General features: G+C 69.1%; 97 protein-coding genes, 1 tRNA gene, 2 pseudogenes and 1 riboswitch (2 of these 101 only partly in view). Of the genes and pseudogenes, 36 read left to right on the forward strand and 64 right to left on the reverse strand.

Features of this window, described 5'->3' with window-relative positions:
- The 4 genes from ACZK39_RS01345 to uvrC all read right to left on the reverse strand — a co-directional run.
- Positions 1-383: the 5' portion of a CbiQ family ECF transporter T component gene (locus tag ACZK39_RS01345; RefSeq protein ID WP_463612280.1), read on the reverse strand. The gene continues 241 nt to the left of window position 1, outside the view; 383 of the gene's 624 nt are visible here — the first part of the coding sequence; its start codon is at positions 381-383; its stop codon lies off the left edge, out of view.
- Positions 380-1075: an energy-coupling factor ABC transporter ATP-binding protein gene (locus ACZK39_RS01350; protein ID WP_182783070.1), complete on the reverse strand. Its 696-nt coding sequence runs from the start codon at positions 1073-1075 to the stop codon at positions 380-382. Before ACZK39_RS01350 ends, ACZK39_RS01345 begins: the two co-directional genes overlap by 4 nt.
- A complete protein-coding gene (locus ACZK39_RS01355; RefSeq protein WP_182783071.1) occupies positions 1072-1662 on the reverse strand; it encodes a biotin transporter BioY in 591 nt (196 codons plus the stop codon). Before ACZK39_RS01355 ends, ACZK39_RS01350 begins: the two co-directional genes overlap by 4 nt.
- A gap of 65 nt (positions 1663-1727) precedes the next feature.
- Entirely contained in the window at positions 1728-3647 is a 1920-nt protein-coding gene (uvrC, locus tag ACZK39_RS01360; protein ID WP_463612281.1) for an excinuclease ABC subunit UvrC, read from the reverse strand.
- A gap of 31 nt (positions 3648-3678) precedes the next feature.
- Here uvrC and ACZK39_RS01365 point away from each other — a divergent pair, with 31 nt between their 5' ends.
- Positions 3679-4068 carry a Rieske (2Fe-2S) protein gene (locus ACZK39_RS01365; RefSeq protein ID WP_182783073.1) on the forward strand — a complete coding sequence of 130 codons (390 nt, stop codon included), beginning with the start codon at positions 3679-3681 and terminating at the stop codon, positions 4066-4068.
- An 850-nt stretch (positions 4069-4918) separates the two neighbouring features.
- On the opposite strand, the gene uvrA is transcribed toward ACZK39_RS01365, so the two are convergent.
- Positions 4919-7771, reverse strand: coding sequence for an excinuclease ABC subunit UvrA (uvrA, locus tag ACZK39_RS01370; RefSeq protein WP_182800009.1), 2853 nt, complete (start codon positions 7769-7771; stop codon positions 4919-4921).
- A 25-nt stretch (positions 7772-7796) separates the two neighbouring features.
- Between uvrA and ACZK39_RS01375 the strand changes: the two genes are divergently transcribed.
- From ACZK39_RS01375 to gcvP, 9 genes are all read left to right on the forward strand, one after another.
- Positions 7797-8486 carry a maleylpyruvate isomerase family mycothiol-dependent enzyme gene (locus tag ACZK39_RS01375; RefSeq protein ID WP_463612282.1) on the forward strand — a complete coding sequence of 230 codons (690 nt, stop codon included), beginning with the start codon at positions 7797-7799 and terminating at the stop codon, positions 8484-8486.
- 52 nt (positions 8487-8538) lie between these two features.
- The gene (uvrB, locus tag ACZK39_RS01380) at positions 8539-10593 is read left to right on the forward strand and encodes an excinuclease ABC subunit UvrB (RefSeq protein ID WP_463612283.1); all 2055 of its coding nucleotides are present in this window, start codon (positions 8539-8541) and stop codon (positions 10591-10593) included.
- 60 nt (positions 10594-10653) lie between these two features.
- Positions 10654-11649, forward strand: a complete 996-nt coding sequence (locus ACZK39_RS01385) for a Gfo/Idh/MocA family protein (protein WP_463612284.1) — start codon at positions 10654-10656, stop codon at positions 11647-11649.
- A gap of 100 nt (positions 11650-11749) precedes the next feature.
- Positions 11750-12796 carry an iron ABC transporter substrate-binding protein gene (locus ACZK39_RS01390; RefSeq protein WP_463612285.1) on the forward strand — a complete coding sequence of 349 codons (1047 nt, stop codon included), beginning with the start codon at positions 11750-11752 and terminating at the stop codon, positions 12794-12796.
- 5 nt (positions 12797-12801) lie between these two features.
- On the forward strand, positions 12802-14334 hold the full coding sequence (locus ACZK39_RS01395) for an ABC transporter permease (protein WP_463612286.1): 1533 nt from the start codon (positions 12802-12804) through the stop codon (positions 14332-14334).
- Positions 14331-15329 (forward strand): ABC transporter ATP-binding protein, encoded by a 999-nt coding sequence (locus tag ACZK39_RS01400; RefSeq protein ID WP_182800015.1) that lies wholly within the window; start codon positions 14331-14333, stop codon positions 15327-15329. Before ACZK39_RS01395 ends, ACZK39_RS01400 begins: the two co-directional genes overlap by 4 nt.
- 47 nt (positions 15330-15376) lie before the next feature.
- Positions 15377-15463: riboswitch (glycine riboswitch) on the forward strand.
- A 134-nt stretch (positions 15464-15597) separates the two neighbouring features.
- Complete coding sequence (gcvT, locus tag ACZK39_RS01405) at positions 15598-16710, forward strand: glycine cleavage system aminomethyltransferase GcvT (protein WP_463612287.1); 1113 nt, start codon at positions 15598-15600, stop codon at positions 16708-16710.
- Positions 16711-16721: 11 nt separating this feature from the next.
- On the forward strand, positions 16722-17084 hold the full coding sequence (gene gcvH / locus ACZK39_RS01410) for a glycine cleavage system protein GcvH (protein WP_182783081.1): 363 nt from the start codon (positions 16722-16724) through the stop codon (positions 17082-17084).
- A complete protein-coding gene (gene gcvP, locus ACZK39_RS01415) occupies positions 17081-19912 on the forward strand; it encodes an aminomethyl-transferring glycine dehydrogenase (protein WP_463612288.1) in 2832 nt (943 codons plus the stop codon). The genes gcvH and gcvP overlap by 4 nt, the downstream gene beginning before the upstream one ends.
- Before the next feature lie 10 nt (positions 19913-19922).
- Here the strand turns inward: gcvP and coaE are convergent, their stop codons facing one another.
- Entirely contained in the window at positions 19923-20519 is a 597-nt protein-coding gene (coaE, locus tag ACZK39_RS01420; RefSeq protein ID WP_182783083.1) for a dephospho-CoA kinase, read from the reverse strand.
- A 59-nt stretch (positions 20520-20578) separates the two neighbouring features.
- On the opposite strand from coaE, the gene ACZK39_RS01425 reads away from it, so the two are divergent.
- The gene (locus ACZK39_RS01425) at positions 20579-20734 is read left to right on the forward strand and encodes a lmo0937 family membrane protein (RefSeq protein WP_182783084.1); all 156 of its coding nucleotides are present in this window, start codon (positions 20579-20581) and stop codon (positions 20732-20734) included.
- 56 nt (positions 20735-20790) lie between these two features.
- On the opposite strand, the gene rpsA is transcribed toward ACZK39_RS01425, so the two are convergent.
- Positions 20791-22230: a 30S ribosomal protein S1 gene (rpsA, locus tag ACZK39_RS01430; protein WP_182783085.1), complete on the reverse strand. Its 1440-nt coding sequence runs from the start codon at positions 22228-22230 to the stop codon at positions 20791-20793.
- A gap of 203 nt (positions 22231-22433) precedes the next feature.
- On the opposite strand from rpsA, the gene ACZK39_RS01435 reads away from it, so the two are divergent.
- Positions 22434-23204, forward strand: coding sequence for a class F sortase (locus tag ACZK39_RS01435; RefSeq protein WP_463612289.1), 771 nt, complete (start codon positions 22434-22436; stop codon positions 23202-23204).
- A gap of 3 nt (positions 23205-23207) precedes the next feature.
- On the opposite strand, the gene polA is transcribed toward ACZK39_RS01435, so the two are convergent.
- Complete coding sequence (polA, locus tag ACZK39_RS01440; protein ID WP_463612290.1) at positions 23208-25883, reverse strand: DNA polymerase I; 2676 nt, start codon at positions 25881-25883, stop codon at positions 23208-23210.
- A gap of 38 nt (positions 25884-25921) precedes the next feature.
- Here polA and ACZK39_RS01445 point away from each other — a divergent pair, with 38 nt between their 5' ends.
- On the forward strand, positions 25922-26326 hold the full coding sequence (locus ACZK39_RS01445; RefSeq protein WP_182782624.1) for a PaaI family thioesterase: 405 nt from the start codon (positions 25922-25924) through the stop codon (positions 26324-26326).
- Between the two features lie 302 nt (positions 26327-26628).
- On the opposite strand, the gene ACZK39_RS01450 is transcribed toward ACZK39_RS01445, so the two are convergent.
- Together ACZK39_RS01450 and ACZK39_RS01455 are read right to left on the reverse strand one after the other, a co-directional pair.
- Positions 26629-27027, reverse strand: a complete 399-nt coding sequence (locus tag ACZK39_RS01450) for a hypothetical protein (RefSeq protein ID WP_463612291.1) — start codon at positions 27025-27027, stop codon at positions 26629-26631.
- 14 nt (positions 27028-27041) lie between these two features.
- Entirely contained in the window at positions 27042-27620 is a 579-nt protein-coding gene (locus tag ACZK39_RS01455; protein ID WP_182782622.1) for an ANTAR domain-containing response regulator, read from the reverse strand.
- Positions 27621-27753: 133 nt separating this feature from the next.
- Here ACZK39_RS01455 and ACZK39_RS01460 point away from each other — a divergent pair.
- A tRNA-Leu gene (locus tag ACZK39_RS01460) sits at positions 27754-27836 on the forward strand.
- Positions 27837-27893: 57 nt separating this feature from the next.
- Here the strand turns inward: ACZK39_RS01460 and pyk are convergent.
- The 24 genes from pyk to mraZ form a co-directional block, all read right to left on the reverse strand.
- Complete coding sequence (gene pyk / locus ACZK39_RS01465) at positions 27894-29321, reverse strand: pyruvate kinase (RefSeq protein ID WP_182782621.1); 1428 nt, start codon at positions 29319-29321, stop codon at positions 27894-27896.
- A gap of 67 nt (positions 29322-29388) precedes the next feature.
- On the reverse strand, positions 29389-30309 hold the full coding sequence (locus ACZK39_RS01470) for an RluA family pseudouridine synthase (protein WP_459054210.1): 921 nt from the start codon (positions 30307-30309) through the stop codon (positions 29389-29391).
- Positions 30306-30851, reverse strand: a complete 546-nt coding sequence (gene lspA / locus ACZK39_RS01475; protein WP_370585723.1) for a signal peptidase II — start codon at positions 30849-30851, stop codon at positions 30306-30308. Before lspA ends, ACZK39_RS01470 begins: the two co-directional genes overlap by 4 nt.
- Positions 30815-31240 (reverse strand): TraR/DksA family transcriptional regulator, encoded by a 426-nt coding sequence (locus ACZK39_RS01480; protein WP_182782619.1) that lies wholly within the window; start codon positions 31238-31240, stop codon positions 30815-30817. The genes lspA and ACZK39_RS01480 overlap by 37 nt, the downstream gene beginning before the upstream one ends.
- 268 nt (positions 31241-31508) lie before the next feature.
- A complete protein-coding gene (locus ACZK39_RS01485; RefSeq protein WP_182782618.1) occupies positions 31509-32450 on the reverse strand; it encodes a DivIVA domain-containing protein in 942 nt (313 codons plus the stop codon).
- 111 nt (positions 32451-32561) lie between these two features.
- Complete coding sequence (locus ACZK39_RS01490) at positions 32562-32846, reverse strand: YggT family protein (protein WP_463612292.1); 285 nt, start codon at positions 32844-32846, stop codon at positions 32562-32564.
- A gap of 3 nt (positions 32847-32849) precedes the next feature.
- The gene (locus ACZK39_RS01495; RefSeq protein ID WP_182782637.1) at positions 32850-33302 is read right to left on the reverse strand and encodes a cell division protein SepF; all 453 of its coding nucleotides are present in this window, start codon (positions 33300-33302) and stop codon (positions 32850-32852) included.
- Positions 33303-33409: 107 nt separating this feature from the next.
- Positions 33410-34549, reverse strand: a complete 1140-nt coding sequence (gene ftsZ, locus ACZK39_RS01500; protein WP_463612293.1) for a cell division protein FtsZ — start codon at positions 34547-34549, stop codon at positions 33410-33412.
- Between the two features lie 109 nt (positions 34550-34658).
- The gene (locus ACZK39_RS01505) at positions 34659-35696 is read right to left on the reverse strand and encodes a hypothetical protein (RefSeq protein ID WP_463612294.1); all 1038 of its coding nucleotides are present in this window, start codon (positions 35694-35696) and stop codon (positions 34659-34661) included.
- Positions 35693-36301 (reverse strand): ATP-binding cassette domain-containing protein, encoded by a 609-nt coding sequence (locus ACZK39_RS01510; RefSeq protein WP_463612295.1) that lies wholly within the window; start codon positions 36299-36301, stop codon positions 35693-35695. Before ACZK39_RS01510 ends, ACZK39_RS01505 begins: the two co-directional genes overlap by 4 nt.
- Positions 36292-36963, reverse strand: coding sequence for a hypothetical protein (locus ACZK39_RS01515; protein ID WP_463612296.1), 672 nt, complete (start codon positions 36961-36963; stop codon positions 36292-36294). The genes ACZK39_RS01510 and ACZK39_RS01515 overlap by 10 nt, the downstream gene beginning before the upstream one ends.
- 3 nt (positions 36964-36966) lie before the next feature.
- Positions 36967-37536 carry a hypothetical protein gene (locus ACZK39_RS01520; protein ID WP_463612297.1) on the reverse strand — a complete coding sequence of 190 codons (570 nt, stop codon included), beginning with the start codon at positions 37534-37536 and terminating at the stop codon, positions 36967-36969.
- 79 nt (positions 37537-37615) lie between these two features.
- Positions 37616-38344 (reverse strand): cell division protein FtsQ/DivIB, encoded by a 729-nt coding sequence (locus ACZK39_RS01525; protein ID WP_463612298.1) that lies wholly within the window; start codon positions 38342-38344, stop codon positions 37616-37618.
- Positions 38341-39792: a UDP-N-acetylmuramate--L-alanine ligase gene (gene murC / locus ACZK39_RS01530; RefSeq protein WP_463612299.1), complete on the reverse strand. Its 1452-nt coding sequence runs from the start codon at positions 39790-39792 to the stop codon at positions 38341-38343. The genes ACZK39_RS01525 and murC overlap by 4 nt, the downstream gene beginning before the upstream one ends.
- Positions 39793-40884 (reverse strand): undecaprenyldiphospho-muramoylpentapeptide beta-N-acetylglucosaminyltransferase, encoded by a 1092-nt coding sequence (gene murG, locus ACZK39_RS01535; protein ID WP_463612300.1) that lies wholly within the window; start codon positions 40882-40884, stop codon positions 39793-39795.
- A 1-nt stretch (position 40885) separates the two neighbouring features.
- Positions 40886-42118 (reverse strand): putative lipid II flippase FtsW, encoded by a 1233-nt coding sequence (gene ftsW, locus ACZK39_RS01540; protein ID WP_182782608.1) that lies wholly within the window; start codon positions 42116-42118, stop codon positions 40886-40888.
- A 16-nt stretch (positions 42119-42134) separates the two neighbouring features.
- Positions 42135-43604 carry a UDP-N-acetylmuramoyl-L-alanine--D-glutamate ligase gene (gene murD / locus ACZK39_RS01545; protein WP_463612301.1) on the reverse strand — a complete coding sequence of 490 codons (1470 nt, stop codon included), beginning with the start codon at positions 43602-43604 and terminating at the stop codon, positions 42135-42137.
- Positions 43586-44656 carry a phospho-N-acetylmuramoyl-pentapeptide-transferase gene (gene mraY / locus ACZK39_RS01550; protein WP_182782606.1) on the reverse strand — a complete coding sequence of 357 codons (1071 nt, stop codon included), beginning with the start codon at positions 44654-44656 and terminating at the stop codon, positions 43586-43588. Before mraY ends, murD begins: the two co-directional genes overlap by 19 nt.
- Entirely contained in the window at positions 44653-46086 is a 1434-nt protein-coding gene (locus tag ACZK39_RS01555) for a UDP-N-acetylmuramoyl-tripeptide--D-alanyl-D-alanine ligase (protein ID WP_463612302.1), read from the reverse strand. The genes mraY and ACZK39_RS01555 overlap by 4 nt, the downstream gene beginning before the upstream one ends.
- Positions 46064-47620: a UDP-N-acetylmuramoyl-L-alanyl-D-glutamate--2,6-diaminopimelate ligase gene (locus ACZK39_RS01560; RefSeq protein ID WP_182782604.1), complete on the reverse strand. Its 1557-nt coding sequence runs from the start codon at positions 47618-47620 to the stop codon at positions 46064-46066. Before ACZK39_RS01560 ends, ACZK39_RS01555 begins: the two co-directional genes overlap by 23 nt.
- Complete coding sequence (locus ACZK39_RS01565) at positions 47620-49377, reverse strand: peptidoglycan D,D-transpeptidase FtsI family protein (RefSeq protein ID WP_463612415.1); 1758 nt, start codon at positions 49375-49377, stop codon at positions 47620-47622. The genes ACZK39_RS01560 and ACZK39_RS01565 overlap by 1 nt, the downstream gene beginning before the upstream one ends.
- Positions 49378-49660: 283 nt before the next feature.
- Complete coding sequence (gene ftsL, locus ACZK39_RS01570) at positions 49661-50170, reverse strand: cell division protein FtsL (RefSeq protein ID WP_182782603.1); 510 nt, start codon at positions 50168-50170, stop codon at positions 49661-49663.
- Positions 50167-51129 carry a 16S rRNA (cytosine(1402)-N(4))-methyltransferase RsmH gene (gene rsmH / locus ACZK39_RS01575; protein WP_463612303.1) on the reverse strand — a complete coding sequence of 321 codons (963 nt, stop codon included), beginning with the start codon at positions 51127-51129 and terminating at the stop codon, positions 50167-50169. Before rsmH ends, ftsL begins: the two co-directional genes overlap by 4 nt.
- A 132-nt stretch (positions 51130-51261) precedes the next feature.
- Complete coding sequence (mraZ, locus tag ACZK39_RS01580) at positions 51262-51696, reverse strand: division/cell wall cluster transcriptional repressor MraZ (protein ID WP_182782601.1); 435 nt, start codon at positions 51694-51696, stop codon at positions 51262-51264.
- 233 nt (positions 51697-51929) lie between these two features.
- Here mraZ and ACZK39_RS01585 point away from each other — a divergent pair, with 233 nt between their 5' ends.
- The 4 genes from ACZK39_RS01585 to ACZK39_RS01600 all read left to right on the forward strand — a co-directional run bounded on the left by ACZK39_RS01585 (position 51930) and on the right by ACZK39_RS01600 (position 56836).
- Positions 51930-52829 (forward strand): AAA family ATPase, encoded by a 900-nt coding sequence (locus ACZK39_RS01585; RefSeq protein WP_182782635.1) that lies wholly within the window; start codon positions 51930-51932, stop codon positions 52827-52829.
- A gap of 4 nt (positions 52830-52833) precedes the next feature.
- Positions 52834-54060, forward strand: a complete 1227-nt coding sequence (locus tag ACZK39_RS01590; protein WP_182782600.1) for a DUF58 domain-containing protein — start codon at positions 52834-52836, stop codon at positions 54058-54060.
- Positions 54057-56210, forward strand: coding sequence for a transglutaminase TgpA family protein (locus ACZK39_RS01595; RefSeq protein WP_463612304.1), 2154 nt, complete (start codon positions 54057-54059; stop codon positions 56208-56210). Before ACZK39_RS01590 ends, ACZK39_RS01595 begins: the two co-directional genes overlap by 4 nt.
- 230 nt (positions 56211-56440) lie before the next feature.
- Positions 56441-56836, forward strand: a complete 396-nt coding sequence (locus ACZK39_RS01600) for an SCO2097 family morphological protein (RefSeq protein ID WP_182782598.1) — start codon at positions 56441-56443, stop codon at positions 56834-56836.
- Between the two features lie 6 nt (positions 56837-56842).
- Here the strand turns inward: ACZK39_RS01600 and ACZK39_RS01605 are convergent, their stop codons facing one another.
- The 5 genes from ACZK39_RS01605 to ACZK39_RS01625 are packed head-to-tail and all read right to left on the reverse strand — an operon-like array spanning position 56843 to position 63439.
- Positions 56843-57580, reverse strand: coding sequence for a gamma-glutamyl-gamma-aminobutyrate hydrolase family protein (locus tag ACZK39_RS01605; RefSeq protein ID WP_463612305.1), 738 nt, complete (start codon positions 57578-57580; stop codon positions 56843-56845).
- 37 nt (positions 57581-57617) lie between these two features.
- Positions 57618-58817: a DNA polymerase IV gene (gene dinB / locus ACZK39_RS01610; protein WP_463612306.1), complete on the reverse strand. Its 1200-nt coding sequence runs from the start codon at positions 58815-58817 to the stop codon at positions 57618-57620.
- 1 nt (position 58818) lies between these two features.
- Positions 58819-62631: a DNA polymerase III subunit alpha gene (locus ACZK39_RS01615; protein ID WP_463612307.1), complete on the reverse strand. Its 3813-nt coding sequence runs from the start codon at positions 62629-62631 to the stop codon at positions 58819-58821.
- Positions 62631-63089 carry an SAV_6107 family HEPN domain-containing protein gene (locus tag ACZK39_RS01620; protein ID WP_463612308.1) on the reverse strand — a complete coding sequence of 153 codons (459 nt, stop codon included), beginning with the start codon at positions 63087-63089 and terminating at the stop codon, positions 62631-62633. Before ACZK39_RS01620 ends, ACZK39_RS01615 begins: the two co-directional genes overlap by 1 nt.
- Positions 63089-63439, reverse strand: coding sequence for a DUF6504 family protein (locus ACZK39_RS01625; RefSeq protein ID WP_463612309.1), 351 nt, complete (start codon positions 63437-63439; stop codon positions 63089-63091). The genes ACZK39_RS01620 and ACZK39_RS01625 overlap by 1 nt, the downstream gene beginning before the upstream one ends.
- 209 nt (positions 63440-63648) lie before the next feature.
- Between ACZK39_RS01625 and ACZK39_RS01630 the strand changes: the two are divergent.
- Positions 63649-64815: pseudogene (locus ACZK39_RS01630) on the forward strand (phytoene desaturase family protein); the annotation flags it as partial.
- 10 nt (positions 64816-64825) lie between these two features.
- Here ACZK39_RS01630 and ACZK39_RS01635 read toward each other — a convergent pair.
- Positions 64826-65671, reverse strand: coding sequence for a formate/nitrite transporter family protein (locus tag ACZK39_RS01635; RefSeq protein WP_463612310.1), 846 nt, complete (start codon positions 65669-65671; stop codon positions 64826-64828).
- A gap of 516 nt (positions 65672-66187) precedes the next feature.
- Between ACZK39_RS01635 and ACZK39_RS01640 the strand changes: the two genes are divergently transcribed.
- A complete protein-coding gene (locus ACZK39_RS01640; RefSeq protein WP_463612311.1) occupies positions 66188-68386 on the forward strand; it encodes a HelD family protein in 2199 nt (732 codons plus the stop codon).
- A 279-nt stretch (positions 68387-68665) separates the two neighbouring features.
- Here the strand turns inward: ACZK39_RS01640 and ACZK39_RS01645 are convergent, their stop codons facing one another.
- Positions 68666-69565, reverse strand: coding sequence for a methylenetetrahydrofolate reductase (locus ACZK39_RS01645; RefSeq protein ID WP_463612312.1), 900 nt, complete (start codon positions 69563-69565; stop codon positions 68666-68668).
- A 37-nt stretch (positions 69566-69602) separates the two neighbouring features.
- Here ACZK39_RS01645 and ACZK39_RS01650 point away from each other — a divergent pair, with 37 nt between their 5' ends.
- Together ACZK39_RS01650 and ACZK39_RS01655 are read left to right on the forward strand one after the other, a co-directional pair.
- Positions 69603-70694 carry a polyprenyl synthetase family protein gene (locus ACZK39_RS01650; protein WP_463612313.1) on the forward strand — a complete coding sequence of 364 codons (1092 nt, stop codon included), beginning with the start codon at positions 69603-69605 and terminating at the stop codon, positions 70692-70694.
- 20 nt (positions 70695-70714) lie between these two features.
- The gene (locus tag ACZK39_RS01655) at positions 70715-73087 is read left to right on the forward strand and encodes an HAD-IC family P-type ATPase (RefSeq protein WP_463612314.1); all 2373 of its coding nucleotides are present in this window, start codon (positions 70715-70717) and stop codon (positions 73085-73087) included.
- On the opposite strand, the gene ACZK39_RS01660 is transcribed toward ACZK39_RS01655, so the two are convergent.
- Positions 73077-73757 (reverse strand): hypothetical protein, encoded by a 681-nt coding sequence (locus tag ACZK39_RS01660; RefSeq protein WP_463612315.1) that lies wholly within the window; start codon positions 73755-73757, stop codon positions 73077-73079. The two genes, ACZK39_RS01655 and ACZK39_RS01660, sit on opposite strands and share 11 nt — an antisense overlap.
- 150 nt (positions 73758-73907) lie before the next feature.
- Between ACZK39_RS01660 and ACZK39_RS01665 the strand changes: the two are divergent.
- From ACZK39_RS01665 to ACZK39_RS01680, 4 genes and pseudogenes are all read left to right on the forward strand, one after another.
- A pseudogene (locus ACZK39_RS01665) lies at positions 73908-74810 on the forward strand (protein kinase domain-containing protein); the annotation flags it as partial.
- Positions 74811-75296: 486 nt separating this feature from the next.
- The gene (locus tag ACZK39_RS01670) at positions 75297-76073 is read left to right on the forward strand and encodes a PASTA domain-containing protein (RefSeq protein WP_463612416.1); all 777 of its coding nucleotides are present in this window, start codon (positions 75297-75299) and stop codon (positions 76071-76073) included.
- Positions 76074-76398: 325 nt separating this feature from the next.
- Positions 76399-77295 (forward strand): DMT family transporter, encoded by an 897-nt coding sequence (locus ACZK39_RS01675; RefSeq protein WP_463612316.1) that lies wholly within the window; start codon positions 76399-76401, stop codon positions 77293-77295.
- Between the two features lie 261 nt (positions 77296-77556).
- Positions 77557-78765, forward strand: coding sequence for a hypothetical protein (locus ACZK39_RS01680; protein WP_463612317.1), 1209 nt, complete (start codon positions 77557-77559; stop codon positions 78763-78765).
- A gap of 273 nt (positions 78766-79038) precedes the next feature.
- Here the strand turns inward: ACZK39_RS01680 and ACZK39_RS01685 are convergent, their stop codons facing one another.
- From ACZK39_RS01685 to ACZK39_RS01705, 5 genes are all read right to left on the reverse strand, one after another.
- Complete coding sequence (locus tag ACZK39_RS01685) at positions 79039-80067, reverse strand: threonine aldolase family protein (protein WP_463612318.1); 1029 nt, start codon at positions 80065-80067, stop codon at positions 79039-79041.
- On the reverse strand, positions 80064-81449 hold the full coding sequence (locus tag ACZK39_RS01690) for a class II 3-deoxy-7-phosphoheptulonate synthase (protein ID WP_463612319.1): 1386 nt from the start codon (positions 81447-81449) through the stop codon (positions 80064-80066). Before ACZK39_RS01690 ends, ACZK39_RS01685 begins: the two co-directional genes overlap by 4 nt.
- 141 nt (positions 81450-81590) lie before the next feature.
- On the reverse strand, positions 81591-82271 hold the full coding sequence (locus ACZK39_RS01695; RefSeq protein ID WP_463612320.1) for a response regulator: 681 nt from the start codon (positions 82269-82271) through the stop codon (positions 81591-81593).
- Positions 82255-83466, reverse strand: a complete 1212-nt coding sequence (locus ACZK39_RS01700; protein ID WP_463612321.1) for a sensor histidine kinase — start codon at positions 83464-83466, stop codon at positions 82255-82257. Before ACZK39_RS01700 ends, ACZK39_RS01695 begins: the two co-directional genes overlap by 17 nt.
- Positions 83459-84220, reverse strand: a complete 762-nt coding sequence (locus ACZK39_RS01705) for a lysophospholipid acyltransferase family protein (RefSeq protein ID WP_463612322.1) — start codon at positions 84218-84220, stop codon at positions 83459-83461. The genes ACZK39_RS01700 and ACZK39_RS01705 overlap by 8 nt, the downstream gene beginning before the upstream one ends.
- Before the next feature lie 677 nt (positions 84221-84897).
- Here ACZK39_RS01705 and ACZK39_RS01710 point away from each other — a divergent pair.
- Positions 84898-85680 carry an alpha/beta hydrolase gene (locus ACZK39_RS01710; RefSeq protein WP_463612323.1) on the forward strand — a complete coding sequence of 261 codons (783 nt, stop codon included), beginning with the start codon at positions 84898-84900 and terminating at the stop codon, positions 85678-85680.
- Positions 85681-85731: 51 nt separating this feature from the next.
- Here the strand turns inward: ACZK39_RS01710 and ACZK39_RS01715 are convergent, their stop codons facing one another.
- Together ACZK39_RS01715 and ACZK39_RS01720 are read right to left on the reverse strand one after the other, a co-directional pair.
- Positions 85732-86829, reverse strand: a complete 1098-nt coding sequence (locus tag ACZK39_RS01715) for a C40 family peptidase (protein WP_463612324.1) — start codon at positions 86827-86829, stop codon at positions 85732-85734.
- A gap of 120 nt (positions 86830-86949) precedes the next feature.
- Entirely contained in the window at positions 86950-87156 is a 207-nt protein-coding gene (locus tag ACZK39_RS01720; protein WP_182782579.1) for a hypothetical protein, read from the reverse strand.
- A gap of 62 nt (positions 87157-87218) precedes the next feature.
- Between ACZK39_RS01720 and ACZK39_RS01725 the strand changes: the two genes are divergently transcribed.
- Entirely contained in the window at positions 87219-88985 is a 1767-nt protein-coding gene (locus ACZK39_RS01725) for a DEDD exonuclease domain-containing protein (protein ID WP_463612325.1), read from the forward strand.
- A 105-nt stretch (positions 88986-89090) separates the two neighbouring features.
- Here ACZK39_RS01725 and ACZK39_RS01730 read toward each other — a convergent pair whose 3' ends face one another.
- Positions 89091-89735 (reverse strand): RES family NAD+ phosphorylase, encoded by a 645-nt coding sequence (locus tag ACZK39_RS01730; RefSeq protein WP_463612326.1) that lies wholly within the window; start codon positions 89733-89735, stop codon positions 89091-89093.
- Positions 89732-90517, reverse strand: coding sequence for a hypothetical protein (locus ACZK39_RS01735; protein WP_463612327.1), 786 nt, complete (start codon positions 90515-90517; stop codon positions 89732-89734). The genes ACZK39_RS01730 and ACZK39_RS01735 overlap by 4 nt, the downstream gene beginning before the upstream one ends.
- A gap of 140 nt (positions 90518-90657) precedes the next feature.
- Between ACZK39_RS01735 and ACZK39_RS01740 the strand changes: the two genes are divergently transcribed.
- Genes ACZK39_RS01740 through ACZK39_RS01750 form a run of 3 tightly spaced genes read left to right on the forward strand, consistent with a single transcriptional unit; the run spans position 90658 to position 92683 of the window.
- Positions 90658-91002 (forward strand): PLD nuclease N-terminal domain-containing protein, encoded by a 345-nt coding sequence (locus tag ACZK39_RS01740; protein ID WP_463612328.1) that lies wholly within the window; start codon positions 90658-90660, stop codon positions 91000-91002.
- Positions 90999-91931, forward strand: a complete 933-nt coding sequence (locus ACZK39_RS01745; protein ID WP_463612329.1) for an ABC transporter ATP-binding protein — start codon at positions 90999-91001, stop codon at positions 91929-91931. The genes ACZK39_RS01740 and ACZK39_RS01745 overlap by 4 nt, the downstream gene beginning before the upstream one ends.
- A complete protein-coding gene (locus tag ACZK39_RS01750) occupies positions 91928-92683 on the forward strand; it encodes an ABC transporter permease (protein ID WP_463612330.1) in 756 nt (251 codons plus the stop codon). Before ACZK39_RS01745 ends, ACZK39_RS01750 begins: the two co-directional genes overlap by 4 nt.
- A 153-nt stretch (positions 92684-92836) precedes the next feature.
- On the opposite strand, the gene ACZK39_RS01755 is transcribed toward ACZK39_RS01750, so the two are convergent.
- Entirely contained in the window at positions 92837-93322 is a 486-nt protein-coding gene (locus tag ACZK39_RS01755) for a UPF0158 family protein (protein ID WP_463612331.1), read from the reverse strand.
- Between the two features lie 470 nt (positions 93323-93792).
- Here ACZK39_RS01755 and ACZK39_RS01760 point away from each other — a divergent pair, with 470 nt between their 5' ends.
- Positions 93793-95895: a nuclease-related domain-containing DEAD/DEAH box helicase gene (locus ACZK39_RS01760; protein ID WP_463612332.1), complete on the forward strand. Its 2103-nt coding sequence runs from the start codon at positions 93793-93795 to the stop codon at positions 95893-95895.
- Positions 95896-96200: 305 nt separating this feature from the next.
- On the opposite strand, the gene ACZK39_RS01765 is transcribed toward ACZK39_RS01760, so the two are convergent.
- Both ACZK39_RS01765 and ACZK39_RS01770 read right to left on the reverse strand, forming a co-directional pair.
- Positions 96201-96710 (reverse strand): peptidylprolyl isomerase, encoded by a 510-nt coding sequence (locus ACZK39_RS01765; protein WP_463612333.1) that lies wholly within the window; start codon positions 96708-96710, stop codon positions 96201-96203.
- A gap of 58 nt (positions 96711-96768) precedes the next feature.
- Complete coding sequence (locus ACZK39_RS01770) at positions 96769-98220, reverse strand: MauE/DoxX family redox-associated membrane protein (protein ID WP_463612334.1); 1452 nt, start codon at positions 98218-98220, stop codon at positions 96769-96771.
- A 256-nt stretch (positions 98221-98476) separates the two neighbouring features.
- Here ACZK39_RS01770 and ACZK39_RS01775 point away from each other — a divergent pair, with 256 nt between their 5' ends.
- Positions 98477-99415 carry a sunset domain-containing protein gene (locus tag ACZK39_RS01775; protein WP_463612335.1) on the forward strand — a complete coding sequence of 313 codons (939 nt, stop codon included), beginning with the start codon at positions 98477-98479 and terminating at the stop codon, positions 99413-99415.
- Positions 99416-99611: 196 nt separating this feature from the next.
- Positions 99612-100310, forward strand: coding sequence for an ATP-binding protein (locus ACZK39_RS01780; protein WP_463612336.1), 699 nt, complete (start codon positions 99612-99614; stop codon positions 100308-100310).
- 285 nt (positions 100311-100595) lie between these two features.
- Here ACZK39_RS01780 and ACZK39_RS01785 read toward each other — a convergent pair whose 3' ends face one another.
- Positions 100596-101459, reverse strand: coding sequence for a hypothetical protein (locus tag ACZK39_RS01785; protein ID WP_463612337.1), 864 nt, complete (start codon positions 101457-101459; stop codon positions 100596-100598).
- 1062 nt (positions 101460-102521) lie between these two features.
- Between ACZK39_RS01785 and ACZK39_RS16750 the strand changes: the two genes are divergently transcribed.
- On the forward strand, positions 102522-102842 hold the full coding sequence (locus tag ACZK39_RS16750; protein ID WP_527252176.1) for a sunset domain-containing protein: 321 nt from the start codon (positions 102522-102524) through the stop codon (positions 102840-102842).
- Positions 102843-102911: 69 nt separating this feature from the next.
- Here ACZK39_RS16750 and manA read toward each other — a convergent pair whose 3' ends face one another.
- Positions 102912-104111, reverse strand: coding sequence for a mannose-6-phosphate isomerase, class I (gene manA / locus ACZK39_RS01795; protein ID WP_463612338.1), 1200 nt, complete (start codon positions 104109-104111; stop codon positions 102912-102914).
- 158 nt (positions 104112-104269) lie between these two features.
- On the opposite strand from manA, the gene ACZK39_RS01800 reads away from it, so the two are divergent.
- Positions 104270-105433 carry a nucleotide sugar dehydrogenase gene (locus ACZK39_RS01800; protein WP_463612339.1) on the forward strand — a complete coding sequence of 388 codons (1164 nt, stop codon included), beginning with the start codon at positions 104270-104272 and terminating at the stop codon, positions 105431-105433.
- Positions 105434-105578: 145 nt separating this feature from the next.
- Here ACZK39_RS01800 and ACZK39_RS01805 read toward each other — a convergent pair whose 3' ends face one another.
- The 8 genes from ACZK39_RS01805 to ACZK39_RS01840 all read right to left on the reverse strand — a co-directional run.
- Positions 105579-107027, reverse strand: coding sequence for an O-antigen ligase family protein (locus ACZK39_RS01805; protein ID WP_463612340.1), 1449 nt, complete (start codon positions 107025-107027; stop codon positions 105579-105581).
- Positions 107028-107733: 706 nt separating this feature from the next.
- Positions 107734-108261, reverse strand: coding sequence for a glycosyltransferase family protein (locus ACZK39_RS01810; RefSeq protein ID WP_463612341.1), 528 nt, complete (start codon positions 108259-108261; stop codon positions 107734-107736).
- 533 nt (positions 108262-108794) lie between these two features.
- Positions 108795-109865 carry a glycosyltransferase family 2 protein gene (locus tag ACZK39_RS01815; RefSeq protein WP_463612342.1) on the reverse strand — a complete coding sequence of 357 codons (1071 nt, stop codon included), beginning with the start codon at positions 109863-109865 and terminating at the stop codon, positions 108795-108797.
- A gap of 55 nt (positions 109866-109920) precedes the next feature.
- Positions 109921-111207: an oligosaccharide flippase family protein gene (locus tag ACZK39_RS01820; protein ID WP_463612343.1), complete on the reverse strand. Its 1287-nt coding sequence runs from the start codon at positions 111205-111207 to the stop codon at positions 109921-109923.
- Positions 111197-112105, reverse strand: a complete 909-nt coding sequence (locus ACZK39_RS01825) for a glycosyltransferase family 4 protein (RefSeq protein ID WP_463612344.1) — start codon at positions 112103-112105, stop codon at positions 111197-111199. Before ACZK39_RS01825 ends, ACZK39_RS01820 begins: the two co-directional genes overlap by 11 nt.
- Before the next feature lie 325 nt (positions 112106-112430).
- Positions 112431-112913, reverse strand: a complete 483-nt coding sequence (locus ACZK39_RS01830; RefSeq protein ID WP_463612345.1) for a DapH/DapD/GlmU-related protein — start codon at positions 112911-112913, stop codon at positions 112431-112433.
- A gap of 158 nt (positions 112914-113071) precedes the next feature.
- Complete coding sequence (locus ACZK39_RS01835) at positions 113072-114154, reverse strand: glycosyltransferase (protein WP_463612346.1); 1083 nt, start codon at positions 114152-114154, stop codon at positions 113072-113074.
- A 627-nt stretch (positions 114155-114781) separates the two neighbouring features.
- Positions 114782-115343 carry the 3' portion of a GDP-L-fucose synthase family protein gene (locus ACZK39_RS01840; protein WP_463612347.1) on the reverse strand. Its footprint extends 407 nt past the window's final position, so 562 of the gene's 969 nt are visible here — the last part of the coding sequence; its start codon lies off the right edge, out of view — the gene reads right to left on this strand; the stop codon is at positions 114782-114784.

Below are 115343 nucleotides of genomic sequence, written 5' to 3' on the forward strand. Positions count from 1 at the left end.
AGGCCGCGGGCCAGCGCGTCCATCAACACCGGGGTGGAGGTGGTGAGGGTGAGCATCCGCGCAGCCAGGACGGCGACGAGGATGTTGCCGGACTGCACCACCGCCGCTGTCGGATTGAGCGAGATCAGGTGGTAGGCCGCCATCACGGCGAGCAGCATCCAGAGCACCCACCCGATCCGCAGCGCCCGCACGGGCGTGATGCCCGAGGTCCACAGCAGCCCCAGCACCACCGCCAGAGCGGCGGCCGTCACCCACCATGTGCCGGCAGCCAGCGGAGGGATGGTCACCGCGAGAAGAAGCAGGTACTTGGCCCCCGTGCCGAGCCGGAACAACCAGCCCTCCCCTGGCTCGTAGAGCCCCAGTAAGGACGCGTGCGCGTTCACACCACCACCGCCTCGTAGGCCGCGAGCGCCTCGGCGGGGACTCCGTCGGCCACGACGCGGCCCTCGTGCACCACGATCACCCGGTCCGCATCGGCGGCGATGTCGAGGTCGTGGGTGGAGAAGATGATCTGTTGACCCAGCTCGGCGAAGGTCCTGCGCAGCTCCCGCCGGTTGCGGAGGTCGAGGAGGGTGGTGGGTTCGTCGGCGACGAGGATCGACGGCTCGACTGCCAGCACGCTGGTCAGCGCCACCAACTGGCGCTCTCCACCGCTGAGGTCGTAGATGCTCTGGTGCGCCAGGTGCCCCAGCCCACGGGCGTCAAGCATCTCCTGCGCGCGGCGGTTCCGCTCGTCCCGACCCTTGATCCGGCCACGGAGGCTGAGCTCGACGTCCTCGATGGGCGTCGACATCAGCAGTTGGGCGAGCGGGTCGGTGAAGACGAAACCGACCCGCGCACGCACCGCCCTGGCCTCCTTGACGGTGTCCAGGCCGTCGACGGTGACCGTGCCCACCGTCGGACGCCGGAGGCCGTTGAGCAGACGCAGCAGGGTGGACTTCCCCGATCCGTTGGCGCCGACCAGCGCGATGCGCGGCTCGGCGAGGTCGAGGGTGAGGGGATGGAGGAGCACGCGGTCGGCGTCGCCCCGGCGCACGGCCGGGATGACGACGGTGACCCCGCGCAGGCTGATCATCGGCCGAGCAGCCTCGGGAATGCCTTGTGCACGGCGAACGCGATGACGGCGGCAACGATTCCCTTGAGGATGTCGCCGGGCCAGAAGGCCAGGTCGCTCAGCCAGATCTCGCCGATGGGCTTGCCGACCGCGCGCGCGATGCCCGCCACGCCGAGCGGCCAGATGATCAGCACCCGGGCGGCGAAGACACCGAGGAAGAACAGCACGGGCGTCCACCTGCTCAGACCGCGGCGGACCGCCCACTGGGCGACGAGGCCCACCGCGAACGTCGAGAACAGGAAGGCCACGAGGTAGCCGCCGGTGGGGCCGACCAGCACGGCGAGGCCGGCGCGCCCCCCGGAGAAGACCGGCAGCCCCGCGAGGCCGACGAGCAGGTACAGCCCAACCGCGGCGGCGCCGCGCCAGGCCCCGAGGCAGAGCCCGGCAAGCGCCACGCCGAGCGTCTGCAGCGTGATGGGCACGCCCAGGCTGCCGATCGGGATGGGCGGTGTCAGCGCGAGGGCTGCGATCAGCGCCGCGAAGACGGCGACGTAGGCCAGGTCCGCCGGGGCGAAGCTGCGGACGGTGGGGGCCGTGGTGGCGCTCATGAAGGGCTCCTGTGGTGAGGTGTCGCCCCATCCTGCATCAGAGTTTGAACGTTGTTCAAATCGGCTCACGTCTCGGTCACCTCGCCGGTGGTGAGATTGATTGCCTCGCCGCCCGTATCGGCCACCGCCGCCTTGACGGTGAGCGCAAGCCGGGGTCCGAATCCGGGGACGGCGGCGATCTCGTCGACGCTGGCCTGCCGCAGCTTGCGCAGGCTTCCGAAGTACGTGAGGAGCGCCTTGCGGCGCAGCTCGCCCAGGCCCGGAACGTCGTCGAGGACGGATTCGACGACCTGCTTGGCCCGCCGCGACCGGTGGTGGGTGATCGCGAACCGGTGGGCCTCGTCGCGCAGCCTCTGGAGGAGGTAGAGCCCTTCCGACGCCCGCGGCAGGATCACCGGGTACTCCTCCCCCGGTACCCACACCTCCTCAAGCCTCTTGGCCAGCCCGCAGAGCGCGATCTCGCCGTCGAGGCCCGCCGCGGCCAGCGCGGCCGCGGCGGCGTTGACCTGTGGGAGGCCGCCGTCGACCACGATGAGCGCCGGAGGATAGGAGAACTTCGCCGCCTCGCCGGTGGTGGCGTCGACCTTGACCTCCGAGGCGCGGTCGTCGACGAGGCGGCGGAGCCTCCGCTGAATGACCTCGCTGATGGCCGCCACGTCGTTGGAGCCCTCGAAACTCTTGATGATGAACCGCCGGTACTGGCTCGTGCGGGGAAGCCCGTCCTCGAACACCACCATCGAGCCCACCACCTCCTCGCCCATGGTGTGGGAGATGTCGTAACACTCGATGCGGAGGGGCGGCTCGGACAGGCCGAGGGCGTCGGCGATCTCGTCGAGAGCCATATTGCGGGTCGTGAGGTCCGAGGCGCGCCGGAGTTTGGCCTGGGCGAGCGCCATCTCCGCGTTCCTCACCGCCGTGTCCAGCAGCGCCCGCCTGTCGCCGCGGAGAGGGACCTTGATGCTGACGCGCGCCCCGCGCCGCGCGCTCAGGTGCTCGACAAGGGTGTCCTCGGCCTCAACCGAGGTGAGGATGTGCGGCGGGATCTCCAGGTCGTCGGTGTAGACCTGCTCGAGGAAGACCTCCAGCAGCTCGGTGAGCTCCCTGTCGTCGGCTCGGTCCGCGATCCAGCCGCGCTCCCCCAGGATGCGCCCGTCGACGACGTGGAAGACCTGCACCGCCACCTGCTGCCCGTCGTCGGCGAACCCGACGATGTCCGCACGGGTGCCGTCGGCCAGCACCACCGAGTTCTTCTCCTGCACCCGCTTGAGCGCCCCCAGCGAATCCCGCAGGACGGCCGCCCGCTCGAAGTTGAGCTCGGCGGACGCCGCGTACATGTCGCGCTCGATCCGGCCGATGATGCCACCGGTGTTTCCGCCCATGAAGGAACAGAAGTCCTCCGCCACGGCCCTGTGCTCCTCTGCGGAGACCCGCCCCACGCAGGGCGCCGAGCACTTGCCGATGTCTCCCAGCAGGCACGGCCTGCCCGAGGAACGGGCGCGGTTGAACACGCCCTGGGTGCAGGAGCGCATGGGGAAGACGCGCAGGAGAAGGTCCACCGTCTCCCGGATGGCCCAGGCCTGGCCGAAGGGCCCGAAGTAGCGGGTGCCGCGCTTCTTGGCACCGCGGCCCACGAAGACGCGCGGGTACTCGTCGCTCATGGTGACCGCGAGCCACGGGTAGGACTTGTCGTCGCGGTACTTGACGTTGAACCGCGGGTCGAACTGCTGGATCCAGGTGTACTCGAGCTGGAGCGCCTCAAGCTCGTTGGCCACCACGGTCCACTCGACCTTGGCGGCGGTGCGGACCATGGTCTGAGTGCGGAAGTGCAGCGCCGACGGGTCAGCGAAGTACGAGTTGAGGCGTTGGCGCAGGTTCTTGGCCTTGCCAACGTAGATGACATTGCCGAACGCGTCGAAGAATCGGTAGACCCCGGGACCTGTGGGAATGCTGCCCTGTGGGGGGCGATAGCTCGCGGGATCGGCCATGCGCGCAAGTGTAGGTGCGTAGGCTGAGGCCATGACCACGCGGAGAGAGCTGATCGCCGGCGGCGCCGCCATCGCCGCTGCCCTCCTGGCCGGATGTGCGGCGGATGAGACGTCGTCCAGCTCGGCCCCCGCCGACGAGGTGACGGTGGCCAAGGATTCGGTGCCCATCGGGGGCGGCCTCGTGCTCGACGGCGGGTTCGTCGTCACCCAGCCCGAGGAGGGCTCGTACTTCGCCTTCTCGTCGCGCTGCACGCATCAGGGCTGCACGGTCTCCGACGTGCGCGACGACGGCATCTTCTGCAAGTGCCACGGCTCGCTGTTCGCGCTCCTCGACGGCACTCCGCTTCAGGGCCCGGCCACGGACCCGCTGGTGCGCGCCACCCTCACCGAATCGGGCACCGACCTGATCGTCACCGCCTGACCCGACGCGGCGGACCGGGAATACCCCCGCGCTGTCGGGGTTGGGACGCCCTGCGAGCCGATCGACGGGGTCCGACAGCCTAAATGTCACTTCTGGTGTCGACTACGCCGCCACCTCCGACGTTTAGCCGGAGGGAGTTGGAGTCACGAGCGCTGACCGTCACTTCTGGTGTCGACAACGGCACCAGAAGTGACAGCCAGGCGACGGCGACAGCTGCGGGAAAAATGGGGGACGACGCGAGGGGCGGGAAACGGCAGCGTTGGCGCCTGCGGTAAGTCTGGCCGCCCGCGCAACAGCGCCGGCGGCTGAACCCAGGGCAGGCGTCTGGTGGGCGCCTGCGCTGTAGCGCAGGCACCGAGACACGAGCCAGGCGACCAAACGCAAGACAGGCGACCAACTGGCGCCTGCGGTAAGTCTGGCCGCCAGCGCTACAGCGCCGGCGGCCAGATATAGGACAGGCGTCTGGTGGGCGCCTGCGCTGTAGCGCAGGCGCCGAGACATAAGCCAGGCGACTAAACGCAAGACATAAGCCAGGCGACGAGACGGGGACAGCAGGACGGCGGGTGGTGGGGGCCGGGGCAGGTTGGGTGGGCGTTGATGACGGCGCGGCAGCGCGAAGCGCCGCCGCCGGCATCATGGGCGGCCCGGCCCCCACCACCCGCCGTCCAACCCGACCCCGCGCCAACCTCGGGTCCCATCGTTCAATGTCGCGAAGCCCCTCGCGGTTCCTGTTCCTCCAGAACGATGGCCGGGAGCCCTCGGGCATCGAGAGCCGATCTGGAGGAACAGCAACCGCGGGCAGGGCGGGCGCCCCAACCAGATCCGCTGGACGATGGGAACCCAGGGCTCCTCAGGAGCGGTCGAGGAGGGTCTTGAGGAAGGTCCCGGTGGCGGACCCCTCGGTGACGGCGATCTCCTCAGGGGTCCCCGTCGCGATCACCTGGCCGCCCCGGTTGCCGCCGTCGGGCCCCATGTCGATGACCCAGTCAGCCGACTTGATCACGTCCAGGTTGTGCTCGATCGTCACCACCGTGTTCCCGGCGTCCACCAGTCTCTGCAGGACCGCCAGGAGCCGTCGGATGTCCTCGAAGTGCAGGCCCGTGGTGGGCTCGTCGAGGACGTAGAGGGTCCGCCCGGTTGAGCGCTTCTGCAGCTCGGCGGCCAACTTGACGCGCTGCGCCTCTCCGCCGGAGAGCGTGGTGGCGGGCTGTCCAAGCCTCACGTATCCGAGGCCGACCTCCGTCAGGGTGCGGAGGAACCGCGCGATGGACTGGATGGACTCGAAGAACTCCACCGCCTCGCTGATCGGCATGTCCAGCACTTCGGCGATGGTCTTGCCCTTGTAGTGCACCTCGAGTGTCTCCCGGTTGTACCTGGCGCCGTGGCACACCTCGCACGGCACGTAGACGTCGGGAAGGAAGTTCATCTCGATCTTGATGGTGCCGTCGCCCATGCAGTGCTCGCACCGGCCACCCTTGACGTTGAAGGAGAACCGGCCCGGCTGGTAGCCGCGCACCTTCGCCTCCGGCGTCTGGGAGAAGAGGGTCCGGATCTTGTCGAAGACGCCGGTGTACGTGGCGGGGTTGGACCGCGGGGTGCGACCGATCGGCGACTGGTCCACCTGGATGACCTTGTCGATGTGCTCCAGCCCCTCCAGCGACTTGTGCCGGCCCGGTACCGCCTTCGAGCCGTAGATGGCCTTCGCCGCCGCGGTGTAGAGGATGGAGTTGACCAGCGAGGACTTGCCCGAGCCGGAGACGCCGGTCACGGCGATGAACTGGCCCAGGTTGAAGGCTGCGTCGATGCCGCGCAGGTTGTGCTCGCGGGCGCCCTTGACGACGATCTGGTGCCCGTTTCCGGGGCGCCGCACCGCTGGGACCGGGATGGACAGCCGGCCGGAGAGGTAGGCCCCGGTTCGTGATTCCGGATGGTTGAGGAGAGCCTCGACCGGGCCGGACACGACCACCTCGCCGCCGCCCTCCCCGGCGCCGGGGCCGATGTCGACGGCCCAGTCCGCGGCTCGGATGGTGTCTTCGTCGTGCTCGACGACGATGAGCGTGTTGCCGAGGTCGCGGAGCCTGTGCAGGGTCTCGATGAGGCGCAGGTTGTCGCGCTGGTGGAGGCCGATGCTCGGCTCGTCCAGCACGTAGAGCACCCCGACGAGGCCGGAACCGATCTGGGTGGCCAGCCTGATGCGCTGCGCCTCGCCGCCGGAGAGGGTGCCGGCCGCCCGCGACAGCGTCAGGTAGTCCAGCCCCACGTCGAGCAGGAAGCGGAGCCGGGCGTTGATCTCCTTGACGAGTCGCTCGGCGATGGCGGCGTCGCGCTCGGTGAGTTCCAATGCGGCGAGGAAGCTGGACGCTTCACCGATGGAGAGGCTGGACAGGTCCGCGATGGTGCGGCCGGCCACCGTGACCGCCAGGCTGGAGGGCTTCAGCCGCGCCCCGCCACATGCGGCACAGTTGATCTCCCGCATGTATCCGCCCCAGCGGTCCCGTGCCGAGTCGGTCTCCGCCTCTTCGTGGCGCCTGCGGATGAAGGGAATGACACCCTCATACTTTTGTGAGAAGGACCGCACCCGGCCGAAACGGTTGCGGTAGCTCACCACCACATTGCCCTTGGCGCCGTGCAGGAGGAGCTTCCGCGCCGCCGGCGACAGCTCGCGCCACGGCTCGTCCACCGAGAACCCGTGCTCCTCGGCCAGGGAGCGCAGCACATGCTCGTAGTGTGACTTGATGGTGGGCGTGGTCCAGGGCGCGATGGCACCCTCGGCCACGGACAGGTCGTCGTTGGGGATGAGCAGCTCGGGGTCCGGGTCCAGCAGCGTGCCGAGGCCTGAGCATTCCGGGCAGGCGCCCCATGGCCCGTTGAAGGAGAACTGTCTCGGCTCCAGTTCGTCGATGTTGACATCGTGCTCGTTGGGGCAGCCCATCTTCTCCGAGAAGCGGCGCTCCCGTTCCGGGTCGGTCTCGGGCAGGTCCACGAAGTCGATGGTCACCACTCCGCCGGCCAGGCCCAGCGCGGTCTCCACGGACTCGGTGATGCGCTGCTTGGCGTTGGGCCGCACCACTGCGCGGTCCACCACCACCTCAACGTCGTGCTTGCGGTTCTTGTCGATCGACGGCAGTTCCGTGAGCGGGTATGTCTCACCGTCGATGCGGACCCGGCTGTAACCGTCCCCGACGAGCTGGCGGAACAGCTCGGCATGTTCGCCCTTGCGGCCGCGCACCAGCGGGGCGAGGATCTGGAAGCGGGTCCCCTCGTCCATCGACATCAGCCGGTCCACGATCTGCTGCGGCGTCTGCCGCCCGATCACGGCCCCGCACACCTCGCAGTGGGGTACACCGATCCTGGCGAACAGCAGGCGGAGATAGTCGTAGACCTCCGTGATGGTGCCGACGGTGGAGCGCGGGTTGCGGCTGGTGGACTTCTGGTCGATCGACACCGCGGGTGACAGCCCCTCGATGAAGTCCACGTCCGGCTTGTCCATCTGACCGAGGAACATGCGCGCGTAGGCCGACAGCGATTCGACGTAGCGCCGCTGCCCCTCCGCGAAGATCGTGTCGAAGGCCAGCGAGGACTTGCCGGAGCCGCTCAACCCGGTGAAGACGATCAGAGAGTCCCTCGGCAGCTCGAGGGAGACATTCTTCAGGTTGTGCACGCGGGCACCCCGCACGACGAGCCGATCATTCACGCCCGCCATGGTACGGCTTTGCTAGGTTGGGGCCATGCCCACGAGCCGTGCCCCCTTCGTCGACGTGGTTGCCGCGGTGCGCGAGCACACGTCCCAACTGCTGGGGCGGACCATCGGCCTGTCGGACGAGGACTGGGCCGCGCCGACGGCCTTGCCCGGCTGGACCCGCAGCCACGTGGCCGCCCATCTCGTCGACGGGGCCCGCAGACTCGTGCGCGTCATCGACGGGCTCCACTCCGGGCAGTCGCGGACGATGTACGACTCCGAGGCCGAGGAGCGGCGCACCATCGAGTTGGGCGCCTTGGCCGGCGGATTGGAGCTGCAGATCCAGCTCGACACCACCGCCAGCGAGCTGCAGGAGCTGTTCGGCTCGCTGGAGGGCGATTCGTCGCCGGTGGATCTTCGACCCGGATACCGCATCAAGGCGTGGCAGATCCCGCTGTCCCGGCTCGGCGAGGTGGTCCTGCACGAGATGGATCTCGACAGCCGCTCCACCACCATGGACCTGGCATCTGAGACCGCGGTGTCGCTGCTGGCCTTCCAGGTCGAGCGGCTGGCGCATCGCCACGACCGCCCTGCCGTGCGCCTGGTGGCCGACGAGGGCTACGAGGCCGTCCTCGACGGCGAGGGCGACTTCACCGAGGTGCGCGGCCCCGCCGCGGACCTCATCGCGTGGCTGGCGCGGGGCGTCAATTCCCCCCGCCTGATCCGCACCTTCTCCTGACGGGAGCCTTCCCTCGGGCGGGCTGTCGGTGGGCACTATTACCCTGGCTCTCATGCGTCCTCTCGAAGAGCTTCAGCGCCAGGTGGCGCCGCTGCAGGTGATCTCCGACTACGAGCCTGCCGGGGACCAGCCGCGCGCCATCGCCGAGTTGCAGCGCCGGATCGGGGCCGGGGAGAAGGACGTGGTGCTGCTGGGCGCCACCGGCACGGGCAAGACGGCCACCGTCGCCTGGCTCGCAGAGCGGCTGCAGAGGCCCATGCTGGTGATGCAGCCCAACAAGACGCTTGCCGCCCAGTTCGCCAACGAGCTGCGGGAGCTCCTGCCCAACAACGCCATCGAGTACTTCGTCTCCTACTACGACTACTACCAGCCGGAGGCCTACCTCCCCCAGACGGACACCTACATCGAGAAGGACTCCTCGCTCAACGAGGAGGTGGAGCGGATGCGGCACGCGGCCACCAGCTCGCTGCTCACGCGGCGAGACGTGATCGTCGTGGCCACGGTCTCGGCCATCTACGGTCTGGGCACGCCTCAGGAGTACCTGGAGCAGCGGGTCACCCTGCGCGTGGGCGACGAGATGGACCGGGACCAGCTCCTGCGCCACCTGGTGGACATCCAGTACGCCCGCAACGACATCGGCGCCGGCCGCGGCACGTTCCGGGTCAAGGGTGACACGCTGGAGGTGTTCCCGATGTATGAGGAAAACGCGGTGCGGGTGGAGTTCTTCGGCGATGAGATCGAGCGGATCGCCACCATGCACCCCCTCACCGGGTCCGTGATCCGGGAGGAGCAGGAGACCTACATCTTCCCTGCCACGCACTACTCGGCGGGCGCGCACCGGATGGAGCGGGCCATCTCCACCATCGAGGTGGAGTTGGCGCAGCGGCTCGCCGAGTTCGAGTCGCAGGGCAAGCTCCTCGAGGCGCAACGCCTCCGGATGCGCACGAGCTACGACATCGAGATGATGCGCCAGATCGGCACCTGCTCGGGCATCGAGAACTACTCGCTGCACATCGACGGCCGAGCCCCCGGGTCGGCGCCGAGCTGCCTGGTGGACTACTTCCCGGAGGACTTCGTGCTCGTCGTCGACGAGTCCCACGTCACCATCCCCCAGATCGGCGGCATGTACGAGGGCGACGCCTCCCGCAAGCGCACCCTCGTGGAACACGGCTTCAGGCTGCCGAGTGCCATCGACAACCGGCCGCTGAAGTTCGACGAGTTCGTGGAGCGGATCGGGCAGACGGTCTACCTCTCGGCCACCCCCGGGCCCTACGAGATGGAGCGCTCGGACGGCTTCGTCGAGCAGATCATCCGTCCCACAGGCCTCGTGGATCCGGAGGTGGTCTTGAAGCCCACCAAGGGCCAGATCGACGACCTCATGGCGGAGGTCAAGCAGCGCGTCGAGCTCAACGAGCGGGTGCTCGTCACCACCCTCACCAAGAAGATGGCCGAGGATCTGACGGACTATCTGATGGACCACGGGATCCGGACGCGGTACCTGCACTCGGACATCGACACGATCCGGCGCATCGAACTGCTCCGCGAGCTGCGCCTGGGCGAGTACGACGTGCTGGTGGGGATCAACCTGCTGCGCGAGGGCCTGGACCTTCCCGAGGTGTCGCTGGTGGCCATCCTGGATGCCGACAAGGAGGGGTTCCTGCGCTCGGCGCGATCCCTGATCCAGACCATCGGGCGCGCCGCCCGGAACGTGGCGGGCCAGGTGCACATGTACGCGGACAAGATCACGCCGTCGATGGCGCAGGCGATCGACGAGACCAACCGACGGCGGACCATCCAGGTGGCCTACAACCAGGAGCGCGGCCTGGATCCGCAGCCACTGCGCAAGCGCATCGCTGATGTCTCTGAGATGCTCGCGCGGGAGGACGCCGACACGGATCAGCTGCTTGAGGCGGCCAAGCCGTCGGGCCGTAAGGGCCTGGATCCGACGAGGCTGGCCCAGGACGAGCTGACCACACTGATCGCGGACCTCACGGCGGCGATGCACCAGGCTGCCGCGGAGCTGCACTTCGAGGTGGCGGCGCGGCATCGCGACGAGATCTCGGACCTGAAGAAGGAACTCCGCGGCATGATCGAGGCGACGAAGTAGGCCCTCAGGGCGCGCCCCTAGACTTCACCACACCCCATCACCTTCCTGAGAGAGGCCACTATGACCGTGCGTTTCGGTATCCTCGGCGCCGCCGGGATCACCCCGTCCGCCCTCATCGCACCCGCCCACGCCAACCCTGATGTGCGGCTGACGGCAGTGGCCGCCCGCAACCGGGCCCGCGCGGAGGAGTTCGCCGCCGAGCACGGCATCGAGCAGGTGTTGGACTCCTACGACGACCTTCTCGCCTCCCCGGATGTGGACGCCGTCTACATCCCGCTTCCCAACTCCGCCCACGCCGAGTGGACCGTGCGTGCGGCGCGCGCCGGCAAGCACGTCCTGGTGGAGAAGCCCTACGCCTCCAACGCCGAGGAGGCCCGGCGTGTCGTCAGCGAGATCGCGGGCCTGCCTGTGGTGGTGATGGAGGCCTTCCACTACCGCCACCACCCCCTCATCCACCGGGTTGAGGAGATCCTCGCCGCCGGCACCATCGGCACCGTCACCTCCGCGAGCGCCGTGTTCGACGTCCAGGTGCCTGACCGCAGCAACATCCGGTACAACTGGGAGCTCGCCGGGGGCGCCACCATGGACCTGGGCTGCTACTCCATCCACCTGCTGCGCACTCTGCTCAAGGCGGAGCCCACCGTCGTGTCGGCCCAGGCCCGGCGGTTTGAGGGGGGCCAGATCGACGAGGCCCTCACCGCGCAGCTGGAGTTCCCGGGCGGCGTGACGGCCACGGCGTCGAGTTCGCTGCTGGAGGACGTCCAGGCCCAGACCGCGCGCCTGGTGGGCACGCTCGGCACCATCGAGTTCGAGGGCTTCGTCAAGCCACACGGCGGGAACAGCCTCACGGTCACGGTGGGAGACCACTCCACGACGGAGACCGTGGCGCCGGATGTGACAAGCTACGGGGCCCAGCTGAGCACCTTCGTGGCGGCCGTCGAGGAGGGCGGCCCCGTGGTGATCGACGCCGCGGACTCGATCGCCACCATGGAGGTCATCGACGCGTGCTACCGGGCGGCAGGGCTCGAGCCGCGGCGAGCCGTCCCCTGGGCCTGACGCCCCGGTGTCCATGGACTGAACAGAGTTGCCGGGGGTCACCTCGAGGACTTAGCCTTACCTAAGTTACATTTTTGCAATGTTCTTAGGAGCTATTTATATGCCACGGACCCTTCTTGCTCTTCCCCTTGTGGTGAGCCTGTTAGCTCTGGGGGCCTGCTCCCCGGAGACGCCCGCTACCGAGGCGACGCCGGCGGCCGACGCATCGCTGGATGAGGCGACCACCCTGACGCTGTACTCCGGCCGCAGCGAGGATCTGGTGGCTCCGCTGCTCGAGAAGATCGAAGGTGCCACCGGCGTGACGGTGGAGGTCCGCTACGCCGGCACCGCAGAGTTGGCCGGCCAGCTGCTCGAGGAAGGCGACCGTTCACCCGCCTCGCTGTTCTTCTCCCAGGATGCCGGGGCGCTCGGTGAGCTGAACAAGGCCGGACTGCTGGCCCCGATGCCGCAGGACATCCTGGACACCGTCGAGCCGGCCTTCCGCGACCCCAATGGCAGCTGGGTGGCCACGTCCGGGCGGATCCGGGTGCTGGCCGTCAATCCCGAGACGGCGCCGGAGGCCCTGGGCTACTCGACCATCGACGACCTTCTCGATCCCACCAACCGCGGCCGGATCGGCATCGCCCCCACCAACGCCAGCTTCCAGTCGTTCGTGACCGCGCTCCGCGTCGCCAAGGGAGAGGCCGCGGCCGAGGAGTGGCTCACCTCGCTCACCGCCCTCGAGCCGAAGACCTACGAGAAGAACACCGCGATCCTCGAGGCGGTGGATTCCGGGGAGATCGGCATCGGACTGATCAACCATTACTACTGGCACCAGCTGCAGGCCGAGGTGGGCGATGACATCGTCGCCGAACTCGTCTACCTGGACGCCGGGGACCCGGGTGCGCTGCTGAACGTCGCCGGGGTCGGCATCCTCAACTCCGCCGACGATCAGGAGGCCGCCGCGAAGGTCGCTGCCTTCCTGGTCAGCGACGAGGCGCAGCAGTTCTTCGCCGACGAAACCGCCGAGTACCCGGTGGTGTCGGGCATCACCAGCGAGTTCGATCTCGCACCCATCGACGCGTCGAGCCAGGAGGGCGTCGATCTCAACGACCTCGATTCCCTGGCCGACACCCAGGCACTGTTGAGGAAGGTCGGACTGATCTGAGCGTCATGAGCGTCGCGCTTCAGCGTCCGCACCTCCCGCGCATCGCGCTGTGGGTGTGGACGCTGGCGGTCGTTCTGGTGACCCTGATTCCGGGGATCTACCTTGTCGTCCGCGCCGGCCAGGCGGGGCTGGGCGGGCTGGTGCAGATCCTGGTGGAAAGCCGGGCGGCGGAGCTGCTGGTCAGCTCGTTGCTCCTCGTGGCGGCCGTCACCGCGGTGGCCTGCGTGGTGGGCGTGATCCTGGCGTTCCTCGTCGAGCGCACCGACCTGCGGGGCCGACGGGTGTGGCGCGTGGCCCTCGCCCTGCCCTTGGCAGTGCCCAGCTACGTGGCGGCCTACGCCTGGGTCTCCACCGTCGGCGCCCAGGGGTTCTGGTGGTCGGTGGTGGTGTTGGGGCTGGGCACCTACCCCTATGTCTTCCTGTCCGTGTCCGCCGCTCTGCGCCGCGCGAACCAGAACGCCGAGGACGTGGCCCGCAGCATGGGCCTGTCCGGCTGGGCGGTGTTCGGGCGGATCACCTTCCCCCATCTGAGGCCATCGATGGCAGCAGGCGCCCTGCTGGTGGCCCTCTACGCGCTCTCGGACTTCGGCGCCGTCTCACTGCTGCGCTACGACTCGTTCACCCGCGCGATCTTCATGAGCTACCGCGCCTCCTTCGACCGGACCACCGCGGCCGTGCTCGCGTTGCTCCTGATGGCGTGCACGCTGGCGATCACCTGGGCGGAGATCCGGATGCGGGGCCGGGCGGCCCGATCCGACGCGGTGGCCCACCGCACCCAGCAGCCCCTGCTCCTCGGGGCCTGGTCGACACCCGCCTCGACCGCCGCCGCCGTCGTGCTCGGCCTCAGCCTCGCCTACCCGCTGAGCGTCGTCACCGGGTGGACGTTCGCCGGGCGGAGCGCCGGCGTGGACTGGGCCGACCTGGGCCTGGCGACGTGGTCCACGCTCTGGATCTGTACACTCGCCGCGGCCGTGATCGTGGCCGTGTGTCTGCCCGTCGGGTGGGTCACCGGCCGCTCCGAGTCGAGGGCCTCGGCGTGGGTCCAGCACAGCCTCTACGTCGCCCACGCGTTGCCTGGCCTGGTGGTGGCCTTGGCGCTGGTCTTCTTCAGCGTCCGCTTCCTCGAGCCCTGGTACCAGCGCACGCCGGTGCTCATCCTGGCCTACCTGGTGCTGTTCGCCCCATTGGCCGTGGGGGCCATCCGGAGCGCCGTTCTGCAGTGCCCCCCGTCGCTGGAGGAGGTGGCAGGCTCCCTGGGCCTTGGCCCGCTGGCCACCTTCTTCCGGGTCACCCTCCCTCTGGCTACCCCAGGGGTGGTCTCGGGGTTCGTTCTGGTGCTGCTGACCGCCATGAAGGAACTTCCCGCCACGCTCCTCCTCAAGCCCACGGGTGTGGACACGCTCGCCACCCGGCTGTGGATGAACACCGACAACCTCGCCTACGCGGCCGCCGCACCCTACGGTGTGGCGCTCGTGCTGGCCGCCGTCCCCGCCACCCTTGCGCTCTCGCTTGCAGAGCGCGGAAGGAGAACCCCATGAGCCTCCAGATCAGCGGAGTGAGGCACGCCTTCGGCGCCAACACCGTGCTCCGCGACGTCGACTTCACGGTGCAACGCGGGCACCTGGCCGCCATCCTCGGGCGCTCCGGCTGCGGGAAGACCACCCTGCTGCGCATCATCGCAGGCCTCACCCGCCCAGACCAGGGCAGCGTCGTGCTCGCCGGTCGGGATCTCACGGGGATCCCCGCGCAGCACCGACGCATCGCGCTGGTACCCCAGGAGGGCGCCCTCTTCCCCCACCTCAGCGTGGCCGGCAACGTCGGTTTCGCGGTGAGGGGGCGGCATCGTCAGAGCCGGATCGCTGAGATGCTTGAGTTGGTGGGCCTGCAGGACCTGGGCGACCGCATGCCGCACGAGATCTCCGGCGGCCAGGCCCAGCGGGTGGCGCTGGCACGCGCCCTTGCGGTGCAGCCGGACCTGGTGCTCCTCGACGAGCCCTTCTCTGCGCTGGATGCGGCCACCCGCACGGCGATGCGCAGCGACGTCCGGCGCGTCCTCCACGACGCCGGCGCCTCCGCGATCCTGGTCACCCACGACCGCGAAGAGGCGCTGTCCCTGGCCGACCACCTGATCCTGATGGCGGACGGGCGTGTCATCCAGGACGGACCCCCGAGTGACGTCTACGACCACCCCGTCAGCCCACAGGCCGCGCTGCTGGCCGGCGATGCGTTCATGATCCACGCGACGGCGCGCGGCATGGCCGCCGATACCTCCGTCGGCCGAATCCCACTCGGGGTGTCCGCGCACGGCGAGGGCATGGTCCTGGTCAGGCCGGAACAGATCACCCTTGACCCGGAGGGTGCGGTGTCGGCCCGGGTGCGCGACGTGACGTTCTACGGTCACGACGCCGACGTCCAGCTCCACGGGCTGCCGGGAGGCATCGAGATGGTGGCACGCGTGCAGCGGGCCACCTGCGCCCCCGGCGACGAGGTGCGGATCAGGGTGTCCCACGCCGCGCTCTTCTGCGCGGCGTGATCCTGGCCGGGGGCCGATGACGCCGGGGCCCTCGATCGCCTAGGATGGGCGCGTACGCGGGAGAATCGGCCGAGGCCGATGCCGAAGGAGCAACCGCCCCGGAAACTCTCAGGCCCCAGGACCGCGCACGCACTGCACTCTGGAAAGTGGCCGCCAGGCCCGCCGACGGATATCAAGATCTCAGGCACCGCGACAGAGGGGGCGCTGACTATTAGGGTGGGACACGCCACCCGACGGCGCCGGTACCCGGCGGAAGGGGCAGAGAAACATGACCTCGTCATTGACCACTGCGCTGCACAGCCTCCACCTCGCCACAGGCGGGAAGATGGTCGAGTTCGCCGGCTGGGAGCTGCCCGTGCAGTTCGCCGGGGTGATGCCTGAGCATCTGCATACGCGGGCGCAGGCCAGCCTGTTCGACGTCTCGCACATGGGCCAGGTCCTGGTTCGCCCCGCCTCGGGTTCGATGGAGGATGCGGCCGCGGCCCTGGAGCGGCTCATCCCCTCGAGCATCCTCGGCCTGGCTCAGCATCGGCAGCGCTACGGCCTGTTCACCGATGAGCGCGGCGGCATCCTCGACGACCTGATGGTCTCCCACCACGGCGACCGGTTCCTACTGGTGGTCAACGCAGCGCGGACGGCCCACAACCTTCAATGGCTGGCGCAGCTCGACGGCGTCACCGTCGAACACGTCACCGATCGAGCGCTGCTGGCCCTCCAGGGCCCGGAGGCCGAGGCGGCGCTCGCCACCCTGATCCCCTCAGTGACGCGGTGCACCTTCATGGACTCCCTTCCCATGGAATGGGACGGCCGCGAGGTGTGGGTGTCGCGGTCCGGCTACACCGGCGAGGACGGCTTCGAGATCTCGGTGCCCGACACGGATGCCGAGCGGTTCGCGCGCGCCCTCCTCTCCGTCGACGGCGTGCTCCCGGCCGGCCTCGGCGCGCGGGACTCGCTGCGGCTGGAGGCCGGGATGCCGCTCTACGGGCACGATCTCTCCCCAGACGTGACCCCTGGGCAGGCCGCGCTCGGGTGGGCCGTCCCGAAGGTACGCCGCGAAGGTGGGTCACGCTCCGGTGGCTTCCCCGGCGCTGACGTGGTCCTCGCCGAGCTGCGCGACGGTGCCCCGCGGGTGCGCCGCGGTCTCCGGCCCGACGGCCGTGCCCCCATCCGGGAGGGCGTGCCGGTCTACGCCGACGACGCGGCCACCGAGCCGATCGCCACCGTCACCTCGGGCGGGTTCGGCCCCACCGTCGGCGGCCCCATCGCGATGGCCATGCTCCCCGCGGGCACCGGGCCCACCGTCGTGGCGGAGCTGCGCGGCAGGCGCGTCCCCGTCTCAGTCGTCGACCTCCCCTTCATCACCCCGTCCTACAAGCGTTGAGGAGACCAGCCATGATCAAGTACACCAAGAGTCACGAATGGATCGACACCACCGGGCCCGAGTTCGCCGTCGGCATCACGGAGTACGCCGCCAACGAGTTGGGCGAGATCGTGTTCATCGAGCTGCCCGAGGTGGGCACCGAGGTGACCGCGGGGATCGAGGTGGTGGTCATCGAGTCCGTCAAGGCGGCCTCCGAGATCATGTCGCCGCTGAGCGGGGTGGTGACCGCCGTCAACGAGGAGCTCACCGACAATCCCGCACTCGTCAACGAGGACGCGGAGGGCACCTGGTTCTTCCGGGTGGCGCCGTCGGATCCCTCCGAGGCCGAGGAGTTCCTCGATGAGGTCGCCTACGCGGCGCACATCGGCGCATGACGGGGGCCTGGCAGAGGGTCGACTACAACCCCGACGACTTCGCTCACCGTCGCCACATCGGCCCCAGCCCGGCAGAGATGCAGCGGATGCTCGAGGCCATCGGTGTCGATTCCCTCGATGAGCTCATCGATCAGACCATCCCTGAGGGGCTGCGCCAGTCTGAGCCCCTCGACTGGGAGCCACTGACCGAGTACCGACTCACGCAGAAGCTGCGCGCCGTCGCGGCCAGGAACCAGGTGGCCACCTCCCTGATCGGCCAGGGCTACTACGGCACCGTGACGCCACCGGCGATCCAGCGCAACGTGCTGGAGAACCCGGCCTGGTACACGGCATACACGCCCTACCAGCCCGAGATCGCGCAGGGCAGGCTCGAGGCGCTGCTCAACTTCCAGACCATGGTGGAGGACCTGACAGGGCTGCCCATCGCCAACGCCAGCCTGCTGGACGAGGCCACCGCAGCCGCCGAGGCCATGGGCATGGCCAAGCGGACCGCCAAGTCCAAGAGCTCGCGGTTCTTCGCGGCCGAGGACCTGCACCCGCAGGTGCTCGCGGTCCTCGCCACGCGCGCCGAGCCCCTGGGCATCGAGCTCGTGACCGGCCCGGCGGAGGACTTCGTCGCCGACGACCTGTGCGGCGCGATCTTCGCCCACCCCGGCACCCACGGCCACGTGCGTGACCTCACCGCGCAGTGCTCCGCGCTGCGCGCCGCGGGCGCGGTGTCCATCGTGGCCACGGACCTGCTGGCCCTCTGCGTGGTGAAGGAACCCGGCGCCATGGGCGCCGACATCGCCATCGGATCGGCGCAGCGGTTCGGTGTGCCGATGGGATTCGGAGGCCCACACGCCGCGTTCATGTCCTGCCGAGACGACCTGAAGCGCGCCATGCCCGGGCGGCTCGTCGGCGTCTCCGTCGACGCGGCGGGCACCCGTGCCTACAGGCTCGCCCTCCAGACCCGCGAGCAGCACATCCGCCGCGAGAAGGCCACCTCCAACGTGTGCACCGCCCAGGCGCTACTGGCGGTGATGGCCTCGTTCTACGCCGTGTTCCACGGTCCCCTCGGGCTCAGGGCCATCGCCCAGCGCACGCACCTGATGGCCGCCACGCTGGCAGCCACGCTCAGGGCCAACGGCGCTGAGGTGGAGCCTCGGCACTTCTTCGACACCATCACCGTGCGGGTCGGCGTGGGCCAGTCCGGGATCCTGGCCGCAGCCGAGCAGCGTGGCATCAACCTGCGCCGGGTCGGCCGGAGCCGGGTGGGCATCTCAGTGGACGAGACCACGGACCTCGACGTCGTGTGGCGGGTGCTGGACGCGTTCGGCATCGACGAGCGGCCGGACCTGGGCGAGGAGCCCGCCATCCCCGACGAGCTGCTGCGCACCAGCGACTACCTGACGCATCCGGTCTTCCACATGAACCGGGCCGAGTCGGAGATGATGCGCTACATGCGGCGCCTCAGCGACCGCGACCTGGCGCTCGACCGGGCGATGATCCCGCTCGGCTCGTGCACGATGAAGCTCAACGCCGCCGCCGAGATGATGCCACTCACCTGGCCGGAGTTCGGGGCCCTGCACCCCTACGCGCCCTCGCACCAGGCCGCCGGGTACGCGGAGATGGTGGCGGACCTGGAGCAGAAGCTGTGCGCGATCACCGGCTACGACGCGTTCTCCATGCAGCCCAATTCGGGCGCCCAGGGCGAGTACGCGGGACTGTTGACCATCGCCGAGTACCACCGTGCACGCGGTGAGCGGCGCGACGTGTGCCTCATCCCCACCTCTGCCCACGGCACGAATCCCGCCTCCGCGCAGATGGCGGGGATGAAGGTGGTGGCGGTCAAGGCCACCGCAGATGGCGAGATCGACGTCGACGACTTCCGCGCGAAGGCTGCCGCCGCCGGGGAGGCGCTCGCGGCGGTGATGATCACCTACCCGTCGACGCACGGCGTGTTCGAGGAGTCGGTGCGACAGGTGTGCGACATCACCCACGAGTTCGGCGGGCAGGTCTACATCGACGGCGCCAACATGAACGCGATGGTGGGCCTGGTACGGCCGGGCGACATCGGCGGCGACGTGAGCCATCTCAACCTGCACAAGACCTTCGCCATCCCCCACGGCGGCGGCGGCCCCGGCATGGGTCCCATCGGCGTGAAGAGCCACCTGGTGGAGCACCTTCCCTCGGATCCGCGCACCGGTGAGGCGGGGGCGGTGTCGGCCGCTCCGCTGGGCTCGGCGTCGATCCTGCTCATCTCGTGGGCCTACATCCTGCTCATGGGCGGGGCCGGCCTGACCCAGGCCACGCGGGTGGCCATCCTGAGCGCCAACTACCTTGCCACCCGGCTCGGCGGGGCCTTCCCCATCCTCTACCGCGGGGCCCGGGGCCGCGTCGCGCACGAGTGCATCCTGGATCCGCGGGAGTACGCCCACCACGGGATCACCGTCGACGACATCGCCAAGCGCCTGGTGGACCACGGCTTCCACGCCCCCACCATGTCGTTCCCGGTGCCGGGCACCCTCATGGTGGAACCCACCGAGTCCGAGACCCTGGCCGAACTGGACCGGTTCGTCACCGCGATGCTGGACATCGCCCGCGAGGCCGACGTGGTGGTCGCGGGCGGCATGAGCGCTGAGGAATCCCCCCTCAGGCGCGCCCCGCACACCGCCCAGGACCTGGTGGGCGAGTGGGACCGGCCGTACTCCAGGGAGCAGGGATGCTTCCCGCCGGGCGCGTTCCGGGTGGACAAGTACTGGCCCCCCGTCGGCCGGGTGGACAACGCCTACGGCGACCGGAACCTGGTCTGCGCCTGCCCTCCCTGGGAGGGGACCGACGCCTGAGCCTGACGGCTCAGCCGCTGAGGGCGACGAGGGCGGGCCACAGGGCCTCCACCTGACGCACGGTGGAGGCCTGGTCCCCCGAGTTGTCGATCACCCAATCCGCCGCCGCGCGCCGGTCCGCCCGCGACGCCTGGACCCGGACCCTGGCCCACGCTCGGTCCAGGCTCAGGTTGTTGCGCTGCATCAACCGCCTGACCTGGGTCTCGGTGGGCACGTCAACGCAGATGATGTGGTCGAAGGCCTTGTCCAGGCCGGTCTCGACCAGCAGCGGAATCACCTGGACCGCCACCGTGCCTGGCGGGGCGGCTGCCACCAGCTCGTCGGCGCGCTGCCGCACGAGCGGATGGACGATGGCGTTGAGGTCCGAGCGGGCCTCGTCGTCGACGAACACCAGGTCGCCCAGCTTGGTGCGGTCCAGCGTCCCGTCGGCATTCAGCATCCCGGAGCCGAAGCGCTCAACGATGCGGTGCAGCCCATCGGTGCCGGGCTCCACCACCTCCCGGGCGACAAGATCCGAGTCGATCACGACGGCGCCCAGGCGGGCGAGCTCGTCGGCCACCATGGACTTGCCCGAGGCGATCCCGCCGGTCAAAGCGATGCGTGCCATGGCCCGATGCTACTGGGGTTAGGCTGGATGCACGATCATCCCACCTCAGGAGGTAAATCATGGCAAGAATTCTGTGGATCGTGTTCGCAGTCATCATCGCACTCTGGCTCATCGGGCTGATCGCCAAGGTGGCGGGCGGGTTCATTCATCTGCTGCTGCTGGTGGCCCTGGCCATCCTCGTCTACAACCTGATCACCGGCCGGCGCGCACTCTGACAAAGCAAGGAGCCGCCCCCTCTCATCGAGAGGGGGCGGCTCCTTGATGCTACGAGTCAGCGACCGCCGGTGAGCTTGTCCCGCAGTGCCTGCAGGGTCTCATCCGAGGCGAGCTCGCCGGAGCCCTCGGACTCGGTGGTGTAGCCAGCAGCCGCAACCGTGGCCGCATCGCGGTCCGCGGTCTCGGCCGATTCGACCTGACGCTTGTGGGTCTCCCACAGGGCGTGCGCCTGGGCGTACTGGGCCTCCCAAGCAGCGCGCTGCTCGTCGAAGCCTTCCTTCCAGTCGTTGGTCTCCGGATCGAAGCCCTCGGGGTAGATGTAGTTGCCCTGGTCGTCGTAGGACGCCTGCATGCCGTAGAGCAGCGGATCGAAGTCGTCAGCTGCGACGTCGACGCCCTCGTTGGCCTGCTTCAGCGACAGGGAGACGCGACGGCGCTCCAGGTCGATGTCGATGACCTTGACCATGCGGTCGTCGCCGACGGAAACAACCTGCTCGGGGATCTCCACGTGACGCTCGGCCAGCTCGGAGACGTGCACCAGGCCCTCGATGCCCTCGCCGACCCGCACGAACGCGCCGAACGGAACGAGCTTGGTGACCTTGCCCGGGACGATCTGGCCGATCTGGTGCAGGCGGGCGAACGTCTGCCACGGATCTTCCTGGGTGGCCTTCAGCGACAGGGAGACGCGCTCACGATCCATGTCCACCTCGAGCACCTCGACGGTGACGGGCATGCCCACCTCGACCACCTCGTTGGGGTGATCGATGTGCTTCCAGGAGAGCTCGGAGACGTGCACGAGGCCGTCGACTCCGCCGAGATCGACGAAGGCGCCGAAGTTGACGATCGAGGACACGACACCCTTGCGGATCTGGCCCTTCTGCAGCTGGGTGAGGAACGTCTGGCGCACCTCGGACTGCGTCTGCTCCAGGTAGGCGCGGCGGGACAGGACCACGTTGTTGCGATTCTTGTCCAGCTCGATGATCTTGGCCTCGAGCTCCATGCCCACGTAGGGCTGAAGGTCGCGGACGCGCCGCATCTCGACAAGCGAGGCGGGAAGGAAGCCGCGGAGGCCGATGTCGACGATAAGGCCGCCCTTGACCACCTCGATGACGTGGCCGGTGACGACGCCGTCCTCTTCCTTGACCTTCTCGATCGTGCCCCAGGCGCGCTCGTACTGAGCCCGCTTCTTGGACAGGATGAGGCGACCCTCCTTGTCCTCCTTCTGCTGAACGAGGGCCTCGATCACATCGCCGACCTGGACCACGTCGAACGGGTCCACATCGTGCTTGATGGAGAGTTCCTTGGAGGGGATGACGCCTTCGGTCTTGTAACCGATATCGAGCAGGACCTCGTCCCGGTCGACTTTGACGACGGTGCCAGAGACAATGTCTCCGTCGTTGAAGTACTTGATGGTGGCGTCGACCGCGGCCATGAAGGCCTCTGGGGTGCCGTAGTCATCGACCGTAACGGTCGGTGCCTCAGTGGAGGAGGTCATGTAGTAAGGGCTCCGAAAGTGAATGACAGTGCACAGCAGCCCTGCCGAAACGCGCGGTCCCCACTCCGTCCGAGGGATCGCAGGCCACAATGCCTCCCCAGCCTAGCTTTGATGGGGTTCAGGAGCAACCTGGGTCAGTCCCTGCCACGGTGGGTTGTCCACAGGGCTTCTCGCCGGTCGTGGGCGCTGCCTAAGCTTGGTGTGTGACCACTCCTCCGCAGCAGTCGCGCTCGCGCCTCCCCCTGCTCATCGTCCTTGCCGCGGCGCTCGTGGTCGTTGCGCTGATCGCGCTGATGATTCCCAGGGGCGAGGACACTGACGCCCTCCCCGTCCCGGCCACCTCCACGCCCGTCCCCGCCGCCTCCGCGCGGCCCTCGCCGTCGACGGCTCCCCCGACGCCCTCCGTCAGCCCCTCTCCCCTGCCGGCGAGCTCCTCTCCGGCTGCCGGGCCCCCCACCCTCGGCACCGCGACGCCTGACTGCACGGATCCGGCCGCCGGCTTTGTCCCAACCCGCTTCGCGATCCCGGCCGTCGGCGCTGACGAGCGCGTGGTCTCGCTCAACCTCGACGAAGACGGCAACATAGCCGCGCCGCCCAAGGACGAACCGCGAACCGCGTCCTGGTGGAACGCCGGCCCGATGCCCGGCGGCGACGCGGGGAAGGCCCTCCTCTCCATCCACACGTACCGCACGGGCAAGGCGTTGGGCAACGAGCTGTACTCCGGCGGTGAGCCGCAGCTCGTGGCCGGGGACCTGATCAAGCTGTACGGCGACGACGGCGTGGTCCAGTGCTACGAGTTCACCAGCTCCACCAAGGTGTGGGTGGCGGACTACGACCCGAACTCCGACGTGATGGTGGACTTCGAGGGAGCCCCGCAGCTGGCCATCATCATCTGCTGGGACTACAACCGCTCCAGCGGGGCGTGGGACTCGCGGATCTTCTTCTACGGCACGCCGGTCAGCGCCTCGGCCTGATCCTCAGTGGGCCGCCGACTGCCACGAATCGCCCACCCCAACGGAGACTTCCAGCGGAACCGCAAGGCTGAACGCACCCGTCATCTCCGCCTGGACCAGGTCAGTCAACCGCTCGCGTTCGCCTGGGGCCACCTCGAACACGAGCTCGTCGTGGACCTGGAGGAGCATGCGGCTGGCCAGTCCCTCCGCCTCGATGGCCCGCGCCACGTTGATCATCGCCACCTTGATCACGTCAGCCGCGGACCCCTGGATGGGTGAGTTGAGCGCGGCCCGTTCCGCCATCTCCCGGCGCTGCCGGTTGGTGGTGGTGAGGTCCGGCAGGTATCGGCGTCGGCCGAGCATCGTCTCGGTGAAGCCCCGCTTGCGGGCCTCCTCCACGACGGCGGCCAGGTACTCGCGCACGCCCCCGACCCGCGTGAAGTAGTCCTCCATCAGGGTCTTGGCCTCGCCCACCGAGATCTTGAGCTGGTTGGACAGGCCGAAGGCACTCAGCCCGTAGGCCAACCCGTAGTTCATGGCCTTGATCTTGGCGCGCATCTCCCCGGATACGTCCTGCGGCTCCACGCGGAACACCAGCGAGGCCATCTCGTTGTGGAAGTCGCGACCGGAGGTGAACGCCTCGATCAGGCCCTCGTCGCCGCTGGCGTGGGCCATCAGCCGCATCTCGATCTGCGAGTAGTCCGCCGACATCAGCGACTCGAACCCCGCCCCCGGCACGAACGCGGAACGGATCTGGCGCCCCATGGAGGTGCGGATGGGGATGTTCTGCAGGTTGGGATCCGTCGAGGACAGCCGGCCGGTGGCCGCGATGGTCTGCACGTAGGTGGTGTGGATGCGGCCGTCGTCGCCGATGGCGGCCAGCAGCCCGTCGACGGTCTGGCGCAGCCGGATCTGGTCGCGGTGGGCCAACAGGTGACCCAGGAAGGGATGCTCGGTCTTGACGAACAGCGACTCCAGGGCATCGGCGTCGGTGGTGTAGCCGGACTTCGTCTTGCGGGTCTTGGGCATGCCCAGCTCGTCGAACAGCACGGACTGCAGCTGCTTGGGGGAGCCGAGGTTCACCTCGTGCCCCAGCACGTCGAAGGCTGCCTGTTGCGCGGCCGCGACGGCGCCGTCGAACTCATCGCGGAGGGCCTGCAGCCGGGCGATGTTCACGGCCACACCCACCCGCTCCATCGTCGCCAGGGTCCGTTGGAGCGGAAGCTCGACGTCGGCCATCAGGGCCGCCGCGTTGCGCTCCATCAGCTGGCCTTCCAGCGCCTCGGCCAGGTCGAAGACGGCCCGGGCGAGCAGGAGCGCCCGCTCCATGGACCCGTCGTCGGGCTCGCCGAAGTCCAGCGTGGCCTGCGTGTCGTCCGGGGCCATGGGCTCTGCGGAGAGGTCGCGCTGCAGGTAGCGCACAACCAGGTCCCCTAGGTCGTAGGTCCGTTGGTCCGGGCGCAGCAGGTAGGCCGCCAGGAGGGTGTCCTGCGCGACGCCGACCAGATCCCATCCGCGGGCCCAGCACGCCAGGGTGGGTCCCTTGGCTTCGTGCACCAGCTTCCCGCGCGACGGGTCCGCCAGCCAGGCGGCGAGCGCGGCGTCGTCGTCGGGGGTGAGGTCTGCCGTGTCCACATAGGCTCCGGCGCCGTCTGCGGCTGCCAGCGCCAGCGCCGTGACGTCCCCGGTGCCGCCGCCCCAGCGACCCACCAGGTGCAGCGCGGTGCGCTCCGTGGCGTGGGCGTCGAGCCAGGCAGCGACCTCACCCTCCGCCAGACGGTCCCCCTGCACAGCGAAGCTCTCGGTGGCCACGGGCTCGGCGGGCGCCAGGTCCAGGAGCCGCTCGCGCAGCACCCGGAACTCGAGCGCGTCGAAGAGTTGGTGCACCCGCTCGCGGTCCCACTCGTGGCGGGCGGTGGCGTCGAGGGTGATGTCGAGGTCGAGGTCGCGGACGAGCGCGTTGAGTCGGCGGTTGCGCACCACGCCGTCGAGGTGGGCGCGGAACGACTCCCCCGCCTTGCCAGGTACCTGCTCGGCCCGGGCGACGAGGTTGTCCAGGCCGTCGAACTGGTCCAGCCACTTGGCTGCGGTCTTCGGGCCGACGCCCGGGACGCCTGGGAGGTTGTCGCTGGTCTCGCCGACGAGCGCGGCGAGCTCCGGGTATCGGCTGGGGGCAACCAGGTACTTCTCGGTGACGGTCGCGGGGGTCATCCGGGCGAGGTCGGAGACCCCCTTGCGGGGATAGAGCACGGTGACGTGGTCGGTGACCAGCTGCATGGCGTCCCGGTCCCCCGAGACGATGAAGACGTCGTAACCTTCCGCCTCGGCCTTCGTCGAGAGCGACGCGATGATGTCGTCGGCCTCATAGCCCGGCATCTCCAGGTAGGGCACGTTGAGCGCGTCGAGGACGTCCTTGACAAGCGCCACCTGCCCCTTGAACTCCTCGGGTGACTTGGCGCGGTTGGCCTTGTACTCGGGGTACTGCTCAGTCCGGAACGACTCCCGCGCCACGTCGAACGCCACCACCAGATGCGTGGGCTGCTCGTCGCGCAGCACATTGATCAGCATCGAGGTGAAGCCGAACACCGCGTTGGTGTGTTGCCCCGTCGTGGTGGCGAAATTCTCCACGGGCAGCGCAAAGAAAGCGCGGTAGGCCACCGAATGGCCATCGATCAACAGCAGCTTGCCCGAGTCAGTCACACCGGCGAGCCTACCGAAGGTGTGGAAGAGTGCGGCCCATGAACAGCGTGCCCCCCTGGCTGCCCGACATCACCTCGCCCCTCGACGACAAGCTGGGCGTCGAGATCACCGAGCTGACGCCCGAGCGCGTCGTCGGCTCGATGCCCGTGGAGGGCAACCTGCAGCCGTTCGGGCTCCTGCACGGGGGAGCTTCGGGCGTCCTGGTGGAGACGCTGGCGTCGATGGGGGCGATGGCGCACGGCTATCCGGACCGCGTCGGTGTAGGGGTGGACCTGAACGTCACGCACGTTCGGGCGGCCAGGACGGGGCGCGTGACGGGGACGGCGACCGCGATCCACCTGGGCCGGTCCATCGCCACGTACCGCGTCGACATCGTCGACGACGAGGGTCGGCTCACTGCGACGGGTCGGTTGACGTGCCACATGATCTCGCCGCCCCGGTAGTTCGGTCGCGCCCACCCCACCGTCGCGCGCCCTTCCGAGCCACCCAACTGAGCACGACACGCCGCCCGAGTCCGCACCCACCCACACCCCTGGCCAAGCAACGCGCTTCCGACGGCGTTTCGTGCCCACCCCACCGATGCGCCCGCCCCACCGTCGCACCCCATGCCGAGGCACCCACCGGAGCACGACACGCCGCCCGAGTCCGCTCCCACCCACACCCCTGGCCAAACAGAGAGCTTCCGACGGCGTTTCGTGCGCGACCTGCGGCCTGTCCACAGCCACGCGACGGGGTGGGTCGTGCCTCAGGGAAGGAACAGGGACTCGTACGGCGCAATGCGGACCACCCCGTCGGCGCGCCCGGCCAGCCGCGGCTCCCCACACACCAGGGCATCCGCCGCAAGCCGCGTCACCGCGACATACTCCGCATCCCGCAGCGACTCCCAGCCGTGCTCGAGCGCCATCTCCCAGGCCAACCGCCGCGACACCCGGTCGTTGAGTACCCGAAGCTTCGCCTCAGCCACCCGATCCAACAGTCCCAGCGCATCCCGCCTGTCCAACCCGTCGCGGACGCGAGCGAGCACCAGCTCGAGGGCCTGGGCGCGGACCGCGTTGGGCGCGACGAGGCCATGATCCGGGTGGACCGGAACCCCGCCGTCGATGATCGACAGCAGGACGGGGGCGTCGACGACGAATCGAGTCACCGCGACCCCGCGAGCTACTTCTTCTTGTGCGAGATGACGCCGTCGGCGACGTCGCGCATGGACTTGCGCAGGTCCATGGCGGTCTTCTGGATCCAGCGGAACGCCTCAGGCTCTGTGAGTCCGAGGTCCTGCTGCAGGATGCCCTTGGCCTGGTCGATCACCTTGCGCGACTCGAGGCGCTCCTCGAGCGAGACCAGCTCATCCTCGATGGCCTTGATCTCCTGGAAACGACCCAGCGCGATCTCGATGGCGGGCACCACATCGGAGGCACCGAACGGCTTGACGACGTAGGCCATGGCGCCGGCCTCGCGCGCGCGCTCGACGAGGTCACGCTGGCTGAAGGCGGTCAGCATCACGACGGGGGCGATGCGCTCCTCGGCGATGATCTCCGCGGCGGTGATGCCGTCCATCTTGGGCATCTTGACGTCCATGATCACCAGATCCGGCTCCAGCTCACGGGCCAGCTTGACGGCCTCTTCGCCGTCGCCGGCTTCGCCGACCACCTCATAGCCCTCCTCGGTCAGGAGTTCCACCAGGTCCAGGCGGATCAGCGCCTCATCCTCGGCGACGATCACTGTGGGCTTCTTATTCATCCGTTGGTCACTTCTTTCTGGCGGCCGGCCGCAAGAGGGCCTGAAATACCTGCGCTGATCCTACTCGGCATTGCCGCGGGATTCCCACTCAGCGCCGAGGGTGGGCGGTGTGGCACAATGTTTCACGCGCTGCGCCCGGGTGGCGGAATGGCATACGCGGACGGCTCAAACCCGTCTGGCCGAAAGGCCTTAGGGGTTCGACTCCCCTCCCGGGCACGAGCAGGAACGCAGAAAGGGAGCCCCGAGGGGCTCCCTTTCGCTGTTGTGACGGGCTCAGCTGAGTTCGCCGAGCTCCTTGACCTTGTGCACGCGCAGGGTATTCGTCTTGCCGGGGATGCCCATGGGCGAGCCCGACACGATGACGATGCGCTCGCCAACTTCGATCATGCCGCGGTCACGCAGGTGGCGGTCGACGGCCTCGACCATCTCCTCCTGCTCCGCGAACTCGGGCGTGATCTGGGTGTCCACGCCCCAAGACAGGGTCATGGTCTGCTGGGTGGAGCGCTCCGGCGAGAACACCAGCATGGGGATGGGGGAACGAAGCCGCGACAGCCGGCGCCCCGTATCGCCCGACTTCGTGAACGCCACCAGGTAGCGGGCGCCGATGCGCTCGGCCACCTCGGCGGCGGCCTTGGCCAGGATGCCTCCGGTGGTGTGCGGGTCCCAGTCGATGATGTGGATCTCGGCGTGGCCCTCGCGCTCGGTCTTCTCGACGATGCGCGCCATGGTGGAGACGGTCTCTACGGGGAAGTCACCGACGGAGGTCTCGCCCGAGAGCATGACCGCGTCAGCCCCGTCGAGGATGGCGTTGGCGACGTCAGAGGCCTCCGCGCGGGTGGGCCGCGGGTTGGTGATCATCGACTCCAGCATCTGGGTGGCGACGATGACCGGCTTGGCCCACTTGCGGGCGGCGCGGATGATGCGCTTCTGCACCAGCGGGACGTCTTCGAGGGGCAGTTCGACGCCCAGGTCACCGCGGGCGACCATGAACATGTCGAACGCGTCGATGATGTCCTGCAGGTTGGCGATCGCCTGCGGCTTCTCGAGCTTGGCGATGACGGGGACGTGGCGCCCCTCCTCGTCCATGATCTCGTGCACGCGCTTGATGTCGTCGCCGGAGCGGACGAAGGACAGCGCGACCATGTCGATGTCCTGGTGGAGGGCCCAGCGGAGGTCCCGCTCGTCCTTGTCGCTCAGGGCGGGGACGGACACCGCGACACCTGGCAGATTGATGCCCTTGTTGTTGGACACGGGGCCGGGGACGGTGACGACGCACACCACGTCGGTGTCGGTCACTTCGAGGGCCTGGAGGCCCACCTTGCCGTCGTCGATGAGGATGTGGTCACCCACATGGACATCGCCCGGAAGGCCCTTGTAGGTGGTCGAGCAGCGCTCGACGGTACCCAGGATGTCGTCGGTGGTGATGGTGAACTGGGCGCCGGTGGCGAGGAAGACCTTCTGGTCATCCACGAAACGGCCCAGGCGGATTTTGGGGCCCTGGAGGTCCGCGAACACACCCACAGTCTTGCCGACGGCTTCTGAGGCGGCCCGCACATTCCTGAGGCGGTTTCCGTGCTCCTCGTAGTCTCCGTGGCTCATGTTGAGACGGGCGACGTTCATGCCCGCGTTCATCAGCTCGATCAGGCGGTCAACGGTCTCGGCGGAGGGGCCGAGGGTACAGACGATTTTTGCTCTACGCACGGGGCAACCCTACCGGAATGGGTGCCGTGGCGCAGCGGAGGTGGCGCCAACGACACCACAGGCGGGCTCAGCCCTCGCGGACGATGTCCAGCGCGCGACTGAGGTCCGGCGGATACGGCGACCGGAAAGTGACCTGCTCCCCTGAGGTCGGGTGGGTGAACCCGAGCTCGACGGCGTGCAGCCATTGGCGCACCAGCCCCAGCCGGGCCGCGAGCACCGGATCTCCACCGTAGAGGGGATCGCCCGCGCAGGGATGTCCGATGGCGGCCATGTGGACCCGGATCTGGTGGGTGCGCCCGGTCTCCAGGTGGATCCGGAGCAGGGTGGCGGAGCGGTGTGCCTCAATGGTCTCGTAGTGCGTCACGGAGTGGCGGCCCCCCTCGACGATCGCCATCTTCCAGTCCGACCCGGGATGGCGTGCAATGGGGGCCTCGATGGTGCCCTCGAAGGGATCCGGATGCCCCTGGACAAGGGCGTGATAGGTCTTGGCGACGGTGCGGTCGCGGAACGCCTGCTTGAGCACGCTGTAGGCGATCTCGGACTTGGCCACCACCATCAGACCGCTGGTGCCCACGTCGAGGCGTTGGACGATCCCCTGCCGCTCCGCGACACCCGAGGTGGAGATCCGCACCCCGGCCGCCGCCAGGTGCTCCACCACAGACGGCCCGTCCCAGCCGACGGTGGGGTGCGCCGCCACGCCCACCGGCTTGTCGACGACCACCAGGTCCGAGTCCTCGAACACGATCCGGACCCCGTCTGCCAGGTGGGGGGAGACCCGCACCCCGGCGGGGGCCGCATCGTCGGCCAGTTCCAGGAGCTCTCCGCCGGATACGCGTTGGGACCCTTTGGCCACCAGCACCCCGTCGAGCTGCACTCCCCCGGCCTCGATGATCGACTCGATGCGGGACCGGCTGTACCCGGAGACTCGGGCGGCCGCGGCGTCGATCCGCTCGCCGGCGAGTGCGTCCGGGACGATGAAGACGCTCACGCGTCCGCCTCGGCGGCCTGCTTGGCCTCCGCACGCTCGTCGCGGAATCCACCGATGACGATGAGCGCGGCCGCGGCGGTGATGCAGACGTCGGCGACGTTGAAGATCGCGCCGAAATACTGCAGCTGGAACATGTCGATGACGTGTCCGCGGAGGAACGAGGGCGGTTGTGTGATGCGGTCCACCAGGTTTCCGGTGATGCCGGCCAGCAGCAGGCCCAGCGCCACACCGTGCCACAGCCTGGTGATCCGGGGCAGAGCAACGACGAGGCAGGCCGTGAGGGCCACGATCGCGAAGATGGAGAACACGATGGTGGCCTGCGCCCCCATGCCGAAGGCGGCGCCAGGGTTGCGGATGAGGTTCAGCTTCAGCAACTGGCCGACGAATTCGACCGGTTGGCCGGGCTCGAGGAAAGCCACGCTGGCGATCTTGACGAGCTGATCCACACCGAGGCCGAGGAGCCCGATGCCGACGGCGATCCGCCGGATGCCGCGGCGTCGGGGGGTCAGCGCCGTTCCTCGCGCTGCTTGCAGGTGACACACATGGTGGCGCGGGGGAACACCTGAAGGCGACCCTTGCCGATGGGGTTGCCGCACACTTCGCAGTTGCCGTACTCGCCGCTGTCGAACAGGTGGATGGCCAGCCTCAGCTGCTCGGCCATCTCACGCACGTTCTGTGCCAGCGACAACTCCTGATCCCGCTCGAAGTTGCTGGAGCCGACGTCTGCCGGATCTCGTCCGGCGCCGTCTGTGCCGCCCTTCAGGAGCGCCTCCAACTCGGCTTCGGTGACCTCGATCCGGCGTTCGAGCCGCTCCAGTTCGTCCTGAAGTTCGGCGCGCTGCTCTGCGACCTCTTCGGGCGTCCAGGGCTCCTCTCCCTCGAGGACCGGCAGCACCGCGTTGGGGTCTGCGGCTTTCTTCGACGTGGGCATTCTGTGCTCTCCTGTCAGGGCTGTTCGGGAAGGGTACACCACCGGCCGGTCAAGTCAACAGGCCGACGCCCGTGGGCGCCGGCCTGTGTGGTGATGCTGGGGTGACTAGTGGTTATCACCGTTAGTTCGTCGGGGGGATGGGTGGTCCAGGTGCGTGCAGTGCAAGGCGGAGGAGTGAGGCGATGCGGGGGTATCGTCGATCGACGACAACGAAGGAATGTGCGTGCCTGGGCCGGCTAGACCCCCGGTGACCTAGCGGTGATGACCACTAGCCCTGATCGCCGCCTGCCAGCGCGTCGAGTCGCGGGGTGCCGGACTGCCCCTGGGCGAGCTCGGGCACGTCCTCCGGCTCCGACTTCGCCCCGTCCAGGGTGCTCATGAAGCGGTGCAGGACACTGGACATGTTCTCGCGGAAGCTGGCTTCGAAGCCGCGCAGGTGGTCCACCTTGGTGGTGAGCTCGCCCTGCTCGCGCTCCAGGTCCGCGAAGAGTTCGCGACGACGCTCGGCCGCCTGGTGGTCCACCGCAGCGGCGCGCGTGGAGGCTTCGTGGGTCATCTGCTCCGCGTTGACGCGGGCCTCGGACTCGATGCGCTCGGCCTTGGTGCGGGCATCGGTCTTGATCTCACCGGCGCGCTGTTCAGCCTCATCCAGCTTGCGCTGAGCCTCCACCTGGGCCTCGTTGACGAGTGTGGTGGCCTGCTCTGTGGCCATCTGCAGCAGGCGGGTGACCGCGGGCGCGGCCTCGGCGCTGGAGGTGACGGTGAGGTGCTCGGCGCCGCCCACGGAGGTGACACGCTCGGAGCGCAGCCTGTCGTACTCGGAACGCACCTGCTCCAGCTGGTTGCGCAGCTGCTCGTTCTCTGCCGTGAGCTCGCGGATCCGCTGCTCGGAGGCCGAGAGCGCTGCGTTGGCGTCTCCACCCTCGCTGAGGGCGCCGTTGAGCCGGTCCACCTCTGAGCGCAGGGACTCGATCTCGCGGTCCTTCTCCTGGAGCGCTGGCCCCGCCGAGGCTTCGTCGCCGCCCGAGACGCTGGCCTGCTGAACCGACTCGAGCTCGCGGCGCATGCGCTCGCGCTCCTTGTCGAATTCGTCGAAGGTCAGCTCCACCTTGTCGATGAACGTGTCAACGTCACCCACCTGATAGCCGGTCTCGCCACGGCGCGACATGCGGAAGCGGATCTGGCGAACCTCATCCAAGGTCAGGCTCATTGTTGCTCCAATAGATCGAAAGGAATCGGGCCGGACAAGCCCGGCTCAGTTTCAGGCTAGCGTAGCGCTTCGCGCCTGTGCCAACAGCTAACGGACGGGTTCAACCTTCTGTTAGAAGGGAATGAATCCCACGAATGACTGCAGGATCTGCAATCCGATGAACAACACCAGCACGCTGAGATCCAGCGACACGTTGCCGATGTGCACCGGCTTGATCACCTTGCCGAGCGCCTTCACGGGCGGGTCGGTCAGCGTGTAGACGAACTCCACGATGACGAGGATCAGCCCCTTCGGGGTCCACTGGGGCGCGAACATGGGGATCCATGAGAGGAGCACCCGGGCCAGCAGCACCCAGATGTAGAGGCCGATCAGCCACCAGAGGATGTAGGCGACCACGGGTCAGCTCTGATTGAAGAAGCCACCGGTTGCGATGCGCTCCTTGTCTTCAGGCCCTACCACAAGGTTGTGCGGGCACAACAGGAACACCTTGCTGGAGACGCGCTCGATGTTTCCGCGCAGACCGAAGATCAACCCCGCGGCGAAGTCCACCAGCCGCTTGTCGTCGCCGTCTTCCATGTCCGAGAGGTTCATGATCACTGGGATCCCGTCACGGAAGTTCTCCCCGATCACCCGGGCCTCGTTGTAGGAGCGGGGCCGGACGCTGACGATGCGGCTGAGATCGGCCACTTCCTTCTGCGCGGCCGGCGGCACCACGGTGGGGCGGCGCGTGGGAAGTGAAGCCACCTTGCTCATCTCTTCGCTCTCCTCATCCACGTAGACGTCGTCGGTGAGCTCCGCGTCGTCGTCACGATGGTCCTCGTCACGATAGCGGCCGTCCTCGACGAGACCCATCCACGCGGCAAGCTGTCGAACGCCCACGGTGCCTCCTTCATAGATATGGGAACGAGGCTAGCGCCCGTTTGCAACTGTGGGGCGGGCGACGCACCGAAGCGCGCCGATCACTTCATGAAGTCGGGCACGTCCAGGTCGTCGTCGTCCATCGGGCGGGGCGAAGGCTGCGCCGTCGGTGCGGGGCGCTGGCCAGGCATGGGGCTGACCTGCGGCGCGTGGCTGACCGGAGGCTGCGAGGAGGGGCGCGACGGCTGGCCCGCACGCTGCTCGACCGGGCGGGCCTGGCGCTTCTGGGGCTGGCCACCGTCGAAGCCGGCGGCGATGACGGTGACCCGTACCTCGTCGCCGAGGGCGTCGTCGATCACGGTGCCGAAGATGATGTTGGCCTCGTCGTGCGCGGCCTCCTCGATCAGCTGGGCCGCGGCAGAGACCTCGAACAGGCCCAGGTCCGAGCCGCCCGCGATCGACAGCAGGACGCCGTGTGCGCCATCAATGCTGGCTTCCAGGAGGGGGGACGAGATGGCCATCTCGGCGGCGGCGCGGGCGCGGTCCTCGCCGCGGGCCGAGCCGATGCCCATGAGGGCGGAGCCGGCCTGGCTCATGATCGATTTGACGTCCGCGAAGTCCAGGTTGATCAGGCCAGGGGTGGTGATGAGGTCCGTGATGCCGGAGACGCCCTGCATCAGCACCTGGTCGGCCTGCTTGAACGCGTCCAGAATGGCCACCTGGCGGTCCGTCATCTGGAGCAGCTTGTCGTTGGGGATGACGATGAGGGTGTCCACCTCTTCGCGCAGCCCCTCGATCCCGGTCTCGGCCTGGGAGGAGCGGCGACGGCCCTCGAAGGAGAAGGGGCGCGTCACCACGCCGATGGTCAGCGCACCCAGCGAGCGGGCGATCTTGGCCACGATGGGCGCGCCGCCGGTGCCGGTGCCGCCGCCCTCTCCGGCGGTGACGAAGACCATGTCGGCGCCCTTGAGCGCCTCCTCGATCTCATCGGAATGATCTTCGGCGGCCTGGCGGCCCTTCGACGGGTCTGCCCCGGCGCCGAGCCCGCGGGTGAGTTCGCGGCCGATGTCCAGCTTCACGTCGGCGTCGCTCATCAGCAGCGCCTGCGCATCCGTGTTGATTGCGATGAACTCCACACCGCGGAGCCCGGCCTCGATCATGCGGTTGACGGCGTTGACGCCGCCGCCCCCGACGCCGACGACCTTGATCACCGCGAGGTAGTTCTGAGATGCGCTTGCCATGCCCCGAAGGCTATGGGAGCGCCACGTCCAGCGTCCAACGCCACGTCGGAATCGTTCAGGATTGACCTCAAGTGCTACTTCAGGGTTGAGACATCGGCGCGCCGACGCTTCACCCCACCCGCGCGCGAAGGTAGTTGTCCAAGGGCCGACGGCGGTGCCAGCCGAGCGACAGAGCCGCCGCCAAGCTCGCCCCCAGGGGCGCCGACAGCGCGATCGGCAGCAGCTCGGCGAGCGGCACAGCGGCCGCCGCGGACCACCGGAAGGCGGCGGCGATCACCAGGATCGACCCTCCCAGCGCGGCACCGGCGGTCCCCCATGCCAGGGACTCGATCAGCGACTGGGCCGCATGGGCCGCCGCCGGGACCCCCGCTGCCCGAGCGGAGATGGCTTCGACCGCCCTAGCCCGCCAGGAGAGCCACCCGACGACGGCGCCACAGATCAGCGCGAGCAACCAGGCATAGGCGCGGACACCGCCCGTCGGCGCGCTCAGCACCCCGCCGGCGGCCGGATTCAGCGGCGTCACGGCCAGGTTCGCGTCCTCGGTGGACGCCAGCGCCACCACCGTCAGCCATGAGGGGGCCTCGCGCCTCGGGTCCGCGAGCCGGACCCAGCACTGGTCGGCGACGTCGGTCAGGCCGCCCTGCACGATGCCGGCCCCGACAGGGGATCTGCGTCCGTCCTCGGGCCAGGCGAACGTCGCGTCGACGGGGGTCAGGTTGCCCTCCATCATCAGGCGGGCGCCCAACGCATCGCTGAGTGCCGACGCCGCCACCACCGACGCGGCACCTCCGGTGTGCCACTGGATCCAGGAGCGCGAGGCCGAGAAGAGCTCCAGGTCGTGGGCGGGCAGGACGGTGAGGGCCACGGCCCCCTCGCGGCGCACGGCGCCCGACGCCTCCACCGCGGACGACCCACGCAGAGCGTCGCAGCGACGCACGTCGATCGCGCCGGGTGCCTCGACGATGACGACGTCGCCGCCCATGGCGACGTAGCGCTGCTCCTCCGCCTGGATGACCCAGGACTCCTCCATGGCCACGAGCCCGAGGACCGCCACGATGACGGCCACCGCGAGGCTGAGGGGGACGGCGTGCGCGGCCCCGGTGATCAGGTTGACGCGCGCCTCGCGCGCCACGAGCCGGGCCCTCACCCGTCCCCCGACGGTCCCGACAAGCGGACGGCCTGGCCACAGGCGTCCGCCACTCGTGGGTCGTGGGTGGCCACGACGAGGGTGGCGCCCAGGTCCGTGACGCGACGCAGCGAGGCGACCACCGACATGGCGTTGCCGGCGTCGAGGGACGCCGTCGGCTCGTCGGCGAGGATGAGGTCGGGTTGCTCGGCCATGGCGACCGCCAGCCTGATCCGCTGCGCCTCGCCGCCGGACATCTCAGAAAAGGGTCGGTGCAGCGCACCGTCGAGTCCCAGCGTCGCGGCGATCCGTTCGGCCTCATGCCAGCCCGTCCTCAGGTCGGCGCCGCGTGCCCACCAGGGCAGCGCGATATGGTCGACGACCGTCCGCGGACCAACGCCGTGGGGGGTCTGATGGACCAGGCTGACCCTCGTCGTAGGCGGGATCTCCACACTCCCCTCGATCGGAGCCAGCGTTCCGGCAAGGATGCGCAGCAGCGTGGACTTCCCGCTCCCGGACGGACCGACCACGGCCACGCTCCCCTGCTGCGGTACCGAGAACGAGACGTCCCGGAACAGCCACGCATCGCCGAATCGGTGCCCGAGCGCACGCACGCTCACGGGCATCGCGACGCCACATCGGGGTCGAGTCGAACGGCGGATGGTGCCGATCCGCCCGGGAACTCCACGAGTGTCCTGCCCAACCTGGAGCTCACCACCGCGACGGACAAGGCGGTTCCCGAGTCCGAGATCACGCAGGGCGCAGCCGTGCCGGGCAGGACGGCGGATGCGGGGACGACCCCGACCTCCAGCGTCTCCGCCAACCGATACGTGCCCACGATGGGCACCTGCCCACCGGTCAGCCTCCACTGGGAGTGATCGGCCACGGCCGCGCCGCGGTCCAGCCTGCCCACAGGTGTCGTCCACGGCAGCTGCGTAGAGAGCGCGACGGTGGTGGTCGTGCCCACGGCGGACCGCACCCGGAACACGGGAGCCGCGGACGCCAACTGCAGGCCGGGTTCGCAGGCGGTCCAGATGAGGATCCCCTCCGCCCGGGCGTCCACGGCCAACTCCGGACCCTGGGTGACGGTGAGCGTCACCTGGCGCGCGTCGTCGAAGCCCTCCGGGCTGACGGCCACCGAGTCCGGCCTCGACGACACCGCCTTCGCCTGCCGCCCGACGACCATCGCCCCCACCGCCACGGCGGCGCCGGCGAGGACCGCCGACAGCAGCATCAACAGCACCACCACCGAGCGGGCCGGCGGCTGGGCCCCGGCGGGGCGCGTCACCGGCTACTCCCCCTTGGGCAGAGCATCGCCCAGGGTGAGGCAGTCCAGGTAGAGCTGGAGTCCGGGCCCGTACGCCGTGTCGGCGGACGTCTGGTCGCGCTCCAGATCCGCCACGCTGTAACCCTCGCCGACGACGCCCATCCGCTTGAGGCACCGGACCGTGACCTCCGGCTGGGAGTCTCGCGCCGGATTACCACGAATCTGCACGAACCAGGGCTCGATGATGTCGATCGTCCCTGGGCGACAGGTCTCCGCCGCCTGGTCCGCGTCACCGCTTCCCGTGCTGAACCCCGCGAACTGGCCGTGGCTCTCCGTCATCTCGATGGCGACGCCGAGTCCATCCATGCACTCCTGGAACGCGGCGAACGCCTCGCGGAACTCCGCTTCGGTGATGGCACCGTCGCTCAGGATCTCGCGCTCCAGCGGCGAGGTGGCCTCCTCGGCCGCCCGAATCACATCCTCGCGCCATGCCGACGGCTCCGGCTCAACGGTGGGCGAACACCCTCCGACGAGGAGCAGAGCCGCGAGCGGGAGGAGCGCCAAGCGCCAGGTCAGCGACGCACTCCTCGTCATTGCATTCATTCGACCCCCGCGGTGAATTTTCGACGCGACATTGCATCGTGACGCACCATAACAGGCGGGGTGGGTCACTTCACTTGGTGGTGGGGTGGCGGGGGGCCGAAACGTCGTAGACCTCCGCCTCCACCGACGCCAGCAGCGCCGCAGCCACCTCCGCCTTGAGCTCGGACTCCTCCGCGCTCCCCCACACCAGCGTCCGTCCCCCGTCGAGGGTGAGCGTGATCCGGTCCACCGCCTCCGCCGTCATCCTGCGCACCGCGGGCAGCAGGTCCTCGGGCACGTGCGCCGCGACGACCGCGACATCGCGCAGGAGCCGTTCGTCGGTGCTGCTGGTGGTGACCTGGACGGTGCCCGGGCGCGGATCCGCGGTGCGGTGGAACACCACGCCGTCGGCATCCACCCAGTCCCACTCGCCCTCCCGCCTCCGCTGGAACGCGACCTCCCGCTCGGTCACCTCCACCGCGACAGTGTTGGGCACCCGCCGCGACACCCGCACCTCGCGCACCGGGGTCAACGCCCGGACCCGCTCGGTGATGGCGGCCACGTCCTGGCGCATCAGCGGCACGCCCAGCTCGACGCCGGCCGCGGCAGTCACCTCGTCGACCGTGAGCAGCGAGGTGCCCTCGACGACGACGGCGCGGGCCTCGAACACCGGGGAGAAGAACGCCAGCCAGCCACCCGCGAGCAGCAGGACCACGGCCGCAGCCAGCGAGCCGCGGATGATCCAGCGGCGGCGCCGCTCGGAGGTCCGCTTCTCCTGCAGCGCCTTGGCGAACTCCCCCGGCGGCAGGGCCTCCGTCACGACGTCCGGGCGTCCGGCCGCTGCTTCAACAGGTCCGCGAGCAGGGGGCCGACGATGGTCACGTCGCCGCAGCCGAGCGTGATGATGAGGTCTCCGGGGCGGGCGATCTCGTCGAGGGCGGCGGGGAGGTCGTACTTCTCCTTCACGTAGACCACGTCCTTGGCGCCGTGCCGGATGGCGGCGTCCACCACGAGCTCGCCGGTGACGCCGGGGACGGGATCCTCGCGGGCGCCGTCGACGTCGTTGATCACCGCGACATCCGCCAGCGTCATCACCTGCCCGAATTCGTCCGAGAAGTCCAGGGTGCGGCTGTAGAGGTGCGGCTGGAAGCAGGCGATGAGGCGGCCCTGGAGCCCGGTGGCCTCGTTGCCGGCGGCCGTGGCGCGGCGGGCGGCCGTCAGCGCGGCGCGGATCTCGGTGGGGTGGTGCGCGTAGTCGTCGTAGACGCGGATCCCTGCGGTGTCGGTGATGAGCTGGAAGCGGCGCAGCGTCCCCTCGAAGCGCCCGAGCGCGTCGAGGGCCTCCTGGTGGCTGAGCCCCAGGATGCGGCCCACCGCGTAGGCGGCCGACGCGTTGGCGAGGTTGTGGTTGCCCGGCACCTGCAGCACGATCCGGCCGGACTCCTCGCCGGAGGTGAGGGTGGCCGCGACACCGTTGCCGTGCGCCTGCACGTCGGTGATCCGCACGTCCGCGTCCTCGGACTCGCCGTAGGCGATGATGTGCTTGGCCTCGCCGACCAGGTCGTGGGCCAGCGCCCGGGAGCCCGGATCGTCGACGTTGATCACCACGTGCTGGACGTGCGGGCGGGTGGCGTAGGCGCGGAAGCCGTCGGCGTAGGCCTCCGGGGTGCCCCAGTTGATGAGGTGGTCCGCCTCCACGTTGGTGATGACGGCGATCTCGGTGGGGTACTGCAGGAAGGACGCGTCCGACTCGTCGGCCTCGACGACGAACGCCGGCCCGGATCCGATGGCGGAGCTGGCGCCGGTGGTGGACAGCGGGGCGCCGATCACGTAGCTGGGGTCCCGTCCGGCCTCGCTCAGCATGACGGCCGTCATGGCGGTGGTGGTGGACTTGCCGTGGGTGCCGGAGACCGACACGCCGCGCTTGCCCTGCATCAGGGCGGCGAGCGCTGCGGAGCGGTGCCAGATCCGCAGGCCCCGCCGTCGGGCCTCCACCAGCTCGACGTTGTCCGGCCGGATGGCCGAGGAGATGACGACGGTGCGGGCATCGCCGAGCTGCGATGCGTCGTGGCCCACGTAGGTGGTGACGCCGGCGCGGGCCAGGCTCCGCAGCGCCGTCGAATCCGAACGGTCAGACCCGGAGGTCTTGATCCCCAGCTCGGCGTAGAGGCGGGCGACGCCGCTCATGCCTGATCCGCCGGCGGCGATGAAGTGGACGGGGCCGACCTGATCGACCGGGACGACCTCAACGGGATTGAGGAGCATCACTCACACCTTTCCGTCTGAGGCCACCGCGAGGACGGCCTCTGCAAGCACATCGGCGGCGTCCGACGGGTACATCCCGCGGCACGCCTCTGACATGGCGGCCAGCCGCCCGGGATCCCCGAACGTGTCCAGCACCAGCGCGGTCAGTCTACTCGGCGTCAACTCGTCGTCCGACACGAGGAAACCGGCCCCCGCCGCGACGAGCTCGGCGGCGTTGCGCGCCTGCTCACCGTTGCCGTAGGGCAGCGGGACGAAGATCACCGGCACCCCGGAGACCGCGGTCTCCATCACGGTGCCCGCCCCGGCCCGGCCCAGCATGAGGTCCGCGGCGGCGTAGGCCAGGGCCATGTCATCGACGAACTCGACCGGGAGGTAGACCGCGCCGGAGGTACCGTGGACGGGCACCAGGTCCGGGGTGAAGTTCTTCGGCCCCAGCGCGTGCAGGATCTGGATGCCGGCGGCGAGGATGGCGTCCCTGGCCTCGGTCACCGCGACATTGATGCTCCGCGCACCCTGCGACCCCCCGCTGACGAGCAGGGTGGGGCGGTCCGGGTCCAGCCCGAACGACACCCTCGCCTCCGCCGGGTCGACGGTGGGGTGTGTGATGGAGCGGCGCATCGGCATCCCGATCAGGCGCGCGCCCTTCATGGTCGTCTCCCGGAAGGTGGTGCCCACGAAGCGGGCGAACCGGGCGCCGATCCGGTTCGAGATGCCCGGCAGCTTGTTCGCCTCGTGCACCACCACCGGCACGCCCGACAGGCGGGCGGCGAGGTAGGCCGGGATGGACACGTAGCCGCCGAAGCCCACCAGCACGTCGGCGCGCGCGTCGGTGAGGACACGGCGGGCCTGCCGCACGGACCGGGTGAGGGTGACGGGCAGCTTGAGCAGGTCCAGGTTGACGGTGCGCGGCAGCGGGACCGGGTCGATCAGGCGCAGCTCGAGCCCGGCCTCCGGGATGACCCGGGTCTCGAGCCCCTTCGCGGTGCCGACGCAGACGATCGACACCTCCGCCCGCTCCTTGATGGCGTTGGCCGTGGCGATCAGCGGCGAGGTGTGCCCCGCCGTCCCGCCGCCGGCCATGACGATGCTGGGCATCTCAATCCTCCTTGGTGGCAGCCATGACGCTGGTCATCCGGGGCCGCGCCTTCCTGGAACGGGAGGCGATGAACGCCCGCGCGTCCGGTGTGTCGCGGGCGAGCGCCAGCAACACCCCGACCGCCATCAGGCTGGAGAGCAGCGCGGATCCGCCGTAGGAGACGAACGGCAGCGGCACGCCGAGGACGGGAAGCAGGTGCAGCACGACGAAGATGTTGATCACGGCCTGCACGAGGAACCAGCCGGTGATACCCGCGGCCACCACCTTGTTGAACATGGCATCCGAGCGGATGGCCACCTCCAGGCCGGCCCAGCCGAGCAGCGCGAACAGGGCGATGATGAGCAGCACCCCGAACAGGCCAAGCTCCTCGCCGATCACCGCGAAGATGTAGTCGGTGTGGGCGCCGGTCTTCAGGCCGCCCCACTTCTGCTTGCTGGCCCCCAGCCCCAGCCCCCACCATCCGCCGGAGGCCAGCCCGTACAGAGCCGCCATGGGCTGGGAGGAGAGGTCCGTATTGGACTCGGGGTTGAGGAAGATGCTGATCCGGTCCATGCGGTTGCCGGAGCCGTAGACCAGCAGGCCGACGAGGCCGAGCGCCAGGGCGCCGAGCGGCACGAGCACTCGCATCGAGGTGCCGACGAAGAAGAGCACCATCACGAGGATGGCGCCGATGATCAGGCCGGTGCCGAGGTCCCGGCCCGCCAGCACGAGCGCGAGGATCAGGCCGCCGAGGGGCACCAGGGGGATGGCCAGCTGGGCGGGCTCGTGCAGCCGGCCACGCTTGATGTGAAACACCGCCCCGCACCACACCACCAGGGCGAGTTTGGCGAACTCGGAGGGCTGGAACTGGAATCGCCCGAAGGCCAGCCAGTTTCGGTTGCCGTTGATCTCGGCGCCCATCACCACCACCAGGATCAGCAGCACCACCGCGAGCGTCCAGGCCGGCCAGGCCAGCCGTCGGAGGTAGTCGGGCTTGAGCCTGCTGAGCACCACCGCGGCGGCCACGCCGACGACGAGGAACTGCAGCTGCCGAATGATGAAGTAGTAGGGGCCGTCCTCGGTGGCCTGGGCCAGCACGGAGGAGGCCGAGAGCACCATGAGGGAGCCGACGAGCACGAGGACGGTGACGCTGGCCACGATGAAGTAGAACGGTGCCATCGGGGAGGCTGCCAGGGCCTTGGCCTCGGACCAGAGGCTGACCGGCCGGGCGGGAGACGCTGCGTCGGACGCCATCAGGTGCTCTCCTCCCCTACCCGGCCAGGTACCGCTGGACCGCCTCGGCGAACTTCTCGCCTCGTGCTGAATAACTGTCGAACATGTCGAGGCTGGCGCAGCCCGGGGACAGGAGGACGGTGTCCCCCGGCCGGGCCATGGCGCCCGCCAGGGCCACCACCTCGTCCATCACCCCAGTCTCAGTGCTGTCCAGCACCCGCACGGGGACCTCCGGCGCGTGTCGGGCAAGCGCGTCGGCGATGAGGTGCCGGTCCACGCCGATGACCACGGCGCCGCGCATCTTGTCGTGGTGGCGGGCGATCAGGTCGTCGAACGTGGTGCCCTTGGCCTGGCCGCCCGCGATCCACACGAACGAGGGGAAGGCCTGCATGGCGGAGTTGGCGGCGTGGGGGTTGGTGGCCTTCGAGTCGTCCACCCAGCGGACCCCGCCGTCGTCGGCGATCTGCTGGATCCGGTGCCCGCCCAGCTGAAGTCGCTTCAGGCCGGCGGCCACGGAGGTGGCCTTGACCCCGTAGCTGCGCGCCAGCGCGGCCGCGGCGAGCGCGTTGGCCACGTTGTGGGGGGCGTAAGGCTGGACATCCGAGACCTTGGCCAGCTCCAGGGCCGAGTCGCGGCGCTGAGCCACGAACGCGCGGTCCACGATGAGGTCGTCGACGATCCCGAGCATCGAGACCGCGGGGGTGCCGAGCGTGAAGCCGATCGCGCGGGCGCCCTCCACCACGTCGGCGTTCTCCACCATGGTCTCGGTGGCTTCCTCGGCCACGTTGTAGACGCAGGAGTGGGTGACACCGGAGTAGATCTTGGCCTTGTCCGCGGCGTAGAGCGCCATGGCCTCCGGGTCGCCCTCGTACCACTCGAGGTGATCCGGGTGGAGGTTGAGCACCGCGGCCGAGTGCAGGTTCACGTTGTTCATCCAGTGCAGCTGGAAGCTGGACAGCTCGACGGCGAACACGTCGTAGTCGGTGTCGTCCAGGATGGCCTCGATGATGGGCCGGCCGATGTTGCCCACCGCGGCGGCCTTCCTCCCGTCGGCGATCAGCATGGATTCCAGCATCTGGGTGGTGGTGGTCTTGCCGTTGGTGCCCGTGATGCCGAGCCACGGGATGGCCCGGTCCGGCTGCATCATCCGCCAGGCCAGCTCGGTCTCGCCCCAGATCGGGATCCCCTCGGCGGCCGCCTGCCCCAGCAGCAGCGCGCTGGGCCGCCAGCCCGGGGAGGTGACCACCAGGTCCGTGCCCGGCGGCAGCTGCGCGGTGGCGCCGGGGCCAAGCACCACCGTCGCGTCGAGGTGCTCCAGCAGCGTGGCCTTGTCCGCGTGCGCCGTCGACTCGTCCAGCACGATCACCTTCGCGCCCAGCGAGATCAGGCCGTCCGCGGCGGCGAAGCCGGAGACGCCCAGCCCGGCCACGACCACCTGCGCGGAGGGCCAGTCCGAGAGCCGGGTGGCCTCGGTCATCCAGTGCTTCGTCACTGACCCACCACCCATTCGGCGTAGAAGATGCCCACGCCCAGCGCCACGCAGAGCCCGCCGATGATCCAGAACCTGATCACGACGGTGACCTCATCCCAGCCGAGCAGCTCGAAGTGGTGGTGGATGGGGGACATCTTGAAGATGCGCTTGCCCTTGGTGGCCTTGAAGTAGCTGACCTGCAGCGCCACCGATCCCACCTCGATCACGAACAGCAGGCCGAGGATGACCAGCAGCAGCTCGGTGCGGGTCATCATCGACAGGCCGGCCAGCGCGGCGCCGATGGCCATCGAGCCGGTGTCGCCCATGAAGATCTTGGCCGGCTTGGCGTTCCACCAGAGGAACCCGAAGCAGGCGCCGGCGAAGGCCACCGCCACGACGGCCAGGTCGTGCGGGTCGCGGACCTCGTAGCAGCGGGGCCCGGCGGTGGAGGTGCGGGCGCACCACTGGTTGAACTGCCAGATGTTGACGATGGTGTAGGCGGCGAACACCAGCGTGGCGCTGCCGGCGGCCAGCCCGTCGAGGCCGTCGGTGATGTTGACGGCGTTGGACCAGGCCATGATGAGGAAGATGATGAACGCCACCGCCACCACCAGCGGCAGGGTGAGCCATGGGACGTCGCGGAGGAACGAGATCGCGGGCGACGCGGGCGTCAGGCCCCGCTCGTCGGGGAAGTTCAGGGCGAGCAGCGCGAAGACGCCGCCGATGAGGAACTGGCCGAGCAGCTTCCCGCGCGGGGTGAGCCCCAGGCTGCGTTCCTTGGAGATCTTGGACCAGTCGTCGAGGAAGCCGAGGAAGCCCATGCCGACGGCGAGGCCGAGCACCAGGATCCCGGACAGGCTGGGCGCCTGCCAGCGCACCAGGTGGGACAGCGCGTAGGCCAGCACCGCGGAGCCGATGATGATCAGGCCGCCCATGGTGGGGGTGCCGCGCTTGACGTAGTGGGCCGTGGGCCCGTCCTCGCGGATGAACTGGCCGTACTGGCGGCGGGTGAGGAACTTGATCAGCATGGGGGTGCCCACCATGGCGAACAGCAGGGACAAAGCCCCCGCTGTGAGGATGTTGATCACTTGACGCCTCCGTTTCCGTCAGCCAATTCGGCCGCGACGGTTTCCAGTCCGACGCCGCGGGACCCCTTGATGAGCACCACGTCGCCGGGGCCAAGGCTAAGGGAACCGGCCACGTTTTCCCGATCCGAGACCCGTGCCGGTAGTCCCTCGGCGGCGGCGCCGGCCACGACATGCCCGGCCAGGTCCCCCACCGCGACCACCTCGGAGATGCCGAGATCGGCGGCGAGCCGGCCGAGTTCCTCGTGCAGCTGCGGCGCGAGGGGCCCCAGCTCCAGCATGTCGCCGAGGACGGCGATCACGCGCGCATCGGGATGCTCGGCGCGGGTGCCCTGGCGCAGCTCGACGGCGGTGCTGAGGGCCACGGCCATCGAGTCCGGGTTGGCGTTGTACGCGTCGTTGAGGATCAGGACCCCGTCGGCGCGCGGGTGCAGCTCCATCCGCCAGTTGGAGCGGGGCGCCGCGCCGGACAGCGCGGCGGCGATCAGCTCGAGGTCCAGCCCGACTGCGAGGGCGGCCGCCGCAGCGGCCAGCGCGTTGCCCACCTGGTGGCGCCCGATGACCCGCAGGGTCACCGGCGCGGTTCGCTCGCCCGCGCCGTCGTCGGCCACCAGCTCGAAGCCTGCCTGGCTGAGGGCGTTGAGGGAGACGTCACGTGCCGTGACGCGCAACTGCCCGGCGGGGAGTTCCCCCTCGCCGAACCAGGCGATGCGGGCGCGGGTCCGGTCGCGCATCGCGGCCACGGCCGGGTCGTCGGCGTTGAGAACGGCCCAGCCGTCCTCGGCGAGGTCCGCGACGATCTCTGACTTCGCCTGCGCGGTGGCCTCCAGGCCGCCGAACTCCCCGACGTGGGCGCGGCCCACGTTGAGGCAGACGCCCACGTCCAGCCCCACCAGCGAGGTCAGCCACGCGATGTGCCCCACCCCGCGGGCGCCGAGCTCGGAGACCAGGTAGGCGGTGTCGTCGCCGACGCGGCAGGCGGTCAGTGGGACCCCCACCTCGTTGTTCTGGGAGCCGACGGGGGCGACGGTGGGGCCGGCGGCCTCGAACACCTGCGCCATGAGGTCCTTGGTGCTGGTCTTGCCGGAGCTGCCGGTGACGCCGATGCTGACCATGCCGCGGGCGCGGGCCTCGCGGACGATGCCGCGGGCCAGCCAGCTGAGCGCGGCCACGGAGTCCTCGGCCAGGATGTGCGGGACGGGCGCCTCGGTGACCGTCATGCCCAGCACGCCCCCTGCGCCTGACCGGGCGGCGGCCGCGGCGTAGGAATGGCCGTCGACGCGCTCCCCGGGGATGGCGACGAACAGGGCACCCTCGGTGGCCTCGCGGTTGTCGATCACCACGGCGGGCCCCACCACGGCGTCCTCCCCCACGAGTTCGACGGGGGCGGGCTGCATCAGGTCGACGAGTTCACTCATCAGGCGGGGCCTCATGGGTGGCTCCTTCCTGCCTCAGGCGGCGCCAGGCACGCGTCGCTTCCTCCACATCGTCGAAGTCGACGACGCGGTCGGCCAGAATCTGGCCTCGTTCGTGTCCCTTGCCGAGGATGGCCACCACCGTACCGGCGTCGGCGCCCCGGAGCGCTGCTTCGATGGCGGCGCGTCGGCCGGCCACCTCGAGCACGCGGGCGCCGTCGCGTCGGGCGGACTCGGCGCCTGCGAGGGTCTGGGCGCGGATGAGGGCGGGGTCCTCGGTGCGCGGGTTGTCGTCTGTGACGATGGTGAGGTCGCTGCCGCGCGCGGCCGCGGCGCCCATCTCCGGCCGCTTGTCCGCGTCGCGGTCCCCGCCGCAGCCGAGCACCGTGACCACCCGCCCCAGGCCGGCCAGGGACTCGACGGCCGCACCCACGGCCTGCGGCGTGTGCGCGAAGTCCACCACCACCAGCGGAGCGTGCGGCCCCAGGTCCACGCGCTGCATCCGCCCCGGCACCTGGGCGCGGCGCAGCCCGGCCAGGGCGGCGTCGGCGGGGACCCCCACCGCCTCGAGCATCGCGAACGCCACCGCGGCATCGATCATGTTGTAGGCCCCGGGGAGGGTCAGTTCGAGTTCCAGCCGCTCCCCTTCCCTGGTGAGGCTCGCTCGGCCGCCCAATGGGGCGACGCCGCGGTAGTCCGAGAGCACGTAGTGGGCATCCGGGGTGCTGCCGACGGTGATGAGGCGGCTGCCGCCGTGGCTGGTCACCCTCTGGGCGATCTCGCGGCCCTTGGGATCGTCGATCCAGACCACGCTCGCCTTCGCCCGGCCGGGGGCGAACAGCGCGGCCTTGGCCTCGAAGTAGTCCTCCAGGCTGGGATGGAAGTCCAGGTGGTCGCGGCCGAGGTTGAGGAAGCCGGCCACGTCGAACTCGATCCCGTCCACGCGGCTGAGCGCCATGGCGTGGGAGCTGACCTCCAGGGCCACCGAGTCCGCTCCGCGCTGCTGCATGACCGCCAGCAGCGCCTGCAGGTCCGGCGATTCGGGGGTGGTGACCGTGGTGCGGGCGGTCCGCAGCTCCTCGTCGCCGAGCCGGAAGCCGATGGTGCCGATGGTGCCGGCCAGCCGTCCCGCTGCCGCCAGGCCCGCCTGGAGCAGCGCCACGGTGGTGGTCTTCCCGTTGGTGCCGGTGACGCCGAACATGGTCATGGCGCGGGCGGGCTCGCCGTAGAACCTGGCGGAGATCACGGCCGCTGCATGCCTGGGCTCCTCGGTGTAGAGCACGGGGACGCCCAGGGCGAGATCGCCCCCGCCCCCGTGGTCCGTGAGGATGGCGGCAGCGCCGGCAGCGACCGCGGCGGCGGCGAACGCGGCCCCGTGCGTGCGGGTGCCGGGGAGTGCCACGTACAGCCAGCCGGGTTGCACGGCCCGGGAGTCAAGGGTGACCCCCGCCACCGCGACATCGCCCTGCGCGTCGCCCAGCAGGCCCAGCCCGGCGGCGAGCACCGCGAGCGGCGCCGGCGGCGTGGTCGCGGGGCGGAGCGTGTGGTTCATTACTCGAACGTTAGCGGGATCTCGGGCGCCGGCGTCGTCGACGGGGCGACGTTGTAGCGCGGGAGTGCGAGCTCGAGGATGTCGTTGACGGCCGGCAGGGCCAGGCGGCTGCCGAGGTTGCCGTTGGTGGGCTGATCCAGCACCACGTAGACCAGGATCTGGGGGTCCTCGGCGGGTGCGACGCCCACGAAGCTGGCGGTGAAGCCGTTGTAGCACTTGCAGGAGGGGTCGAAGCGCTGGGCGGTGCCGGACTTGCCTGCGGTGCGGTAGCCGGGGATGGCACGGTTTTCGTTGAGGGTGATGACCGATTCCATCATTGCCAGCGCGGTGTCCGCGGCCTCCTCGGAGACCACGCGGCGGGTGACGGGCTCGGGCAGCTCGACGGGGGTGCCGTCGGCCTGCGTGCCGGACTTGAGGATGGTGGGCTGGACGTAGACGCCGCCGTTGGCGACGGTGTTGACGGCCGCGGCCATCTGGATGGCGTTGACCGACAGGGCCTGGCCGAAGGAGATCTGGTCCCTGGTGTAGTCCGCCATGTCGGCGCCGGGCAGGCTGCCGGAGGTCTCGCCGGGGAGGCCGACGCCGGACTTGGTGCCGAGGCCGAATCCGGCGAGGTACTCGGCCAGCGTGGCCTTCTCCATCTGCCGGGCCAGCAGGATGGTGCCGATGTTGGAGGACTGCGCCACCACGCCGGCGCCGGTGAGCTTGATGCGGCCGTGATCGAAGGAGTCGCGCACGTAGCCGGCGCCCGAGGCGATCCGCTCCGGCACGACCACCTTCGTGGTGGGCGTGACCAGGCCTTGGTCAGCCAGGGCGGCCATCGTCAGGACCTTCTGCACCGATCCGGGCTCGTAGGCCTCCGTGACGGCGCGGTTGCCCAGGTCGGAGGTGTCCGCGCGCCCGGGATTGGCGGCGTCGTAGCCGGGTCCGTTGGCCAGCGAGAGGATCTCGCCGGTCTTGACGTTCATCACCAAGGCCTTGCCGGTGGTGGCGCCCGCCTGCTTCACGTACTCGGCCAGGATCTGCTCGGTCATCCAGTTGAGGTCCGAGTCCAGCGTCGTCTGGTAGGAGTTGCCGTCGACGGCCGGGGTCATGATGTTGGTGCCCAGCGGGATGCGTCCGTAGGTGGACCAGTCGTAGACCATGCTGCCGGCGGTGCCGTTGAGGTCCGCGTTGAGCGCGTACTCAAGCCCGGCGGCGCCCTCGCCCTCACCGTTGACGAAGCCCACCACGTTGGCGGCCACCGAGCGGTTCGGGTAGACGCGGATGGGGTCCGGGTCACCGAAGACGCCCTTCCAGGGGCGGCTGCCGTCGCCGCCGAAGCCTTCCTTCATGTCCTTCTGGATGGCGGTGTAGGTTGCGGCCGGCACCTTCCGCTTCACGATCTCGTAGAGCGAGTCCGGCGTGTTGATCAGCTTGAGGTAGGTGGACTTCTGCCCGCCGAGGTGCTCGACGAGGATGTCGGCCACTGCGCTGGGCGCGGCTGCGGCCTCCTCCTGTTTCTTGGCGCTCATCGCGTAGCGCTTGTCCGCGCCGTTGGTGCGGATCATGTCCGGGTCGATCGAGACGATCATGGCGGGCTCGGTGGCCGCCATCACCGCCCCGTTGCGGTCGGTGATGGTGCCGCGGGTGGCGGGCAGGTCCCTGGTGGACTTCATCTTGGCAGCGGCCTCCGCCGCGAACGCCTGGGCGTCGATCCCCTGCAGCTGGACGGCGCGCACGCCGGCGATCCCGAGCAGGACCGCGAGCGTCACCATGAACACGCGGATCCGGACGCTGGTGCGTCCCACCGGGAGCCGCAGGGTCTTGCGGTATCGCCGAGCCTCGGCCCGACGGCTGGGCGCGCCCGGGCGCGACGACGAGGCTCGCTTGGCAGACGACCTGCCGGCGGGCTTGGCTGCCGGGCGCGCGGCGGAGCGCTGGGTCGGGTCGCCGGAGGGCTTCCTGCCGCCAGCGGCGGCGCCCTTCTGGGGGCGCGCGGACGATGACGCACGAGTCCCGTTGGTGGCCCGCGGCCGCCCTTTGCGTTCCGCCATGGCCTTACTCCCCCGTCGTTCCGGCCGCGACGAGATCGTCGGGCAGCTCTACCACCGGCGCCTCCGGCCTCGGCGTGGTGACTGGGGCCGCCGTCGAGGGCGCCTCTGAGCGGCGGCCGCGCAGGTAGGGCAGCTCGTCTCCGGTGACGGCCGTCGGCACGCCGGTGACCGTGTGATCCGCCAGGTGGATGAACGCCGGGTACGGGTTGGGAACCATGCCGAGCTGGGAGGCCCGCAGCGCCAGCGCGTTGGCGCTGGAGACGTTCTGGAGCTGGGAGGTGAGGGCGGCCTGGGTGTAGCCGAGCTCGGTGGCCTCCCTGCGGAGGCCGGCCAGCTCGCGGGACTGGGCGCCCACGGAGGTGGTGACCACCATCACCAGGCCCAGGCCGGCGGCGATCAACAGGACCACGATGACGGCGAAGCCGAGGGGGGAGACGGTGCCGCCGGGCATCCTGACGACGCGCAGGCGTGGGGCGGGCGGGCTCCCGGCGGCGGTGATCGGCTGGGCGCTCATGCGGTGGCCTCCCTGATTCGTGTCGCTGCCCTGAGCCGCGCGGAGGCGGCCCGGGGGTTGCTGGCGGTCTCTTGCTCGCTGGGCCGCTCGGCGCCGCGGGTCAGCAGCATCAACTCGGCCTTGAGGTACTCGGGGACGACGGGGAGGTCGCGGGGTGCGCGGTCCGCGGACTTCGCGGCCAGGGTGCGCTTGACCAGGCGGTCCTCCAGCGAGTGGTAGCTGAGCACCGCGATCCGGCCGCCCACGGCCAGGGCGTCGACGGCCGCCGGCAGGACCCCCTCGAGGGCGGCCAGCTCCCGGTTGACCTCGATCCGCAGCGCCTGGAAGGTGCGCTTGGCGGGATGGCCGCCGGTGTGGCGGGCGGCGGCGGGGATGGCCGCCGAGATGGCCTCCACCAGGCGCCCCGAGCTGGTGAACGGGGCGCGCTGCCGCTCGTCGACGACGGCGCGGGCGATGCGGTCCGCGAACCGCTCCTCGCCGTACCACTTGAGGATCCGCGACAGTTCACGGGCCGGGTAGGTGTTGAGCACGTCGGCGGCGGTGGGGCCCTCCGTCGGGTTCATCCTCATGTCCAGGGGCGCGTCGACGCGGTAGGCGAAGCCGCGCTCCAGGCGGTCGATCTGGAGCGAGGAGAGGCCGAGGTCCAGCAGGATGGCGTCCACCTTCGCGACGCCGAGATCCTCCAGCACCTCGGGGAGCTCGTCGTAGACGGCGTGCACGAGGGTGGCCCGCTCGGCCAGCGGGCCCAGGCGGTCGCGGGCGACGGCGTGGGCGTCGGGGTCCCGGTCGATGCCGATCAGGCGGGCCTCCGGGCAGGCCTCCAGCACGGCGATCGCGTGGCCGGCGAGGCCGAGGGTGCCGTCGACGTAGACCGATCCCGGGCGCTGCAGGGCCGGGCGCAGGAGTTCGACGATGCGGTCTTCCATGACCGGTTCGTGAACGTCCGCGTAGCCCTGCATGTGTCTCGACCCTTGTCTTCTGATGGAAATTCGTCCGTCTCGTGCGCCCCACCCGGAGGTTCCCTTCCGGAGTGGACCTGACATCGGGGAAGTGAGGTCAGGGCCGCCGGCCGGGAGCCACCGGGTGGGCCGTCAGAGCCTGTGGAAGGCGCTGAGTTCGTCGTCCATGCCGGCGAAACCCTCTTCGCTGGCCGCGGAGTAGGTCTGCCAGGTCTCGGCGTCCCAGATCTCGGCGCGGTTCATCGCTCCGATCACCACGACGTCGCGATCCAGGCCGGCGTAGTCGCGCAGGATCTGGGGGATGGTCACCCGCCCTTGCCGGTCCGGAACTTCGAAGCTGGCGCCCGCCGTCATCATGCGCTGATAGTCGCGGACCTGCTTCACGGTGCTCGGGGCGCTCATGGCCTCTGCCATCAACGCCTCGAACGTGTCCTTGGGGTAGACGGCCAACGCCCGCTCCTGGGTGCGGGTGACCACCAGTCCGGCCTCCAAGGCGTCGCGGAACCTGGCGGGCAGGATGAGGCGCCCCTTCTCGTCCAACTTGGGTGTGTAGGTCCCCAGAAACATCGGTGTGCGCCCCCCTTCGCTCCACTAGCCATCCACTTCGCTCCATTTCGCCCCACCGTACCCCACTTCCCCCCACAAGGGCACCACTTTGTGGCGTGTTGGCTGGTCGTTGCCGCTGGCAACTACGCTGGAACCGCCGTCCCGGCCCGCCACCAGAAGGAGTCCCGGTGAACCAGCCCGTCACCCCCTCGCTCGCCGAGGTCTCCAAGCTCGCCCGCGACATCGCCGCAGAGATGGGCCGGGTGATCGAGGGCAAGCCGCATCAGATCCGGATGGCCGTGGCGGTGCTGCTCGCGGAGGGCCACCTGCTCATCGAGGACGTCCCCGGGGTGGGGAAGACGGTGCTGGCGAAATCGCTGGGCCGCGCCATCTCCGGCAACGTCAAGCGCATCCAGTTCACGCCTGACCTGCTGCCCAGCGACGTGACCGGCGTGTCGGTGTTCAACCAGGCCACGCGCGAGTTCGAGTTCAAGCCGGGCGGCATCTTCGCCCACATCGTGCTGGGCGACGAGATCAACCGCGCCTCCCCCAAGACGCAGTCCGCGCTGCTGGAGGCCATGGCCGAGGGCCAGGTGTCCGCGGACGGGCACACGTATCAACTGAGCGAGCCCTTCATGGTGATCGCCACCCAGAACCCCATCGAGATGGAGGGCACCTATCCCCTCCCCGAGGCGCAGCGCGACCGGTTCATGGCGCGCATCACCATGGGCTACCCGGCGCGGCAGGCCGAGGTGGCGATGCTCACCCACAACGCCGGCGGGGACCAGTTGGCCAGCATCTCGCCGGTCACCGACGCCGCCGCCATCGCCGCCGCCGTCCGCACCATCCGCAGCGTCTACGTGGCCCCGGTGATCAACGACTACATCGTCGCCATCTCCGAGGGCACCCGGCGCCACCCGGACCTCCGGCTGGGGGCCAGCCCCCGCGCGTCGCTGCACCTCATGCGGGCCTCCCGCGTGGAGGCTGCGCTGGCGGGCCGGGACTACGTGATCCCCGAGGACGTGCGCAGCCTCGCGGTGGCCGTGCTGGCGCACCGGGTGCTGCCGACGGTGGAGGCCCAGGTGTCGCGGCGGGACCCGGAGAGCATCATCGGGGCCATCGTGGACGCCACCCCCGCACCGAACCGGGGCTGAGGCGTTGCCCAAGCGGGGAACCCGGCTGACGGGCCGCGGCATCATGCTGCTGGTCCTGGGTGTCGCGGCCACCGCCGGGGCCGGCTACCTGGGCGAGCGCGACCTCATGTGGGTGGCGCTGACCCTGGCGGTGCTGCCCCTGCTCGCCGCGGGCTACCTCGTGCTGGCGCGCCCACGCGTCAGCCACCAGCGCTCGCTCACCCCGCCCACCATCCCCGTCGGCACCTCCACCCGGGTGGTGCTGCAGGTGGCCAACCAGTCGCCGGCGCAGGCCAGCGCCCTGCGCTTCCTGGACACCGCACCCGACCCGCTGGGGGGTGGGGCGGCCTTCGTGATCGCCCGCGGCTTCGGCCGGTGGCGTCAGGCCGTGGGCTACACGTTGGAGGCTGCGCTCCGGGGGCGGTTCGAGATCGGCCCGCTGCTGGGCTCCGCCGCGGACCCGTTCGGCCTCGCCCTGCGCACGTTCACGGCTGCCGGCGAGACGACCCTCCTGCGGGTCACGCCTCGGGTGTGGCCGCTCGGCGAGCTCACCGGCGGGGCGGGGCTGGGCGCGGCGGGCGACGCGACCCCGCAGCGGATCGGGCAGGCCGGTCAGGACGACGTGCTGGTGCGCGAGCACCGCCACGGCGACGACATGCGTCGGGTGCACTGGAAGATGAGCGCCAAGCAGGGCGACCTCATGGTCCGGCTCGAGGAGCATCCGTGGGACCCGTCGAGCACGCTCATCGTGGACAACAGGCTCGACGCGCACCTCGGCGAGGGCCCCACGGGCAGCCTCGAGTGGGCGGTCTCCGCCGTCACCTCGATCGCGGCGCTGCTGGTGGAGGGCCGCTACCGGCTGTCCGTGGTGGCGCCGTCGGGGACGGTGTTCGAGTCTGGCCACGCCGTCGGGCACGGGGCGCGGCACGCGATGGTGGAGGCCATGACGGACCTGGCGCCGTCGGAGGAGACGTGGCTGGGGCGCGCCGTCACGGACACCGAGGCGCTCACCTCGGCGTCCTCGATCGTCGCGGCCACCGGCCTGCTGCGCGCGGCGGACGCGGCGGCGCTGGTGGCCGCCGGGGGGCGGGCGCGGAGCCTGGTGGCGCTGGTGCCGGACGCGCGCGCCTGGGGGGCCGCCGACGACGAGCACGACGACGCCTGCAGGCTGCTGCGCAACCACGGCTGGACCATCGAGGCCTACGCGCCGGGGGAGCCGATGCCCCAGGTGTGGAAGCGGGTGTCGCGGTGAGGTTCAGCTACCACCCCTGGACCAGCCTCGTGGCCGCGGTCGCGCTCTGGCTCGGGTTGCTCCCGCTCTCGACGATGGTGCAGGGCGCGGGCTACCTCGTCGAGTCCGCCGTCGTGCTGGGGATCGTCGGTGTCACCGGGGCCGCGCTCGCCGCGCTCCACCTGCCGCGGATGCTGGTGCTGATGCTCCAGATCCTCGCGGGCGGCGCCTACGTGGTCTGGCGGGCAACCTCCCTTGCCGGCGCGGGCATCACGGATCCGCTGGGCTCGATGCAGGCGCTGGTCGCCGAGGGCGTGGTGACCATCCGCACCAGCGCCGCGCCCGTCGAGCCCACCCCCGGTCTGATGTGGCTCATCGTGGCGCTCACCGGGCTGCTGATCCTGGTGGTGGAGCTGCTGGTCAACGTCCTGGAACAGCCGGCGTGGGCCATCGCGCCGGTGGCGCTGGTGTACGGCATCGCGTCCATCGCGGTCATCGACGAGCTGTCGTTCGTGTTCGTGCTGCCCGTGGTGGTGGGCTACCTGGCGTTGCTGGTGAGCGCCACGGGGCTGGCCGACGAGGTCACCGGCAAGGCGTCGCGCGTCGGCGCCTACCTTCTGTCGCGGGCGCAGGTGGCGGTGGCGTTCGGGGCGGTCGCGGTGGCCCTGGCGCTCGTGCTCGCCCCGCTGGTGCCGCTCGGGCAGAAGCAGCCCTGGAACAGCGACGGCCCGGACGGCCCCATCCAGCTCAGCGACCCCACCGTCCGCCTGGAGCAGGACCTCAAGCGGCCCGCGGACACCCGCATCCTCACGTATCGCACCTCCAACGACGAGAGCGTCTACATGCGCACCGTCGCGCTGCCGGAGCTCACCACCGCAGGGGCGCGCCTGCTCCCCATGCGCCTCTCGCGGATCGGGCTGGCGGGCGCCCACACGTTCCCCGGCGAACGCGTGGAGATCGACGTGGCCATGGCCGGCGTGCCGTCGGAGTACCTGCCCGCCCCGTTCGCGGCCGAGTCCATCGACGCCGACGGCAGCTGGAGCTTCGACCCCGACACGATGAGCATCGTGGCCTCGGGCCCGGACCGCCTGGAACAGACGATCGACCTCAACTACTCCGTGGTCTCCACCCTGCCGTCCCCGTCGCGGGAGGACATCGAGGCGGCCGAGGCAGGCGGCGGCGTCAACGCCGTCACTGTCGCGGTGCCTGAGGGGCTCGCCCCCGTGGTCACGGACCTGACCGCCGACGTGGTCTCGGAGGCCGCCACCGCCGGCCAGAAGGCGCTTGCGATCCAGGAGTTCCTCCGCTCGGACGCCTTCACCTACTCGCTCGAGGCCCCGCCGTCGACCGGCTCCGACGCCATCAGCGCCTTCCTCCTCGAGGAGCGGGCAGGCTACTGCATCCACTTCGCCGCGGCCATGATCACCATGTCCCGCCTCGAGGGGATCCCCGCGCGGATGGCCGTCGGGTTCGCCCCCGGCGAGCGCCTCGAGGACGGCACCTTCGAGGTCACCGCGCACGACGCCCACGCCTGGCCGGAGCTCTTCCTCGACGGGCTCGGCTGGGTGCCGTTCGAGCCCACCCCCGCGTTCGACGGCCCTCCCGAGTACACCGATCCGGCCACGCAGCCCTCAGGCGCACCGTCGGATTCGCCGTCACCCAGCCCGTCGACGCCCACGACCCTGCCGTCTGCGCTCCCCTCCGAGGAGCCGATGCCCACGTTCCAGCCCAGCGCCCCGGGCGGCGACGGCGACGTGGGATGGCTGGACTGGCTGCTCGCCGGGATCGCGCTGGTCGCGCTGAGCGTGCCCGCCGCGGTCCGGCGGGGGCAGCGGTGGTGGAGGCTGCGCGGCGGCCAGGAGGCGAGGGTCGCGGCCGGTTCGGCGTGGACGGAGGTGGAGGCCCTGTTCCGGGACTTCCGCCGGCCCTGGCCGGACGGCTCCCCCGGGCCGGTGTCGGAGTCCGTGGACCTTCCCCCCAACGGCGCGGCGGCGCTGCGGGAGCTCGCGCACACCGTCGAGGTGAGTAAGTTCTCGCGTGACACGGCGGATCCTGGGCGGCTGCCCGCCCAGGTGCGCGCGGTGCGGGCCTCGCTCTGGGCGGACTCCTCGGCCATGGTGCGGGCCAGGGCGATCCTCCTGCCGGCCTCTCTCTGGCGCCTCCGCCGCTGATGAGGCTTCGCGGCACCTCTCCGCGGGCAGAGGAGCGAGGAGCGCAGCGACGAGCCTCGAAGCCCAAAAAGAGTGACCTTGTCAGCTAACGTTTCTGAGGCTTCGTCGCCGCTTCGCGGCACCTCAGCCAGCTGAAGGGGCGATCCTCCTGCAGGCCTCTCTCTGGCGTCGACTTCCCGCCGGTTGACCCGGCGCATAGACTGGAACGAAAGGTCGACGAGGGAGAACCAATGGCGCTTTCTGAGCAGGAACGAAAGCTGCTGGAGCAGCTTGAAGCGTCCCTCATGGCCGAGGACCCCAAGCTCGCTGACACGCTGAGCGGGTCGTCGACCATCCGCATTCACCGCCGCAGGGCGGCCATCGCCGGCGTGGGGTTCATCGCCGGCGTCGTGGTGTTGTTGGTGGGGGTCCAGGTGCACCCCGCGGTGAGCGTGCTCGGCTTCCTGCTCATGCTCGGCGCGGCGCTGATCGGCATCAACTCGTGGCGCAGGGTGGGTGACGAGGGCGCCCAGCCCAGCAGGCGCGGGCCCAGCGCGCCGCGGCCCTCGCCGTCGACCAACCCATCGCAGGACTTCATGGACAAGCTTGAGGAGCGGTGGCGCCGTCGCCAACAGGGCGACCTCTGATCCTCCTCAGGCGCTGGCGCGGGGTGCCTCGGTGCTGCGGATGTGCGCGGCCAGCCAGCGCAGCAGACCGGTGAGCTGATCCGGCTCCGCCCCCTCGTCCTCCGGGTGCCATTGCACCGCCAGGACGGGGCGGTCCGGGTCCTCGATCCCCTCGATCACGCCGTCGTGCGTGGCCCACGCCGTGGGCCTCAGGCCCTCGCCCAGTCGTTCGACGCCCTGATGGTGCGAGCTGCGCACCGTCAACCGCTCAGCTGGGAGCGCGTCCGCCAACCGCGACCCGGCCTCCACGTCGACGAGGTGGTCCAACATGCCGCGCTGGCCGTCGGGGAGCCGGTGGGTCTGGGCGGTGAACAGGTCCGGAGACAGGTTCCCCCCGTAGGCCACGTTGATCAACTGCATCCCGCGGCAGATCCCCAGCAGCGGACGGCGGTCCGCGCGGCAGGCCTGCACCACGGCGATCGAGCGGCGGTCCGCGGTGCCCAGGTGGTCCCCGGACCCGGGATACTCGTTCCTGCCCTTGTAGACGCGCGGGTCCACGTCGTGCCCGCCGAGCAGCACCACCGCGTCCGCGGCAGCGAGCGCCGCGTGCCACACGTGATCCCCGCAGTCCTGCATGCCGATGAGGGTGGTGGTCCAGCCGGCCTCGCGGGCGAGGGCCACAGTCCGGTCCGCCAGCGCCACCAGGAGCTCACCGAAGTGGCCGGGCTGATAGCGGGAGGCGGGCGCGATGACAAGGAGTTTCATCTCCCCCATGCTGCTGGGGGACCGTTGCGAATGTGTATCAGGCATGGATCAGGTGTGGATCAGTTCGCTCATCCCTTCGGCGGGTGAGGGTGGCCCGCCGCACGGCGTGCGGGCCGAACCGCAGCACCGCCTTGTCGATGGCCTGCTCCGCCTCCGTCCATCCGCGGGCCGGCTCGTCCAGCGCGGGCTGCTCGTAGGTGCCGGCCTTCGGCACCAGCTTCTCCATCCGCACCCCCACCCTGCGGATCCGGGCGCGCTGCAGGTTGAGCTTGGTGAACAGCCGCATCGCCTCGGCGTAGATGTCGTTGGTGCGGTCCGTGGGGGCGGAGATCGTGCCGGTGCGCGTGATGGTGGTGAAGTCCGCGAACCGCACCGACAGCGTCACCGTGCGCCCCACCATGGACTGCGCCCGCATCCGCGACGCGGTTCGGTCCGCCATCCGCAGGATCTCCGTGGCCACCACGCCCGCGTCGTCGGTGTCCTGCGGGAACGTCTCCTGCGAGCCGACGCTGTGCTCGGCGGGCTCTCGGGCCAGGACGGAGCGGTCGTCGCGGCCCCAGGCAAGGTCCAGCAGGAGCGCGCCCTGCCCGTCGCCGAGCGCCCGCTGCAGGGTGGAACGGGGGGTGTTGGCGATGTCGCGGACGGTGCTGAGGCCCAGCCGGTGCAGCCGCGCCGCCGTCGCCTCCCCCACGCCCCAGATGGCCTCCACCGGCAGCGGGTGCAGGAATGCGATCACCTCTTCGGCGCGGACCCGCACCAGGCCGTCCGGCTTGGCGGCCTTCGACGCCAGCTTGGCGATGAACTTGCTGGGGCCGATGCCCATCGAGCACGGCACCCCCTGCTCGTCCATCACCTGGGCGCGGAGCGTCTCCCCGATGGCAACAGGGTCTCCTCCGAGGCGGCGCAGCGCCGTGGTGAGGTCGATGAACGCCTCGTCGATGGAGGCCATCTCCACCCGGTCCGTCACCGTGTCGAAGATCTCGCGGATGCCGTCGGAGACCGCCGAGTAGTGGTCGAAGTCCGGGTGGATCACGGCCACCTGCGGGCACAGGCGCCTTGCCCGGCTCGACGGCATGCCCGCGCCGATCCCGAACCGGCGCGCCGGGTAGTTGGCCGAGAGCACCACCCCGCGGGTGGAGCCGCCGACGAACATCGGCACCTCCCGCAGCTCTGGGTGCCGGGCCATCTCCACCGAGGCGTAGAACGCGTCCATGTCCACATGAGCGATGACTGGCATCTCATCTCCCTGAGCTTCCCGGGCTGGAGTGCCACAGCTTGCGTGGCGCCTCGGCGGCGCCGGTGCCCGCCGGCTTGATGTCCGCGTAGGGCGACTGCGTGAACCCGCTGGCGTGCACCAGCACCCGGCGGCGCCCCATGCCGCCCGCGCGGGTGTGTTCCTGCGGGTCCGGGGGCGGCTCCTCGTCGACGCCCGGTGCGGGCTGCGCGGCCGGGGCGTGCCGCTCGGCCGGCGCGGGGTGCCACTGGCCCACCAGGGAGTAGCCCACGGGCACCTCGTCGATGATGGCCACCACCGCCGCGACAGCCTCGGCCTCCGTGGCCCCCTCGGCCAGCGCCGCCCGCCACGCCTCGTCGAGCCGGCCCAGGTCCCAGCAGCCGGTGGCGCGGATGGACACCCCCCGCGGGCCGGTGCGGCGGACCTTGCCGCGCACCAGCACCATCCAGGAGGCGAACACGGTGGCCGCGTACGGGCCCTGCGCGTCCTCGAAGAAGGTGGCGTCCACCGGGCCGGTGGAGTCGTCCAGGGTGAGGAAGATCACGCGCCGCCCGGAGCGCACCGGGGGCGTCTGGGTGGCCACCTTCACGCCCGCGACGAGGATCTCGGCCTGGTTGCGCTGCTGCAGCAGGGTGCGCGAGCTGGTGGCGCCGAGCGCCCGCAGCAGCGGCAGGTAGCGCTCCATGATGTGGTGGCTGACGTCCAGGCCGAGGATCTCCAGCTCCGCCTTCAGCCGCTGCTCGTCGTCCATCTCCGGCAGGCCGGTGACGGGCACGTCCGCCGTCGGCTCCGTCTCGGCGACGCCGAAGTCCAGCGCACCCTGCACCGCCTGCGGCGGGTGGCCCGCCCGCTGCCGCTGCGCCCAGGCGAGTTCCCCGGGGTCCGTCCCCGCGACACTCCTGCGCCGCCCCTTCGCCCGCGACACCACCCGCTCGTCCGCCCGCCGCTGCCGGTGCAGGTCCGCCAGCGCCAGCAGCAGGTCCCGGCGGGTGATCTGGCCGCGCCGCTGCACCGGGGCGTGGCGGCCGATGCGGTAGAGGGCGTCGAAGGCCCCTGCCAGGATGAGCCGTTCGACGACGGGCTCGGCCACCCGGGCCCGCCCCCAGAAGTCCGTGAGCGAGGCGTAGGGCTGCCCGGCGACGATGCGCTCCATCTCCGCCTCGGCGATGCCCTTGACGTCTGCCAGCGAGAGCCGGATGCCCCAGCCGTCGACCTGCGGCAGCCCGTCCGTGGTGGGCGGGGCGCCGATGGCGAGGTGCTCCGGCAGCGCCATCGGCTCCTCCGCGGCCTCGCCGTCGGCCAGCGCCTCGGCGCGGTACTGGGCGGTGCTGCGGTTGACGTCCAGGCCCAGCACCGCGATGTTCATGCGGCGGGCCTCCTCCAGCAGCAGCCGCTTGGGGTACATGCCCGGATCATGCGTGAGGATGCCGGCGAGGAAGTGCGCCGGGTAGTAGCGCTTCAGCCACGCCGACTGGTAGGTGGGCAGCGCGAACGCGGCGGCGTGCGCCTTGCAGAACCCGAAGGAGGCGAACGAGACGAGGATCTCCCAGATCTGCCCGACGATGTGCTCGTCGTAGCCGCGGGCGCGGGCCTTGGGCCAGAACCACTCCTTGACCTGCGCCTGGCCCTCCTTGTCCCCGAGCGCCCGGCGCACCTCGTCGCCCTGGGCCAGGGTGCAGCCGGTGGCCACCGAGATGATCTGGATGATCTGCTCGTGGAACACCACCACGCCCTGGGTCTGCTCGAGGGCCGGGATGAGGCTGGGGTGCAGGTACTCGGGCTCCGCCCACCCCTGCCGCGCCTCCAGGAACGGGGTGATCATGTCCGACTTCACCGGGCCGGGACGGAAGAGGGAGATGTCGACGATGAGGTCGTGGAAGGTCTCGGGGCCGAACTTGCCCACCAGCTCCCGCTGGCCGGGCGACTCGATCTGGAAGCAGCCGAGCGTGGCGCGGTGGGCGATCATGTCGTAGACGGCCGGGTCGTCGAAGGGGTCCAGGTCGTCGATGAGCGGCGGGGGCCCGGCCGGCGAGGTGCGCGCGATCTCCGTCAGCGCGTGCGACATGGCCGACTGCATCCGGATGCCGAGAACATCCAGCTTGAGCAGGCCCAGGTCCTCCACGTCGTCCTTGTCGAACTGGCTCATCGGGTAGCCGCCGAAGCTGGCCTCCAGCGGGGTGCGCTGCCCGAGCGACGAGTCGCTGAGGATCACGCCGCAGGGGTGCAGGGCGATGTGCCGGGGCAGCCCGTCGAGCGATTCGACCAGCGAGAACAGCACATCGAGGCGCTCCTCCCCCAGGCCTGCGGCGCGCAGCTCGGGCAGGTCCCGCAGGGCGGCGCGGGCGTCTCGGGCGCGGATGTGCGGGAAGGCCTTGGCCATGGCGTCCACCTCCACCGGCGGCAGGCTGAGCGCGGCGCCCACATCGCGGACGGCGTGGCGCACCCGGTAGGTCTCGATCATGGCCACGCAGGCCACCCGCTGGCCGCCGAACGTGGCCAGGATCTTGTCGTAGACCTCGGTGCGGCGGGCGGATTCCACGTCCAGGTCGATGTCCGGCAGCGCCACCCGCAGCGGGGAGAGGAACCGCTCCATGATCAGGCCGTGCCGGATGGGGTCCACCCCGGAGATCCCGAGCGCGTAGTTGACCAGGCTGCCGGCGCCCGAGCCGCGGGCCGCGCAGCGGATGCCGAGCTCACGGATGAGGCCCACCACGTCTGCCACGGTGAGGAAGTAGGACTCGAACCCGAGCCTGCCGATCACGGACAGCTCGTCGTCGAGGCGGCCGGTCACCTCGGGGGTGAGGGATGCGTAGCGCTGCGCCAGGCCCGCCTCGCAGCGCGCGCGCAGCACCCCGGGCGCCTCGACCAGCGTGGTGCCGAGGGTCTCGAACTCGGGCAGCCGGATCTCCCCCAGCCCGACGTCGCCGACGGGGTCCAGCCGGCAGCGCTCGGCCAGGTGACGGGTGGCGCGCAGCAGCGCCGTGCCGTCCGGCTCACCCGCCAGGCGGGCCGCCTCCTCCGCCGCGGCCGCCATCGCCTCCCCAGGCTTCAGGTAGCCCTCGGCGTTGCGCCTGTCGATGGTGCGCACGTCCAGCGGGGCCAGCCGGCGGGCGGCGTCCAGCACGTCCGCGGTGGCGGCCTGCTCCCGCCGCGCCATCCGCGCCGCGTTGGTGAGGACGACGGGGACCGCGAGCCGGCGCGCCAGCCGGATCATGCCGGCGGCCTGGTGGGCCGACGCGGCCCCGCGACCGCCCGTCTGATGGTTGGTGGCGGCCAGGACCAGCCCGTGCCCCAGCTCCGAGCGCCACCGGGTGGCGGCGTCCTCCGCGAGGTCCGGGCGGCCGGCGGCCAGCGCCTCGCCCACCTCCGAGTCCGCGCCGAGCAGCACCACCGCGTCGCGCCCCGCGCAGTGCCGCGCGATCATCTCCAGGGTGACCGCCGGGTCCCCCCGCTCGCCGGTGAGCTGGGCGGCGGTGATGAGCTCGCACAGCGTGCCCCACCCGGCCCGGGAGGTGGCCAGCACCACGAGCCGCGGGAGCCGCTCGTCGCGCAGTTGCCCGCCGCGGGCCGCCGTGGGGCGCCTGGTGGGGCGCCAACCGTCCGGCCGGACCGCCAGGTCCACCCCGACGATGGGCGCGATCCCCGCCTTGAGGCAGGCCTTCGCGAACCGCACGGCGCCGTAGAGGCCGCCGCGGTCCGTGAGTGCGAGCGCGTCCATGCCGTGGCGCACCGCCTCGGCCACCAGCTCGCCGGGGTGGGAGGCGCCGTACTGGAAGGAGTAGCCCGAGGCCACGCGCAGGTGCACGAAGCTGTCCATCACGACGCCTTCGCGGCCGCCTGCTGCCGTCCCGCCTGCTGATGGCCCGCCTGCTGACGACCCGCCTGCTCCCGGCCTGCCTGCTGATGGCCTGCCTGCTGCCGTCCCGCCTGCTCCCGGCGGCCCAGCCAGCGCGCCGTCTCGGCGAGGTACTGCTGCGAGTCGCGGACCAGGTCCGCGGCGTCACGCTCGGTGACCAGCGCCCTGGCGCCCGCCTGCACGGCACGCGCCTTGGGCGCCACCGCGGCGAAGAACCCGGCCCACTCCCCGAACTCCGGCGCAACCCGGTAGAGCAGCGACCACACGTCCTGGCGGGGCCGCGTGCCCACGGGGGCTGCCGAGATGGCGGCGATGGCCACCTGCTCCGCCGAACGGTAGGCGGCCAGGTAGCGCTCCGTCGGCAGGTCCGCGTGTTCGGCCTCGACGGCGAGACGCCGGGCCTGGCTGAAATCGATCATCAGTCGAGCACCGCCTGCAGCACCCAGTTGTCGGCATCGACGGTGCGCGCCAGCTCGTAGACGCCCCGATGGCTCCCGTTTCCGGCCTCCACCCGCCACACCTCCCGCTCGCTGAGCAGGTCGCCGCGGGCTGGCGGGACTTCGGCTCTGGGGGGCTCCTCCCCGTCCCGGGTGGGGGCGGGGGCGACCTCCTCCCCGCGGGCAGCGCGCACCTGCCGGCCCGACCACCACGGGGTGGCCTGGCTCCAGCGGCCCTGGACCTCCTTGACCAGCAGCAGCCGGTCACGCCAGATGAACTGCCGCGGCTCGTCGCGGAACAGCACGTGGATGGGTTCCTGATATGTGCGCATGGGTGCCTCCCGGGGATCGTCTGATGGACTGTGCGATTCGACCCGGGAGCCCCGGCCCGACGCAGGGGTCGAGGCTGCGCCGGGCCGGAGCGGCCCATACCGCGGCGCCGTGCCCAACCAGAGCTTCCCCGAACTAATCGAACAGGCGTGCGGTAGTTCCTACTATATGCCCCCCCTCCGACAGAACGTCAAGCCCTATCCTGGGCCGCATGCTCACGATCCGAGGCGGCACGCTGGCCGGCATGGCCTGCGCCGCGCGGCTGGCAAAACTGGGCCATCCGGTGCGCCTGGACCTGGCCGGCGGACCGCTCGGGGGGCGCTGGGCGGCGGAGCGCGGGCAGCTGCCCCCCGTCGTCACCCTGCCCGCCACCTGGCGCGACCTGTTCAAGAAATCCGGCCGCCCGCTCGAGGCCGAGCTGGCACGGGCCGGCCTGGCGATGGTGGAGGCGCCACCCGCCGTGCACCGCTTCGACGACGGCGCCGAACTGGCGCTGCCCACCGAGCGCGGGCGGCAGTTCGCGGTGCTGAGCGGGCGGTACGGGCAACCCGTCGCGGAGCGGTGGCGCGACCTCCTCGACTCCCTCGACGGGGCCTGGCTGGCCGCGCGGCGGTTCGGTGTGGAGCGGCCGGACGCGCCCCGGACCGCGGAGGACCGGCGGGCGCTGCTGCTGGACCGCCCGCTCGCCGATGTCGCGGACCGGGCGGGGCATCCGCACCTGGCGCGGATCGTGCTGGACCTGGCGCCGGTGGCCGGCACGCGGTCGCGGCGGGCGCCCGGGCTGCTGGCCACCCGGCTGGTGGTGGAACGCACGTTCGGGCGGTGGCAGGTGGTCGACGACGCCGGTCGCGCGCAGCCGGGCGGGCGCCTGATCGAGCTGCTCGAGGGCCGCCTGGCCACGCGCCGGGTGGAGATCGTCGACGGGGTGGCCGGTGACGGGGTGGCCATGGACCGCGTGGTCGGTGAGCCCGCCGTCGACTGCCTCCCCCGTCGGCCCCGGTGGGGGCGGGCCGTACTGGCCCCCGCCGTCGGGCAGGCGGAGGTGGATGTCGCGGGCGAGGGTGCGGATGTCGCGGGCGAGGGGGCGGCCGAGACGGTGGACCACACCGGGCAGGCGCCGGTGCTGCGCTGGCGGATTCCCGGGCGCGAGCTGACGTGGGACTTCGGCCGGGCCTTGCCTGATGTCGAGTGGGGGGTGGAGCCGCGGTCGGCACGGGCGGTGCTGCGGCGGGCGCCGGTGGCTTCGGGGAGGCCGGCCGCGTCGTCGTGCTCACCCGCCGGCCCGGAGCCCTGGGCGGAGCTGGCCAGCGCAGCGCTGGCCGTCTACGAGGTGCACGAGCGCCTCACCGGCGAGGACGCGCGCCCGACGAACCGGGCGCGGCGGTAGCTCAGCCCGCGCGTCGACCGATCCGGCGGTCGTCGTTGACGTAGGCGTAGTAGATGCCGATCAGCACGCCGCCGCCGATGAAGTTGCCCAGCAGGGCTATCGCCACGTTGCCCATGCCGGGCAGCACGTCGATCCCCTGGGTGAAGCCCACGATGGTGAACAGGACGGTGTTGGCCACCGAGTGCTCGAGCCCCAGGAACGCGAAGATGAACACCGACATCACCATGGTCAGCGCCATGGTGATGGAATCCTTGAGGAAACCGTTGTAGACCAGCAGCATCGCCACGTTGATCATGAGGTTGCAGAGGATGGCGCGGACGAACAGGTCGCCCATCCCCGACGCGGTGGTCATGTAGCCCAGCTTGACCTCCACCGCTCCCAGCATCTTCTCCCCGACATGCCCGGCGGTCAGCGTGGAGAACCGCGCCATGGTGGCCAACAGCAACCCGCCGATCGCGTTGCCCAGGAAGCACAGCACCAGCAGCATGAGCCCGCGCAGCTGCCCCAGGCGTCGGTGGTAGACGGCGATGGAGGTGACCATCATGTTGGAGGTGAGGAGTTCGGACTTGGTGTAGTAGATGAACACCAGCGCCCAGCCGAACACGAAGGCGCCGACGGCCTTGCCGAGCCCGTAGCCGCCCTCGCCGAGGGACTCGATGGAGTCGAAGACGGACAGCACCGTGAAGTAGGCCAGGTAGAACAGGCCGATGAGGATGCCCGCCATGGCGGCCCGCTGGAGGTACTGCAGCGTGATCCGGCTGGACATTTCCGCCTTGGTGTCGGCGGCCTCCAACACGGCGTCGATGAAGAAGAGGCCGGGGAACAGGCGTTGGCGAGAAGGGTCCACGCGATAAGTTTGACATGACTAACTTCTGGGGAATAGAGCAGCCCCGACATTGGTTTCGGGCGCATTTGCGTGCACAATTCCGGGACCTACTGGGCTGGGCGGGCGGGGAGGCGCCGGCGCTACTTCTTGCCGCCTGCGCTACTTCTTGCCGCCTGCCCTCCTGCGCTCGGGACCGGACGGCGCCTGCGCTACTTCTCGCCGCCTGCCCTCTAGCGCTGGCGGCGAGACGCAAGGCAGGCGTGTAGGAGGCGCCAGCGCTAGATCGCAGGCGTCTGGACCTACCGCAGGCGTCTGGACCTATCGCTGGCGTCGAGCGGGATCGCTGGCGTCTGGACCTACCGCAGGCGTCTGGACCTACCGCTGGCGTCGAGCGGGATCGCCTGTCGTCGGCATGCACGGTGGGCCCCCGGGGAGCGCCCAGCGTCGGCACACCTCCCACACCACGAACGCCGGTGAACCCCGGCCCATGAACCGAGTAGGCTTGACTGTCTGTCTCAACCGGAGGATGCAAAGAAGTTGACTACATCGCGCGCGGGACTCGAACAAGAGATCGCCCTGGAACAGGGCCACGTCGACAAGGTCTACGCCAACCTGTCCACCGCCACTGCCAGCGCCAAGTCGATGGCCCAGGCGGGACGGGAGATCTTCCTCACCGATCGCACCAACTTCGTCCGCGAGGAGGACGGGACCGCGCTGTTCGAGCGCGACGCGTTCGCCTACCAAGCCGCCCGACGGCTCGCCATCCTGGACGCCGAGCACGACGGCCTGGTCTTCGGCCGCATCGACCTCACCACTGAGGAGACCCGCTACATCGGCCGCATCGGGGTGCGCGACGAGGAGTACGAGCCGCTGGTGATCGACTGGCGCGCCCCCGCCGCCGAACCGTTCTACCGCGCCACGCAGGCCGAACCGATGGACGTGATCCGCCGTCGCGTCCTCCGCTGCCGCGACGACCGGGTGATCGGACTCGAGGACGACCTTCTCGACGGATCCGCCGAGTCCGAGCTCCCCATCTTCGGGGAGGGCGCCCTCATGGCCGCGCTCAGCCGCGCCCGCGGCCGCACCATGCGCGACATCGTCGCCACCATCCAGGCCGAGCAGGACGAGGCCATCCGCGCCCCCTACCAGGGCGTCACCGTGATCGCGGGCGGACCCGGCACCGGCAAGACGGTGGTGGCGCTGCACCGCGCCGCCTATCTGCTCTACACCAACCGTGCCCGCCTGGAGAAGGGCGGCGTGCTGGTGGTGGGCCCGTCGAACGTGTTCATGAACTACATCGAGCGGGTGCTGCCCAGCCTCGGCGAGGACACCGTGACGCTGAAGGCCATCGGCGGGATCGCGGGCGACGTGCTGGGCCTGACGAGCGAGCGGGTCGACGGGTCGGCCGCGGCCACCATCAAGGGGAGCCTCGGCATGCTGAAGGTCCTGCGGCGCCTGGTCCGCACCCCGATGATCGCCCACCCGGAGGCGCTGCGGGTGCGGGTCACCGTCAAGGGTGAGGTGCTCGGGCTCGGCGAGTCCGAGTTGAGCCGCATCCGGGACCAGGTGCTGTCCAACACCAAGCTCAACCGCGGCCGCAAGCAGGCCACGGATCAGGTGGTGCACGCCCTCATCCGGAAGTTCCCCGACGACGTGCCCATCGAGCCCGCCGAGCTGGAGGACAGGGTCCGCGACCATCCCAGCCTGGCCATGTTCATGCACGCCTGGTGGCCCACCCTCACCGCCACCCGGGTGCTCGCCCGGTTGGCGGACCCCGCCGTCGTGGCCGCGGTGGCCCCGGAGCTGTCGGCGGACGAGCAGTCGGCCCTGGCGCGCTCCTACGCGTGGGTCGCGGGCGGGGACGAGGGGCCGGAGATCGTGCGGGGCTGGTCCGTGGCGGACATCGCGCTGCTGGACGAGTTGATCGACGTGCTGGGCGCCGCCCCGGAGGATCCGGAGCCCGAGATGGACGTGTTCATCGAGGGCGGGGACGTGCCCGAGGTGCTCAGCACCACGGACGTGCTGCGCTTCGAGCGGGTGGTGGACCCGGACGAGGATCCCCAGACCACTTACGCGCACATCCTCGTCGACGAGGGCCAGGACGTGACGCCCATGCAGTGGCGGATGCTGCGCCGACGGGGCCCCCAGTCGTCGTGGACCATCGTCGGGGACCCGGCGCAGAGCTCCTACCCGCACCAGGAGGAGACGTCGCGGGCGTTGGCGGACCTCGTGGGTCGCGGGCCCAGCCGCACGTTCACGCTGAGCACCAACTACCGGTCCCCCAGCGAGGTGTACGCGATGGCTGCGAAGGTGATCACCAAGGTGTTCCCGGATGCGGAGCTGCCGAAGGCGGTGCGCTCCACGGGGGTCGAGCCCAGGCTGGTGCACGCCACCTCCGACGCGCTGCACGGCGTGCTCCGCGACGAACTCATCGAGCTGGCGGGGCAGGTGAACGGCACCATCGGCGTGATCTGCCCGCCGTCGCTGATCCAGGACGTGCAGCGGTACGTGATGCAGGACGTGCGGCTGCGCGAGTTCGAGAACCGGCTCATCGTGGTGACGGCGCTGCAGGCGAAGGGGTTGGAGTACGACGGCGTGGTGGTGGTGTCGCCGGACGGTATTGTCGCGGAGGCGCCGGGCGCGGAGCGGGTGCTGTACGTGGCGTTGACGAGGGCGACGCAGCGGATGGTGACGGTCGACGTCGACACCTCCGCCTGGCGCTCCCTCCTCGCCTGACCACTCCCTTGGGAGGACCCGATCGATCCCTGAGGAGGTCCAGCCGCGCAGCGGCCTGGGCCGTCTCGAAGGGTCGTAACCTGACCTGACAAGCAGTCTTGCTCACAGGGTTGCGACACAACCCTTCGAGACACCGCCCGCGCCTCCGGCGAGGCGGCTCCTCAGGGAACGAAGACCGACACCGCCCGCGCCTCCGGCGAGGCGGCTCCTCAGGGAACGAAGACCGACACCGCCCGCGCCTCCGGCGAGGCGGCTCCTCAGGGAACGAAGACAGACACCTCAGGGGGCGGGAGTGGTGCCCTTCAGCTCGGCGAGCACCTCACGGGTGGCCTTCGAGCGGTTCTGGGTGAAGAACTGCAGCCCGGGGGCGCCGGCGTCCAGCAGCCCGCGACACAACCGCACCGCGGCCGCCAACCCCGCCTCCCGCACCTCCTCCTTCGACGAGCAGGCCCGCAACTCCGCGACCAACGACGCCGGCAGCTCGCGCCCGGACAGGTCCGCGAAGCGCTCGATCTGCGACAAAACCGTCAACGGCATGATCCCCGGGATGATCGGCACCTCGCAGCCCAGCCCGCGCATCCGCTCCACCAGTTCGCCGTAGCGCTCCCCCTCGAAGAACAGCTGCGTGATGGCGAACTCGGCGCCCGCCTCCACCTTGTCCAGGAGGATCTGCGCGTCGAGGTCCGGGTCGTTGCTGGTCTCGTGCGGGTTCGCGAACGCCGCGACACCCACGCAGAAGTCGCCCTCCGCCTTCACGAACCTCACCAGCTCCGTGGCGTTGGCCAAGCCGTCGGGGTGCGCGGTCCACGGCCCGCCGCCGGGCATGTCTCCGCGGATGGCCAGGATGTTGGTCACGCCGGCCTCGCGGTACTCGGCCAGCGCCTCGGCAAGCTCCGCCTTCGACTGCGCCACGCACGTCAGGTGCCCCACCGTCAGCGGGCCTCCGGAGGCCGCGATCCGACGGGTGGCGCGGATGGTGCGGTCCCGCCGCGACCCGTTCGCCCCGTAGGTCACCGACACGAACGACGGCTCCAGCGGGGCCAGCGCCCCGACGGCGGCCCACAGGACGGGCTCCTCCTCCTCGGAGCGGGGAGGGAAGAACTCGAACGAGTACAGGGGGCCGTGGGCTGAGCGGATCAGCTCGCCCACGCTCCGCAGGCTCGTCTCGGTGACAGGCATGGGCCAACAATACGAGCCGGGCTACTAAGCTCGAACCGTGAGCCGCTCCCTGGACCCCTCCTCCCCGCTCGGTGCGCCGCTGCTGTCCGCGGTCAGCGAAACGATCGACGCCTACCTGGCCGCTCAGGAGCCCATGCTCACGGCCATCGGCGCCACCGCGCTGCTGGAGGTGGCCCGCGAAGGCACCTCCGGCGGGAAGCGGCTGCGGCCCGCCTACTGCTACTGGTCCTACGTGGCGGCGGCCGGACACGCGCACGACGACGCGCCCCTCCTCAAGGTGGCCTCCTCCCTGGACCTGCTGCACGTCAGCGCCCTGGTCCACGACGACCTCATCGACGACGCCGACACCCGCCGCGGCCTCCCCGCCGCCCACAAGCGCTTCGAGCAGCTCCACGCCGGGCAGGAGGGTCGCGGCGCCGCCGCCGAGTTCGGCACCTCGTCGGCCATCCTGCTCGGGGACCTGCTGCTGATGTGGAGCGTGGACCTGGTGGATTCCTCCGGCGCCGCGCACCTGGACCGGGCGCGCCCGCTGCTCAGCCTCATGCGGGCCGAGGTCACCGCCGGGCAGTACCTCGACGTCGCCGCCCAGTACGGCGTGACCGGCGCGGTCACCGTCGCCGAGGAGCTGGACGTAGCGCAGCGCGTGCTGGAGTACAAGTCCGCCAGCTACTCCATCCGTCGGCCCGCCCAGATCGGGGCCGCGCTCGCGGGCGCCGACGACGCCCTCATCGACGCGCTCGGCGAGTTCGGCTCCATCATCGGGCGCGCCTTCCAACTTCGCGACGACGTGCTGGGCGTCTACGGCGACGAGGCCGTCACCGGCAAGCCCTACGGCGGCGACATCCGCGAGGGCAAGCGCACCGTCCTGGTGCTGCGCGCGCTCGCCGACTCGGCCCCCGAGGCCGCGGCCGAACTGGAGGGCATCCTCGGCTCCCCCGGCCTCACCGACTCCGACGTCTCCCGCGCCGGCCGGCTCATCGACGAGTCCGGCGCCCGCGCCCACGTGGACGGCATCATCGACGACAGCCTCACCCGCGCGCTCGCCGTGCTGGACAGGGCGAACCTCACCCCCGACGGCCGCACCGCGCTGGGCGAGCTCGCCGCGCGGAGCGTGCAGCGTGCCCACTGACCCGGAGCTGAGCGTGCAGAGTGCCCACTGACCCTGAGCTGAGGGGGCTGAGCTCTGCCGAGGTCGCGCAGCGGGTGGCCGCCGGGCAGGTCAACACCCTGCCGTCGCGCTCCGGCCGGACCACGTGGGGCATCGTGCGGGCCAACGTGGTCACCCGCGTCAACGGCATCCTGTTCGTGCTCTTCGTCATCGTGCTCAGCACCGGCAGCCCGAGCCAGGGGTTGTTCTCAACACTCATCGTCTTCAACTCCATCATCGGCATCATTCAGGAGCTGCGGGCCAAGCGCACCCTGGACAATCTGGCGGTGGTCGGCGAGGCGCACCCCGTCGTCGTGCGCGACGGCGAGCGCCGCCAGATCGCCCGCGACGACGTGGTGATCGACGACCTCATCGTCGTCCATCCGGGGGATCAGATCGTCGTCGACGGGACCGTGGTGGCGGCGGACTACCTGGAGGTGGACGAGTCTCTGCTGACGGGCGAGGCGGACCCGGTGGCCAAGGGCCCAGGCGACGAGGTGCTCTCTGGCGCCTTCGTCGTGTCCGGGTCCGGCGCCTACACCGCGGAGAAGATCGGCGCCGAGGCCTACGCCGCGCAGATCACGGCGCAGGCCGCGAAGTTCACGCTGGTGCACTCGGAGCTGCGTCAGGGCATCAACCAGATCCTCAAGTACGTCTCGTTCCTGCTGGTTCCGGTGGGCGCGCTGACCATCTACGTGCAGTTCAACCAGCCGGACACGACATGGCAGGAGTCGGCGCTGCGGATGGTGGGGGCGCTGGTGCCGATGGTGCCGGAGGGGTTGGTACTGCTGACCTCCATGGCATTCGCGCTGGGTGTCATCCGGTTGGGCCGGCGGCAGTGCCTGGTGCAGGAGCTGCCCGCGATCGAGGGCCTGGCACGGGTGAGCGTGGTGTGCGCGGACAAGACCGGCACCCTCACCCAGAACGCGATGACGCTCGGCGAGATCGTGTGCCTCGCCGGCGACGACGCCCGCGCCCGCGAGGTGCTCGCGCAGCTCGTTGCGGCGGATCCCGCGCCCAACGCGTCGATGCAGGCCGTGGCCGCGGCCATCGGGCCGGCAGCGGAGCCGTGGCCGGTGACCGCCCGGGCGCCGTTCACCTCGGCCAAGAAATGGTCCGGGGCGAGCTTCGGCACTGGCGAGACATGGGTGCTGGGCGCGCCGGACGTGCTGGCCGAGCCCGCCGTCGCCGCGCACGCCGACGCCATCGCCGCGTCCGGGCGCCGCGTGCTGATGCTGGGCAACTGCGCCGCGCGGGTGGACGACGATGACGCCCCCGGGCACCTCACCCCCCTGGCGCTGGTGGTGCTGGACCAGCTGACCCGCCCGGACGCGGCGGACACGCTGGCCTACTTCCAGGAGCAGGGCGTGCGGGTGAAGGTGATCTCGGGCGACAACGCGGCCTCCGTCGGGGCCGTCACCCGCTCGCTGGGCGTCGACATCGGCGACCCGATCGACGCCCGCTCCCTCCCCGCCGGCGGCTCCGAGGAGCTGGCGGACGCCGTCGAGGCCAACGACGTGTTCGGCCGGGTGGTCCCGGAGCAGAAGCGGCAGATGGTCCGGGCGCTGCAGCACCGCGGGCAGGTGGTGGCGATGACCGGCGACGGCGTCAACGACGTGCTGGCGCTCAAGGACGCCGACCTGGGAGTGGCGATGGGATCCGGGGCGCCGGCCACGCGGGCGGTGTCGCAGATCGTGCTGCTCGACGACAGGTTCGCCACGCTCCCCTACGTCGTCGCGGAGGGGCGGCGGGTGATCGGCAACATCGAGCGGGTGGCCAAGCTGTTCCTCACCAAGACGATCTACGCGGTGGGTCTGGCGCTGGTGATCGGGCTGATGGGGCTGCCGAACCCGTTCCTGCCGCTGCAGATGACGGTGGTGGGGTGGTTCACCATCGGCATCCCGGCGTTCCTGCTCAGCCTCGCCCCCAACCGGGAGCGGGCGCGGCCGGGCTTCGTGCGCAGGACGTTGACGGTCGCGGTGCCCGGTGGCCTCACGGTGACGGCCGTGGCCACGGTCACCTACGTGATGACCCGCGGCTTCGGTGAGGTGTCGGACACGGTGCAGCAGCAGGCGTCGACGGCCACCCTCATCGCGCTGATCATGACCGCCACGTGGGTGCTGGCCACCGTCGCGCGGCCCTACTACTGGTGGAGGGTGGGGCTGGTGGCGTTCGCGTACGGGTTCTACTTCCTCATGTTCTACATCCCCGTGTGGCACGACGCGCTGCAGCTCGACACGACGAATGCGGCGGCGCTGACGGTGGGCCTCGTCGCGGGCGCGGTGGGGATGGTCGCGGTGGAGGCGGCGTGGTGGATCACGGCGGTCATCCGCGGCGATTCGACCCGCCTGTGGGCTCCGCCCGTCAGGCCGTGAAGGCGGCCTGGCCGTAGGCCTCGGCGCCCGGCTCCGCGACCCACGCCGCCTTGAGCGCGTCGGCCAGCGCCTGCGTGACGGCGAACGGCTCGTCCGAGCGGAACACCGAGCTCGACACCGTCACCCTCCTCGCGCCCGCCGCGATCACGGCGGCCACGTTGCCCGGATCGATCCCTCCCGCCGCGAACCACACCGGCCCGGCCGGGAGAGCCATCGGCGGGTAGCGCCGAGCCATCTCCTCCAGCGCGTCGGTGACCCGGTCGTCATCGACGGCTGGCCCGACGAAGGCGAAGTTGAACGGATCGCCGTCCACCGCGTCCCCCTGGTCCGCGCCGTCGATGGAGCGGCCCAGCAGGGAGTACTCGTGCGGCCTCCGGAACCCGAACGGGCGCCAGCCGGGCCGTCGGTAGTACACGACGTCGGCCTTGGACGCCTCGCCGACGTCCGCCGAATCCGTGGCCACGATGGTCTGCAGCCCGAAGAGCCGCCTGCGGGCCACGTCGATCACCTCCGCGGCCTCCTCCACGCTGCGTTCACCGCGCGTGAAGAGGAGCAGGTCGGCGCCGTGGGCCGCGAAGTCCGCGGCCTCCGGCTCAGCCTTGTCCGGCGGGATGACGACGGCGAGGCGCGCCAGGCGCAGGCGGGTCTTGAGTCCGACGAGGGCTGTCATGAAAGCCCAATTTAGCCGCAGGCGGGGCGGCGCGACCCCCTTCTTGGCCGACTCGCCGCGCCTCCGGCGTGGGCTGGACCCCGCGACGGCACTACACTCGGGGTCCAGACGGGCTCGTACGGCCTCTTCCCCGACCGTGCATGGAGTGGTATGAACAGCACTTTCGACCCGTTGGTCGGTCACGTGCTCGACGACCGCTACGAGATTGTGGCGAAAGTTGCGCGCGGTGGCATGGCCACGGTCTATCGCGCGCGCGACCTACGCCTGTCGCGCGCGGTGGCAGTCAAGGTGATGCGCAGCGACCTCGGCGAGGACGACGAGTTCGCGGCCAAGTTCGACCGCGAGGCCCGCTCCGCCGCCGTGCTGAGCCACCCCGCCGTCGTCAGCGTCTTCGACCAGGGCACCTCGCAGGGGCAGCCCTACATCGTGATGGAGTTCATCGACGGCGAGACGTTGCGCCGGGTGATCAGCCGGGAGGCCCCGCTGCCCCCCGAGCGGGCGCTGGAGATCTTCGAGCAGGTGGCCGCGGCCCTTGCGGCCGCGCACGAGGCCGGGGTGGTGCACCGCGACATCAAGCCCGAGAACGTGATGATCACCACGCGCGGGCAGGTGAAAGTGGCCGACTTCGGGTTGGCGCGCCAGGTGGGTTCGCCGCAGATGACGGCCACGGGCGTGCTCGTCGGCACCGCCAGCTACCTGCCGCCGGAGCTCGTGACGCACTCGCGGCCGGATTCCCGCAGCGACATCTACTCCGCCGGCGTCGTGCTCTTCGAGATGCTCACCGGCCGCAAGCCCCACACCGGGGAGAACAACTACCAGATCGCCTACCGGCACGTGAACGTCGACATCGAGCGGCCGTCGGATCGGCTGGCGGAGACCGGGCACGCGGCGGACTGGCAGATCCCGGACTACATCGACACGATCGTGCTGGCCTGCGTGGCGCGCGACCCGCGGGCGCGAATCGCCGACGGCCGCGAGCTGCTCACCGCCGTGCGGCGCGTGCGGCACGAGCTGGCGCGCACCGGCGGGTCGGACAACCCTGCGCTGGCGGCCGCGATCCTGCCGGCGAGCCCGGCGGAGGACGAGACGGTCGCGGCGTACCCGCGGACCTCGGAGCGCCCCAGGCCGGTGTCGCCGGACTCGCCCGAGACCGTCGTCGTGCGGCGCGAGGGTGAACAGTGGCGTCCGCAGGGCGGTGGTGTCGCGGGGGCTGGTGTCGCGGGAGCTGGGTTTGCCGCTGGGGTGTCGATGCCGGGATCGACGGCTGGGCCGCGGACGGGGGCCGGGGCTGGGTCGCGGGCGGGGGCGGCGGCGGCCGGGTCGCGCACGGGGCAGTCCCCGGTGTCGCCGAGACCTCAGCCGAGCTCGGCTCCCCGCAGCCACCGCACGCCGGTGTTCCCGCAGCTCCATATCTCGCACGACCCTGTGCACCGACGGCGACGCGGGGTGATCGCGGTGCTGCTGGTCGTGATGCTCACCGCCGGGGCCGGCTTCGGCTCGTGGTGGTGGATGGCGGGCCGGTTCACCACGGTCCCCGCGATGACCAACCTCAACGCTGCCAAGGCCGGGGAGGCCGCCACCGCCAACGCACTGGAGGTGTCCTCCAGCGAGGCGTACTCCGAGACGGTGCCCGCCGGGCTGGTGATCAGCACGGATCCGACGGCGGGTGACCGGCTGCTGCGCGGCTCCACGGTCAGCATCGTGATCTCGAAGGGCCCGGAGCGGTACCCGATGCCGGAGGTGGTGGGTGCCGCGTTGGAGGACGCTGAGCGCGCCATCGTCGAGGGCCGGATGACGGTGGGCACGGTCACGGAGGCGTTCTCCGAGACGGCGCCGGTGGGGCAGGTCCTCACCGCGTCGCAGGAGGTGGGGGCGCAGCTGAAGCCTGGCACTGAGATCAACCTGACGGTCTCGAAGGGGCCGGAGCCGATCGCCATCCCCGACACCACCGGAGAGGTGGCCGACGATGCCGTCAAGCGGCTGGAGGAGCTCGGGTTCAAGGTCAAGGTGCAGGAGGAGAACTCCCCCACCGTCGAGGCCGGCCGCGTGATCCAGCAGGACGTGAAGTCCGGCAACGGGAAGCGCGGAGACACGATCACCATCACGAAGTCGCTCGGGCCGGTGATGGTGACCATCCCTGAGGTGCGGTTGAAGAGCACCGAAGAGGCGACGAAACTGCTCGAGGACCTGGATCTGAAGGTGGAGGTGCGGTTGTCGTCGGACTTCCCGATCGCGTTGAATATCGCCTCCGGCACTGATCCCGCCGAGGGGACGTCGGTCCCCGTCGGCACCACGGTGGTCCTCTTCATCGCCTGACGCCTGCGTTCAGTCCCCTCGCCTGCGATAAGTCCCGACGCCTGCGGTAAGTCCCCACGCCTGCGGTAAGTGCCGACGCCTGCGTTAAGTCCCCACGCCTGCGGTAAGTGCCGACGCCTGCGTTAAGTCCCCACGCCTGCCCTCTATCGCAGGCGCCCCGGAGTCGCCTGCGTTAAGTCATACCGCCCGCGCTACAGCGCAGGCCGCGGGACTTAGCGCAGGCGCGAAGGCGGGACAGGGACTCACACAAGCGCAGGCGACGCCAAGGCTCTCGTCGACCACGCTCGGAGCCGGTCGAACGACAGGCACGCGCTAGCGTGTGCCTGTGACCTACCCCCGCGGCGCCTGGCTGCCCGTCGCCGCGCTGCTGGTGGCCGCCGTCGCGTGGGGGTCCACCGTCGTGGTCACCAAGAGCGCGTTCGCCACCCTCTCCCCGCTCGGCGTCGTCTCCCTCCGGCTGATCCTCACCGGGATCACGCTCGCGCTGATGTTCCCGCAACGGTTGCGGATGCCGCTGCGGGAGGCGGCCACCGGGGCGGGGCTCGGGTTGCTGCTTCTCGCCGGGTTGGCCACGCAGACGCTGGGCCTGCAGCTGATCGCGCCGTCGACCACCGGATTCCTCACGGCCACCTACGTGGTGTTCACCGCGCTGATCACGGCCGTGTTCCTCCGCCAACGGCAGCCGGCGGCCACCTGGGTGGCGGTGGGCCTGACTGTCGCGGGGATCTCGGTGCTGGCGCTGGGGCATGACGGCGGGTCGAGCAACTTCGCCGTCGGCGCCGCGCTCACCCTGCTGAGCGCCGCCATCTATGCCGTCCACATCGTGCTGCTCGGCCGGCACGTGACCAGGCGCAATGTGATCCACCTCACTCTCGCCCAGGCAGGGTCCGGCGCGGTGGCGAGCCTGGTGATCTGGGCGTTGCTGCGCGAGCCGCTGCCGACGGATGCGGTGACGTGGGCCCAGTTGCTGTACCTGGGGATCGTCTGCGGGGCGGTGGCGTTGCTGCTGCAGAGTTGGGGGCAGAGCCAGGTCGCGGCCACCCCCGCGGCGGTGATCATGTGTACCGAGCCTCTGTGGGCGGCGGTGTTCGCGGTGGGCTTCGGGTTCGAGCCGTTCACGGTGACGATGGCGGTGGGCGGGTCGCTCGTCATGGCCGCGCTGCTGCTCGCGGTCCTCCCCCGTCGCCCCTCGACGATTCCTGAGGTCGCGTCCATCCGCTGACCGTTTCCCCTCTGCAACGTGCTATCCATAGAGCGGCTTCTGTGGATATACGCAGATGCCGCTCTATGGATAGCAAGTTGCAGGCCCACCCCCGGCCTGATGGTCCCCGAGTGTGTGTAGGTTCGGGCCACGACCCTTCGAGACAGGTCCTCGCCGCTCCGCGGGCGGACCTTCCTCAGGGAGCGAAGAGATAGAGACAGGTCCACGCCGCTCCGCGGGCAGACCTTCCTCAGGGAACTGTCGAGAAAGGAACAATCTCCCATGTCCGAGATCGTCTGGATCCTGTTCGCCGTCGTCGCGCTGGCCGCCGCTGCGGGCGCCGTGTGGGGCATCCGGCGGCATCTGTACGTCAAGGAGCTCACTGAGCGCGGCTGGACCTTCGTCACGTCCCCGTCGATCGCCATCGCGTACGGACTCAACGTGCCGCCGTTCGGGATGGGGTTCAAGCGCTCTGTCGACGATCAGATCATCGGCCGTGCCTCCGACGGGACCCAGTTCTCCGCGTTCCGCTACAAGTGCTCGCAGTGGAAGTCGGGCGGCTACGTCGTGACCGTGCCGCTGGGCCGCTCCCTCCTCCCCGCCGAGGTGTTCCACGGCCCCGCGCCGAAGCTGAGCCTCCCCGGGCAGACGATGGTGCTCGGCGAGCTCACAGCCGCCGCCGGTGATCCGGCCTACGCGGAGGCCCTCGTCGAGGCCGCCGCCCCGGCGCTGACCGGGCCGTACCGGGTCACCGTCGACGGCGAGCACCTGGTCCTCGTCGACGCGCCGAAGGAGGCCGACGGGCTGGCCGCGGCCGTCGAGCAGCTCGCCGCGACACGCGCCCGGATCCTCGCCTCCCCCGCCGCGACATTCACAGCCCCGCCGCCCCCGCCGTCGCTCAGCTTCTACGGCCGCCCGGACTGGACCTACGTCCCCCGCGACGACTCCTACCTGGAGTTCCTCGACCACACCGGCGGAGGCCGCAACCATCAGGCCCTGGACATCATCTACTCCGACAACGAGGGCCTCCCGTTCATGCGGCTGCGCCACGAGTGGGACACCACGCACACCCGCACCGACGCGCAGGGCCGCACCCACACCGAGACCCGCCATCACAGCGAGGAGCTGTGCGAGTTCCGCACCACGTTCCCGTTCCAGGACCTGTCGGTGAACTGGGAGTTGCTGGGGCCGTCGCAGAAGTTCGAGTGGGAGGACTTCAACCGGCGCTACAAGGTGCGCACCCCCGCGCCGCGGTTCGCCTCTGACGTGATGCATCAGCGCCAGATGGAGTACCTGATGGCGGGCAAGGCGCCGAAGTTCGCGATCTCCGGGGACCGGATCCTGGTGGGTGGCGGCGGGAGTTGGGAGCCGGAGGACATCGACGCCGCGTCCAGGTTCCTGCACGGCTTCTTCGCCCGCGTCCCCGACTTCGTGTGGCGGCAGCTGGGCGCCTGGCCGCGGCCCATCCCGGAGCTGGCCTACGACGCCTGACCCCCCGCCTCTGCTGCGGGAGCGGGGGGCGACGTGGCCTGGGTGGGGGGAGGGTTTGAGCAAATGGCAGGGTTCGCGGTGCGGGCCACGCTCAGTTCACGCGGGAGGCTCTCCGCGAACCCTGCCATTTGCTCAACTCACCCCCCCGGTCCACCGCCGAGGAGAGGGGGGTCAGGCCGGCGCCGCAGCTAGGCCGGCGCCGCAGGCAGGCCGACGCCGCAGCCAGGCCGACGCCGCAGCCAGGCCGACGCCGCAGGCAGATCGACGCCGCAGTTAGGCCGACGCCGCGGCCAGCGCGGCGCCGATGAGGGCGCCCGCCCCGCGACACTCCTCCTCGGTGACATCCATGTGCGTCACGGCGCGCAGCGACGACGGCCCCAACACGCTGACCTTCACCCCCTGCTCGGCCAGCCGCGCAGCCACCGCAGGGGCCCCGGCCACCGGGATCAGCACGATGTTTGTCTCCACCGAGGCCTCGTCGACCGCGCCCGGGCACGCCTCGTTGATGGCCCTGGCCAGCGTCGACGCCGCCCGGTGGTCATCGACGATCCGATCCATGTTGTGCTCGATCGCATACAGCCCCGCGGCCGCCAGCAGCCCGGCCTGACGCCACCCGGCGCCCAACCGCTTGCGCTGCACGCGGGCCCGCGCCATCTCGTCGGCCGTCCCCACCAGGACGCTCCCGACGGGGGCGCCGAGTCCCTTGGACAGGCAGAACGAGACGGTGTCGAACAAGGACCCGTAGTCACTCAACGCCCGGCCCGTCACCGCGACAGCATTGCCCAACCGGGCCCCGTCGAGGTGCGTCGCGACACCCAAGCCCCGCGCTCCCTCGCTGACGGCGCTCAACTCGGCGAAGGACTGGACGGTGCCGCCGCCGAAGTTGTGGGTGTCCTCCACCGCGACACAGGCGGTCTCCACCAGGTAGGGCCGGCAGTTCACGGCGACGAGGGCGAGGGCGTCGTCGGCCTTCAAGCGCCCCGACGTCGAGACCCAGGTCCGCATCGTCACCCCGTGCAGGGCGCCGTGCGCGCCCATCTCGGCGCGCGCGATGTGCGCGTACGCGTCGCACAGCACCTCCCGGCCGGGCTCGGTGTGCAGCCAGATGCCGAGCAGGTTGGACAGCGATCCGGTGGCGCAGAACAGCCCCGCCTCCTTGCCGAACAGCCCGGCCACGCGCTGTTCGAGCGCCGCGACACTCGGGTCCTCGCCGTACACGTCGTCGCCGACGGGGGCCTCGACCATCGCGGCCAGCATGCCGGCGCTGGGCCGGGTGACGGTGTCCGAGCGGAGGTCGATCACAGTTCCCTCGCCATGTATTCCTGGACCGGGTTCACCCGCTTCAGCCGTCCGGAGCGCAGCCGTTGGGCGACGGTGAACGCCAGCTCCAGCGACTGGTTGCGGTTGAGGCGGGGGTCGCACACCGTCTCGTAGCGGTTGGCGAGGTCCTCCTCCATGAGGTTCATCACGCCGCCGACGCACTCGGTGACGTCGTCGCCGGTGAGCTCCACGTGCAGGCCGCCGGGCCAGGTGCCGAGCTCCTCGTGGACGTCGAAGAATCCGTTGACCTCGTCGACGACGTCGGTGAAGGAGCGCGTCTTGTAGCCGTTGGCGGCCTCGAAGGTGTTGCCGTGCATCGGGTCGCACACCCATGCCACCTTGCGGCCCGTGGCCTCGACGCCCTTGATGACGCCGGGCAGGACGTCGCGGACCTTCTTGGCGCCCATGCGGGTGATGAAGGTGATCCGTCCGGGGATGCGCTCCGGGTCCAGCCGGTCCGCCAGAGCGATGGCCTGTTCGGCGGTGGTGGTGGGGCCGAGCTTGATGCCGAGCGGGTTCTGCACGCGGCGCAGCAGCTCCACGTGGGCGCCGTCGAGCTGCCGGGTGCGTTCCCCGATCCACAGCATGTGGCCGGAGCAGGTGTAGAGCTCCTGCGAGCGGGAGTCGACGCGGGTCAGCGCGCGCTCGTACTCGAGCAGCAGCGCCTCGTGGGAGGCGTAGAAGTCAACGGTGTTGAGGGCGGAGTCGTGGACGCCGCAGGCCACCATGAACGCCAGGGCGCGGTCGATCTCGGAGGCGAGCTCCTCGTATTCGGCCTCGACGGCGGAGTCGCGGACGAACTGCCCGTTCCAGGTGTGCACGCCGCGGAGGTCTGCGAAGCCGCCCTTGACGAAGGCGCGCACGAGGTTGAGGGTGGCGGCCGAGGAGTTGTAGACCTGCAGGAGGCGGCCCGGGTCGTGGGCGCGGTCCTCGGGGGTGAAGTCGAAGCCGTTGATGGCGTCGCCGCGGTAGGCGGGCAGCGACACGTCTCCGCGGGTCTCCATGTTGTTGGAGCGCGGCTTGGCGTACTGCCCGGCGATGCGGCCCACCTTGATGACGGGGACCTGCGCGGCGTAGGTCATGACCACGGCCATCGAGAGCTGGACCAGCAGCTTGGACTTGATGTTCTGCGCGGTGACGGCGGCGAAGGTTTCGGCGCAGTCGCCGCCCTGCAGGAGGAACGCGCGCCCGTCGGCGACGTCGGCCAACTTGGCGCGGAGATCGTCGCACTCGCCGGCGAACACCAGTGGGGGCAGCGACTCGAGTGCGTCGATGGTCTTGTCCAGGGCGGCCTGGTCCGGGTACGACGGCTGCTGGACCATCGGCAGCGCGCGTAGTTCTTCCCGGGAGATGATGCTCGACATGGTGCGTAGGTTACTGCACCGCCCGCAGACCCCCCGCCCCGGGAACCGACGGTGGACCGACGGTGGACTCGTCACGGCGTTTCGACGCGCGCTGCGCAGCTGCGCTGCTAGGCGCGGCTCAACGAGCGGGGGTGCGGGGGCTCAGGCCGAGGGGTCGTGCCACCCCTGGTCGATCGCGTACAGCGTCAACTCCACCCGGTTGTGCAGCTGCAGCTTCCGCAACACGTTGTGCACGTGGTTCTGCACAGTCCGGTGCGACACGAACAGCTCGTCGGCGATCTCCCGGTACGCCATCCCCTTCGCCACCCGCCGCAGCACCTCGATCTCCCGCGACGTCAGCCCCGGGCTCTCCTCGTTGAGCGCCCGCGCCACGTTGACCATGCGGCGGAACTCCCCCAGCACCAGTCCGGCCAGCCCGGGCGTGAACACCGCGTCGCCCGCCGCGGTCCGGCGCACCCCGTCGATCAGTTCCTCCTTCGACGCCGACTTCACCAGATATCCCTTCGCGCCGGCCTTCATGGCCCGCAGCACGTCGTCGCGCTCCCCCGACGCGGAGATCACCAGCACCTGCAGGTCCGGGAACTCGCGCAGCAACAGCTCGATGCAGGTGGCGCCGTCGGGCTCGGGGATCTTGAGGTCCATCACCACGATCTCCGGCTTCGCGGCCCGCGCCCGTGCGACGCATTCGACGCCGCTCTTGGCCACCGCGACGATCTCGAATCCCACCTCGGTGAGGTCCTCGCTGAGAGCGTCGATCCACATGGGGTGGTCGTCGACGAGCATCACGCGTCGACGCTGGTAGACCTCAGGCGTGTGCGTCACTGCTGCTCCCTGCCTTGCCATCGATGGGGAACCGCAGCTCCCATTCCGTCCCGGCGCCCGGTGAGGTCTTCAGCATCGCGGACCCGCCGAGGGCCGCCATCCGCCCCACGATCGAATCCTTGATGCCCATCCGGCCGGACTCGGCGGCCTGAACCACCTGGTCCGGGCTCATGCCGACTCCATTGTCGCGGACCCAGAGGATCACTTCGTCGTCGCGTTCCTGATCCAGCAGGATCCAGGCCTGGGCGTCCGGGCCGGCGTGGGAGGCGACGTTGGTGAGGATCTCCGTGAGGGCCGCCTCCACCTCCTCGGCGAGGCCGCGCGGCACGGTGACGCCGCTGGCCATCGTCGAGACGGTGACGTTGCCCGAGTGGTATCGGTCAAGGGCGGCGGCCAGATCCACGCGTTCGGTGTGCTGGACGGGGGCGTATTCGCGGTCCTGGAGGAGCACCCGCAGCTGGGCCTCGGACTCGCGGGCCAGGGCCGCCAGCCGCACCCCGCGACCCCCGAGCGACGGCCCCTCCCGCTCCACGAGCGCCAGCACCTGGAGGGCGCCGTCGTGGACGATGCGCGAGAGTCGCTGCCTTTCGGCGAGCGCGGCGGAGCGGGCGCGTTCTTGTTCCTGTTCGACGAGGGTGGCGCGGAACTGCTCGATGAGCACGCCGAGGCAGGCGATGAGGATGACGGTGACGAACGCGGCGCCGAGGCGTTCGAGCACGAAGTGCGACGGCGGGCCGAGCAGCGCCGCGGAGGTCACCAGCGCGAACCCGACGCCCCACCGGGTGCCGAGGAAGATGGCGGCGTAAGCCGCGCAGCCGCTGATCCAGTAGCCGGCCAGCGACAGCGGCGCCCCGCCGGGCGGCACCGTGAGCAGGGTGGTGAGGATGAGCGCGACCGTCACGCCGAGGTCCGCCACGTGCGCCTGCCACGTGCGGTGCGCGGGGGTGCGCATCCGCCACGAGATGAAGCAGTGCCAGGCGATCAGCGCGACGGTGGCGGCGACGACGCCCAGCGGCCGGTCCGTGTAGTGGACCACGTAGAAGAGGTTGACGAAGACGGCATGCAGTCCGAGGAGGGATCTGGCCACCACCGCGACACCGTAGACGCGGCCGAGGAGGTCTGAGGGGTCGCGGAATCCGTGGGTCCCCACGGGCGGCCGGCGGAGGATCGACGCCGGCCGTGGCCGGTCACTCACCCGGCTCCCTGGCCTCCACCTGGGGCTTGGGCCCGCCGCCGGGGCGCGGGAGGAGGTAGGCGTCGGAGCCGGGTTCTTCGAGGTCGCCGTGCTTGACGCGGGCGGCGTAGACGTCGGCGTACTCCTGCCCGGTGAGCTGCTGGATGGCGGCCAGGACCTCGTCGGTGACCCAGCGGAGGACCTTCGTGTTGCCGGGCGTTTGCCGGAATTCGGAGAAGTCGAGCGGTTTGCCGATGATGACGACGGGGCGCTTCGCCCACGGGATGCCGAGGGGGCCCTTGTGGGATTTGGTGCCGATGACGCCGACGGGGATGACGGGCACGTCGTTCTGGAGCGCGATCCGCGCCATGCCGGTCTTGCCCTTGTAGAGGCGGCCGTCGGGTGAGCGGGTGCCCTCGGGGTAGATGGCGACGACGCGGCCCTGGGCCAGCACGTCGGAGATGGCACCGAGGGCGTCGGCGCTGGCCCGGCCGCCGCTGCGGTCCATCGGCACCATGCCCACCACGGTGAGGAACCAGGCCATGGCCTTGGCTCCGAGCCCGCCCTGGCCGACGAAGAGTTCGGCCTTGGCGGGGAACGTGAGGGGTCGCGGCATCATGGCGGGGACGACGAGGGAGTCGAGCGCGGCGATGTGGTTGCTGGCGAGGATGGCGCCGCCGGTGCGTGGGAAGTTCTCGGCCCCGATGACCTTGGCCCCGTAGCCGTACTTGACGAGGGGGCGGGCGAGGAGGGTCTTGAAGAAGCGGTACCACATGGGCGGCAGTCTATGGCAGCGCTCGTCCGCTGATCCGGTCCCTGACGGGCCCGGCGCCGCACCGCGGTTGGCCGCGTGCCGCTGTCCGCGCCTGCCTTGGGGACCGACGCCTGCCTTGGGGACCGACGCCTGCCTTGGGGACCGACGCCTGCCCTACTGACGAACGCCTGCCTTGTGGGCGACGACGCCAGCGGTAACTCTGGCCGCCAGCGCTACAGAACAGGCGCCAGAAACTAGCGCTGGCGTCACGCTCGCCACCCCATCGCGCCTGCCCTACAGATCGACGCCAGCCTTACTTACCGACGCCTGCCCTGGGCACGGACGCCTGCCGTACTGACGGACGCCAGCCTTGCGGGCGACGACGCCAGCGGTAACTCCGGCCGCCTGCGCTACAGAACAGGCGCCAAGAATTTGCGCAGGCGTCACGCTTACCACGCCTCACTAACGCAGGCGTCCGTCACCTAGGCAGGCGTCCGTCGGTAGGGCAGGCGCTCACCACGCCCTCACAAACGCTGGCGTCCGGCTGTAACGCTGGCGTCCGGCTGTAAGGCTGGCGTCCATCTGTAAGGCTGGCGTCCGTCGGTTAGGCATGCGTCCGCCACCCAGCCACCCGCCACCCGCCACCCGCCACCCGCGACCCAACCCGGGCGATCCGCATCGGGGCCTATCCTCGATCCATGTTCTTCTCGACGCCGTTCTCCCGCCCCGCCGCGACGCCCGTCTGGCCCGAGGCCCGGCCCCTCCACCTCGGCGACGGCGACATCGGCGTGGTGATGTGCCACGGCTTCACCGGCTCAGTGGCGTCCATCCGCCCGTGGGCGGAGGCCCTCGCCACCCCCGCCGAGGAGTACCCGGGCGTGCGCGTGGTCGCGCCGAGACTGCCCGGCCACGGCACGTCGTGGCAGGACATGGCACGGATGCGCTGGTGGGACTGGTTCGGCGCCGTCGAGGACGCCTATCTGGAGCTTGCGGGCGAGCAGAAGCGGGTGTTCGTGGCGGGGTTGTCGATGGGCGGGGCGCTGGCGCTGCATCTGGCCGCGCGGCACACCGTCGCGGGGGTGCTGCTGGTCAATCCTGCGATCGCGTCGCGGGATCCGCGTTACCCGGTGGCGTCACGGCTGCGGCACGTGCTGCCGCCCCAGAAGGGGATCGCTTCGGACATCGCGCAGCCGGGTGTGGTGGAGCCGGCCTACCCAAAGTTCGCTGTGGCCAGCCTGGGCACGATGATGGATCTGTGGAGGGAGGCCCGCTCGGGGCTGCGGCGCGTTGACGCGCCGGTGCTGTTGATGCGCTCCCCGCAGGACCACGTCGTCGACGATCTGAGCTCGGAGATCATCAAGCGCGAGGTGCGCGACGTTCGCTTCGCCTCGTTGCAGCGAAGCTTCCACGTGGCGACGCTGGACTACGACGCGGACCTGATTGTCGCGGAGTCGCGGAGGTTCATCACCAGCGTCCACTGACCCGGGAAAGGAAGAAGGCCGCCGAATCCGGCGGCCTTCTCGAATCATTGGTCAGCCGACGACGCGACGCACGCCCGTGATGGGCATCGAGTGCAGGCTCGTGACGTTGACGCCGCTGCGCGGGTTGGCCGCGTGGACGATCTTGCCGTTGCCGATGTACAGCGCAACGTGGCTGACGGGGCTGTAGTAGAAGACGAGGTCTCCGGGCTGGATCTCCGACAGCGACACCTTCCGCCCCTCGCTCGAATACTGCGTCCTCGACGAGCGGCTCAGCGTGATGCCGACCTGGCGGTAGGCGTAGCTGGTGAGGCCGGAGCAGTCGAAGGTGTTGGGGCCGGAGGTGCCCCACACGTAGGCGCTTCCCACCTTGGCGAGGGCCGCGTTGATGGCACCCTGGACGCGCGACGACGACGCGGCGGTCACGGGAGCCGTCTGGGTCTCTGCCTTCGGCACCGACGACGCGGTGCTGGTCTCACGCGAACGGCTGGTGGTGGCTGCCTCCGCGGCGCGTGCCTCGGCTGCGGCCTGTTCGGCGGCGGCGCGTGCCTGACGCTCTGCCTCGATGGCGGCGAGTCGCTGGCGCTCTTCCTCCGAGAGGCGGTCGTAGACGCGCTGGGCCTCGGCCTCCTTGGCTTCGAACTCCTCGGCGAGCACGGTCTTGGCCGCGAGTTCCTTCTTGACGGTGGCCTCGGTGGCGGCCGCGTCTTCGCGGAGGGTGGTGAGCTTGGCCTGGTCCAGCTGGAGCTGCTGCACGCCTGCGTTGGAGCGGTCTAGCTCGCTCTGGTAGGCGGCGAGCCCGCTGAGGAAGTTATCCGACGAGCCGCTGGTGAGCAGCTGCGCGGTGACGCTGAAGGAGTCGTGGCGCATCTGGAGGGTGGCGACGTCGCCCATCTCGTCTGCGAGCGTGGACACCTTCGCCTCCTGCGTCTGCAGGTCAGCGGCGATGGTCTTGAGCTTGGCCTCGGCCTGCTGGGCGCGCTCGCTGGCCTCGATCAGCTCCTGATCGATGGCCGACGACTCCTGCTGGATGCGGGCCAGCTCTTCGCGGGCCTTCTCCACAGCGGCGGGGTCAGCCTGGGCGGCGACGCCCATGGTGGCGACGAGGGCGGCAGCGACAATCCCGGTCAGGGCGAGTCGGACTCGGTTCACGTGTAACTCCAAGCGTTGGGCAAGTCTGAGAGAATCTTAAGCGCCCTCAGGCTTTTCTCAAAATGTTTACGGAAGTTAGTGTCACCCGTCGGACGTGCCCGCCTGGAGGCCTTGTCAGACTCACATTGCCTGATGGCGTATGTCGTCGTCCGGGTGGCTCAACCGCAGCGGTGGGACCAGCCCGGCGTCGGCCAGGACGGTGAGCGCCCGTTGTTCGGAGTCCTCGAGGCCGACGCCGGGCGGGCCGAGGAGGACGGAGATCACGCAGTCCGCGCACGCGTCTCCGCGCACGGTGCAGGTGGTGCAGTCAACATGCAAGGTAGCCATGAAGCCACCCTTTCCCACCCCTCCGACAGTTTCTGTCAGACCCCGCCCCTACCGTGATCCCCATGCCCGAGATCTCCGCCGCCCAACCCTCGTTCGAGGACCTCGGCGTCCACCTCTCGCAGGTCACGTTCGTCGTGGTGGACCTCGAGACGACGGGGGGCGCAGCAGACTCCGAGATCACCGAGGTGGGCGCGGTGAAGGTGCGCGGCGGCCAGGTGATCGGCGAGTTCCAGACCCTCGTCCGCCCCTCCACCCCCATCCCCGCCATGATCCAGGTCCTCACGGGCATCACCAACCAGATGGTGGCCACCGCTCCCCCACCGTCGCAGGTGCTGCCCGCCTTCGCGGAGTTCGCCGCGGGCGCGGTGATCGTGGCTCACAACGCCCGCTTCGACACCGGCTTCCTCAAGCGCGGCTACGAGCAGCTCGGCCTCGCCTGGCCGCGCCCCACCGTCGTCGACACCGTGGCCCTGGCCCGCACCGCCCTCCTCCGCGACGAGGTGCCCAACTGCAAGCTCGCCACCCTGGCCCGCTTCTTCCGCGCCGGCACCGAGCCCAACCACCGCGCCCTGAGCGACGCCCGCGCCACCGTCGACGTCCTCCACGGCCTGCTGGAGCGGGTGGGCAACCTCGGCGTCCACACCCTGGAGGACCTCACCGAGTTTGCCCTCCAGGTCTCCCCGGACCGGCGCGCCAAGCGCACCTGGGCGACAGGTGCCCCCGAGTGCGCCGGCGTCTACTTCTTCTACACAGATTCCGTCACCCCCGACGGCGAGAAGAAGCGCGAGATCCTCTACGTCGGCAAGTCCACCAACCTGCGCCGGCGAGTCCGCTCCTACTTCTCCGCGGCGGAGAAGCGCGGCCGCATCCACGAGATGGTGCGGGTGGCCTCCGGGGTGGAGTTCGTCAAATGCGCCACGGACCTGGAGGCGGAGGTGCGGGAGCTGCGGATGATCGAGTCGCTGGCCCCGCGCTACAACCGTCGCTCCAAGAACCAGCGGAAGGTGAGCTGGCTGAAGCTCACCGACGAGGCGTTCCCGCGGCTGTCGATCGTCACGCAGGTCAAGCAGGAGGGCACCTACTTCGGCCCCTTCCGCTCCCGCGACGCCGCGGACGAGGCGGCGCTCACCCTCTACGACGCGTTCCGCCTCCGCCGCTGCACCACGCGCCTCTCGGCCAAGAAGGCGTCCGCCTCCTGCGCGCTGGCGGAGATGGGCCGCTGCGTGGCGCCCTGCGAACTGGGCGACGGCGCGGCGCAGTACCCCGCCATCGCGCAGGCCGTGTCCAGCAGCTGGCTGGGCGACGTCCGCCCCGTGCTGCGCAGCGTGCGGGTGCGGATGCGCAAGCTGGTGGCGCAGGAGCGCTTCGAGGAGGCGGGCACCATCTCGGACCGGCTGACCGCCTACTACCGCACGTCCATCCGGTTCCACCGCCTGCGCTCCCTGGCGCTGTGCCGGCAGCTGGTGGCGGCCATCCCGTCGGCGGCGGGCTGGGACATTCACGTCATCCGCTATGGCAAGCTCGCCGCCGCCACGACGGCGCCCTCAGCCCGCGCCCGCGCCGCCGCCGAGGAGGCCATGGCAACAGCGGAGACGGTCCTCCCGCCCCGCGGCGGACTGCCGGCGGGCAGCGTGGAGGAGGCGGAGCGGATCGCGGCGTGGCTGGAGCTGCCGGGCGTCCGCCTCATCGAGACCGACGGCGAGTGGGCCTGGCCCCTCCACGCAGGCCTGCCCGACGGCGCCCTCGCCGAGGAGCTCCTCGGCCCAGCCCCACCCCTGCCGGTGGACGATCCGATGGCGCGAACGGTCGCGGCTCTCCTCGCGTCCTGACGGACGTGATCCTCATGTCACTCAGACATGTACATTTCTGGCCTCAATTCGTACATGTTCTGCGGTCATGTCGACGCCGTCACCATTTCAATGCCGATCGAGCAGTCAGGGGATGACCCTGGCTCTCGCCCTGGTCACCGTTCTTCGCACCTTCGTCCGCAGCTCCGCCGTCCAACCCGGCACCTCACCGGCTCCCCGGCTTGGGCGGGGACGCCCCTCGGGCCCAAAGAGCGCTAGCGCATTGACGGCGCCTGGCGTGAACCGGGGGGCGTAGGACATGGCGCTGAACCCGGCGGATGAGAACGCCGCCGCATGCCGTTGGGTGAGCCCATAGCCCGCCCCCGCCGAGATCTCGCGGGTGACGTAGCCGGCGGCTTCGACACTCTGAGTATCTGCGATGTCCTCAGGCTCACAGAAGGGCCTGAGGTCGACGCTGGAGACGGTGGTGCCGTCGAGTGCAACTGGTGGAAGAATCGGATGCGTCCCCCACACCTCCCCCAGCCGCTCTCGCACAGCGGCCTCGATGCTGTCCGCGAAGTAGCAGGTTCCTTCCGGCTGCGCCAGGTCGAAGCGCCCGTCACCTGGCGGAGCGGACGCGAACCACCAACAACCACGATCTGGCTCCGCCGGGTACCCATCCGAGTGGGCCCGGTACCAGCGGCTCAGATCCACGCCCGTGCTCCTTGGGAAGTCCGCGGCGAGTTCCGTCGAGGGATGCGGTTCTCCGAGGCTGATGTCCTCACGGCTCACCGGAGCATCCTCTCGACGTCGGCATGCGCGAGCGCGAGGACGGCGGCCGGATCCCTACTCTGGGCCAGCCAGCTCGCCGCGGAGACCTGGCCCAGTGCTCCTTGTGGTGTGGTCAACCAGAGCGCCTTGGACAGGCCATCCTTTGCCACCCGGTTCAACTCGCTCAGAACCTCCGACAGTCCAGCCAGCGGCTCGAGGTCTGGCGTGAACTGCCACGTGGGGTAGAGAAGGGCGCCGTCGTCAGCCGGGACGGCGAGCAGTGTGTTCCGCTGGACCCGACCTGTGAGCGCCTGACGCGTGACGCCCAGGCGTCGCCTGAGCCCTTGCGTGTCGAAGTAGGGACCCAGGGCCTCCGTGGGGTCATCGTCGTCGGGGAGGCGGTTGGCGAACGCTTCGACCGCAGCTTCCGCCTCGCTTTCGGTCAGGGTGCCGGCGCCGACCCGTTCAACGAGCACATCGTGGAGACGATGAAGCACGGCTTCCGGACGGACACGCCCGGGCGCGGCCGTCAGGTCATCGTCATCGACGAGGCGGACGAAGGAGCCGGTCTTTTCGACGGAGACGCGCAGGACGCCGCCCACCGCCTTGGCGTGCCCACTCTTCCCCTCCTCAACCAGCAGCAGCCGGTCCTGCTTGCCCGAATGCGACCTCTCCAGCAGGAGCGTGACAGGGACGAAGTCCGCATCAGTGACATCCTCCACCTTGGTGATCCCGCGCTCCCGCTTCGCGCCCATCCTCGTCCTGAGCGCCTTCCTCCGGGGGCTCTTCAGCGATCTGGCCACATTGACCTCCTTGCATCCATCGTCAATTGAGTCAAGGCTACACCCGTGAGGAAGTCTGGGACTAGGCTTGACTAGTGGCGGAGGCGCCACGTCGGACCTCGGCCACAACCGCGCCTTCCGCCCGACAGAAGGGAACCACCATGCCGTTCGATCAACTCCTCGACCTCCCCACCGGCGTCCTCGTCCTGCTCGGCGTCGTCATCGTCATCGAGCTGGCGCTCCTCATCGTGGGCGTCGTCGCGTGGGCCCGCACGCCCGACGCGCAGATGCCCAGGCCCAACAAGTGGGTGTGGCTGGTGCTCATCCTCTTCGTGCAGATCCTCGGCCCGATCACCTTCCTCCTGGTCCGGCGCAGCGAGGCCAAGTACGCCTCCGCTGCCGCCCAGCCGGAGGCGCTGCCCGGTGCCCGACACGCGGCTGGCCGCACCGCCGCCGACACCGCCGACCTCCTCTACGGCCAACGCGAGGACAAGGACCCCAAGTGAACGTGGTTGAGACCAACGGCCTCACCAAGCAGTACGGCGAAGTCCGCGCCCTCGACGGCGTCTCCCTGACGGTGCCGGAGGGGTCGGTGTTCGGCTTCCTCGGCCCCAACGGCGCGGGCAAGACCACCATGCTGCGCATCCTGCTGGGCCTGGCGCGCCCCACCTCGGGCGGCGCCACCATCTTCGGCCACGACACCGAGGCCGGCCGAGACGCCATCCATGCCCGCGTCGGGTTCCTGCCGGACGTGCCGGGCTTCTACCCGTGGATGACGGGCGCGGAGTTCATGCGGTTCGCCGGCTCCCTCTTCGGGATTGCCGAGCCGGTCCTCTCCGAGCGCGCTGACGCCCTCCTCGAGATGGCGGGACTGGCCGGGAACAAGAACCCGGTGGGCGGCTATTCGCGCGGCATGAAGCAGCGCCTCGGGATCGCGCAGGCGCTCATCAACGCACCAGACCTGCTGATCCTCGACGAGCCCACCTCCGCCCTGGACCCCCTCGGCCGCGCGGAGGTGCTGCAGATGATCGCCTCCCTCCGCGGCCGCACCACCGTCCTGTTCTCCAGCCACCTGCTTGGCGACGTGGAGCGGATCTGCGACCAGGTGGCCGTCCTCGACCGCGGCCGGCTCGTCGTCCAGGGCACGGTCGCCGACCTCCGCCGCTCCCATGGCGGCTCGACGACGGTACGGATCGCCGTCACCGACGGCATCGAGGCGCTCACCGCGGCTGTCGCGGCCGAGCCGTGGTGCGTCCGCCACACCCCCGTGGCCGGCGACCCGCAGGCCATCGACGTGATCGTCAGCGATCTCGACGCCGCACGCCAGGCCACCCCCGGAATCGTCGCCGGGCTGGGGCTGGGGCTGCGCCGCTTCGACGAGCTCGAGGTCTCGCTGGAGGACGTGTTTGTGGGCCTCGTGGGGGTGAACCGATGAGCTTCCGAGCCTTCCTGTCCAAGGACCTGCGCGAGATCCTCCGCACGTGGCGGATCTTCGTGCTGCCGGGGATCCTGCTGTTCTCGGCCGTCACCGGGCCCCCGACGGCCGCCTACACAGCCGAACTGCTCGCCACGCTGGGCGGCGACGTCTTCGCGGGCGTGATGCCGGACCCCACCTGGGTGGACTCCTACGCCCAGTGGACCAAGAACCTGAGCCAGATTGTCGGCTTCGCCCTCATCATCATGCTGGGCAGCGCCATCTCGGGCGAGAAGCGTTCGGGCACCGCGATCATGGTGCTGACCAAGCCCGTGTCGCGCGCGGGCTTCGTGCTCTCGAAGTTCGTCTCGACGGCGATCCTCCTCATTGGCGCCACCCTGGCCGGGATGCTGGTGACCTGGGGCGTGACGCTGATCTGGTTCCCCGACGCGCCGTTCGGCCCGCTGTTGGCGGCGACGGCGGCGTGGCTGCTGTTCGCCCTGCTGCTCGTGGCGGTGGTGCTGCTGGGCTCCGCCGCTGTGGACTCGGGCGCGGGCGCGGCCGGCATCGGCCTGGGCTTCTTCTTCCTTCTGATGCTGTCTGGGATCTGGGGCCCGATGCTCCGCTGGACGCCGGCGGGGATGATCAACGCCCCGGTCGCGCTCGGGGCGGACGTCGAGGTGGACATTCTGTGGCCCGCCCTCACGACGGCGGCCCTGGCCGTGGTCCTGGTGTTGGCGGCGGTGAAGGTCTTCGAGCGTCGCGAGCTCTGACCCTTTCTTCGTGGGCTGAGCCCCTCCGCTGGCTGAGGTGCGAGGAGCGCAGCGACGAGCCTCGAAGCCTATGAAACGCGAGCTGACAAGGTCACCCTTCTTAGGCTTCGAGGCCGCTGCGCGGCACCTCAGCCAACGGTAGCGGGCCCGCCGCTACCTGGGCTGCTCGACGAGGGTGATGTTGTTGTCGTCGGCCCACTTGCGGGCGATCCTGGTGAACTGCTCGTCGCGGTAGCGGTACCAGGAGTCGGCGAGGTCGTGGCGGTGGACGAGGTCCTTGAACCTTCGGAACGCGCCAGCGCGGTGCAAACCGTCCCACAGCTGTTGCCGCAGTCCAGACTCAGGCAGGGTGTCGGTGAAGTCGACCATGATGGAGTGCTCGTCGACGTCGAACTTCGTCGGCAGGGGCACGAACCGGTCGGTGGCGTCCTCGAGTATCAGGAGGGCGAGCTTGAGGGAGTCCACGTCGCCGCTGTTCGTGTAGGTGGCCGCTTCGGCCAAGTCGGCGGCTTCGGGAAGGTCCTCCGCGGTGGAGAGTTCGTCGCCCAAGACCCAGACCAGTTCGTCAGCCTGCCGGTCGTAGTAGCTGGAGAGGTCACCGCCCATGGTCAGAGCGTCTGCCAAGTCGGCGATTCGCACACCCATATCCGTTCCATATCTCGCGAGTCACTTCAGGGTAGCCCGGTGACGGTGCCATGGCCGCTCAGCGGCGGAGTCAGCGGTGGCGGCTGCGGCCGCGGTGGCGGCTGCGGCCGCGGTGGGTGGCCCGCCCCCTTCGCCGGTTGAGGTGCTCGACGCGCAGCGGCAAGCCCCCCCCTCGTTGGCTGAGGTGCCGCGGAGCGGCCTCGAAGCCTATGAAACATGAGCTGACAAGGTCACCCTTCTTAGGCTTCGAGGGCGCTCCGCGCCGCCTCAGCCAGCGGTAGGGAGGCCTTTGCCTGTACTGAGGCGCGAGAAGCCAAGTGGCGCACCTGCACCGCGAGTTCTGACTCCCCCTGCCTGACTGACCCGTGAACCGGGCCCACTGCAATACTGAGGGCGCTCAACCCGCCCCACCCAGCACCGAAGGCCTCACGTGATCCAGCGCCGCGACACCGGACGGACCCCGCATGGTCGCCGGTGACTCCGCCGGCGCCGAGTCCCGACGCCAACTCGCCCTCGCCGACGCCCACGCCAAGGCCGCCGCCGAGGCCCGCGCCGCAGCGGGGCGCTTCGGGATCGCGGAGACCACCGAGCGTCAGACCGCCCGCACCCTCGCTCCCCTCTCCGCGCTCGGCTACTTCCTCCTGCCCGACCGCCGCTGGCCTGGTACCAGACGCGCCCAAGTCGACCTCGTGGTCGTGGGCCCCGGCGGCGTCTTCATCGTCGACACGAAGGCCTGGAAGGAGGTCGGCATCGACAACGGCCGGGTCCTGCGCGGCGACGACGACGTCACCGACGAGCTCCTGATGCTCAACGACCTGGTCGACGTCACCCAGGCCGACCTCGCCGAGGTTGGCCTCGCACCCGGGGAGGTCCGCTCCCTCGTCGTCATGGCTGGACGTAGCGGCCTCGACGCCACCGTCAGCGGGATCCGCATCGTCGGCGAGCGGGACGCTCTCAGCGCGATCGCTCGCCACGGCAATCGGCTGACGCCCACGCAGGTCGACACCGTGATGGGCCGCGCGCTCAGCTTCTTCCCTCAGGCCTCCGCCCCCGCGCCTGTGTCCGTGACCATCCCGGCGCCTGTCGTCCCAGCGGCCCCCAGCCCCGTCACCCCACCCCCGCCACACCAGGCCCAGCAGGACGCGCTCCTCACCCCTGAGGAGGTCAACGATGCCCTCCTCGAAGGCATCCTCGCCCAGCCAATCGAGGAGTGGATGTCCTTCCTCCATCCACAACAGGCAAAGCTCGTCCGACGCTCCTTTCCCGGCCCGTCGCGCATCCGCGGCCCGGCGGGCACCGGCAAAACGGTCGTCGGCCTGCACCGCGCCGCGCACCTGGCCCGCAACCAGCCGGGACGCATCCTGGTCACCACGTATGTCCGCACGCTGCCCGACGTTCTGCACGAGCTGCTCCGACGGTTGGCGCCGGAGGTGGTGGACCGTGTCGAGTTCGTCGGTGCGCACGCCTTCGCGCGCCGGATCCTGCGGGAGCGCGGGGTCCCTCACCGCATCGAACCTGTCCAATCCCGGGAGGCCTTCGACGCCGCGTGGCACCGCGTCGGCGCCCCGTCAGTCCTCGGCAGCTCGCAGGACCGGCGCTACTGGGAGGACGAGATCGAGCACGTGCTCAAGGGCCGAGGCATCACCAGGTTCGAGGACTATGCCGATCTCGCGCGCACCGGGCGGCGCCGCACCCTGCAGCTCTCGGGGCGTGAGGCCGTGTGGCGGCTCCACGAGGCCTACGATGCCGAGCTGCGCAGCCGCGGGATCATCGACTACGCGGACCTGATCCTCCTGGCCGAGGCCGAGCTCCGCCGGGAGCCCATGACCGGCGCGTACTCCGCGGTCATCGTGGACGAGGCGCAGGACCTGTCCTGCGCCATGATCCGCATGCTGCACCTGCTGGTCGGCGACGAGCCGGATGGGTTCACGCTGATCGGGGACGGCCAGCAGTCGATCTACCCCGGCGGATACACCCTGGGCGAGGCCGGGATCTCGGTCGCGGGCCGCGGCGTGGTGCTCGACATCAACTACCGCAACACCGCCCAGATCGTGAACTTCGCCCAGCGTCTCGTGGCCGGCGACGAGTACGCCGACATCGAGGGCGTCCTCGCCCGCGGCGACGTGCCCTCGAGCATCCCGCGGAAGGGGGCAGAACCCGTCATCGCACACTGCGGCAGCCGTCGCGAACTCAATGATGCCCTCATCGCCCGGGTCCGCACCGTCACCACGGACATCGGCACCGGCGTCGGCGACGTGGCGGTGCTGTGCATCTCGCGGTGGGCGGCCCGCGACGCAGCTCGCGCCCTCGAGCAGGCCGGCTTCCCTGTCGTGGACTTGGAGAAGTACAACGGCGTCCCTGTCGACGCGGTGAAGGTGGGCACCATCAAGCGCGCGAAGGGCCTGGAGTTCAAGCAGGTCCTCATTCCAGACATCCGCAACGAGCACACCATCACGGAGCCACCGGCCGACGACACGGCCCGCGAACGCTGGGACCTCACCCGCCGCGAGCTGTATGTCGCGATGACGAGGGCCCGGGACGGGCTCTGGGTCGGCATCTCCAATTGACCACACACCCTCCCGATGGCTGAGGAGTCTCGACGCGCCACTTCGTGGCTGAGGTGCTCGACGCGGCAGCCGCGAACCCACTTCGCTGGCTGAGGTGCCGCGCAGCGGCCTCGAAGCCTATGAAACGCGAGCTGACAAGGTCACCCTTCTTAGGCTTCGAGGGCGCTCCGCGCCACCTCAGCCAACGGTAGGGGTCTCATCCAACGAGAATGCGAAACGCCCGCCGGCGTCAGCCGGCGGGCGTCTTGCACTTCAGACTCCAAGGCTTCGAGGGCGCTCCGCGCCACCTCAGCCAGCGGGAGGGGTCAGGCGACCGTGACCGAGTTGATCACAACCGGCTCGATCGGGTTGTCACCACGTCCCACCTTCGTGCTGGTGATCGAGTCGACAACCTTCTGGCTCTCGGCATCCTTCACCTCACCGAAGATGGTGTGGCGACGGTTGAGGTGCGGGGTTGGGCCCACGGTGATGAAGAACTGGGAGCCGTTGGTGCCGGGGCCGGCGTTGGCCATGGCCAGCAGGTAGGGCTTGTTGAACGTCAGCTCGGGGTGGAACTCGTCGCCGAACTGGTAGCCCGGTCCGCCGCGACCGTCACCGTTCGGGCAGCCGCCCTGGATCATGAATCCGTCGATGACGCGGTGGAAGGTGAGACCGTCGTAGAAGTTGCCGGTGGTCTTCTTGCCCGTGGCGGGGTCGGCGTATTCCTTGGTGCCGGTGGCGAGGCCGACGAAGTTCTCGACGGTCTTGGGGGCGTGGTCGGGGAACAGCTCGATGACGATGTCACCGTGGTTCGTGTGGAGCGTAGCGGTGCTCACGCGTGTCCTTTCGTTGCCTTCTTGGTCGGGTCCAGTGTGTCAGAGCGGGGCAAGCGGGTCACTCCGCCGGAGGGAGCTGGGCCTCGATGTCGGCCACGAACTGCTCCACCTCGTCGATCCCGGTGACGGGGCCGCCGGCGATCATCCCGTCGGCGCCCAGCAGCACCGCCGCCACCTGCCCGGTGGCGCCCAGGGCCTTCGCCGCGAGCCCGGCGTGGTCGTACAGCGACACCTTCTCCACCTCCGCTGGGATGGTGCCCGCCGCGCGGGGGCGGATGGACGGCACCAGCCGCACCTGCAGCACGGGCAGCCGGCTCTGCCACTCCTCGATCCCGGCAATCCCGGCCCGCGCCGGCGAGCACAGGCAGTTGATGGTGACCAGCAGCTGCGCCTGTTGCCCGGCCAGCGCCCTCAGCGTGACGGGCTCGCCGTCGGGGCGAAGCAGCACGCCGTCGGGGATGGGCATGCGCTCGTAGTCCTCGAGCCCGTCGTCCTCCTCCTCGACGACGGCGGGCTCGGACACCACCGGCGCCGGCTCCACGGGCTCCCGCTCGGCCTCAACGGCCGCTGCAGCGGCCTCCAGCACAGGGCGGAGAATCAGGTCCCGCACCTTCTGCTCGCCCGTCACGGGGGCACCCACGACGGCGCCCGTGGCGTCCAGCTCCACCGCCGACGGGGTGAACGCGCCGCCCAGCGCCTGGGAGACGTTGGAGCCCCAGTCCTCGTGGAGGTGGGCGAGGTCCTTCCACTTCGGGTCGTCCAGCTCGGAGCCCGACGGCCGCACCGGGACCACCACGCGCCCGGGCACCTGCTCCAGCCACTGGGGCAGCTGGTTGAGCACGCGCTCGCACCCCCCGCAGCCGGACACCACGAACAGGAGCACCACCCCGCCGTGCTCACGCGCCAGGGCCCGGAGCCGCACTCTCTCGCCGCTCTCCACAGCGGTGAGGGCGAGGTTCGGCGCGAAGCCGAGCGCGCCCGCCCCCGAGCCTGCCCGGGCGGGCTGCGGCCCGGGCAGCAGGGACAGTGTGACGACGAGGGCGCTGAGGGCCGACATCGCGAGCCAACCCCAGCCGTCTGCGTCCAATCCGTAGACGTCCTCGCCGGCGATCACGGCCATGAAGCCGAGCAGGGCCAGCAGCAGGAAGAGGACGTTGCGGGCCAGCGTCCGCGGGGACACGTCGTGCGAGCCCAGGGCGCCAAAGCAGTTGCAGCGCACCGGCTCGTCGAACCGGAGCGCCCGCGCGATGATGACGGTGTAGGTGCCGAACAGCGCCACCGACGCCACCGCTCCCCCGACGAGCACCCAGCCGGACCCCACCACCAGCACCAAGGCCAGCAACAGCTCACCCCACGGGAGCAGGGCCGGCGCGGGCGAGCGGCGCAGCCACCCGGGCAGCCGGAGCGCCTGGAAGGCGTCTCGGGTCTCGCTCCTGGCGGCCAGCTTCGCCATCCCGGAGATCGCCAGCAGGACGGCACACGTCAGGTTCCCCAGCACCAGATAACTCACGCGACGACCATATCCGTTGGCTGAGGTGCCGCGAAGCGGCCTCGAAGCCTATGAAACGCAAGCTGATCCGCTGGCTGAGGTGCCCCCGAAGCGGCCCTCCCCCGCTGGCTGAGGTGCCGCGAAGCGCCTCGAAACCCAGGAAACGCGACCTCTCCCGCTGACCCGACCAAGCAATCCACCAACCCCTGTTGCATGAACCCCACAAACGGGTAGCGTAGAAACTGCTCGATTACGAGCCACAACAGAGGAGGAACTTGTGAAGAAGTCACAAGAGCTGAAGAAGGCCGCCGCGGAATCCGCTTCCGCCGCCGCCGAATACGGACAGCACGCACTCAAGGAAGGCCTTGAGCGTGCCCAGGACCTGTTGGACGAGGCCCGCCACCAGGCCGGCCCGCTCCTGCACGACGCCAAGGTGCGTTCCGCAGACTTCGCGTCACGCCGACTCGATGACCTTGAGCCCCATCTCAAGGACGCGCTGGACAAGGTGAACCCGGCCGTCGAGGCTGCCCGCGAGCTGCTGGAGGACGATCTCCTGCCGAAGCTCCAGGATGCCCTGCACGCCGCCGCCGAGCACCCCGCCCTCGTGGAGGCCTCCAAGCGTGGTGGCGCCGCCGTCGCCGCGCTGAAGGGTGAGCTGGAGGCGAAGCCGAAGAAGTCCAAGACCAAGGCCTTCTTCCAGTTCCTCGCCATCGGCGCCATCGTCGCCGGCGCTGTTGCGGCGGTGCGGCACTTCCTGGCACCGAAGGACGACGGGTGGACGGCGCACGAGCCGTCGAAGGCGTACGTCAACAACAACGACACCTTCTCCACCGCCGCCAAGTTCGCCGCCGACACTGCCCCCGAGCCTGAGGCTGACGAACTGGTGGAGCCAGCGGAGGAGCCCGAGACCGAGGCCCCAGCCGAGACCGAAGCCGCCGAGGCGAGCATCTCCGAGGTTGCGGCCGAGGAGCAGCCGAACGACGGCGGCACCGAGGAGACTGTCGACGAGCCGGGTGTCGCGGCCAGCGAGTCCGCCTACGGTGAGGGCGCCTACGTGGGCACCGAGCCGCCGGAGGGCTTCACCATCAAGGGCAACGAGCGCTCGAAGAAGTACCACATGGAAGGCAGCGGTGGGTATGACCGCACCATCGCCGAGGTGTGGTTCAACTCCGAGGACGCTGCCAAGGCCGCCGGCTTCACGAGGGCCCAGCGGTAGCTACAACCGCAACTGACAAGGGCGGCGCTCCCCAGATGGGGGCTCCGCCCTTCTGCGTGCGCGGCCAACGCCAGGCAGGAACCCGCAGAAGTTAGGCAATTCCGTCTAGGCAATACTCAGAGTTAGCCGTAAACCTCGCGACGATGCCAACAGGCACTCGGGCGCTGGCAGGTTCGCCACCATCCAGATGCGTCCCATGAGCCTCTTCGAGTCCGGTCACTCGTCAGGGCAGATCTCTCTCGCGGCCTTGCTTGATGGCTCTCCTCAGCCAGGCCAGGGCTCCTCGCTCTCGTTCCAGGAACTGCTCAACCGAATCGTCGTCGGTGGTTGGCCGGAGTTGTTGGGTGCCAGCGAGGACCTCGCCCGGGATTGGCTTGACGACTATGTGAGCCAAATCGTGGAGATCGACATCCCCGCCATGGGGCACCGGCGGAACCCAACCGCCCTCATGCGGCTCTTGGCGGCACTCGGCCGCTCAGTCGGGCAGGCAGCCAAACTCACTGAGCTCGCCAAGGACGTGGGCGGCGAGGCCGGGCCCATTGCCCACGAGACCATCACTGGCTATCTGGAGGCGCTCGACAGGCTGAAGCTGCTCGATGATTCAGCAGCCTGGCGGCCTCACATGCGCTCCCGGACCAGGCTAAGAACCGCTCCCGTGCGCTACTTCGTGGATCCCTCTCTGGGCACGACCGCGCTGGGCATCGGAACCCGCGAACTCCGAACTGATCCGGAGGCCCTGGGCTTTCACTTCGGAGCCCTGGTGATCCGCGACCTGCGCATCTACGCGCAGCCACTTCGCGGCCGAGTGGATTCCTGGCGGGACGCCAACGGCCATGAGGTCGACGCCATCTGTCCACCCGTGGCGGACGGTGGGCTGCCTTCGAGGTCAAGCTGAACCCTCAGGACGTGGACTCCGCAGCAGCCTCCCTGCTGCGCTTCGCGGCCAAGGTGGAAACTCACCGCCACGGCGCACCCGCCTGCCTCGGGGTCATCACCAGTAGCGGCGCCGGCGGCCGCAGACCAGACGGCGTCGAGGTCATCCCCCATCGGGGCGCTTGGCCCTTGACCCTCCGAGTGTCCCATCGGCGTGTTGTACCCCCCGCTTAACATCTCGCCAGGCAGGGCAAGACCGTCCATCCATTCCCGTCGGAACTCCTCGCTCACGCCCGTCTCGCGTGGACTACTTACGCCCGGTAAGGGCTGGGTGGTGCGCGAGGAGGTCCAACCGGTCTGCGTAGTCCCCGTCCGCGAGGCGCTCACGCAGCATGCCGTGCCACTCAGCCAGGCGGGTGGACCGGGCCCGGCTGCCCTCGCGTCCACCGTCGGCGTGCCCCTGCGCCACGACGTCGAGGGCCCGCAGGTACGCGTCGGCGAACGGCCCCCACGCGTCGTCGACGGGGAGCATCCCCGCCACGACCTTCGCCAGCGACGTCTCCTTCCCGCTCACCCAGCCGTCGCCCCTGCGGGTCCACCCCCACGGCTCCTCCCAGCGAAGCAGTTGCGCGGCCGCTACCTCGGAGAACGCCGCATGGCCATGCTCCCTCCGGATCGCCGCCCACATCACCGCCACCGCGTCGGACACCACGACCCGGGCGGCCTCCACCGGGTCGTCGGAGCGGAAGTAGTCGAACGACTTGAGCTCGCTGGCAAGGTCGATCAGCGTCGCCATGGCGGACGCCGCGGGATCGACGTCGCGGCCGGCAAGCGCCTGGGTGATGTCCTTGACGAGGCGTTGGAACGTGAACCGCCAACGCGTCCGCTCCTTCGGGGAGACGCTCCTGTCGCCTGCCAAATATGAACCTCGCCGCGCCAGCGCCGCGAACTGCCGCACCTCGGCGAACACAGCGCCAGCATCCACCTCGGCCTCCCGAGATACCCGGGAAGCCTGCGCCGCACCATAGGACGGATCGACGGCGGCCATGACGCGATCCCGCACGGGCGCGGATCCGCGCCAGTACACCGTCCACAGCGCCTTCTTGAGGCCAGCCTCGTTCAACTCCGCCAGCGCGTCGTAGAACTGTTCCCGGCTCAGCCGATCACTCACCACAGACCTCCCACCCTCCCACCGACCCAATTGGGCAAACGTATCGAGCACCTGAACCAACGCGAGCTCGGGCAGCCCTTGCCAAGACCGATCGGCCGACGATGGGCCTGGGCACGCATCAGCGACGGCAGGTTCACACAGACAACCGCGCGGACCCCATGGGAGGCTTACCCCCATGCCGGGATTGTCCCGGTTGAACAAGTCAGTAGGAGTCCCAATGCCCCAACCACCCATCGCTCTCACCCCCCAGAACCAGAGCGCCTTCCACCTGGGGGCCACGGAGGCGACCGCGCCGACCCGAGCCGAATCGCCAAGCGCACCGAGTCACTCGCCCGAGGCTCCGCAGCCGCCACAACCCGAGTGGGTGGCCGGCGGCAAGCCGGATCCTCGGGGTGAGTAGCCACAACCAAGGAGGTACTTGTGAGGAAGTCACAAGAGTTGAAGAAGGCCGCCGCGGATTCCGCTTCCGCCGCCGCCGAGTACGGACAGCATGCCCTCAAGGAAGGCATCGAACGCGCCCAGTACCTGCTCGACGAGGCCCGCCAGCAGGCCGGCCCCATCCTGCACGACGCGAAGGTGCGCTCGGCAGACTTCGTATCCCGCAGGCTGGACGATCTGGAGCCCGTCATCAAGGACGCCCTCGACAAGGTGACCCCCGCCGTCGACGCCGCCCGCGAGAAGGTGGAGGACGACCTGCTGCCCAAGCTTCAGGACGCCCTGCACGCTGCGGCCGGTCACGCCGTCGTCGTCGAGGCCGGCAAGCGTGGCACCGCCGCCATGGCTGCCCTCAAGGGCGAGCTCGAGCTCCCGCCGAAGAAGAGCAAGTGGAAGAGCTTCGGCAAGTTCCTGGCCATCACCGCGATCGTCGCGGGCGCCGTGGCCGCTGTCCGCCACTTCCTGGCCCCCAAGGACGACGGCTGGACGGCCCACGAGCCGTCGAAGGCCTACGTCAACAACAACGACACCTTCTCCACCGCCGCGAAGTTCGCCTCCGACACCACCCCGGAACCGGACGTCGACGAGGTGGTCCTGCCCGCAGACGAGGTCGAGGACCAGACCGACATGACCTCCGAGGGCGCCCCACCCACCGGCCACGACTACGTCGCCCCGCAGGACATCGGCGAGGACGAGGCCCCGGCCTACCACGACGGTGGGGAGCCTGAGCCGGTCGACGAGCCGGGTGTCGCGGCCACCGAGTCCGCCTACGGTGAGGGTGCCTACGTGGGCTCCGAGCCCCCGGAGGGCTACACCATCAAGGGCAACGAGCGGTCGAAGAAGTACCACGTGGCCGGCAGTGGCGGCTACGAGCGCACCATCGCGGAGGTCTGGTTCGCCTCCGAGGAGGCTGCTCAGGCTGCCGGCTTCACGAAGGCCCAGCGGTAGTCACCATCCGCACCTGACAAGGGTGGCGCTCCCACATGGGGGCGCCACCCTTTCTATGTCCACCACGGTTCAGGTTGCAGCGACGAACGCCTGACCACTCCCCTTGAACGTGATGACGCCTGCATCTGAACAGAAGATAGCCTCACCTCGAGCCACGATCTGTGTCTCGCCGATCGCGCCCACCTCGAACTCGCCCGCGATCACAAGCAGGATCGCCGGACCCGACGTCTGGACCTGAGCGTCGCCCGTGACCTCCCTGAGCCAGAACTCGACATCTCTCCCCGAAGGATGCGTCGATGGCAGGTAAGCCCGCACGTGGGGGCCCTCCCCGATTGGCAGGAGACGAGGCGGCGGGCCTGCCTCGAAGTCGAGCACCTTAAGCAACTCCGGGACATCGACGTGCTTGGCCGTCAAGCCACCACGCAGCACGTTGTCACTTGGCCCCATGAGCTCGATGCCCACCCCGCAAAGGTAAGCATGGATGGTCCCGGCTGCGAGCCAGAGAGCCTCGCCTTCCTGCAGCACAACGTGATTGAGCATCAGGCTCACCGCTACCCCTGGGTCGCTCGGATAGCGCTCGAGCAGTCTCCGTGCGACGGCGAGGCCCGCTGAAGGCCCGTCCACGAGTCTCCCCAGCTCGGCCATGAGGCGCCCGACGAGCGGATCGCCTGAGAGGAGCCACTCCACCGCTGGCGCAAGGGCCCCGTCTCTGATGAGCGAGCGCCAGTGCGCAAACGGTGCCGTATCGACAGCACCTGTCTCCAGCATGACGACTGCCTTGATCACCTCTTCCGGGGGCCGGAAGCCACAGAGAGCTTCGAAGCCATCGCGGACGGCGACGATCATCTCGGGCTTGGCGTGGGGGTCCTTGTAGTTCCTGCCTCGAGAGTCCAGCGGGATACCTGAGGCCTGTTCGCGCTCGTGCCCTTCTCGGGCCTGGCTGGTCGACGGATGAACCTGGAGGGAGAGTGGCTCAGCGGCCGTGAGCACCTTGAGCAAGAAGGGGAGACGCTGACCAGACTCACGTTCCCACTGCTCCAGCGTCTCGAACGAGGTGGGCGCCCACAGCCGGCTGGGTGAGAGCGGATGGGATCCGAGCCATAGCTCAGCCTCCGACAGATCACACTGCGGCCACCCGAGCAGTTCGGAGATGCCGCCTGGAATGCCCCAGGGGTAGCGTCTCGGAGCATTCTCGATTCGCGAGAGTAATGACATGTTGACCCCATCCCGTAGACAGCCAACCTCTCGAACGAGGCTACTGCAGACCATCCGGAACCGGCCAATCCGAGCCCGACGTAGGCTAACGAAAGTGAGTTCAGGGTAAACGAATCATTGACGAGACCCCGTGCGGATTTGGCGCCCCCCCGATTTCTTCCCGTCTCGACGGCGACGCTATGCTGACAGCGATCTTTCAACAAGGGGGGCACATGCGGATCTGCGTCGCAGGACTGGGATATGTGGGATTGGCCAACGCTACGCTACTCGCTCAGCGCCATGAAGTGATCGCACTGGACATCAACCCTGAGCGCGTGAGTGCCGTCAATGAGCGCCGGAGCCCACTAGCCGACGCCGAACTGGAGCGCTTCTTTACCGAAGTCCCCCTGAACCTGCGTGCCACAACCGATGCGGCTGAAGCCTTCACGAACGCGCGATTCATCATCATCGCCACTCCAACCAACTACGATCCCGCTCTCAACGAGTTCGACACATCATCGATCGAAGCGGTGCTCGACCGGGTTGAAGAACTGGCCCCCGACTCCACCGTGGTAATCAAGTCGACCGTCCCCGTGGGCTACACCGCGCGCACTCGGATTGCACGTCCCGGCCTCAGGGTTCTGTTCTCACCCGAGTTCCTGCGAGAGGGCCGCGCCCTGCATGACAACCTCTTCCCTTCCCGCATAGTCGTGAGCGATCCAGGCGAGGACGCGGAGGAGTTCGCCAGACTACTGCAGGAGTGCGCCCATGGAACCGCTCCAGTCTTGATCACCCGCTCCACCGAGGCTGAAGCGATTAAACTCTTCGCCAATACGTTTCTCGCCCTCCGTGTTGCCTACTTCAACGAGTTGGACACGTTTGCCATGCAACACTGCTTGGACACGAAGATGCTTCTTGAGGGTGTGTGCATGGACCCAAGAATTGGCAGTTTCTACAACAACCCAAGTTTCGGGTACGGCGGATACTGCCTTCCCAAGGATAGCCAGCAACTTCTGGCCAACTACCGCGACGTTCCCCAGAACCTCATTCGGGCGGTCGTGGACTCGAATCAGACCCGGCAGGACTTCATTGCCGCGGACATTCTGGCCCACAATTCAGAGGTCATCGGCGTGCACCGCCTCACGATGAAGACGGACTCGGACAACATCCGTGAATCCTCCGTCCAGGGAGTCATCCGACGACTCATCTCGGCCGGTGCCACGGTCATCATCTACGAGCCCCTGATCAGCGCCCCCACCTTTATGCAGGCCGAAATGATCTGCGATCTGGCTGAGTTCACTTCACGCGCCGACCTCATCCTCGCGAACCGCCGGTCGCCGGAGCTGCAGACCGTGAGCCACAAGGTCTATACACGCGATGTTTTCCATGCAAACTAGCTTGAGCGTCGCGTTTCAGTGGCGCGCGAACACCACGCTATAGCAGTGTGAGGGGCGGACATCTAGCAGTGGCCACCGGTGACACGGGAGAGGAAAGTGGAGTCGGGCATCGTCATGCTCCTCGAAATCGGTCGCTGTGGGCGGTTCAGACCATTGCGGCGTCGGGGAACTCACCACCATCACCCCTCGGACGACGCTCAAGCAAGCCGCGCCCGGTCAGAGACTTGCGGCCAGGCGCGTCTATGTTGGGTCGGTCCCTCAGCCGATCCAAACGCTCTCGATACGAGGCTGCCATAAGGAGAATGCAAAGTAGCACTGCGAGCGAAAAGCCCTTGTCCTCAGTTGTAGCGCCAAAGATTAGGGTTGTCAGCCAAACGCATAATGCCCCAGTGGCAACGGTTTGCTCTGGAATGCGGCCGACGACGGGCAGTTTCACAAAGGCGGGTTGGATAATCAAAATCATCGCAGCGACGATCATGAGCGTGCCGACGACGCCAAATTTCGCGAGAAACAGGGCAGGTGTATCCAACTGGAACTCGACGGACCCCACCCCTGGCTTGGGGCTTGGGTAGCTCTGTCCGAAACCCCAACCGAAAGCAGGATGATCGCTCCAGATGACGAGCGCATACTGCGTGGCTTCCGCTCTCATGACTCCCGAAGCGTCGGTCGACGCGCCGGCACTGATTGCAGTTAGGGCAACCTCTATGCGTGTGAGCAAGAATTCGGCCGACGTAACGGTGACCGAGGCGAGCCACAATATGGCCGCGATCACGGCCCCCAACCCAAGAGCACCTGACAGTGCTCGGGTTAGCGGGACCCGTCCGGATGCCCGGAGTCCTAGCACGCCCGCAAACGCGGCGAACAGAACAAGTCCGGTCCTAGACCCGGTGAGGAGCACCAGACCGATCAGCAGGCCACCGTACAGAAGCCACATCCACCTAACATGCTGCTGCCCAAGGCCTCTCACAAGAGAGAGGGACACGCCAATGCTCAGCGCCATCATGGACGCAAGCCCAATGCGATCAATTGTCAGGGAACTCACGCCACGCAAAGTCAGGAACGTGACAGCAAAGGAAGTTCCTGCTATCACCGTGACCAAGATGACGAGCCTCTGAGCCGCACTCAAGCGAAACTCCGCGGCAGCGTCCAATGCGATGGGCACGCCTCCAGCGATGAGAATATAGGTCGTTGCATCTCGGACGACGCTGGCCGGGGACATCCCGAGCGAGAGTCCATTGATCATTGCGATGGCTATCACCGTGGCCAGTATCGCTGACCCAAACATCGGGGTTCGGAAGGGTCGCCCCCACAACGTGTCCACGTGTCTGAGAGAGCGAACCGTAGCAATTGAGATAACGACGAGTGCGACTGCGAGATACGCCATCTTGAGTAGGGCCCCGTCTTCTCCCGATTGGAAAACGAAGAGAGCACCCAGTACGTAAAGCAGCAACCGCCCCCACCCACGGCCTATCAGCACTGCCGCGACGAGCGCAAGGGGTATTGCAGGAATGAGCACAGGAGTGCCCAGTGCTGCGACCACAAGGGCCACCTCCAGTAGCAGCGCAGTTCCATAGATGAGAACCTTGCGTAACATGTGCGTGAGTCTACGCGACATGCAGCCAGACGTCGCCCCCACTCAGGCCAGTCGGCTACAAACCTCTACGTGGGGGCCATCCTCGGTGAACACCGTCGCTACGCGGCACCTCCTGGCTCGGTGAGTCGTCCATCGCCGGTGCATGGCAGCGTGGGGCCTCAGAACAGCTGACCATCACCGCGGTTGCGGTGCTCGAAGGGGTCGAGCCGAAACGATAGGCGGACCGCATCGACGGGACCACCCGAGTTGTTGCAATCAGTGAGCGCGCCAAGGACCGCAAGCGCCCACGAATCGGCTTCTCGATGGCGATTCTGGAGCCGTCGAATCGAACCGTCAATGCGACTGTGCACCGCTCCCCATGCAACAGTAATACACTCTCTCCTTCGCCGGTACTCACATGCGCCCGATCCCCGTCCACTGAGCGGGACGCTCTCTTGCTCATTGCGGTTCATGTCCAACGATTCACGGGCCCGTATCCCCTGCTCGAAGACGAAGCCCCACCCTCGCATTCATCCTGTGAACCGCCGCCCCGGCCATCACTCCTTCTGCCCATGGCAGGACATTCGTTAGAGCGGAAGCCCCGAAACTCACGAAGTCCCGAGTCATGCCGTACGGCAGCAGGAGCCCCGTAGTCTGACCCCCTCTGGCGCACCCACGAACTACCGGGCGAAACCCAATCTCACTTAGGCGGTGAGGAGTGGATCTATCAACCAAGCAATCCTTCAGTAAACTCGTCTGGAGATGCAAAAGTGAGGGGATCAAACACTACATGGCGCCTGACAATGGCGTTCAGTCCGTTCATCAGGCTCGCAAGCTCCAACGGCACCCACGAGGCTCGATCACCGCAAGTCCTCACCTCGTGCATCAGGGACTCAGCACCAGCCGCCAGTACCGGCGTCCCATACGCCAATGCGAGGGAGAAGATACCGCTAGGCCCCTCGTTCGAGTGAGCCACGATCACACAATTAACAGCCGAGATCCCAGCGCACAAAGTCTCATGGGGAACAACAGAATCAACAACCTTAACATGGCACCCCGACTTCCGCAATAGTTCCAGATCGAAGTCCACAGCCTGCCTGAGCCCATCCTCAAACTTGCCGAGAATGAGGAGCCCAACCGAGGGCAGGCTTAGGCTCGACAGCGCCTGGGCTATGAGCGCCAAGTTCTTGCGTGGAGTAATAGCCCCAAAGACGCCGAACCAGAATATCTCCGCTTCCAACTCGAAGCGCGGCAAGCCCGAACGCACTGGGACATCGATAGGATCCCTTACAAAGGGGGGTCCTGACGAACCCAACCACGTACTTGGTCTCAGCTCAAGGGCCCGAACTCGAGATGATCTATTGATGATCCACATCGTGATGCGCTTCACAAAGGCCTTCGCGGCTGTCCCCCAGGCACGGCCTCGCCGCGGAACTGACGTGCGCATAACAAGAATTCTCACATCATAAGAGGCACACAAACGCGGGTCGAATGCCAATCCCGGCAAGAATCGATCACCATCCAGCAGGACTAGACGATCACAGGCCACACTATCAGCGATACGAATCACATCCCTCACAGACCGAGTCTCGGCCTCGATCACCTGAATTGACTCGCTAAGATCGCCCAGATGTGAAATCATCTCCGGCGAGCCGAGAGTCCCTGGAGGAGCCACCAATACCGACTTGGCACCTCTAGTTCGAGCCGCGAGTGCCAGATGTCGTACATACTTGAGACGATGTCCAGAACGAGCCTGAATGTGGATACAAATACAACGAGCGTGTGCCATCAACGATCGACCTCGTCACGACACATACCGGAACGCGCCCCAAAAAGGCGGGATCGCGGGGGTCTGCGACAGTCGCCCGGCGTACACGAGTCCTGACGCAGGGCAGCCTGTGCCTCATTGTAATAGGTCGAAACTCTCAGATACTCAGCCTGTTCCTCGGCCGTCCGTTTGCGCCTCGTAGTGCCGATATCGAGCGGCGACACGAATGCTATCGGGCAATATCCGACCCGCCAAGACCGTTCCTTCCAAGCACGATGAGCCAATTCGTGATCATCCCCACCAAGAAAGAACCTTCGCGTGTCAAACCCACCCAACGAACGGAGCATGTTCAGGTCCAGCGCCAGCGGGCCGCGCATGACCGTCTCGTGGAGGAAGAGATCATGTTTCACATCCTTCTCGGGGATTTCAATCAAGTCCGCAATTCGACCCACCGCATTTCCAAAACGAGCCGCAACTGGGCGGAAACCGCCAGGACCAACCAACTTCGAGACGTGCCTGTAGAAGAGATCCACTATCCGTGAAACTGCCCCTGACAGGTGCGCTCCACACAGCCCCGCGACCCCGAAAGTATGCGCGCCACGACCGCCAACAACCAGCAACTCTGGCGTCATCTTAAGCCAATTCACAAGTGCGACATCAAATCCAGGATCGTCTACCAGCATGTCGGCTTGGATCTCGATCACGTATGGCGATCTGCTCAACGCAAAACCGATGGTGTCACACAGCGTCTCAAAGACACTCGACTCAGGCAATGCCAAGACTATTCGCGAAAAACGGCAGTCTCCTGAACGGCCAATTCTATCGATCCAGCTCCTAACCCGATCCGTGGTGCCATCGGTCGGCGAATCACAGATGACAACCAAATCGGAATCCAACTGGACACATTCATTCAAGTGATCCAGACACCCCTCAATGAAGTCAACCTGATTATACACCGGGATCACTAAAGTGCACTCCACCGCCCCAGTTTCCCGGATCGAGTATTCCTCTACATCTACTCGAAGGTTCTCAGAGAAGAACCCCGTGCCATACTCCCCGATCGTGCCGACCAGCGCGCCCAGTTCCTGCACGGATTCTCTGAACTCGACCGACCTCGATAACGACTCAGAACTTGGCATATTCGCCTCACACTCTACTCGAAGACCTTATCGCCCGAAGCACTACGACTGCGAGCCAAGCCGACACAACATACTGACAACCGCTTGAGGCCCATGCAGCACCTACTGCACCGCCAGTCCCAGCTCCCACACCTACAGCAACCACTTGAATTACTGACAACACTAGAAGGCCGAAAGACACCCTACGATCCAGCATTCGTGCCTGAGCAAACATCGTGAGAAGTTGATTGACCACCCCCGCGACGGTGCCCAGAGCAAGAATCTGCAGGACCGTCGCGGCCTCCGCGTACTGTTCCCCAAGAAGAAGAGATACAATGACAGGCGCCACTGGGATCACCAAAGTCGCGGCCAAGATACTCAGAGCCGGCAACCAGGCCACGTGCCGGACAGCCCGCCAAGAATCGTGCCATGAAGTCTTGTTAGCCACGAACGGCATTGCTGCTGCACTGAAGGCTCCAGCCATGAGACCAAGGGGCTGAGTCCAGCGGTTCACAGCGGTATATCCGCCGACGGCGTACCCGCCCCCAAACAGTGCAATCGCTTGGACTTCCAAAGACTGAATCGAAGACGCCAGGGACGCAACGCCATAGCCGCTCGTCTGTCGCCAGGGGTTCGACCATTCAAACCTTGTCGGCACTAGCCTAGATGTCGCCGGAGTAAAAGTCCATGCCAATGACGCGCCAACCAGAGAACCGACTGTCAGACCAATCGCCAACGCCAAGCCAGCTCCGCTAACGTTGAGTAGCAACAGGAAAACCGCCAGTGATGAAGCGCGGTCGACCAACATGGAGACAGCCACCTCAGACGCACGAAAGACGCGCCTCAACCCCACATATACGGTCTGCACAACAACTGTAGCTATCGCAATCGAGCCTGCCGTGAGAGCGGCTATCATGTCAAACCTCGTGAGGTACAACAGGGTGCCGACACCAATTGCTGCCAATACCGCCACGAGGGTCTTCATGGCCGCCCGGTTAGCCGTTTCACTGGTGGAGAGGCGACCAGACGCACCCTCCCGAGTCCACAATGCGTTGGAGCCGAAGTCAAGAAGCGCTGCCGTCGACATCCCCAACGCAATTGCGCTGGCTGTCACTCCGAATCTTTCGGGGGCTAGCGAGCGTGCAGCGAGCAGATAGACAGTTGCTGTTAGTAGTTGACTGACGCCCGTCGCAGCCGTCAGGACGAGAGACTGAAAACCTACTCCAGCGCGCGCTTGTCTCGCTCGGCGGATGACTCCCCGTTCTCCACGACGCGAATCAGATTCCAAGCCCGGGTCTGAGCAGCTATCTCTCATGAAGTATCTCCTTAAAGAGCGTCAGGTAGGCGTCTGCTACCGCCTCCAATGAGTGACTCCTGCCAACATGCTCAGCCGCGCCGTGGGCTCGCTCGCTGATATCTCGCCAGTGCATGGCGGCCTGATGTAGAGACTCAAGCGCGGAGCGCACGTTCGCGGTCTCGTAAGGAACAACCGCCGGCAAGTGCGCCGCGGTCGCGCCTAAGATTGACTGTGGCGCGACTATTACCAGTCCGGTTGCAGCGGCTTCGAGCAAGGCAATCGAATGGGCTTCACGGTCTGCCGTGCTCACCATGATGTCAACGGAAGCTAACGTTGAGTTTGGATCTTCAGTAGGCTCCAGCAACTCGGCATTCGATGGCCACGACTGGGCCAAGAGATCGCTAATTCGGGGGTCGCTTGTATCTATCGGGCCCCACCAGCGAAAGACGAGTTGTGGAAGCACCTCCCGCGCGAGCCATGCCAACTCCAACCATCGATCAGGGCGCTTCTGCCAGGCGAATCGTGCGACTGTACCGACCACACGGGGCGCGGGTGATACCGCGGCCTTCATCGCCCACTCAGACGGGATACCATTGGGAATCACGACTAGCTTCGTAGTGGCTGCACGAAAGCGGGACTTGTACGTCGCCAACTGGCTATCGGCGACTGCCACGACGGCAGGTGTTCTCCTCCGCAGAAGCCGTTCTGCCACGCGTAAGGTTCGGTCGGCAAAATCATCTGAAGCGCTGTGAAGTACGGTGACCACTGGCACAGGGCTCGTTAGGCGGGCATAGACATTCGGAATAGCACTATGCGACAACACGATGTCGGCGCCGGAATTCACGATTGCTCGTCTCATGTGCGTGATTCGACGGAGTCGAGAACGTTTGCAGTCTAGCGGCTCGACATAGATCATTGAGGTAGCGATGCCAAGCGATCGCCAGCTTCGATCTAGACCAGCGGCCAGCGATTCTGCACCTCCGACTCGCGGGCTCAGCAAGACCTGAACGACCTTCAACGGACCCGACGCCCTTTCAAGAAATTGCCATGATCAGGTCCCGGAGTCCACCACATAATACGTGCTTCCGCAGTAATCTGCTGGGCATAGCCCGGTCCGGGTTCGGGTAAGATTGCGCTTGCCAAGCAGGCTCGCACTAGACTAGCCCGCGCAAAGACTGCGCGACAGAGCTTGACTTCCCTTGCGAGGCACCGAGCCCTCCCAGGCGACATCTCCATCCTGATCATTGCTTCTCCGAATTCGTCTGGAAGAACTTGTCCAGCCGCCATCTCGAATGTCGACGTCCGAGACTTTCCAGAGAGTCTTGCTGCGCGTCAAGTAGCGAGAGGTGCCGCCGTGCATCGTCAGCGGGAAATCGGTCTCGAATATGCCTTGCAGGGCTGCCAGCGACAACGGCAAAGGCTGGGACATCGCGCGTCACAACTGAACCGGCCGCAATCACCGCGCCGTCACCAACGACGCAACCCGACAAGATGATGGCCCCATACCCAATCCATACATCTCGACCAATGATCAGCAGATCGCCAGGCTGTCGACGACGATCCCCTATCCAAGTGCTGTCAACAATTGGGATCCCAACTGCACGGGTATCATGATCGTTGCGCCCAACCAAACCCACGTTCGCGGCGATGACGGACTTGAATCCGATCGCGCCATCGATCTCAATTGTGCAATTGCGGCCAATAGCGACATGGTCACCAATCACCAGACCATGGGCGGAGCGGACGACACTCCCCGACCCTAGACGGAGCGACTTTCCAACAGTAACGTTGCCGTGTATCGATAGATGGCAGTGTGCCCATTGCCATATGGCCCGGATTGTCCGCCCGGCGCGAAAGCGCCCTAACCGACCGCGTTCAGCATTCACCTGGCGCGCACCTGAGGCTCATCTCGAAGCGCCAGTTCGAAACCACTGGCCATCGCGGTTGAAGAATACGTCTCTCCTATCGTACGGGCGATCCCAGCGTGGTCCCAAGTCAACTCACCTGTGTGAGCCTGAATGATGCTCCTCGCGAGATCCTCAACATCATCTGCCGAAAAAGTCATGCCGGCACTCTCGGAGAGCAACTCCACCTCGGGCGCGTGCGGCTCATCATCGGCAACTATCATCGGCACGCCAAACCCTAGGCTCTGCGTCAAGCTAAGCCCAACGTACCCGGGGGATAGCGACACCACGGTCTCTGAGTACAGAGAACGAAGGGACTCGAAATCGCCGACGTGGCCCAGAAAATCGACGCGACATCCAAGGCCCAGTTCATGCACGCGCCTCTCCAACGACGGTCGCAGGGACCCGTCCCCGACGAAGGTGAGGCGTGCGGTCGCGGGCAGCCCGCTCACTGCCAGAGCGAAGGCCTCAAGCGCAAGGGCCGGCTTCTTCGGCGGTTCTAGCCGACCGACATACAGCGCCCGCGAACGTACTCCTTCGCGGTCCCAGCCGAGCTTTTCGGCGGGGTACAGTCCATTGGCAGCCACCCAAATGCCAAGTTTCACGGATTCGCGCCTGGCTTGATCGGCATCCGTCCATGTGTAGCTGATGACTCCATCAGCCGCCTCACGCATTAATTTGCGCAGCGGTGCTGTCTTGGACGATGGACCCTGCCTCGGGTTGATATGGCCCCAAACAAGAACACGCCTGCCTCTGGCTTTGCACAATGCGATAAGAAGCCAGGCTGTAATTGAACGCGGATTCAGATCCACCACGACAACATCCGCCCCACGGACGAACCGGAGCACACCTTTCTGCCAGAGCAGTCGACGGCGCATCAAGTGTCGGCTCGGTTGCACAACCACCCCCTCATGGGTGCCGCTTCGAACAGTCGCATCGAGGTGGGTATCTCCGGCTACCAGCACCAACTCGTCCCCTCGTTCCTCCAACGACCGTCTGAGTTCAACGAGGAAGTGGTGACGGTACTCAGGAAGCACCGCAACAATCACCGATGCTCGCATAATGCGGACCTCCTTTCGTCCATGTGCGACTGCCTGGAGAATTTGCAGTGGTGAGCGGCCTCAATCGATGCACTCATTGGGAGAATCTCCAGCCCGCGTGGCCCACACTATCCCATACTGCATTTGGTGGCACATCGCAGTCGACGCGGGTGAGGGGCTTGACTAGAGACGATCGGCCAATCGTGACCCCTCCAAGCACGACACACCTTGACGTGATCCAGGCTCCCGCTTCAACGACAATAGGACGAGTAAGCAGCGCCATGTCCCGACGCACCGCATGACTTCCGGTAGTCAGAAGGCTCTCTTGCGAGATGATCACGTCGTGCCCCACCGTCACGTGATCTTGATTATGAATCCATACTCCTTCTCCTATCCACGAGCGATCGCCAATCTGCAGTTTCCAGGGAAAGCGAACTCTGGTCCGAGGCCGGAAGATGACTTTCTGTCCTATTTCAGCTCCAAAAGCGCGCAGAACTGCAACACGGAGTCGAGAACTCACCTGGAGCGGGTTAGTCACAAACAAGAGCTCGGCAAGTCCCCAGACAAAGACTAGCCAGCTGGGCCGATCCCAGGATGCGCGTTCGCCAGGGGCTTTGGAGAGATCAATAACCGGAATCTGAGTCACGTTTAGACTCGAATCTTCGCGTGTGCTAGATCTGTGTACCATGCGACGGTTCGTCGAATACCGTCCGCAAGCCCCACTCTCGATGTCCAGCCCAGACTCTCGAGAACTGAAACATCTAGTAGTTTCTGGTGCATTCCATCGGGCTTGGTCGTATCCCACTCAACATTACCGCTGTATCCAGTGGCATCCGAGACGATCTGCGCAAGCTCACGAATAGACACGTCGGTACCCGTGCCGACGTTGACCTGCGACGGGCCGTCATAGTGCTCCAGCAGGTGCAAGCAGGCGGTGGCCAGATCGTCGACGTAGAGGAACTCGCGACGTGGCTGTCCCGATCCCCAGTTGGTGATCGTAGTCGCGCCGGTGCGCAGCGCCTCGTCGTAGCGTCGAATCAGCGCTGGCAGAACGTGCGAACCCTTCTCTGAGAAGTTGTCTCCGGGGCCATAGAGGTTCGTCGGCATCGCCGAAATCCAAGGCAGGCCATACTGGCGCCGCACCGATTGGACATGCATGATGCCGGCGATCTTCGCGATCGCGTAGGCATCGTTGGTCGGCTCAAGGTGT

The organism is Tessaracoccus luoxuelianae (assembly GCF_055326245.1).

What these genes read in the sequence shown, in the direction of transcription:
- ACZK39_RS01605 (WP_463612305.1), bottom strand. Translation starts at nt 57,580, where the DNA reads ATGAAACTCCTTGTCATCGCGCCCGCCTCCCGCTATCAGCCCGGCCAC.
- dinB (WP_463612306.1), bottom strand. Translation starts at nt 58,817, where the DNA reads ATGCCAGTCATCGCTCATGTGGACATGGACGCGTTCTACGCCTCGGTG.
- ftsW (WP_182782608.1), bottom strand. Translation starts at nt 42,118, where the DNA reads ATGGCGTCCGACGCAGCGTCTCCCGCCCGGCCGGTCAGCCTCTGGTCC.
- rpsA (WP_182783085.1), bottom strand. Translation starts at nt 22,230, where the DNA reads ATGACCTCCTCCACTGAGGCACCGACCGTTACGGTCGATGACTACGGC.
- gcvT (WP_463612287.1), top strand. Translation starts at nt 15,598, where the DNA reads ATGACCTCGTCATTGACCACTGCGCTGCACAGCCTCCACCTCGCCACA.
- ACZK39_RS01395 (WP_463612286.1), top strand. Translation starts at nt 12,802, where the DNA reads ATGAGCGTCGCGCTTCAGCGTCCGCACCTCCCGCGCATCGCGCTGTGG.
- ACZK39_RS01710 (WP_463612323.1), top strand. Translation starts at nt 84,898, where the DNA reads ATGTTCTTCTCGACGCCGTTCTCCCGCCCCGCCGCGACGCCCGTCTGG.
- ACZK39_RS01350 (WP_182783070.1), bottom strand. Translation starts at nt 1,075, where the DNA reads ATGATCAGCCTGCGCGGGGTCACCGTCGTCATCCCGGCCGTGCGCCGG.
- mraZ (WP_182782601.1), bottom strand. Translation starts at nt 51,696, where the DNA reads ATGTTTCTGGGGACCTACACACCCAAGTTGGACGAGAAGGGGCGCCTC.
- ACZK39_RS01670 (WP_463612416.1), top strand. Translation starts at nt 75,297, where the DNA reads ATGACCAACCTCAACGCTGCCAAGGCCGGGGAGGCCGCCACCGCCAAC.
- ACZK39_RS01720 (WP_182782579.1), bottom strand. Translation starts at nt 87,156, where the DNA reads ATGGCTACCTTGCATGTTGACTGCACCACCTGCACCGTGCGCGGAGAC.
- uvrB (WP_463612283.1), top strand. Translation starts at nt 8,539, where the DNA reads ATGCGTCCTCTCGAAGAGCTTCAGCGCCAGGTGGCGCCGCTGCAGGTG.
- ACZK39_RS01390 (WP_463612285.1), top strand. Translation starts at nt 11,750, where the DNA reads ATGCCACGGACCCTTCTTGCTCTTCCCCTTGTGGTGAGCCTGTTAGCT.
- ACZK39_RS01760 (WP_463612332.1), top strand. Translation starts at nt 93,793, where the DNA reads ATGGTCGCCGGTGACTCCGCCGGCGCCGAGTCCCGACGCCAACTCGCC.
- ACZK39_RS01805 (WP_463612340.1), bottom strand. Translation starts at nt 107,027, where the DNA reads ATGTTACGCAAGGTTCTCATCTATGGAACTGCGCTGCTACTGGAGGTG.
- ACZK39_RS01725 (WP_463612325.1), top strand. Translation starts at nt 87,219, where the DNA reads ATGCCCGAGATCTCCGCCGCCCAACCCTCGTTCGAGGACCTCGGCGTC.
- ACZK39_RS01400 (WP_182800015.1), top strand. Translation starts at nt 14,331, where the DNA reads ATGAGCCTCCAGATCAGCGGAGTGAGGCACGCCTTCGGCGCCAACACC.
- ACZK39_RS01565 (WP_463612415.1), bottom strand. Translation starts at nt 49,377, where the DNA reads ATGGTGACGCTCGCGGTCCTGCTCGGGATCGCCGGCGTGCGCGCCGTC.
- ACZK39_RS01645 (WP_463612312.1), bottom strand. Translation starts at nt 69,565, where the DNA reads ATGCCTGTCACCGAGACGAGCCTGCGGAGCGTGGGCGAGCTGATCCGC.
- ACZK39_RS01485 (WP_182782618.1), bottom strand. Translation starts at nt 32,450, where the DNA reads ATGAGCCTGACCTTGGATGAGGTTCGCCAGATCCGCTTCCGCATGTCG.
- ftsZ (WP_463612293.1), bottom strand. Translation starts at nt 34,549, where the DNA reads ATGGCAAGCGCATCTCAGAACTACCTCGCGGTGATCAAGGTCGTCGGC.
- ACZK39_RS01620 (WP_463612308.1), bottom strand. Translation starts at nt 63,089, where the DNA reads ATGATCGATTTCAGCCAGGCCCGGCGTCTCGCCGTCGAGGCCGAACAC.
- uvrC (WP_463612281.1), bottom strand. Translation starts at nt 3,647, where the DNA reads ATGGCCGATCCCGCGAGCTATCGCCCCCCACAGGGCAGCATTCCCACA.
- ACZK39_RS01690 (WP_463612319.1), bottom strand. Translation starts at nt 81,449, where the DNA reads ATGTCGAGCATCATCTCCCGGGAAGAACTACGCGCGCTGCCGATGGTC.
- ftsL (WP_182782603.1), bottom strand. Translation starts at nt 50,170, where the DNA reads ATGAGCGCCCAGCCGATCACCGCCGCCGGGAGCCCGCCCGCCCCACGC.
- uvrA (WP_182800009.1), bottom strand. Translation starts at nt 7,771, where the DNA reads ATGGCGGGCGTGAATGATCGGCTCGTCGTGCGGGGTGCCCGCGTGCAC.
- murD (WP_463612301.1), bottom strand. Translation starts at nt 43,604, where the DNA reads ATGGGTGGTGGGTCAGTGACGAAGCACTGGATGACCGAGGCCACCCGG.
- ACZK39_RS01455 (WP_182782622.1), bottom strand. Translation starts at nt 27,620, where the DNA reads ATGAATAAGAAGCCCACAGTGATCGTCGCCGAGGATGAGGCGCTGATC.
- gcvH (WP_182783081.1), top strand. Translation starts at nt 16,722, where the DNA reads ATGATCAAGTACACCAAGAGTCACGAATGGATCGACACCACCGGGCCC.
- ACZK39_RS01705 (WP_463612322.1), bottom strand. Translation starts at nt 84,220, where the DNA reads ATGTGGTACCGCTTCTTCAAGACCCTCCTCGCCCGCCCCCTCGTCAAG.
- ACZK39_RS01495 (WP_182782637.1), bottom strand. Translation starts at nt 33,302, where the DNA reads ATGGGTCTCGTCGAGGACGGCCGCTATCGTGACGAGGACCATCGTGAC.
- ACZK39_RS01555 (WP_463612302.1), bottom strand. Translation starts at nt 46,086, where the DNA reads ATGAGGCCCCGCCTGATGAGTGAACTCGTCGACCTGATGCAGCCCGCC.
- ACZK39_RS01425 (WP_182783084.1), top strand. Translation starts at nt 20,579, where the DNA reads ATGGCAAGAATTCTGTGGATCGTGTTCGCAGTCATCATCGCACTCTGG.
- ACZK39_RS01750 (WP_463612330.1), top strand. Translation starts at nt 91,928, where the DNA reads ATGAGCTTCCGAGCCTTCCTGTCCAAGGACCTGCGCGAGATCCTCCGC.
- ACZK39_RS01780 (WP_463612336.1), top strand. Translation starts at nt 99,612, where the DNA reads ATGAGCCTCTTCGAGTCCGGTCACTCGTCAGGGCAGATCTCTCTCGCG.
- ACZK39_RS01625 (WP_463612309.1), bottom strand. Translation starts at nt 63,439, where the DNA reads ATGCGCACATATCAGGAACCCATCCACGTGCTGTTCCGCGACGAGCCG.
- ACZK39_RS01375 (WP_463612282.1), top strand. Translation starts at nt 7,797, where the DNA reads ATGCCCACGAGCCGTGCCCCCTTCGTCGACGTGGTTGCCGCGGTGCGC.
- ACZK39_RS01560 (WP_182782604.1), bottom strand. Translation starts at nt 47,620, where the DNA reads ATGAACCACACGCTCCGCCCCGCGACCACGCCGCCGGCGCCGCTCGCG.
- rsmH (WP_463612303.1), bottom strand. Translation starts at nt 51,129, where the DNA reads ATGCAGGGCTACGCGGACGTTCACGAACCGGTCATGGAAGACCGCATC.
- ACZK39_RS01445 (WP_182782624.1), top strand. Translation starts at nt 25,922, where the DNA reads ATGAACAGCGTGCCCCCCTGGCTGCCCGACATCACCTCGCCCCTCGAC.
- ACZK39_RS01600 (WP_182782598.1), top strand. Translation starts at nt 56,441, where the DNA reads ATGGCGCTTTCTGAGCAGGAACGAAAGCTGCTGGAGCAGCTTGAAGCG.
- ACZK39_RS01365 (WP_182783073.1), top strand. Translation starts at nt 3,679, where the DNA reads ATGACCACGCGGAGAGAGCTGATCGCCGGCGGCGCCGCCATCGCCGCT.
- ACZK39_RS01800 (WP_463612339.1), top strand. Translation starts at nt 104,270, where the DNA reads ATGCGGATCTGCGTCGCAGGACTGGGATATGTGGGATTGGCCAACGCT.
- ACZK39_RS01480 (WP_182782619.1), bottom strand. Translation starts at nt 31,240, where the DNA reads ATGCCCACGTCGAAGAAAGCCGCAGACCCCAACGCGGTGCTGCCGGTC.
- ACZK39_RS01615 (WP_463612307.1), bottom strand. Translation starts at nt 62,631, where the DNA reads ATGGACAGCTTCGTGCACCTGCGCGTGGCCTCGGGCTACTCCTTCCAG.
- ACZK39_RS01510 (WP_463612295.1), bottom strand. Translation starts at nt 36,301, where the DNA reads ATGCCCGTGAGCGTGCGTGCGCTCGGGCACCGATTCGGCGATGCGTGG.
- ACZK39_RS01660 (WP_463612315.1), bottom strand. Translation starts at nt 73,757, where the DNA reads ATGACAGCCCTCGTCGGACTCAAGACCCGCCTGCGCCTGGCGCGCCTC.
- ACZK39_RS01385 (WP_463612284.1), top strand. Translation starts at nt 10,654, where the DNA reads ATGACCGTGCGTTTCGGTATCCTCGGCGCCGCCGGGATCACCCCGTCC.
- ACZK39_RS01585 (WP_182782635.1), top strand. Translation starts at nt 51,930, where the DNA reads ATGGGCCGGGTGATCGAGGGCAAGCCGCATCAGATCCGGATGGCCGTG.
- murG (WP_463612300.1), bottom strand. Translation starts at nt 40,884, where the DNA reads ATGCCCAGCATCGTCATGGCCGGCGGCGGGACGGCGGGGCACACCTCG.
- ACZK39_RS16750 (WP_527252176.1), top strand. Translation starts at nt 102,522, where the DNA reads ATGACCTCCGAGGGCGCCCCACCCACCGGCCACGACTACGTCGCCCCG.
- ACZK39_RS01740 (WP_463612328.1), top strand. Translation starts at nt 90,658, where the DNA reads ATGCCGTTCGATCAACTCCTCGACCTCCCCACCGGCGTCCTCGTCCTG.
- ACZK39_RS01825 (WP_463612344.1), bottom strand. Translation starts at nt 112,105, where the DNA reads ATGATCTATGTCGAGCCGCTAGACTGCAAACGTTCTCGACTCCGTCGA.
- ACZK39_RS01835 (WP_463612346.1), bottom strand. Translation starts at nt 114,154, where the DNA reads ATGCGAGCATCGGTGATTGTTGCGGTGCTTCCTGAGTACCGTCACCAC.
- ACZK39_RS01355 (WP_182783071.1), bottom strand. Translation starts at nt 1,662, where the DNA reads ATGAGCGCCACCACGGCCCCCACCGTCCGCAGCTTCGCCCCGGCGGAC.
- ACZK39_RS01820 (WP_463612343.1), bottom strand. Translation starts at nt 111,207, where the DNA reads ATGAGAGATAGCTGCTCAGACCCGGGCTTGGAATCTGATTCGCGTCGT.
- gcvP (WP_463612288.1), top strand. Translation starts at nt 17,081, where the DNA reads ATGACGGGGGCCTGGCAGAGGGTCGACTACAACCCCGACGACTTCGCT.
- ACZK39_RS01520 (WP_463612297.1), bottom strand. Translation starts at nt 37,536, where the DNA reads ATGACGAGGAGTGCGTCGCTGACCTGGCGCTTGGCGCTCCTCCCGCTC.
- manA (WP_463612338.1), bottom strand. Translation starts at nt 104,111, where the DNA reads ATGGTCTGCAGTAGCCTCGTTCGAGAGGTTGGCTGTCTACGGGATGGG.
- ACZK39_RS01680 (WP_463612317.1), top strand. Translation starts at nt 77,557, where the DNA reads ATGTCCGAGATCGTCTGGATCCTGTTCGCCGTCGTCGCGCTGGCCGCC.
- coaE (WP_182783083.1), bottom strand. Translation starts at nt 20,519, where the DNA reads ATGGCACGCATCGCTTTGACCGGCGGGATCGCCTCGGGCAAGTCCATG.